Source organism: Mycobacterium kyogaense (genome assembly GCF_003254575.1).
Classification (GTDB): Bacteria; Actinomycetota; Actinomycetes; order Mycobacteriales; family Mycobacteriaceae; genus Mycobacterium; species Mycobacterium kyogaense.
In genome coordinates this window covers 114,133-220,704 of the sequence record NZ_QJUA01000003.1, presented here as the reverse complement: position 1 = coordinate 220,704, position 106,572 = coordinate 114,133, and the positions used below count along the sequence as shown (strand labels likewise).

At 67.6% G+C, this 106,572-nt stretch carries 97 protein-coding genes (1 of these 97 only partly in view); 58 read left to right on the top strand and 39 right to left on the bottom strand.

Going from position 1 to position 106,572, the window contains the following annotated elements:
• A partial coding sequence (locus DMB80_RS04370) for an integrase core domain-containing protein (RefSeq protein ID WP_162938401.1) occupies window positions 1-330 on the top strand: 330 nt, incomplete at its 5' end.
• Between the two features lie 203 nt (window positions 331-533).
• A complete protein-coding gene (locus tag DMB80_RS04365) occupies window positions 534-2,312 on the top strand; it encodes a hypothetical protein (protein WP_111508702.1) in 1,779 nt (592 codons plus the stop codon).
• Between the two features lie 5 nt (window positions 2,313-2,317).
• Here the strand turns inward: DMB80_RS04365 and DMB80_RS04360 are convergent, their stop codons facing one another.
• Window positions 2,318-3,241 (bottom strand): SDR family oxidoreductase, encoded by a 924-nt coding sequence (locus DMB80_RS04360; RefSeq protein ID WP_111508701.1) that lies wholly within the window; start codon window positions 3,239-3,241, stop codon window positions 2,318-2,320.
• 87 nt (window positions 3,242-3,328) lie between these two features.
• Here DMB80_RS04360 and DMB80_RS04355 point away from each other — a divergent pair, with 87 nt between their 5' ends.
• Complete coding sequence (locus DMB80_RS04355; RefSeq protein ID WP_046366693.1) at window positions 3,329-4,162, top strand: helix-turn-helix transcriptional regulator; 834 nt, start codon at window positions 3,329-3,331, stop codon at window positions 4,160-4,162.
• Between the two features lie 9 nt (window positions 4,163-4,171).
• Here the strand turns inward: DMB80_RS04355 and DMB80_RS04350 are convergent, their stop codons facing one another.
• Entirely contained in the window at window positions 4,172-5,551 is a 1,380-nt protein-coding gene (locus tag DMB80_RS04350) for an aspartate aminotransferase family protein (protein ID WP_111508700.1), read from the bottom strand.
• A 13-nt stretch (window positions 5,552-5,564) separates the two neighbouring features.
• Window positions 5,565-7,055 carry a CoA-acylating methylmalonate-semialdehyde dehydrogenase gene (locus tag DMB80_RS04345; RefSeq protein ID WP_111508699.1) on the bottom strand — a complete coding sequence of 497 codons (1,491 nt, stop codon included), beginning with the start codon at window positions 7,053-7,055 and terminating at the stop codon, window positions 5,565-5,567.
• Window positions 7,056-7,136: 81 nt separating this feature from the next.
• On the opposite strand from DMB80_RS04345, the gene DMB80_RS04340 reads away from it, so the two are divergent.
• Window positions 7,137-8,735, top strand: a complete 1,599-nt coding sequence (locus DMB80_RS04340) for a PucR family transcriptional regulator (protein ID WP_111508698.1) — start codon at window positions 7,137-7,139, stop codon at window positions 8,733-8,735.
• On the opposite strand, the gene DMB80_RS04335 is transcribed toward DMB80_RS04340, so the two are convergent.
• On the bottom strand, window positions 8,724-10,061 hold the full coding sequence (locus DMB80_RS04335) for an APC family permease (protein WP_240431005.1): 1,338 nt from the start codon (window positions 10,059-10,061) through the stop codon (window positions 8,724-8,726). The genes DMB80_RS04340 and DMB80_RS04335 overlap by 12 nt on opposite strands.
• A 65-nt stretch (window positions 10,062-10,126) precedes the next feature.
• Window positions 10,127-11,227 carry a DmpA family aminopeptidase gene (locus tag DMB80_RS04330; protein WP_111508696.1) on the bottom strand — a complete coding sequence of 367 codons (1,101 nt, stop codon included), beginning with the start codon at window positions 11,225-11,227 and terminating at the stop codon, window positions 10,127-10,129.
• A 109-nt stretch (window positions 11,228-11,336) separates the two neighbouring features.
• Here DMB80_RS04330 and DMB80_RS04325 point away from each other — a divergent pair, with 109 nt between their 5' ends.
• The gene (locus DMB80_RS04325; protein ID WP_111508695.1) at window positions 11,337-11,945 is read left to right on the top strand and encodes a TetR/AcrR family transcriptional regulator; all 609 of its coding nucleotides are present in this window, start codon (window positions 11,337-11,339) and stop codon (window positions 11,943-11,945) included.
• A gap of 1 nt (window position 11,946) precedes the next feature.
• Here DMB80_RS04325 and DMB80_RS04320 read toward each other — a convergent pair whose 3' ends face one another.
• Window positions 11,947-12,735, bottom strand: a complete 789-nt coding sequence (locus DMB80_RS04320) for a PE-PPE domain-containing protein (protein ID WP_111508694.1) — start codon at window positions 12,733-12,735, stop codon at window positions 11,947-11,949.
• A gap of 52 nt (window positions 12,736-12,787) precedes the next feature.
• Complete coding sequence (locus DMB80_RS04315; protein WP_111508693.1) at window positions 12,788-13,372, bottom strand: hypothetical protein; 585 nt, start codon at window positions 13,370-13,372, stop codon at window positions 12,788-12,790.
• A gap of 46 nt (window positions 13,373-13,418) precedes the next feature.
• Here DMB80_RS04315 and DMB80_RS04310 point away from each other — a divergent pair, with 46 nt between their 5' ends.
• Both DMB80_RS04310 and DMB80_RS04305 read left to right on the top strand, forming a co-directional pair.
• The gene (locus DMB80_RS04310; protein WP_111508692.1) at window positions 13,419-14,183 is read left to right on the top strand and encodes an endonuclease/exonuclease/phosphatase family protein; all 765 of its coding nucleotides are present in this window, start codon (window positions 13,419-13,421) and stop codon (window positions 14,181-14,183) included.
• Between the two features lie 128 nt (window positions 14,184-14,311).
• On the top strand, window positions 14,312-15,193 hold the full coding sequence (locus DMB80_RS04305) for a universal stress protein (protein ID WP_111508691.1): 882 nt from the start codon (window positions 14,312-14,314) through the stop codon (window positions 15,191-15,193).
• On the opposite strand, the gene DMB80_RS04300 is transcribed toward DMB80_RS04305, so the two are convergent.
• Entirely contained in the window at window positions 15,190-16,323 is a 1,134-nt protein-coding gene (locus DMB80_RS04300; RefSeq protein WP_111508690.1) for an acyl-CoA dehydrogenase family protein, read from the bottom strand. The genes DMB80_RS04305 and DMB80_RS04300 overlap by 4 nt on opposite strands.
• Window positions 16,324-16,335: 12 nt before the next feature.
• Window positions 16,336-17,568: an acyl-CoA dehydrogenase family protein gene (locus tag DMB80_RS04295; RefSeq protein WP_111508689.1), complete on the bottom strand. Its 1,233-nt coding sequence runs from the start codon at window positions 17,566-17,568 to the stop codon at window positions 16,336-16,338.
• Between the two features lie 201 nt (window positions 17,569-17,769).
• Between DMB80_RS04295 and DMB80_RS04290 the strand changes: the two genes are divergently transcribed.
• On the top strand, window positions 17,770-18,528 hold the full coding sequence (locus DMB80_RS04290; RefSeq protein ID WP_111508688.1) for a hypothetical protein: 759 nt from the start codon (window positions 17,770-17,772) through the stop codon (window positions 18,526-18,528).
• Window positions 18,529-18,534: 6 nt separating this feature from the next.
• On the opposite strand, the gene DMB80_RS04285 is transcribed toward DMB80_RS04290, so the two are convergent.
• The 3 genes from DMB80_RS04285 to DMB80_RS04275 form a co-directional block, all read right to left on the bottom strand.
• A complete protein-coding gene (locus DMB80_RS04285) occupies window positions 18,535-20,316 on the bottom strand; it encodes a putative bifunctional diguanylate cyclase/phosphodiesterase (RefSeq protein ID WP_420812121.1) in 1,782 nt (593 codons plus the stop codon).
• Between the two features lie 69 nt (window positions 20,317-20,385).
• Window positions 20,386-22,548 (bottom strand): Rv1355c family protein, encoded by a 2,163-nt coding sequence (locus DMB80_RS04280; protein ID WP_111508686.1) that lies wholly within the window; start codon window positions 22,546-22,548, stop codon window positions 20,386-20,388.
• Window positions 22,545-23,303, bottom strand: a complete 759-nt coding sequence (locus DMB80_RS04275) for a hypothetical protein (RefSeq protein ID WP_046363882.1) — start codon at window positions 23,301-23,303, stop codon at window positions 22,545-22,547. The genes DMB80_RS04280 and DMB80_RS04275 overlap by 4 nt, the downstream gene beginning before the upstream one ends.
• Window positions 23,304-24,219: 916 nt before the next feature.
• Here DMB80_RS04275 and DMB80_RS04270 point away from each other — a divergent pair.
• Entirely contained in the window at window positions 24,220-24,672 is a 453-nt protein-coding gene (locus DMB80_RS04270; RefSeq protein ID WP_111508685.1) for a MaoC family dehydratase, read from the top strand.
• On the opposite strand, the gene DMB80_RS04265 is transcribed toward DMB80_RS04270, so the two are convergent.
• The gene (locus tag DMB80_RS04265; RefSeq protein ID WP_111508684.1) at window positions 24,673-25,842 is read right to left on the bottom strand and encodes an acyl-CoA dehydrogenase family protein; all 1,170 of its coding nucleotides are present in this window, start codon (window positions 25,840-25,842) and stop codon (window positions 24,673-24,675) included.
• An 80-nt stretch (window positions 25,843-25,922) separates the two neighbouring features.
• Here DMB80_RS04265 and fabG point away from each other — a divergent pair, with 80 nt between their 5' ends.
• From fabG to DMB80_RS04245, 4 genes are read left to right on the top strand one after another with little or no spacing between them, the layout of a single operon-like run.
• Window positions 25,923-26,663, top strand: coding sequence for a 3-oxoacyl-ACP reductase FabG (gene fabG, locus DMB80_RS04260; RefSeq protein ID WP_111508683.1), 741 nt, complete (start codon window positions 25,923-25,925; stop codon window positions 26,661-26,663).
• On the top strand, window positions 26,660-27,877 hold the full coding sequence (locus DMB80_RS04255; protein ID WP_111508682.1) for an acetyl-CoA C-acetyltransferase: 1,218 nt from the start codon (window positions 26,660-26,662) through the stop codon (window positions 27,875-27,877). The genes fabG and DMB80_RS04255 overlap by 4 nt, the downstream gene beginning before the upstream one ends.
• Window positions 27,874-29,067 carry an acyl-CoA dehydrogenase family protein gene (locus DMB80_RS04250; protein ID WP_111508681.1) on the top strand — a complete coding sequence of 398 codons (1,194 nt, stop codon included), beginning with the start codon at window positions 27,874-27,876 and terminating at the stop codon, window positions 29,065-29,067. The genes DMB80_RS04255 and DMB80_RS04250 overlap by 4 nt, the downstream gene beginning before the upstream one ends.
• 2 nt (window positions 29,068-29,069) lie before the next feature.
• The gene (locus DMB80_RS04245) at window positions 29,070-29,738 is read left to right on the top strand and encodes a GntR family transcriptional regulator (protein ID WP_111508680.1); all 669 of its coding nucleotides are present in this window, start codon (window positions 29,070-29,072) and stop codon (window positions 29,736-29,738) included.
• An 8-nt stretch (window positions 29,739-29,746) separates the two neighbouring features.
• Here DMB80_RS04245 and DMB80_RS04240 read toward each other — a convergent pair whose 3' ends face one another.
• Window positions 29,747-30,121 carry an NYN domain-containing protein gene (locus tag DMB80_RS04240; RefSeq protein WP_111508679.1) on the bottom strand — a complete coding sequence of 125 codons (375 nt, stop codon included), beginning with the start codon at window positions 30,119-30,121 and terminating at the stop codon, window positions 29,747-29,749.
• A 378-nt stretch (window positions 30,122-30,499) separates the two neighbouring features.
• Here DMB80_RS04240 and DMB80_RS04235 point away from each other — a divergent pair, with 378 nt between their 5' ends.
• The 3 genes from DMB80_RS04235 to DMB80_RS04225 all read left to right on the top strand — a co-directional run bounded on the left by DMB80_RS04235 (window position 30,500) and on the right by DMB80_RS04225 (window position 35,124).
• Window positions 30,500-31,525: a 3-oxoacyl-ACP synthase III family protein gene (locus DMB80_RS04235; protein WP_083614691.1), complete on the top strand. Its 1,026-nt coding sequence runs from the start codon at window positions 30,500-30,502 to the stop codon at window positions 31,523-31,525.
• Window positions 31,525-32,640: a sulfotransferase family protein gene (locus tag DMB80_RS04230; RefSeq protein WP_111508678.1), complete on the top strand. Its 1,116-nt coding sequence runs from the start codon at window positions 31,525-31,527 to the stop codon at window positions 32,638-32,640. Before DMB80_RS04235 ends, DMB80_RS04230 begins: the two co-directional genes overlap by 1 nt.
• Window positions 32,641-32,781: 141 nt before the next feature.
• Window positions 32,782-35,124, top strand: a complete 2,343-nt coding sequence (locus DMB80_RS04225) for a hypothetical protein (protein ID WP_111508677.1) — start codon at window positions 32,782-32,784, stop codon at window positions 35,122-35,124.
• 75 nt (window positions 35,125-35,199) lie between these two features.
• On the opposite strand, the gene DMB80_RS04220 is transcribed toward DMB80_RS04225, so the two are convergent.
• On the bottom strand, window positions 35,200-36,852 hold the full coding sequence (locus DMB80_RS04220; RefSeq protein WP_111508676.1) for an acyl-CoA synthetase: 1,653 nt from the start codon (window positions 36,850-36,852) through the stop codon (window positions 35,200-35,202).
• Between the two features lie 65 nt (window positions 36,853-36,917).
• Between DMB80_RS04220 and DMB80_RS04215 the strand changes: the two genes are divergently transcribed.
• Window positions 36,918-37,964, top strand: a complete 1,047-nt coding sequence (locus DMB80_RS04215) for a TIGR03857 family LLM class F420-dependent oxidoreductase (RefSeq protein ID WP_111508675.1) — start codon at window positions 36,918-36,920, stop codon at window positions 37,962-37,964.
• Between the two features lie 4 nt (window positions 37,965-37,968).
• Here the strand turns inward: DMB80_RS04215 and DMB80_RS04210 are convergent, their stop codons facing one another.
• The 4 genes from DMB80_RS04210 to DMB80_RS04195 form a co-directional block, all read right to left on the bottom strand.
• Window positions 37,969-38,172, bottom strand: a complete 204-nt coding sequence (locus tag DMB80_RS04210; protein WP_111508674.1) for a YbdD/YjiX family protein — start codon at window positions 38,170-38,172, stop codon at window positions 37,969-37,971.
• Complete coding sequence (locus DMB80_RS04205) at window positions 38,106-40,412, bottom strand: carbon starvation CstA family protein (protein WP_111508673.1); 2,307 nt, start codon at window positions 40,410-40,412, stop codon at window positions 38,106-38,108. Before DMB80_RS04205 ends, DMB80_RS04210 begins: the two co-directional genes overlap by 67 nt.
• A 111-nt stretch (window positions 40,413-40,523) precedes the next feature.
• Complete coding sequence (locus tag DMB80_RS04200; protein ID WP_111508672.1) at window positions 40,524-42,056, bottom strand: ATP-dependent DNA ligase; 1,533 nt, start codon at window positions 42,054-42,056, stop codon at window positions 40,524-40,526.
• A 34-nt stretch (window positions 42,057-42,090) separates the two neighbouring features.
• Window positions 42,091-43,617 (bottom strand): molybdopterin-dependent oxidoreductase, encoded by a 1,527-nt coding sequence (locus DMB80_RS04195; RefSeq protein WP_111508727.1) that lies wholly within the window; start codon window positions 43,615-43,617, stop codon window positions 42,091-42,093.
• Between the two features lie 97 nt (window positions 43,618-43,714).
• Here DMB80_RS04195 and poxB point away from each other — a divergent pair, with 97 nt between their 5' ends.
• Entirely contained in the window at window positions 43,715-45,451 is a 1,737-nt protein-coding gene (poxB, locus tag DMB80_RS04190) for a ubiquinone-dependent pyruvate dehydrogenase (RefSeq protein ID WP_111508671.1), read from the top strand.
• Window positions 45,452-45,460: 9 nt separating this feature from the next.
• On the top strand, window positions 45,461-46,513 hold the full coding sequence (locus DMB80_RS04185; RefSeq protein WP_111508670.1) for a phosphotransferase family protein: 1,053 nt from the start codon (window positions 45,461-45,463) through the stop codon (window positions 46,511-46,513).
• A 12-nt stretch (window positions 46,514-46,525) separates the two neighbouring features.
• Here DMB80_RS04185 and DMB80_RS04180 read toward each other — a convergent pair whose 3' ends face one another.
• On the bottom strand, window positions 46,526-47,305 hold the full coding sequence (locus DMB80_RS04180) for a sulfite exporter TauE/SafE family protein (RefSeq protein ID WP_420812117.1): 780 nt from the start codon (window positions 47,303-47,305) through the stop codon (window positions 46,526-46,528).
• Window positions 47,306-47,801: 496 nt separating this feature from the next.
• Here DMB80_RS04180 and DMB80_RS04175 point away from each other — a divergent pair, with 496 nt between their 5' ends.
• Entirely contained in the window at window positions 47,802-48,236 is a 435-nt protein-coding gene (locus DMB80_RS04175) for a 2-isopropylmalate synthase (RefSeq protein WP_240430994.1), read from the top strand.
• 9 nt (window positions 48,237-48,245) lie between these two features.
• On the opposite strand, the gene DMB80_RS04170 is transcribed toward DMB80_RS04175, so the two are convergent.
• A complete protein-coding gene (locus tag DMB80_RS04170) occupies window positions 48,246-49,727 on the bottom strand; it encodes a cytochrome P450 (RefSeq protein WP_111508667.1) in 1,482 nt (493 codons plus the stop codon).
• 127 nt (window positions 49,728-49,854) lie between these two features.
• Here DMB80_RS04170 and DMB80_RS04165 point away from each other — a divergent pair, with 127 nt between their 5' ends.
• Window positions 49,855-50,490, top strand: coding sequence for a TetR/AcrR family transcriptional regulator (locus DMB80_RS04165; RefSeq protein ID WP_205538516.1), 636 nt, complete (start codon window positions 49,855-49,857; stop codon window positions 50,488-50,490).
• Between the two features lie 41 nt (window positions 50,491-50,531).
• Window positions 50,532-51,395 carry an SDR family oxidoreductase gene (locus tag DMB80_RS04160; protein WP_111508666.1) on the top strand — a complete coding sequence of 288 codons (864 nt, stop codon included), beginning with the start codon at window positions 50,532-50,534 and terminating at the stop codon, window positions 51,393-51,395.
• A gap of 2 nt (window positions 51,396-51,397) precedes the next feature.
• Here DMB80_RS04160 and DMB80_RS04155 read toward each other — a convergent pair whose 3' ends face one another.
• Genes DMB80_RS04155 through DMB80_RS04145 form a run of 3 tightly spaced genes read right to left on the bottom strand, consistent with a single transcriptional unit; the run spans window position 51,398 to window position 54,248 of the window.
• On the bottom strand, window positions 51,398-52,546 hold the full coding sequence (locus DMB80_RS04155) for an AAA family ATPase (RefSeq protein ID WP_111508665.1): 1,149 nt from the start codon (window positions 52,544-52,546) through the stop codon (window positions 51,398-51,400).
• A gap of 11 nt (window positions 52,547-52,557) precedes the next feature.
• Window positions 52,558-53,643 (bottom strand): DNA polymerase IV, encoded by a 1,086-nt coding sequence (locus DMB80_RS04150; RefSeq protein ID WP_111508664.1) that lies wholly within the window; start codon window positions 53,641-53,643, stop codon window positions 52,558-52,560.
• The gene (locus DMB80_RS04145) at window positions 53,640-54,248 is read right to left on the bottom strand and encodes a TetR/AcrR family transcriptional regulator (RefSeq protein WP_111508663.1); all 609 of its coding nucleotides are present in this window, start codon (window positions 54,246-54,248) and stop codon (window positions 53,640-53,642) included. Before DMB80_RS04145 ends, DMB80_RS04150 begins: the two co-directional genes overlap by 4 nt.
• A gap of 88 nt (window positions 54,249-54,336) precedes the next feature.
• Between DMB80_RS04145 and DMB80_RS04140 the strand changes: the two genes are divergently transcribed.
• The 5 genes from DMB80_RS04140 to DMB80_RS04120 all read left to right on the top strand — a co-directional run bounded on the left by DMB80_RS04140 (window position 54,337) and on the right by DMB80_RS04120 (window position 59,508).
• A complete protein-coding gene (locus DMB80_RS04140) occupies window positions 54,337-54,879 on the top strand; it encodes an NADPH-dependent FMN reductase (protein ID WP_046363600.1) in 543 nt (180 codons plus the stop codon).
• Window positions 54,880-55,338: 459 nt separating this feature from the next.
• Window positions 55,339-55,581 (top strand): glutaredoxin-like protein NrdH, encoded by a 243-nt coding sequence (gene nrdH, locus DMB80_RS04135; RefSeq protein ID WP_046363601.1) that lies wholly within the window; start codon window positions 55,339-55,341, stop codon window positions 55,579-55,581.
• A gap of 38 nt (window positions 55,582-55,619) precedes the next feature.
• Window positions 55,620-56,066, top strand: a complete 447-nt coding sequence (gene nrdI / locus DMB80_RS04130; protein ID WP_019514555.1) for a class Ib ribonucleoside-diphosphate reductase assembly flavoprotein NrdI — start codon at window positions 55,620-55,622, stop codon at window positions 56,064-56,066.
• Window positions 56,033-58,201, top strand: a complete 2,169-nt coding sequence (gene nrdE / locus DMB80_RS04125) for a class 1b ribonucleoside-diphosphate reductase subunit alpha (protein ID WP_111508662.1) — start codon at window positions 56,033-56,035, stop codon at window positions 58,199-58,201. Before nrdI ends, nrdE begins: the two co-directional genes overlap by 34 nt.
• Window positions 58,202-58,722: 521 nt before the next feature.
• Complete coding sequence (locus DMB80_RS04120; RefSeq protein WP_111508661.1) at window positions 58,723-59,508, top strand: DUF1883 domain-containing protein; 786 nt, start codon at window positions 58,723-58,725, stop codon at window positions 59,506-59,508.
• A 126-nt stretch (window positions 59,509-59,634) separates the two neighbouring features.
• Here DMB80_RS04120 and DMB80_RS04115 read toward each other — a convergent pair whose 3' ends face one another.
• Window positions 59,635-60,021: a DUF5997 family protein gene (locus DMB80_RS04115; RefSeq protein ID WP_111508660.1), complete on the bottom strand. Its 387-nt coding sequence runs from the start codon at window positions 60,019-60,021 to the stop codon at window positions 59,635-59,637.
• A gap of 29 nt (window positions 60,022-60,050) precedes the next feature.
• On the opposite strand from DMB80_RS04115, the gene DMB80_RS04110 reads away from it, so the two are divergent.
• Window positions 60,051-60,773: a LysR family transcriptional regulator substrate-binding protein gene (locus DMB80_RS04110; RefSeq protein WP_111508725.1), complete on the top strand. Its 723-nt coding sequence runs from the start codon at window positions 60,051-60,053 to the stop codon at window positions 60,771-60,773.
• 63 nt (window positions 60,774-60,836) lie between these two features.
• Here DMB80_RS04110 and DMB80_RS04105 read toward each other — a convergent pair whose 3' ends face one another.
• Window positions 60,837-61,253 (bottom strand): VOC family protein, encoded by a 417-nt coding sequence (locus DMB80_RS04105; RefSeq protein WP_111508659.1) that lies wholly within the window; start codon window positions 61,251-61,253, stop codon window positions 60,837-60,839.
• Between the two features lie 96 nt (window positions 61,254-61,349).
• Window positions 61,350-62,531 carry a geranylgeranyl reductase family protein gene (locus DMB80_RS04100; protein ID WP_111508658.1) on the bottom strand — a complete coding sequence of 394 codons (1,182 nt, stop codon included), beginning with the start codon at window positions 62,529-62,531 and terminating at the stop codon, window positions 61,350-61,352.
• 151 nt (window positions 62,532-62,682) lie between these two features.
• On the opposite strand from DMB80_RS04100, the gene DMB80_RS04095 reads away from it, so the two are divergent.
• Together DMB80_RS04095 and nrdF are read left to right on the top strand one after the other, a co-directional pair.
• The gene (locus DMB80_RS04095; protein WP_111508657.1) at window positions 62,683-63,420 is read left to right on the top strand and encodes a TetR/AcrR family transcriptional regulator; all 738 of its coding nucleotides are present in this window, start codon (window positions 62,683-62,685) and stop codon (window positions 63,418-63,420) included.
• 136 nt (window positions 63,421-63,556) lie between these two features.
• Complete coding sequence (gene nrdF, locus DMB80_RS04090; protein ID WP_162938402.1) at window positions 63,557-64,519, top strand: class 1b ribonucleoside-diphosphate reductase subunit beta; 963 nt, start codon at window positions 63,557-63,559, stop codon at window positions 64,517-64,519.
• Between the two features lie 8 nt (window positions 64,520-64,527).
• Here nrdF and DMB80_RS04085 read toward each other — a convergent pair whose 3' ends face one another.
• Complete coding sequence (locus tag DMB80_RS04085) at window positions 64,528-66,042, bottom strand: GAF domain-containing sensor histidine kinase (RefSeq protein WP_111508655.1); 1,515 nt, start codon at window positions 66,040-66,042, stop codon at window positions 64,528-64,530.
• 72 nt (window positions 66,043-66,114) lie between these two features.
• Between DMB80_RS04085 and DMB80_RS04080 the strand changes: the two genes are divergently transcribed.
• Window positions 66,115-66,495, top strand: a complete 381-nt coding sequence (locus DMB80_RS04080; protein WP_111508654.1) for a response regulator — start codon at window positions 66,115-66,117, stop codon at window positions 66,493-66,495.
• On the opposite strand, the gene DMB80_RS04075 is transcribed toward DMB80_RS04080, so the two are convergent.
• Window positions 66,477-67,130: a response regulator transcription factor gene (locus tag DMB80_RS04075; protein ID WP_111508653.1), complete on the bottom strand. Its 654-nt coding sequence runs from the start codon at window positions 67,128-67,130 to the stop codon at window positions 66,477-66,479. The two genes, DMB80_RS04080 and DMB80_RS04075, sit on opposite strands and share 19 nt — an antisense overlap.
• A 123-nt stretch (window positions 67,131-67,253) precedes the next feature.
• Here DMB80_RS04075 and DMB80_RS04070 point away from each other — a divergent pair, with 123 nt between their 5' ends.
• The 3 genes from DMB80_RS04070 to DMB80_RS04060 are packed head-to-tail and all read left to right on the top strand — an operon-like array spanning window position 67,254 to window position 70,944.
• Window positions 67,254-69,422 carry a xanthine dehydrogenase family protein molybdopterin-binding subunit gene (locus DMB80_RS04070; protein WP_111508652.1) on the top strand — a complete coding sequence of 723 codons (2,169 nt, stop codon included), beginning with the start codon at window positions 67,254-67,256 and terminating at the stop codon, window positions 69,420-69,422.
• Complete coding sequence (locus tag DMB80_RS04065) at window positions 69,419-69,955, top strand: (2Fe-2S)-binding protein (RefSeq protein WP_111508651.1); 537 nt, start codon at window positions 69,419-69,421, stop codon at window positions 69,953-69,955. Before DMB80_RS04070 ends, DMB80_RS04065 begins: the two co-directional genes overlap by 4 nt.
• Window positions 69,952-70,944 (top strand): FAD binding domain-containing protein, encoded by a 993-nt coding sequence (locus DMB80_RS04060; RefSeq protein WP_111508650.1) that lies wholly within the window; start codon window positions 69,952-69,954, stop codon window positions 70,942-70,944. Before DMB80_RS04065 ends, DMB80_RS04060 begins: the two co-directional genes overlap by 4 nt.
• Here the strand turns inward: DMB80_RS04060 and DMB80_RS04055 are convergent.
• Window positions 70,941-72,536 carry an APC family permease gene (locus DMB80_RS04055; RefSeq protein ID WP_111508649.1) on the bottom strand — a complete coding sequence of 532 codons (1,596 nt, stop codon included), beginning with the start codon at window positions 72,534-72,536 and terminating at the stop codon, window positions 70,941-70,943. The two genes, DMB80_RS04060 and DMB80_RS04055, sit on opposite strands and share 4 nt — an antisense overlap.
• A 214-nt stretch (window positions 72,537-72,750) precedes the next feature.
• Between DMB80_RS04055 and DMB80_RS04050 the strand changes: the two genes are divergently transcribed.
• Entirely contained in the window at window positions 72,751-73,077 is a 327-nt protein-coding gene (locus DMB80_RS04050) for a DUF3349 domain-containing protein (protein WP_240430993.1), read from the top strand.
• Between the two features lie 6 nt (window positions 73,078-73,083).
• Here DMB80_RS04050 and DMB80_RS04045 read toward each other — a convergent pair whose 3' ends face one another.
• Together DMB80_RS04045 and DMB80_RS04040 are read right to left on the bottom strand one after the other, a co-directional pair.
• Window positions 73,084-74,130 carry an NAD(P)-dependent alcohol dehydrogenase gene (locus tag DMB80_RS04045; protein WP_111508724.1) on the bottom strand — a complete coding sequence of 349 codons (1,047 nt, stop codon included), beginning with the start codon at window positions 74,128-74,130 and terminating at the stop codon, window positions 73,084-73,086.
• 116 nt (window positions 74,131-74,246) lie between these two features.
• Window positions 74,247-74,912, bottom strand: a complete 666-nt coding sequence (locus DMB80_RS04040) for a TetR/AcrR family transcriptional regulator (RefSeq protein WP_111508723.1) — start codon at window positions 74,910-74,912, stop codon at window positions 74,247-74,249.
• A 218-nt stretch (window positions 74,913-75,130) separates the two neighbouring features.
• Between DMB80_RS04040 and DMB80_RS04035 the strand changes: the two genes are divergently transcribed.
• The 11 genes from DMB80_RS04035 to DMB80_RS03985 are packed head-to-tail and all read left to right on the top strand — an operon-like array spanning window position 75,131 to window position 86,731.
• Window positions 75,131-77,140 (top strand): dipeptide ABC transporter ATP-binding protein, encoded by a 2,010-nt coding sequence (locus tag DMB80_RS04035; RefSeq protein ID WP_111508647.1) that lies wholly within the window; start codon window positions 75,131-75,133, stop codon window positions 77,138-77,140.
• Entirely contained in the window at window positions 77,140-78,024 is an 885-nt protein-coding gene (locus tag DMB80_RS04030; RefSeq protein ID WP_111508646.1) for an ABC transporter permease, read from the top strand. The genes DMB80_RS04035 and DMB80_RS04030 overlap by 1 nt, the downstream gene beginning before the upstream one ends.
• On the top strand, window positions 78,021-79,025 hold the full coding sequence (locus DMB80_RS04025) for an ABC transporter permease (RefSeq protein ID WP_111508645.1): 1,005 nt from the start codon (window positions 78,021-78,023) through the stop codon (window positions 79,023-79,025). The genes DMB80_RS04030 and DMB80_RS04025 overlap by 4 nt, the downstream gene beginning before the upstream one ends.
• Window positions 79,026-79,673: a cysteine hydrolase family protein gene (locus tag DMB80_RS04020; protein WP_111508644.1), complete on the top strand. Its 648-nt coding sequence runs from the start codon at window positions 79,026-79,028 to the stop codon at window positions 79,671-79,673.
• Entirely contained in the window at window positions 79,670-81,247 is a 1,578-nt protein-coding gene (locus tag DMB80_RS04015) for an ABC transporter substrate-binding protein (RefSeq protein ID WP_111508643.1), read from the top strand. Before DMB80_RS04020 ends, DMB80_RS04015 begins: the two co-directional genes overlap by 4 nt.
• Entirely contained in the window at window positions 81,247-82,074 is an 828-nt protein-coding gene (locus DMB80_RS04010) for an N-acyl homoserine lactonase family protein (RefSeq protein WP_111508642.1), read from the top strand. Before DMB80_RS04015 ends, DMB80_RS04010 begins: the two co-directional genes overlap by 1 nt.
• Window positions 82,071-83,372, top strand: a complete 1,302-nt coding sequence (allB, locus tag DMB80_RS04005; RefSeq protein ID WP_240430992.1) for an allantoinase AllB — start codon at window positions 82,071-82,073, stop codon at window positions 83,370-83,372. Before DMB80_RS04010 ends, allB begins: the two co-directional genes overlap by 4 nt.
• Window positions 83,369-84,121 (top strand): aspartate/glutamate racemase family protein, encoded by a 753-nt coding sequence (locus DMB80_RS04000; protein ID WP_111508641.1) that lies wholly within the window; start codon window positions 83,369-83,371, stop codon window positions 84,119-84,121. Before allB ends, DMB80_RS04000 begins: the two co-directional genes overlap by 4 nt.
• A gap of 26 nt (window positions 84,122-84,147) precedes the next feature.
• On the top strand, window positions 84,148-85,167 hold the full coding sequence (gene alc / locus DMB80_RS03995; RefSeq protein WP_111508640.1) for an allantoicase: 1,020 nt from the start codon (window positions 84,148-84,150) through the stop codon (window positions 85,165-85,167).
• Entirely contained in the window at window positions 85,164-85,679 is a 516-nt protein-coding gene (locus tag DMB80_RS03990; RefSeq protein ID WP_111508639.1) for a hypothetical protein, read from the top strand. The genes alc and DMB80_RS03990 overlap by 4 nt, the downstream gene beginning before the upstream one ends.
• 20 nt (window positions 85,680-85,699) lie before the next feature.
• Window positions 85,700-86,731, top strand: coding sequence for an isopenicillin N synthase family dioxygenase (locus DMB80_RS03985; protein WP_111508721.1), 1,032 nt, complete (start codon window positions 85,700-85,702; stop codon window positions 86,729-86,731).
• Here DMB80_RS03985 and DMB80_RS03980 read toward each other — a convergent pair.
• Complete coding sequence (locus DMB80_RS03980) at window positions 86,724-87,869, bottom strand: iron-siderophore ABC transporter substrate-binding protein (protein WP_111508720.1); 1,146 nt, start codon at window positions 87,867-87,869, stop codon at window positions 86,724-86,726. The two genes, DMB80_RS03985 and DMB80_RS03980, sit on opposite strands and share 8 nt — an antisense overlap.
• 215 nt (window positions 87,870-88,084) lie before the next feature.
• Between DMB80_RS03980 and ctaD the strand changes: the two genes are divergently transcribed.
• Window positions 88,085-89,830: an aa3-type cytochrome oxidase subunit I gene (ctaD, locus tag DMB80_RS03975; RefSeq protein ID WP_111508719.1), complete on the top strand. Its 1,746-nt coding sequence runs from the start codon at window positions 88,085-88,087 to the stop codon at window positions 89,828-89,830.
• Window positions 89,831-89,858: 28 nt separating this feature from the next.
• Complete coding sequence (gene serB, locus DMB80_RS03970) at window positions 89,859-91,088, top strand: phosphoserine phosphatase SerB (RefSeq protein ID WP_420812116.1); 1,230 nt, start codon at window positions 89,859-89,861, stop codon at window positions 91,086-91,088.
• On the opposite strand, the gene yczR is transcribed toward serB, so the two are convergent.
• On the bottom strand, window positions 91,089-92,528 hold the full coding sequence (gene yczR, locus DMB80_RS03965; RefSeq protein ID WP_111508637.1) for a MocR-like transcription factor YczR: 1,440 nt from the start codon (window positions 92,526-92,528) through the stop codon (window positions 91,089-91,091). It abuts the gene before it with no gap.
• A gap of 62 nt (window positions 92,529-92,590) precedes the next feature.
• Here yczR and DMB80_RS27995 point away from each other — a divergent pair, with 62 nt between their 5' ends.
• The 8 genes from DMB80_RS27995 (at window position 92,591) to DMB80_RS03930 (ending at window position 98,803) form a co-directional block, all read left to right on the top strand.
• A complete protein-coding gene (locus DMB80_RS27995; protein WP_157863537.1) occupies window positions 92,591-92,743 on the top strand; it encodes a hypothetical protein in 153 nt (50 codons plus the stop codon).
• A gap of 71 nt (window positions 92,744-92,814) precedes the next feature.
• Window positions 92,815-93,438, top strand: a complete 624-nt coding sequence (yczE, locus tag DMB80_RS03960) for a membrane protein YczE (protein WP_240431003.1) — start codon at window positions 92,815-92,817, stop codon at window positions 93,436-93,438.
• Window positions 93,439-93,451: 13 nt separating this feature from the next.
• On the top strand, window positions 93,452-94,303 hold the full coding sequence (locus DMB80_RS03955) for an ABC transporter ATP-binding protein (RefSeq protein WP_111508635.1): 852 nt from the start codon (window positions 93,452-93,454) through the stop codon (window positions 94,301-94,303).
• A complete protein-coding gene (locus DMB80_RS03950) occupies window positions 94,300-95,145 on the top strand; it encodes an NUDIX hydrolase (RefSeq protein WP_111508634.1) in 846 nt (281 codons plus the stop codon). The genes DMB80_RS03955 and DMB80_RS03950 overlap by 4 nt, the downstream gene beginning before the upstream one ends.
• Window positions 95,142-95,807, top strand: a complete 666-nt coding sequence (locus DMB80_RS03945) for an enoyl-CoA hydratase (protein ID WP_111508633.1) — start codon at window positions 95,142-95,144, stop codon at window positions 95,805-95,807. The genes DMB80_RS03950 and DMB80_RS03945 overlap by 4 nt, the downstream gene beginning before the upstream one ends.
• A gap of 44 nt (window positions 95,808-95,851) precedes the next feature.
• Window positions 95,852-96,862 (top strand): class I SAM-dependent methyltransferase, encoded by a 1,011-nt coding sequence (locus DMB80_RS03940; protein WP_111508632.1) that lies wholly within the window; start codon window positions 95,852-95,854, stop codon window positions 96,860-96,862.
• Entirely contained in the window at window positions 96,808-98,025 is a 1,218-nt protein-coding gene (locus tag DMB80_RS03935; protein ID WP_420812120.1) for a THUMP-like domain-containing protein, read from the top strand. Before DMB80_RS03940 ends, DMB80_RS03935 begins: the two co-directional genes overlap by 55 nt.
• Before the next feature lie 88 nt (window positions 98,026-98,113).
• On the top strand, window positions 98,114-98,803 hold the full coding sequence (locus tag DMB80_RS03930; RefSeq protein ID WP_111508718.1) for an esterase: 690 nt from the start codon (window positions 98,114-98,116) through the stop codon (window positions 98,801-98,803).
• Window positions 98,804-98,815: 12 nt separating this feature from the next.
• On the opposite strand, the gene DMB80_RS03925 is transcribed toward DMB80_RS03930, so the two are convergent.
• Both DMB80_RS03925 and DMB80_RS03920 read right to left on the bottom strand, forming a co-directional pair.
• Complete coding sequence (locus tag DMB80_RS03925) at window positions 98,816-100,366, bottom strand: alanine/glycine:cation symporter family protein (RefSeq protein ID WP_111508630.1); 1,551 nt, start codon at window positions 100,364-100,366, stop codon at window positions 98,816-98,818.
• 116 nt (window positions 100,367-100,482) lie between these two features.
• On the bottom strand, window positions 100,483-101,760 hold the full coding sequence (locus DMB80_RS03920) for an outer membrane protein assembly factor BamB family protein (RefSeq protein WP_111508629.1): 1,278 nt from the start codon (window positions 101,758-101,760) through the stop codon (window positions 100,483-100,485).
• A gap of 141 nt (window positions 101,761-101,901) precedes the next feature.
• On the opposite strand from DMB80_RS03920, the gene DMB80_RS03915 reads away from it, so the two are divergent.
• Window positions 101,902-102,630, top strand: a complete 729-nt coding sequence (locus DMB80_RS03915; protein ID WP_111508628.1) for an acyltransferase — start codon at window positions 101,902-101,904, stop codon at window positions 102,628-102,630.
• Here the strand turns inward: DMB80_RS03915 and DMB80_RS03910 are convergent.
• Genes DMB80_RS03910 through DMB80_RS03900 form a run of 3 tightly spaced genes read right to left on the bottom strand, consistent with a single transcriptional unit; the run spans window position 102,627 to window position 106,244 of the window.
• A complete protein-coding gene (locus DMB80_RS03910) occupies window positions 102,627-103,865 on the bottom strand; it encodes a glycosyltransferase family 4 protein (RefSeq protein ID WP_111508627.1) in 1,239 nt (412 codons plus the stop codon). The genes DMB80_RS03915 and DMB80_RS03910 overlap by 4 nt on opposite strands.
• A gap of 1 nt (window position 103,866) precedes the next feature.
• Window positions 103,867-105,432, bottom strand: a complete 1,566-nt coding sequence (locus DMB80_RS03905; RefSeq protein ID WP_111508626.1) for a 1,4-alpha-glucan branching protein domain-containing protein — start codon at window positions 105,430-105,432, stop codon at window positions 103,867-103,869.
• Window positions 105,429-106,244, bottom strand: coding sequence for a class I SAM-dependent methyltransferase (locus DMB80_RS03900; protein ID WP_240430991.1), 816 nt, complete (start codon window positions 106,242-106,244; stop codon window positions 105,429-105,431). Before DMB80_RS03900 ends, DMB80_RS03905 begins: the two co-directional genes overlap by 4 nt.
• 191 nt (window positions 106,245-106,435) lie before the next feature.
• On the opposite strand from DMB80_RS03900, the gene DMB80_RS03895 reads away from it, so the two are divergent.
• A protein-coding gene (locus tag DMB80_RS03895) for an electron transfer flavoprotein subunit beta/FixA family protein (protein WP_111508625.1) crosses the window boundary here: on the top strand, window positions 106,436-106,572 show its beginning. 655 nt of this gene lie beyond the right edge of the window; the window shows 137 of its 792 coding nt (coding positions 1-137); its start codon is at window positions 106,436-106,438; its stop codon lies beyond the right edge, outside the window.

Here is a 106,572-nt window from a genome sequence, read left to right as displayed (position 1 = left end):
CGAGCCCCGGCCCCCATCGCACTGGTCTCTGACAACGGGCCCTGCTACCGCGGGAAAGACTTCCAAACCCTCTTCGCCGGCCACGACCCCGTCCTGCGCCACATCCGCACCCGAATCAAGTCACCACAGACCAACGGCGTCATCGAACGGTTCTTCGGCACGCTGAAATACGAGCACCTATTCCGCGGCTACATCGGCGATGGCGACGCCCTCGACATGGAAGTTCACCGATTCCGCATCATCTACAACACCATCCGACCCCACCAAGCACTAGCAGACCACACCCCCAAACAGGCCTACCTCGCCAACAAAAACATGCCACCTTCTTGACTCAAGACACAACTTTTCGATGGCGGAACATGGTCCCGGAAACTGCGCGCACGAGCCGCTGACCGGCTACTTTCGACGCGATGAATGCTTCGCGGGTTATCGGGCGGGTCGGCGCGCTAGCGGTCTTCTTAGGGGTGGGCGCTGCGGCGGTAACCGTGTGTCCACTGGCGTCCGCGGCGCCGGACTCGTCAGCGTCGGACTCGGTGCACGCAGCGCCCAAGGAGACGCCCCGAAAGGTCGACGCGCGACCGCTGCGGGATCGCGTCAAAGACGGCGCCGAGACACCCAAGCCGCGGCACCGCGACCTGATGGCGACGCGCCGAGCGGCGCGCCAGGCCCCCGACGACGGTTCCGCCATCGCGGACCCGACTGAGGCTGCGCCGCGCACGCGGACACTCGCTGCGGTTCGCGAGTCACGCCACGCTGTGCGCGAAAACCTCAGCGATGCAGCGTCTGCCGATCCCAAACCCGAGCGTTCGACCGTCACGGTCGCGCCGAGTCCTCTTCTGAAACGCGCGGAAATGCGTGGTGCCCAGGGTGTGCCACCCGGGGTGGTCAGCCTGGCGCTCACGTCCGTGCTGGAAGTCGGCTTCGCCGCAGTGGTGTCGGTGCTCAACATCGGCATGCCGAGTCCCACGGCCGCGCCGCCGCGATTGAAGCTGAACGGCTACAGTCTGGTTCCCGACTCGCCAGAGGAAATCGGCTCGTTCTATGGCCGGTGGACGTACCTCCCCGGAGCGCCGAGTCTCGTTCAAGGCCAACAGAAGTTCGACATCATCGACCCGCGCACTAAAGCGTCAGTCGGCGAATTCGACGCCCTGATCGGCCGGGGGCTCGGCTACAACTACACCTCGCTGCTCGTCACCGACAACGGGGGAGGCAACGTCGGAACCGGACCCGGCCAGGTTCCTCCGGTCGGTTCACTGATCGCCACCTTCAAGGTCGGGCCCGTGGGCTGGGCGTACTCGTCGATGCCGACGTCGTCCGGCGATGTCATCTCCTTCAAGATCGTGACCCCGTTCGGCAGCATCCCGCTGCCACTGACCTTCGACGGCGCCGCCGGCATCGCCGACCACACCTTCGACAACAGGCCGGTGAAGCTGACCAACGGCTACAGCATCGCGCCCGCCGATCCCGACGGCGAAACCATCACTGCGACAAGCGGAATACAGCCGCTGTTCACCAGCATCCAGGGCCGGCAGGTGTTCGGGATCTACGACTCGGCGGGCACCCAGGTGGGGAGCTTCGAGGGTGTCTTCACCACGACCTCCGACATCCTGGGCACGTACACACAGGCGATCCTGGTCACCGCCAACGACGGCGTCAACGTGGGCACGGGCGCCGGACAGAGTCCGCCGGTCGGTTCGGTCTACAACGTCGTCTACGCCGGTGGCGACGACAACTACGTTCTCTACCAATCTCTTCCGTCGCCGACAGGGGATGTGGTCGTCGTCGAACAGGTCGGACCGGGCACGGTGCAGACCAGCACCAAGACCTTCATCGACGCCTCGCTGCCGCAGTCGACGCAACCACTGCGGGTGACCCGCAGCCTGACGCTGGTCCCGGTCTCTGCGCTGGAGCCGGTGGGCGTGAACGGGCTTCCGCCGCGGGAAGTGCAGTACCAGGGTTACCAGCGATTCGACGTGTACGACGCCGAAGGCAACCGCGTCGGCAGCGTCGACGCCGACGTCGCAACCCAGAGCGATCTGTACGGCATCCACAGCGAGGCAGTGCTCGTCACCAACGTGGTCGACGGTGACGCCGGGACCGGCAGGGGCGAGACCCCTCCGGTGGGATCTGTCTTCAACATCGTGTCCCTCGGCGACAGCGGCTTCGGTAGCGTCCAATTCGTGATGCCCGACGGCAAGGTGGACATCAAACGGTCCTGGATCACCACACCACTGGGCAATATCCCGGTGTTCCGTGCCCGAACGTGGGTACCTGATCGCGTCGACGTGTCGTTCGCGCACACGACCGTCTGACGCCGTCAGGCGAGACTCACTCCGGTGAGCTCCTGGGAGATCGACCACAGACGCGCCGCGGCAGCGTTGTCGCGCAACGGTTTCCACAGGGACTGCTCACCGGGCGGCCCGCCGGCGCTGCCTGGCCAGCGTGGTCCGTAGAACGCGCCGTCGGCTGCGACCGTGGCGGCCGTCAACGCCGGCAGTGCTGCCGAATCCACCGTCCCGACGAGTAGCCCGTGCGCGGAAAGCCAGCGGATCACGCGCACTTGCGTCGTGTCCCGCGTCCGGCCGAGCTCCGGACGGGAGGCGAGCAAGCTGGTCGGAGCGACCCCGGGATGAGAGATGGTGCTGGTGATGCCCCAACCGGCGGCAGCGCTACGACGGGCCAGCTCGAGTCCGAACAGCCCGACGGCGATCTTGGACTGCCGGTAGGCGGCCATGCCGTCGTAGGACCGCTCCCAGTTGAGGTCGTCCCAGTTGATCGTGCCGCCGCGCGCGGCGATGCTCGTCTGCGACGTCACTCGGGCACGCCCGGCACGCAACAGCGGCATCAGGTGGGCCGTGAGTGCGTAGTGCCCGAGATGGTTGGTGCCGAACTGTAATTCGAACCCGTCTGCGGTGGCCTGCCGATTCGGCGGTGTCATCACGCCGGCATTGTTGACCAGCAGGTGGATCGGACGGCCATCCGCGCGCAGTGCGTCACCGAGCTCCGCCACCGATGCCAGAGAGGACAACTCGAGCGCCGCCAGCGTCAGCGTCGCTCGCGGACACCTCTGCCGTATCCACGCCACCGCGGCCTCACCTTTGTCCGGGTTACGCACCGGCAGAACCACGTCGGCGCCCGCCGCGGCCAGCCGGCTCGCGATGCGAAGCCCGATACCGTCGCTCCCGCCCGTGATCACCGCACGCTTGCCGGAAAGGTCGGGGACCGTCACGTCGAATGTCATGTGACGAGGCTGCCCGAGCGCGACGGGCGTAGCCACGGATCAACGATCCGTGGCTACGGCACCACCACGGCGGGGAGAATGTCTTCCATGATCGATCGCTCGGCGCTGGCCGACTTCCTGGTCCGCCGCCGGGGCGTGCTGCAACCCGAGGACGTGGGAATGCCGCGCGGGCAACGTCGTCGAACCACAGGTCTGCGCCGGGAAGAAGTCGCTGCCCTGTGCCACATGTCGACCGACTACTACTCCCGATTGGAGCAGGGGCGAGGGCCGCAGCCGTCAGAACAGATGATCGCGTCGATAGCTCAGGGGCTTCATCTGTCCCGGGACGAGCGCGACCACCTGTTCCGGTTGGCCGGCCATGAGCCGCCGGCGCGTGAGGCCGGCGGCGAGCACATCAGCCCGGGCATGTTGCGCATCCTCGATCGGCTGACCGATACGCCCGCCGAGATCGTCACCGAATTGGGGGAGACCCTGCGCCAGACCAGGCTCGGCGTCGCTCTGGTCGGCGACCTGACCCGTCACACCGGTCCCGCGCGCAGCATCGGCTACCGCTGGTTCACCGATCCGGCCGCACGGGCCCTCCACCCGCCCGAGGATCACGAATTCTATTCGCGCATGTACGTTTCCGGCCTGCGAGAAGTGCTGGGCCTGCGCGGGCCCGGTTCCCGGGCCGCGCAGCTCGCCGACCTGCTCTCGGTGCGCAGCGACGAATTCCGCGCGCTCTGGCGCGAACACGTGGTCGGCATCCGACCGCGCGAGGTCAAGCGGTACCAGCACGCCGAGCTCGGTCGGCTCGAGCTGAACTGTCAGGTGCTGCTCGATCCGGTTCAGTCACACGCGCTTCTGGTCTACACCGCCGAGCCCGGCACCGAGAGTCACGAAAAGCTGCAACTGCTCGGCGTGCTCGCCCCGTCGGTGTGAGGCGCCAGCTCAGCGCGCGTGTTCGTCGGCGACGTCCAGCGCGGCGTCGAGGATGCGCAGCCCCTCGGTGACCTCGTCGTCGGTCACGTTGCACGGCGGCACCGCATGGATGCGGTTGAAATTCGCGAACGGCAGCAACCCGCCGGACTTGCACGCCGCGATCACGGCGTTCATCGCCGGGCTGGAACCGCCGTAGGGGGCCAGCGGTTCGCGCGTCTGCTGGTCGGCCACCAACTCGATCGCCCAGAACACCCCGAGGCCGCGGACCTCGCCGACACTGCGGTGCCGAGCGGCCAGCTCCCGCAGGCCCGGCCCCAGCACGTCGGCGCCGATGCGGGCCGCGTTGCCGACCATGCCCTCGTCCTCCATCGCGGTGATGGTCGCGACAGCGCAGGCAGTCGCGAGCGGATGCCCCGAGTAGGTCAGTCCGCCGGGGTATGCGCGGTCGGCGAACGTCGTGTAGATCGCATCGTTGATCGCCACGCCGCCGAGCGGAACATAGCCCGACGTCACGCCTTTGGCGAAGGTGATCAGATCGGGGACGACGTCGAAGTTGTCGATCGCGAACCAGCGTCCGGTCCGGCCGAAGCCGGCCATCACCTCGTCGGCGATGAACACGATGCCGTGGCGGTCGCAGATCTCACGGACACCGGCCAGGTATCCCGGCGGGGGCACCATGATGCCCGCGGTGCCCGGCACCGACTCCAGGATGATCGCGGCGATCGTGGACGGGCCCTCCATCTGCACCAGACGATCGAGGTGCTCGAGCGCACGCTGCGTCTCCTGCTCCTCGGTCTCTGCGTGGAACGCCGAGCGGTACAGGAACGGCCCATTGAGGTGGACGATTCCGGCGTTGCCGTGGTCGTTGGGCCAGCGGCGCGGGTCGCCGGTCAGGTTGATCGCGGTCTCGGTGCCGCCGTGGTACGAGCGGTAGCGCGAGAGCACCTTGTAGCGACCGGTGTGCAGGCGGGCCATGCGGACCGCGTGCTCGACGGCGTCGGCGCCGCCGTTGGTGAAGAAGATCCGGTTCAAGTCGCCCGGAGTGCGCTCGGCGACCAGCCGGGCAGCTTCGGAACGCGCATCGTTGACGTGCTGAGGTGCGATCGTGCACAGCTTGGCCGCCTGCTCGGCAATGGCCGCAACGACTTTCGGGTGCTGATGGCCGATGTTGGTGTTCACCAACTGTGAGGAGAAGTCGAGCAGCCGGTTGCCCTCGCCGTCCCACACGTAGGAACCCTGCGCCGCGAGCACGGTCATCGGCGTGATCTGCGCCTGCGCCGACCACGAGTGGAAGACGTGCTGGCGGTCCAGGTCATAGGCACGCTGCCCGCGCGCGATCGCGGTGTCGAGGTCTTCGCCGGTGGGCAGGGCGCTCATTGTTGACGTCATGCTGTTCTCTCGCTCAGTTGGTGGGGAAGCCGAGGTTGATGCCGCCGTGGGAGGGGTCGAGCCAGCGGGTGGTGATGGCTTTTTGGCGGGTGAAGAAGTGGACGCCGTCGAGGCCGTGGGCGTGGCTGTCGCCGAACAGGGAGGCTTTCCAGCCGCCGAAGCTGTAGTAGGCCATGGGGACCGGGATCGGCACGTTGATGCCGACCATGCCGACTTCGACTTCGTTTTGGAAGCGGCGGGCGGCGCCGCCGTCGTTGGTGAAGATCGCGGTGCCGTTGCCGTAGGGGTTGGTGTTGATCAGCTCGAGGGCCTGGTCGTAGGTGTCGACGCGCACGACCGACAGCACGGGGCCGAAGATCTCGTCGGTGTAGACGCTCATGTCGGGGGTGACGTTGTCGAGCAGGGTCGGGCCGAGCCAGAACCCGTCTTGTCCGCCGTCGGCGTCCACGGTGCGGCCGTCGAGAACGACTTTGGCTCCGGCGCTTTCGCCGGCGTCGATGTAGGAGGCGACTTTGTCGCGGTGGGCTTGGGTGACCAGGGGGCCCATGTCGGAGTCTTTGGTGCCGTCACCGGTTCTGATGGTGGCGGCGCGCTCGGCGATTTTGGCGACCAGGTCGTCGGCGATCGGGCCGACCGCGACGCATGCGGAGATGGCCATGCAGCGTTCGCCGGCGGAGCCGAAGCCGGCGTTGACCATGGCGTCGGCGGCCAGGTCGAGATCGGCGTCGGGGAGGATCACGGCGTGGTTCTTCGCGCCGCCGAGGGCTTGGACGCGCTTGCCCGCGGCGGTGCCGGTGGCGTAGACGTACTGGGCGATCGGGGTGGAGCCGACGAACGAGACGCTCTTGATCTTGGGGTTGGTGAGTAGTTCGTCGACGGCGGTCTTGTCGCCGTGGAGGACGTTGAACACCCCGGCGGGTAGGCCGGCTTCGGCCCACAGCGCGGCTAGCCACAGCGCGGCTGACGGATCTTTTTCTGAGGGTTTGAGTACGACGGTGTTGCCGCAGGCGATGGCCAGGGGGAAGAACCACATCGGGACCATGGCGGGGAAGTTGAAGGGGGAGATGATGCCGACCGGGCCCAGGGGTTGGCGGATGGAGTGCACGTCGATGTTGGTGGAGGCATTTTCGGTGAACCCGCCTTTGAGCAGGTGGGGGATGCCGCAGGCGAACTCGACGACTTCCTGGCCGCGGGCGACTTCACCCAGCGCGTCGGAGACGACTTTGCCGTGTTCGCTGGTGATGATCTCGGCGAGTTCACCTTTGCGCTCGTTGAGCAGTTCGCGGAACCGGAACAGTACCTGCGTGCGCTTGGCGAGCGAGGTGTCGCGCCAGGCGGGGAACGCCGCAGCCGCGGCGTCGATGACCGCGCGGGCGTCCTCGACCGAGGCCAACGCGACCTGACCCGTCACCTCACCCGTCGCCGGATTCGTCACCGGCGCGGACGCACCGGACGAACCCTCGAACACCTCACCGTTGACCCAATGCGAAATCTGAGCAGCCATACCTAGAAGTCTCTCGCGCGCGAACCCGCCGGTGTCGATACACACTGTCAACGAATCGCCCCGCAGGAATACACTCTGTCAATGCCGTTGACAGTGGGTGAGGTGATCGCTCTGCCCGCGGTGCAGCAGGGCGCCCCCGAGGTGCTCAGCGATCGGCGGTGGACGGAAACCATCCGGTGGGTGCACGGCAGTGACCTCGCCGATCTGTCCAGTCTGCTCCAGGGCGGTGAGCTGGTGCTGACCACCGGCAAGGCGCTCGCCCGCCATCCGCGAAAGTACCTGCGCGGCCTCGCTGACGCCGGTGCGCTCGGCGTCATCGTGGAGGTGGGCACTCAGGTGCCCGCTCTGCCGGCCGGTGTCGGCGCCATCGCCGAGGAACTCACGCTGGCCCTGGTCGTCCTGCACCGCACGGTCCGATTCGTCGAGATCACCGAAGCGGTGCACCGCCGCATCGTGGCCGAACAGTACGACGAGGTGGCCTTTGATCGCCGCGTGCACGAAACCTTCACCGAACTCTCGATGAAACGTGCCTCGCTGAGTGGGATCGTCGACGCGGCTGCTCACATTCTCGGCGAGCCCGTTGTGCTGGAAGACCTTTCCCACCAGGCCATTGCGATGTCGGCGGGGATTCCTGCCGATCTGCTCGACAACTGGGAGCGCCGCTCGCGCCGCAGCCCCGGACGCACAGAACACGCCGAGCCGTGGGCGGTCACCGGGGTGGGGCCACGCGCCCAGCAGTGGGGCCGGCTGGTGGTGCCCCGCGCACCGGCAGACGAGCACCGCGCCAAGATGGTGCTCGAGCGGGCCGCGGCCGCGCTGGCCATGCACCGGATGATCGAGCAGGACCGGACGGGGCTGCAGCACCAGGCGCAGAGCGGCCTGATCGACGACGTCCTGCGTGGTCGTCTCACCGATGAGCGCGAACTGTCCGCGCGGGCCCAGGCGTTGGGTCTGCGGCGTGCCGCTCAGTACCTCCCGGCGACGGTGCGCGCCGAACGGCCGTCGCCGTCATCGGATCCCGTTGCCGGCCACCGGCGCGGCATCGCGTTCCTCGACGCCGTCGCCCACACCGTCAACGCTGCCGGCCACACCGGATTGTTCTCCCTACGTGGCGACTCCGAAGTCGCGATGATAGTGGCGCTCAAAGACTCTCGGAACGTCGACACGGCACTGGCGACTCTGGGAGCCCGCCTCCGGGTGCAGGTGCGACGAGTCGACGGTGCGCCGGTCTCGGTGCTCGCGCTGGGGCCGCCGGTCGAACAGATCGCCGACGCCGTGTCCGGTCTGGCCGAGGCGGCGCACATCGCCGAAGTGGCGCTGGCGCAGGGAGATCGGGACCGTCCGTACTTCCGGGCCGCCGACGTCCGGCTGCGGGGCCTGCTGTCGCTGCTGCGGGACGATCGTCGTGTGCAGCAGTTCGCCGAGACCGAACTGAGGACGCTGCTCTCCGGCGAGCCTGCAGGTTCGCCGCCCGACCTGACCGTGCTGCGCGAGTACCTACGATTGGCGGGTAACAAGGCGGCGCTCGCGGGGCGACTGCACATGAGCAGACCCGCCCTCTACAAGCGGCTGTCCGTCATCCGTGATGCGCTGGGGGTCGACCTCGACGACGGGGAATCGATGACGTCACTGCATGTCGCGCTGATGATCGTCGACGGGGCCGCCGCATCACACCAGTGATCGCGATGGCCGCCATACCAGGAAGCCGACCGCCAGGCCGACGAACGGGATCGCGGCCAGCACCGTGCTGAGGGTGACGCTGCCCCCGGTCACCAGCGTGAAGTTCGACAGCACCAGCCACAGGCTCGCCAGCAGACCGAGCACGGCGAGCACGGGCGCGATCCGGGTGGCCCAGAGCCCGCCGCGGTCGCGGTTGCGCAGGAAGAACACCAGCACCGCGATCGACGTGGTCAGCATCAGCAGCACCATCCCGACGGTCGCGACGCCGGCCATCGAACCGAAGACGCCGACCAGTGGGTCGATACCGAGCAGCGCGAGAACACCGACGATGATCGCCGCCGTCGCGGTCTGGACGAGCGACGAGAACGACGGGGACGCATGGTCGCCGTGCACGGTGGCCAGTCGCGCCGGGAGCAGCCCCTTTCCGGCCAGCACGAACTGGTACCGGGCGATCACGTTGTGGAAGGACAGCACACACGCGAAGAGGCTGCTCAGCAGCAGCACGTTGACGATGTCGCGGCCCACGGTGCCCAGCATGTCGCCGGTGGTGTCCAGCAGCATGTTGCCTTCGCCGTCGAGGGTCTTCTGAGCCACGCCGGTCACCTGATCGGGCCCGAGCGCCACCACGAACGCCCACACGGTGATCGCGTAGAACGCGCCGATGATGACGACCGCGGCGTACGTGGCGCGCGGGATCGTCCGCTCGGGATCGCGCGCCTCGTCCCGGAACACCGCGGTGGCCTCGAAGCCGATGAACCCGGTGAGCGCGAACAGGATCGCGATGCCGATGGTGCCCTGGGTGAACGTCGCCGGGGCGAAGGAGGTGAACGTGATACCGGCCGGCCCGGGCTTGGCGACCATCACGACGTCGAGGATCACCACGATGCCGATCTCGAGGGCGAGTGCGACGCCGAGGACCTTCGCGCTGAGCTCGATGTGCCGGTAGCCGAGCACGGCGACGACGGCCAGGACCGCGAACGAATAGACCGGCCAGGGGATCTCGGGCCCGTCATAGTGTGCGACGGTATCGGCGATGGCCCAGCCGATGTAGCCGTAGATGCCGATCTGGATCGCGGTGTAGGCGATCAGAGCGACCACCGCGATGCCCTTGCCCATCCGTTCGCCGAGGCCGACTGTGACGTAGGAGAAGAACGCGCCCGCTTCGGGAACGTGGGGTGTCATCGTCACGAACCCGATGCTGAACACCAGCAACACTGCCGCGGCGATCACGAATCCGACCGGCGCTCCGGCGCCGTTACCCAGGCCCATCGCCAGCGGCATGTTGCCACCGATCACCGTCAGCGGAGCCGCGGCGGCGACGACCATGAAGACGATGCCGACCGGGCCCAGTTGTCCTGTGAGGCGCCGGGTTTCGGCTGTGGTGGAGGTGGTCACGGGGTCTCCTCGGGGGACAGTGCGGTACGGAGCAGGTCGTGATCGATCGCGTGAGCGGTGAAGCCGTGGCGGCCGGTCATCGTGGTGGCGGCGACCATCGCGTTGACGATGGCTTCCTCGGTGGCCTCGATCGTCAGATCGAACAGCCGCGTCATCAGCTGGGGCGCGAGCATGCGAACACCGATCTCCGGGCGGGCGGTGCCGGCGTCCTCGTCCCAGGCATACGCAGGGATGCCCCGGTTACCCGTCGAGAAGGCCAGCATCAGGTCTCCGCTGTACTGCTCGCCGGTCCCGCCGAGCCGGCCCACGGCCAGAGCTGCACGCTGCGCCAGGCGGGTGCACTGGTGGGGGAGCAGGGGCGCGTCGGTTGCGACGATCACGATGATCGATCCCGATCCTGGTTCATAGCCCGGCGGCAGATCCGGCAGCGGCACCGTTGTCGGGCCGATCATCTCGCCGACGTGGACGCCGTTGATGCGCAGGCGTTCTCGCCGGCCGTGGTTGGCCTGCACGAGTACGCCGACGGTGTAGCGCCCGGTCGCGGTGTCGGTGACGCGCGACGACGTGCCGATGCCGCCCTTGAAGCCGTGGCAGATCATTCCGGTGCCGCCGCCCACGTTGCCCTCAGCGGGAGGCAGCGCCGACGCGCTCTCGAGCGCGGCGCGGGCGTGTTCGGGCCGGACGTGGAAGCCGTTGATGTCGTTGAGCAGCCCGTCGTAGGTTTCGCCGACCACGGGCAGTGACCAGTAGACGCCGTCCCCGCGGGCACGCACCTGCGCGGCGACCAGCTCGTCACGCACGACGCCGACGCTGTGGGTGTTGGTCAGCCCGATGGCGGTGGTCAGCTCGCCGGATTCGCGGATCCATTCGAGGCCCGTCATCTCGCCGCTGCCGTTGAGGCGGTGGGCCCCGGCGAAGACCGGCTCGGTCCAGATGTCGTCGTGCGGGACGACGACGGTGACGCCGGTGTGTACCGCGGGAGGACCCTCGTCATTCAGGGTGACGTGCCCGACCCGCACTCCCGGCACGTCGGTGATGGCGTTGTGGGCGCCGGTGGGGTGGTCGCCGATGACGACGCCGAGGTCTCTTGCCCTCATGACACGCTCCGTTGTTTTCCGAATTGGAAAAGAACTATGCGCCCGTGTCGGGCATCACGCAACAGGAAAGGCAGAATCAATCTCACGACACCGGAGAGAGGGTGGGCAAATGGGACGGCCGAACACCCAGGCGCAGCGGCGCGCCGACATCATGGACGCGGCGATCACGCTGATCGAACGCCACGATCTGGCCACCCTCAAACTCGCCGATGTGGCCGCCGAACTCGGTCTGACCACGAACGCCGTGCGGTACTACTTCAAGGACATGACCGAACTGCTCTCCCAGCTGGCCCTGCGCTCGGACGTGCGCTTCTATGAGCAGCGTCGTCGGCTCGGGGAGCAGACCGACGATCTGACACAGCAGCTGGCGATGACGATCGCGGCGGGCCTGCCGACCGGGGCGGAGGACGCCGAGTGGCGGGCGATCTGGCGGGCGGTGCTCGCGGCGGGATTCGAACTCGACCAGCGCCACGACGTGCAGGGGATCTATCACCGGCAGGTCGGTCTGTACCGAGATCTGTTGGCCGCCGGGGCGGATGTGGGAGTGTTCACCCTCGCCGTGCCGGCGGTCGACATCGCGATGACGCTGATGGCGATGGAGGACTACCTCGGCTATCGCATCGTGGCGCGCGATCCGGAGATGGATCGTGCGACGGCACTGCGTCTCATGCGGCAGTATGCCGAATCAGCAACGGGGACAAGTCTTCCCGCGGTCTAAATCAGTCGCGCCGGTAGGCCGACTCGATCTGCGCGTCCGCCGCGTTCGGTAGTAACGACTTCTCGTTCGTCAGCACGAAGGTGGTGTTCCCACGCTGCCAGACCGTGAGCGAGGGGTCGTTCAGATCCACGCCTTCGTAATGCGGATGGATGAACAGCTTTCCCAGGTCGGCGTTGCGCACGGCTTCGGCATTGTTCTTGTCGGTCGGCGAGTCGGCGTAGCCGTCGTAGCGACGCGCCACATCAACGATGTGCCAGGGGGTGTCGGTCGGAGTGGCCAGGCCGGTGGTGCGAAGGGTCGGATCGCCCACCTTCGAGCCGCCGGAGGCGCGCAGCGGGTTGCCGAACAGGACGAAGGTCAGGCGGTCGGGCCCCGGCACCGTCGGATCCTGTGCGTGCTGACGCATCCATTCCGAAGCCACCTGGGCCCCTTGGCTGTAGGCGAGCACGATGACGGAGCCCGGGGTGGCGCGGATCGCCGCGTCGATGTTGGCCACGCCGGTGGGGATCGAATCCAACGCCAGATTCCGGGGGTAGTCGACGACCTTCATCGTGTACGGCCCGGTGCTGAACGCCCCACGGAATTCTTCAGCCATGTTGTCGCGGAAGTGCAGATCCGCTCCGGGCAGCGCGAGAACGCTACCGCTGGGCGGGATTCCCAGCCGGGTGGCGGTCGCTGCGGTCAGACCGGTCGATGGAGCGGTCGCGTCCCGGCGCGCCGCGATGCGATGGCCAAGGCATCCGGTGCACGACAGCGCGAGGATCATCACGATCAGCACGCGAAGTCTCATGGTGATCCACCTCCTCCGGGCCTGCGCGAGTGTAGCTCTGGCACAGGGCTTCTCAGCTGCGCGTCAGCTGTGAATCCGGCGTGTGATGCGCGTCGATCCCCAGCCGGGCGCACAGGTCAAGGAAGGTCGTCGCGAACGGGTTGTCGGCGGTCTCTGCCCGCAACTGTGTCCAATCGAGCTGTTCGCGAACCGCCCTCACCACGGGGAACAGTTTCGCGTAATCGCAGTGGTGTTCGTGCAGTGAGCGCAGCTTCTGCAGCATCACCTGTCCGGGCGTCAGCACCGGGATCGACAGCGCGAGGACGTCGAGGCTCGGCGCGTCGGCGATCATGTCGGGACCGACGGGCACCCGGTTGATCTGGTGCAGCACGTCGACGACTGCGGGTCCGTCCACGCTCAGCGCCGCCTTGAACAACCAGTCCTCCGGTGGGCGCCGGATGTCGAAGCCCGCCTTGGCGAGGGTCGCCGCCGCGGCCTCCACGTCGGCCTCGGCCACCACGAAGTCCACGTCGTGGGACGGTTCGGGTGCGCCGTGGGCCCACAGCGCAAAGCTTCCCGCCAGCGCGAACGGCGGCCCGTCGGCCTTGAGCGCCGACGCCGCGCGGCGCAGCGCCTCGCGCAGATCTTCAGGGGACATTCGCACCGCCGTGGGTTTCGACTGCAGGGTGGGTAGTGGACTACCCATGAAGTTGGTGACCTTCAACATCCTCCACGGACGGACCGTGGGGGGTGATGTCGATCTGGACCGCTTCGCCGATTGCATCGCGGGCCTGGACGCCGACATCCTCGCTCTGCAGGAAGTGGACTCCGTCCAGGAGCGGTCCGGCATGGCCGACCTCACAGCACTGGCGGCCGAAGCCATGGGGGCCCGCAGCCACCGGTTCGTCGCCGCCATCTCGGGGACCCCCGGTGCGACGTGGATGGCGGCGACGGGGGAGGAGCAGCCCGGCACCGCGGCCTACGGCGTCGCGCTGCTCTCGCGGTATCCCGCGACCACATGGCAGGTGGTGCGACTGCCCCGGATTCCTGTGCGCTTCCCGCTCTACCTACGTGCGCCGGGCCGCGTGCAGGTCATCCACGAAGAGCCCCGAGCCGCGGTGATCGGACATTTCGACACGCCACTCGGCGGTATCACCGTGGTCAACACACATCTGTCCTTCGTCCCCGGCTGGAATCGGCTGCAGCTGCGCCGGCTGCTGCGCGACGTCGATGAGATGCCGCGCCCGCGCATCGTGACGGGCGATCTGAACATGCCGCCTGCCGCGGTGCGGCGTCACACGGGTCTGCGCGCGCTCGCCTCGGCGGCCACGTTCCCCTCCGATGTGCCCACCCAGCAACTCGACCATGTGCTCACCGACGATCCGGGTCTGCAGGTGCGGGCCTGCCGGACGCCACCGGTCGCGATCTCCGATCATCGCCCGCTCGTCGTCGATCTGCACCGCGCGTGAGTCGCGAGGGACTTTGGTCCCGATCTGGGATGCCTGCAGACCACTGACCTGCGGGATCGCGGCCGGTAGCGTCGGTCGGGAGAGCGGCACACCTGAAACCGAGCCGCCCGATGAGGAGGCCACCTGTCATGACCCATCCACCCGCGTCGCTGGGCATCGTCGTCTGCGTGGACGGTTCGGCGGCGTCGAAGGTGGCCGTCGACTGGGCTGCCCGGAACGCGGCGCGTCGCCGGGCCACGGTGACGTTGGCGCACGTACTGCCCTCGGCGATCGTGCAGTCGTGGGTTCAGGTTCCCCTCCCGCCCGCGTTCCTGCAAGACGAGCAGGACGCGGCCCGCTCGATCCTGGACGAGGCGTCGGCCGTCGCGCGAGCCGCCGCCGGAGACAAGCTCGGCGGACTCGGGGAGAAGGTGCTCTCCGGCCAACCCGTGGCCGCGCTGGCCGAGCTCAGCGCCGACGCCGACATGATCGTCATCGGCAGCCGGGGGTTGGGCACGTGGGAGCGGCGACTTCTGGGATCGGTCAGCACTGGTCTGGTGCACCACGCCAGATGTCCGGTGGCCGTGATCCGCGACGAAGACCCGCTGATCGCCCACCCGGATCAGGCGCCGGTGGTGGTGGGCATCGACGGCTCCCCGGCCAGCGAATACGCCACCGAGATCGCCTTCGACGAGGCGTCACGGCGCGGTGTCGGCCTCGTCGCGGTGCACACGTGGAGCGACGCGGGATACGAACTGCCCGACGAACCGTGGACCGAGGTGCAGCCCGAAGAGGACATGCTCCTGGCCGAGCGGCTCGCCGGCTGGCAGGAGCGCTACCCCGACGTGACGGTGCGCAGGGTGGTCTGCCGGGACCAGCCGGCCCGTCGGCTTCTCGACGAGGCGGCAACGGCGCAGCTGGTGGTCGTCGGCAGCCACGGTCGCGGCGGGTTCGCGGGCATGCTGCTCGGTTCGGTCAGCACCCAGGTCGTGCAATCCGCCCGCACACGGGTGATCGTCGCCCGCCGCTAGGTGGTCAGGGCCGCATACCGGTCGATGTGGAAGTCGGTGGAGCCGAACTCGAACTGCAGGGCGGTCAGCCGCTTGAAGTAGTGGCCGATCGCCAATTCCTCGGTCATGCCCATGCCGCCGTGCAATTGGACCGCCTGCTGGCCGACGAAGCGAGCGGCTCGCCCCACGGTTGCCTTGGCCGCTGACACCGCCTTCGCGCGGGTGACGTCGTCGTCGTCGAGATGCAGGATCGCCAGGTAGACCGCGGCCGCGGCCTGTTCGACCTCCATGTACATGTCCACCATCCGGTGCTGGAGCACCTGGAACGTGCCGATCGGCTGGCCGAATTGCTTGCGCTGCTTGGCATAGTCGACCGTGTCGGCAAGGACCTTCCGCATCGCACCGACTGCCTCGGCGCAGACCGCGGCCGCTCCCTCGTCGCGGGCCCGGGCGAGCGACGGCCACGCGCGGCCCTCCTCGCCCAGCAGCGCCGCGGCCGGCACCCGGGCCAGCGTGATGTCGGAGGCGAGCCTGTCATCGATGGTGCGGTAGTGGTGCATCTGCAGTCCGGCGGGAGACGAGGCAATGTCGATGGCGAACAGCGAGATGCCCTCGCTGTCGTCCTGCGCTCCTGACGTACGGGCGGTGACGAGGACGTGGCCGGCCAGCGGTGTGCTCATCGAGACGATCTTCGTTCCCGTCAGCACCCAGCCGTCACCCTCGCGCTCGGCCACCGTCGACACATGCCGCCAGTGCTCACCCGACGTCGGCTCCGCGGCGGCCACCGTCACCACCGTTGTCCCCGAGACGATCTCGTCGAGCAATGCGGTGGCGACGTCTCCGCCGGCCCGGCGCAGCAAGCCGGAGGCCACCACAGCGCTGTCGACATAGGGTTCGATCACCAGCGCGTGGCCGAGGGCCTCGCAGATCAGCATCATCTCTACGGGGCCGCCGCCGATCCCGCCGAACTCCTCGGGCAGTGCCGCACCCAGGATGCCCAGCTCCTCGGCGAACGCCCGCCAGATCTCCGGTTGCCAACCGGCGCCCGATTGTGCTGCGGCCCTGCTCTTCTCGAGGTCGTAGCGGGTCGCAAGAAAGCGCGTCAGCCCGGTCCGCAACAGGTCCTGTTCGTCGTCGAACGTGAAGTCCATCGTCTCGCCCTCCTACAGTCCGAGTGCCGCTTTGGCCAGGATGTTGCGTTGAATCTCGTTGCTGCCCGCGTAGATCGAGCCGGCGCGGTCGTTGAGGTACCTCAGGGGCGCCACCGCCTGCCACGGCTCGCCGCTGACATGGCCGTCCGCGGGCGGCTCGAAGTGGGCGATCGGGCCACCGGGGCAGGTGGCGTGCGGTTGGTAGGCACGGCCGCGCGGGCCGGCGGCCTCCATGGCCAATTCGGTGATGTGCTGGCTCAACTCGGTGCCGAGCACCTTGAGCATCGAGGACTTGGCGCCGGGGTTACCGCCCGCGGCCACCACGGCGAGCACCTGGTGCTCCAGGATCTCGAGGACCTCGGTGCGAATCCGGACCTCTGCGAGCTTGCGGGCGAACGCGGGGTGATCGAGGAGCCGCCCGCCGGCCGGCCCGGGTTGCTCGGCGGCCACCGCGGCGATGTCCTCGGCCATCACCTGCAGGCCGGGTGCCGCGGCGCCTCCGCCGCGCTCGAACTCCAGCAGGTACTTGGCCACCGTCCAGCCGTCGTCGATCTCGCCGACGACGTTGGCCTTGGGCACCCGCACCTCGTCGAAGAACACCTGGTTCTGCACCTCCTCGCCTGACGTCATGACGAGCGGGCGGATCTCGATACCCGGCGATGTCATGTCGATCAACACGAACGTGATGCCGCGCTGTTTCTTGTCCGACCGGGTGGTCCGCACCAACGCGAACATCCAGTTGGCCTCGCGGGCATGGGTGGTCCAGATCTTGCTGCCCGTACACACCAGGTGGTCGCCGTCGTCCCTGGCGGCCATCGACAGCGCGGCGAGATCCGAACCGGCTTCCGGTTCCGAGTAGCCCTGACAGAAGAAGACGTCGCCGGTGAGGATCCCGGGCAGGAAGAAGTCCTTCTGCGCCTGCGTGCCGAACTCGATGATCGCGTGGGCGACCATGCGGATCCCCATCGGTGACAGCGAGGGCGCGCCTGCCAGTGTCGACTCCCTGCTGAAGATGTAGTGCTGGGTCAGCGTCCAGTCGCAGCCGCCGTGGGCCACCGGCCAGGCGGGGGCTGCCCAGCCCTTCTCGTTCAGGATCCGCTGCCACTCCATGCTGGCGTCATGGTCGGCGTACACGCTGGTCATCAACCGGCCGGCGCGGCGCAGCTCCGGCGTGAGGTGCTCCTCCAGGAAGGAACGCACTTCGTCGCGGAAGGCGAGATCGGCGGGCGACCAGGTCAAGTTCATGGCAAGAGAGTAAACCTAGTTAGTTAAGTCTGGGCCAGCTGGCGTCGGCCTGGCTGACCACCATCGGCCCGGTGGTACGTTGAGCGTGGTGCCGCTTGCCGTGACGGCTCTTTTCAGCAACTCCTCACTGGCGTGTGGTGACCCAACTGGCAGGACCGTGTGAACTCGCCGACGGTCTCGGCAAATCGAAGGCAGATATCCGTGTATCCCGACGTGGTGTGGCAGGACGAAGTCGACGTGGTGTGTACCGACGTCGGCCCGGCCGGGCTGCTGTGCGCCCTGGCTGCGTCCGCCGCAGGCGGTGAGGTGATGATCGCCGCGCAGCGACGGCATTCACGGACCTGGTTCGAGACGCTGCGCGGGGACGCTGCCACTGCGGCATACACCTCCGCACTCGTCGACGACATCGACGTCAGGAAGCTGCCGGAACAGCCCCGTGAGCTGCCCGTGCGCGCCGTCCGGCCCGTAGTTGTCGAGAGCGCTCCTGGTGGCCGGAAGCGCCGCACCATACCGCCGTTCGACGGTGGTCGGCTCCGGCGCTGGACGGGGGAGTGCATCGCCTCGCCGTTCGGCTACCTCTACACCCGCGTCACGGGCTGGCCGTCGTCGCATGTGCGGTCCGCCGACGGTGATCTTGTCGAGGCGATCACCGCCGATGTACCGGCGGGCGCGATCGCCGAGGCGGGGGGACTGGACGCGTGGTTGACCGCGCAAGCGGCGGAGCATCAGCTCCAGACGGAACCTGTCGACGCGGTCGACCGGCTGGTGTTCGAGGACTCGACGGTCATCGGGGTGGTCTTCGACACCGCCGACGGTCCGCTGGCCGTCCGCGTCCGGCACGGCGTGCTGGTGTGTGGGCCGCCCGGTGTCGAAGGGCACAGCGGCCCCGTGGGGAGAGTGGCACTGGTCGGACGGTCCGCCAGTCGTTTCGGCCGGGTGGAACTGCTCACCGACGACTGAACCGGCTCAGAAGTCGACGTCGATGCGTCCCTTGGCGAGCAGAGACTCCATCGGTCCCGCGGCGATGGGCCGCGACAGCAGGAATCCCTGAGCGCGATGGCACCCGTGGCGCAGCAGCGTCAGCGCCGCAGCCCGCGTCTCCACGCCCTCGGCCACCAACTCGAGGCCGAACGCCTCTGCCAACGCGATGATGGCCCGCACGATCGCCAAATCGCCTGGGTCAGAACCTAATTCACGCACGAAGCTGCGGTCGATCTTGAGCGTGTCCACCGGCAGGGATTTCAGCTGCGACAGCGCGCTGTATCCGGTGCCGAAGTCGTCGATGGCGACCAGTACCCCGGCCTCCTTGAGGCCGTCCAACGTGATGCGGGTGGTCTCGATGTCCTGGACCACCACTGTCTCGGTGATCTCGAGGCACACCGACCCCGGCGGCAATCCGTTGTCGGCCATCGCGCCCTTGACGGATTCCACGAAGCCCTCGGTGACCAGCTGGACGGGCGAGACGTTGATGCGCACCACCGACTCTGTGCCGTGACCGCGGGACCGCCAGCCGGCGAACTCGGCGCACGCCGTGCGGAGCACCCACCGGCCCAGCTCGCCCGCCATGTTGATCGACTCGGCCACCCCGATGAAGGAATCGGGGGTCAGCAGGCCTCGCGTGGGATGCTGCCAGCGCACCAAGGCTTCCATGGCGACGATGTCGCCGGTGCGCATGTCCACCTCGGGCAGATAGTGCAGCAGCAGGGCACCGCTTTCGACCACCGTCTGCAGATGGAGCTCGATGTCGTTGCGGAACTCGTTCTCCAGCGACATGTCGTCGGTGAACACCGCAACCTGGTTGCCGCCGGAATTCTTGGCGGTCAGCACTGCTTGGTCGGCCCTGCGCAGCAGATCGGAGGTGCTGTCGTGGCCTGGCATCCCGAGCGCCACCCCGATGCTCACCGTCCGCGTCAACATCTCCCCGTCGATGGCCACGCGCTCACGCAGCGCCGCCTGCAGCCGCACCGCGAGCGCCTCCGCGGCCTCGGCGTCCATGGGGGTGGCAGGCACCACCACGAATTCGTCGCCGCCCAGCCGCGCGATCACCGTGGGCCCGTCCGCGCTTCTGCGGAGCCGCTCGGCGAGCACCCTGATGAACCAGTCACCGGCGGTGTGGCCCAGATAGTCGTTGATCGCCTTGAGCCGGTCGAGATCGAAGAACAGCGCCGACACCGGCCCGGGTTGGCCGTCGGCGAGACGCACGTCCAGATGGTTGAGCAGAGCCCGCCGGTTGTACAGCCCGGTCAGATCGTCGTGGTCGGCGAGGTAGCGCAGCTGTTCCTCGGCATCGACCCGCGCCTGGACCTGCGCCAGCAGGGAGGCGATGGCCTTGAGCGCGTTGAGCTCGGCGTCGGTCCAGTTGCGGTCCCCGAACTTGACGAAACCCAGGACCCCGGAGGTCACCTCGCCGGAGAGCAGTGGCACGCATGCCATCGACGTCGCCGCCACCTGCCGGCCCTCGTTGATCGTGCGCTGGTAGTCATCGGTGGCCGGCTCCGGGCGGAAGACCACGGGCTCCTTCTGGTGCTCGGCCATGGCGAACACGGGATCGGCATCTGTGAAGTACACGACGGCAAGCGGATCCGGGTCCGGGATTCCCGGGCGCACCGGCCACTCGGCCACCAGCACCGACGCCCGGATCGTGTGATCGTTGCGCCGCAGGAAGCTGACGTCGACGCCGAAGTACGCCACCAGGTCGGCCAGCACGTTCTGGCAGACGTCCTTGGCCGTCGCTGACGTGGCACCCATGAGTTGCGTCGCGACCGATGTCACCACCAGGTCCAGGCTCTCGGGCAAGCGACCCTCTCCGTATCCGCGTCAGTTCGGTGACGAGTTGTCTTCCCGGCCGCGACGCCGGCTGACGACCGACGGTCTCGGCGCCCGGGACAATCTCAGCACCAACGCCAGTGACTCAGCGGGATTCGCGGATACCAACGTCCGGAAAGTGTATTGCAGGTCAGCCAACGCTTTGGCGAAGCGCGGCGAGAGCGCGGCGAAGTCGGCGTCGTCGACCGCGTACAGGAATGCCGGGGACACCGGCTGTACCGCCAATCCATGCTGCTGGGCGCATATCCACACGGACTCCACCGCCGCACCGGCACGGGCGTAATCGGTGAGCGCGCCCCCGGCGACGGTGACGATCGCCACACCGGCGGCCGCGGAGATCTTCGTGCGGCTGTCATCGCCCAGCACGGTGCCGGCGTCCCACGTCGCCAGATGCGTCATCACGTCACCGCGGCGCAGGATGTCGAGCAGGACCACATCGGCGTCATCGAGTTCGAGGCTGCGTACCTCGATCCCGGTGTCCGGCGACGGATCGCCGGGCCATCGCAGCTCGTCGATCATCTGCGCATGCAGGTGCGGAGTCAGGTAGCGGATTCGATCGGCCGTGGCCAGGATCGCGGCGGCCCGATCCAGGTCGGGTGGGTCGGTCAGCAGACACAACCGCGCGCCCTCTCGATCTGCCGCCGCGTTCAGCTCGGCGACGACGTCGTCGCCCAGCTCGATCCGCTCGCCGTGACGACGGTTCGTCTCGCGCCGCATCATCGCCGGATAGAGCTCGGCCAGCGCGAGGTCGGGTTCGGAGTCGTCCAGCGTGACCGCCGCGCTCAGCGGGAACCGTTCGTCGCCGAGTCGGAAGTCGACGCGCGCGCCGACTCCCCGTGCTGCGGCGGCCACCCGCGCGTTGAAGGTGGCCGCGCCCACGGCCACCGCGCTGCCGCGGAACCCGACGTCCATGGCCGAGGTGAGGTCGGGGTCGAGATGAATGTCGAGGCGTTGCTGTGACGGTGCACCCGGCTTCTCGACGATCCACGGCTGGGTGTTGCCGCCCGAGGGTGCCCGCTGTGCTGCCGCGGCGACCACGTCGATGACCTCACCCGCCGGCACGGCCGGCGCCTGGCCGTACGCTCGCTCGTCCGACCCGGCGGCGCCGCCGCGGCCCGGTTCACGAACCTGGTCGAGGAGTGCGGGCACGTCGACCTTGACGCGGCCGGAGGCCAGCGGTTCGCCCAACCCGATCCGGCGGACCGCCTCGGCCACCGATGCGGCGCCGACGGCCACCTCGGAGGCCAGCTGCGGCCACGTCGTCAGCGTCGTGCCGACCTCGAGCAGGGAGGCCGCCATCCGCGCGGGCAGACCGGAGGCATCGATGATCCGCAGAACCCGCGGGACCTTCTCCTTGGCGCTCAGGCCGGCCAGTGCGTCGGCGTCCATCTCCGCGAGGTCGCCGAGCAGACCGTGCAGCAGCGGTCGGTCGCGGTCGGTGTCGAAACGTTCGACATCCAGCAGACCGCCGCTGCTGGTCGCCATCAGGACCGGGATGCCGCGCGCCCGTGCCGCAGCGCGGACGAGCACTTTGGCGTCCAAGGAATCGCACTCTTCGACGAGGACATCGAGGCCGTCGAGGAATCCGTCGACGGTGTCGGGTGTCAGGCCGTCCTGCGTCACGAGCACGCGCAGGTAGGGGTCGAGTTCGGCGAGGCGCCGCGCACACACCACCGCTTTGTTCACGCCCACGTCGAGAAGGGTGGCGGGGACCCGGTTCAGGTTCGACACGTCGATGGCATCGAAGTCGGCGAGTCGCAGCTCACCGCAGAGTCCCTGAGTGGCCAGGGTGTGTGCGATCGCATGTCCGACACTGAGCCCCACCACGCCGACTCGGAGCCGGCCCAGCGTCTCCAACTCATCGGCGGAGAGCAGGTTGCGGTTGCGATCCAGTCGCAGCCGGCGGTAGCCCCGAGGGCCGAGGACACGTGCCAGTACGCGACGCCAGGGGTAGTACACCCACCGGTCCGGCTCGTCGGTGACATCGGCCGGGACGGGCGGGCGCACCGCAGCCAGCTCCGCCCGCTGCGCAGCGATCGTGTCGACCACCTCGACGCGCGGATCGTCACGCAGAGCTGACCACCGCTCAGCGTCCGCGGGCACGTTCGGATCGAGCACCGATGCACAGTGGACCGGACCGGCGGGGTGGCTCATCCCAGCAGTCGCGGCGCCGCGGCGAGCACGGCGTCTCCGGCGAAGTCGGGCCGCGGAGTCATGGCGCGCTTGTCGGCCAGATACGCCGAGAGCTGCCGCGGCTGAGCATGATTGGCGAAAGTGAGGCGGTCCCACCAGGCGATCCTGGTCTGGTAGCGAATGTCGGGGTAGGGAGTCGGCGGGATCTTGGCGGCCAGCACGCCGCCCGACGTCAGCCACCGCTTGAGTACGTAGGACGCGGCCGTCGCGACGACGAACTGGATGCCCAGCAGATCCATCGCGTGCAGAGGAGTGCGGGCGATGGCCGTGGTCAGTCGGCGGCTCAACTCGGGGTCGTCGGCGACCCACGCGGTCTTCATTTCGGCCACGCCGAAGGGTAGACGATCAGCAACCATTTTCCGCACCAGATCCTCCCCGTCCTGCCCGTCCCATTCCTCGATCGCATGGCATTCGGCTATCGCCCCATAGGGTCCCTTTGCGCGCAGTCCACCGACAACTCGACCCTGCTGATTGACGCATGCGGCGAATAGGGCGGTGTCGTCCCCACGGTGTAGGGCGTCCGTGTCGATGGCGGCACCGATGCCGTGTTGTTGATAGCTGTGCGCTGCTCCCGCGATGAAGTCAGACCACAACTCGGGTTCCGTCGAAGGCCGTGCATAGACCACGGTGCACTCCGTGGCGGGGTCCCAATAGCGCGGACTGGCATCCAGTCGGTCGCCATCGACATCAGCAAAGGCAAAGTCCGGTCGGGTCATTTCGATCCATTCGTCGGGCGGCGCAATGGTGGGGGCGGGTACCGCGCAGAACGCGAAAAAACACGTTCAATGTCGAGTATCTCGCGCATGCACAGCGAAATTCCAGCTAGCCGGAAGAACTCACCCGTGTAATCCCATTCGCGGAAAGGTCACGATTGGGTAACGATCGCGCCAAGTCGGTTGTTGGCAATTGCTCTGACCGGAATCGCTGCAGGTCAGGCGTTCGTCATGTTGCCACGGCGAACAATCCCGGCGACTTGTTCCGATCGCAACGGACTTCGGTCTCCGCGTGCATCTCCTTTGCTCTTTTTGCCGGGCCGGGGGCAGAACGGGGGCGGGGAACTTCGCGCTGACGCCGCCGTCAGCGCGGTTACCGTCCAGTAACGAGCCTGTTTCCCAGGCCCGCCGCCTAGCGCGGCAACGCGGGTCGCCATCGTGCGCAGGTCCACAGCCCAAGCGTTGCGCAAAACCTGCGTCTGGGTCCGGACAATGCTGACGGGGATGTCGCGGCGAGCCGTGATGGCAAGGATTTGGGTCCCGAGGGGCGTTTGCCAAATCCGTAAATTGGGGCAACAGGCATTAGTCCCCGCAATTTTATTGACATGTGCGACAGAAATCCAGTTAGCGTACAGCGGGTATTCATGGATTTCACAACAACAATCCGGATAGCGAAATGGTGGAATGCCGATTTCATTCGGTGTCGCCGCGCCCATTGTCGGCACATCGTGACACTATTCCGGGCACCAGTCAGGGCCGGCCTCATAGGCGTCCGGTTCGGTGTCGACTGTGGCCTTGGCTATTGCGTTGGTGGGGCGTTGGGTATGGCGTCAGGTGTGACCTCGGGTGTGACCTCGGGTGTGACACTGTGATGGCACCGTGAGGCTGGAATCGGCGGCTATGGGTCGAAGGAGACGCAGTGAAGAAGTTCAAGGATCTCGGCGAGTTCGTCGCAGCGGAGGGGTCGCAGCTGGGACCCACGGAGTGGCTGGAGATCACTCAGGACCGTGTGAATCTGTTCGCCGATGCCACCGACGACCACCAGTGGATCCACGTCGATCCCGAGCGGGCGGCCGGTGGTCCCTTCGGCGGGACGATCGCGCACGGGCTGCTCACCCTGTCGCTGCTGCCTTACTTCACGCACCGCCTCTACACCGTCGACAACGTGGCGATGGCGATCAACTACGGCTACAACAAAGTCCGGTTCATCACGCCGGTCCGCGTAGGTGCGCGGCTGCGGGCGCGGGCGCAGATCTCGACGGTCACTCGGCTCGACAACGCGGTGCAGGCCACGCTCGCCGTCACCGTGGAGATCGAGGGTTCCGAGAAGCCTGCGGCGATCGCCGAGTCGATCGTGCGCTTCGTCGGCTGATCAGCGGCGGCCGGCGGCAGCCTTGACCAGCCCGCCGCCGATGATCAGTCGCTGGATCTCGCTGGTGCCTTCGTAGAGCCGGAGCAACCGCACGTCGCGGTAGATCCTCTCCACGGGCACGTCGCGCATGTATCCGGCGCCGCCGTGGATCTGGACGGCGAGATCGGCGACCCGGCCCACCATCTCGGTGCAGAACAGCTTCACCGCCGACGGCGCCAGCCTGCGATCTTCTCCGGACAGCCACTGTTGAGCGGCGTCACGCACCATGGCCCGGCCGGCCATCACCCCGGCGTACTGATCGGCGAGCATCGCCTGCACGAGCTGGAATTCACCGATCGGTGTGCCGCCCTGTGTCGCCGTCGCGGCGTAGGCGACCGATTCGTCGAGCGCGCGCTGGGCGGTGCCGACGGCGAGTGCCGCGATGTGCACCCGGCCGCGGGCCAGGGACGACAGCGCCGCGCGATACCCGATGTCCTCGCTGCCCCCGACGAGCGCACTGTCGCCGACCCGCACGTCGGTGAAGGTCACGTCGGCGGTCCAGGCACCCTCCTGACCCATCTTCTTGTCCTTCGCCCCGACTGTGACCCCCGAGCTGTCGGCGGGCACCAGGAACACTGCTATGCCGGCGCCCTGTGCGTCGGCAGGGCGGGTGCGCGCGAAGGTGATGAACAGATCCGCGGTCGGCGCATTCGTGATGTATTGCTTGGCTCCGTTGATGATCCATCCGTCGCCGTCGCGAGTTGCCTTGGTGCGCAAGCCCGCCGGGTTGGAACCGGCGCCTGGTTCGGTCAACGCGAACGACGCGACGACGTCGCCGGAGGCAATGGGCGCCAACCAGGTGGACTTCTGCTCGTCGGTGCCGTAGCCGACGAGTACCTGTCCCGCGATGCCGTTGTTGGTTCCGAACATGGACCGGACGGCCAGCGACGTGTATCCGAGTTCCATGGCCAGTTCGACGTCTTGTGCCAGGTTCAGGCCGAGGCCGCCCCAGTCCTGGGGGATCGCGTATCCGAACAGGCCCATCTTCTTCACCTGCTCGCGCAGGTCGTCCGGGACCCGATCGTCGGTCAGGATGTCCTGCTCTCGGGGCACGACGACGGTCCTGACGAAGTGGCGGGCCTGCGCGAGGATCTCGCGGAAGTCCTCGTCACTCACCTCGGCGCTGCTCATCGCTCTCCTCAGGGTTTTGTGTAGCCGATATCGTATATGAAATATGATATCGGCCCGAACCGACGACGTGAGGATGAGGCATGGGATTACTGACCGGACGGATCGCTGTGGTCACGGGCGGGGCGCAGGGGCTGGGTCTGGCCATCGCTCAACGGTTCGTCGACGAGGGAGCCCGGGTGGTGCTCGGGGACGTCAATCTCGAGGCCACGCAGTCGACGGCCGACGCGCTCGGCGGCGCCGACGTGGCGCGGGCCGTGCGCTGCGACGTGACCAGCGCGGAGCAGGTCGAGGCTCTGGTGGCGGCAGCCGTCGAGCAGTTCGGTGGTCTGGACGTGATGGTCAACAACGCGGGCATCACCCGTGACGCCACGATGCGCAAGATGACCGAGGAGCAGTTCGACCAGGTCATCGCGGTACACCTGAAAGGCACGTGGAACGGTCTGCGGGCTGCCTCGGCGGTGATGCGCGAGAACAAGCGCGGGGCGATCGTGAACATGTCGTCGATCTCCGGCAAGGTCGGCATGATCGGGCAGACCAACTACTCGGCCGCCAAGGCCGGCATCGTCGGGATGACGAAGGCTGCGTCCAAAGAACTCGCGTACCTCGGCGTGCGGGTGAACGCCATCCAACCCGGTCTGATCCGGTCGGCGATGACAGAGGCCATGCCGCAACACATCTGGGATTCGAAAGTGGCCGAGGTGCCGATGGGCCGCGCCGGCGAGCCGGACGAGGTCGCAGGCGTTGCGCTGTTCCTCGCCAGCGACCTGTCCTCGTACATGACCGGGACGGTCCTCGAGGTCACCGGCGGGCGGCACCTGTGACCCGTGCGGCCGTCATCTGCGAACCGGTCCGGACGCCGATCGGGCGTTACGGCGGCATGTTCGCGTCGCTGACAGCCGTCGACCTCGGGGTCGCGGCACTGCAGGGCCTGCTCACCCGCACCGGCATCCGCCCAGAGACGGTCGAGGACGTCATCGTGGGGCACTGCTACCCGTCCATGGAGGCGCCCGCCATCGGTCGCGTCATCGCCCTCGACGCCGGCCTACCGGTGACCGTGCCCGGTATGCAGGTCGACCGGCGGTGCGGGTCCGGCCTGCAGGCAGTGATCCAGGCCTGCCTCCAAGTCGCGGCCGGTGACAACGACGTCGTCGTCGCGGGCGGCGCCGAGTCGATGAGCAATGCGGTGTTCCACTCCACGGACATGCGCTGGGGCGGTGCTCGAAGCGGTGTCACGGTGCACGACGCGCTCGCGCGGGGCAGGACGACAGCGGGCGGCAAGCATCATCCCGTGCCCGGCGGGATGCTCGAGACCGCCGAGAATCTTCGGCGCCAGTACGGAATCGGGCGCCACGAGCAGGATCAGCTTGCTGTGCGCTCACACCAGCGCGCCGTCGCGGCCCAGAAGGACGGTCTGCTCGCCGAGACGATCATTCCGGTGACCGTTCACACCAGGAGCGGCGAGGACGTCATCGACACAGACGAGCACCCGCGGGCCGACACGTCGCTGGAAAAACTGGCGACGCTCCGGCCGATCCTGGCTGCCTCCGATCCGGAAGCGACTGTGACAGCGGGCAACTCGAGCGGACAGAACGACGCGGCCTCGATGTGTCTGGTCACCACCGCGGAAAGAGCCGACGAACTCGGCCTCACCCCGCTGGTCACGTTGGTGTCGTGGGCGGTCGCAGGTGTCGGCCCGGAGGTGATGGGTATCGGCCCCGTGCCGGCGACCGGTATCGCGCTCGCCAAGGCTGGCCTGACACTGGCAGACATCGACCTCATCGAACTGAACGAGGCATTCGCCGCGCAGGCGCTGGCATGCACACGCGAATGGGGTTTCACGGCAGACGATTTCGATCGCACCAATGTCCACGGATCGGGTATCTCCCTCGGGCACCCGGTCGGGGCCACCGGGGGTCGCATGCTGGCGACGCTGGCTCGCGAGCTGATGCGGCGCGGCGGCCGGTACGGGCTGGTCACCATGTGCATCGGCGGTGGGCAAGGGCTGGCGGCCGTCTTCGAAAGGGCAACGCGATGACCAGACTGGCGCAGACCCTGGGGCTCACCGAGTTCCAGACCGAGATCGTCGCCACGGTGCGGAGATTCGTGGACAAAGAGGTGATCCCGGCAGCCCAGGAACTCGAGCATTCCGACACCTATCCACAGGCCATCGTCGACGGCATGCGGGACATGGGGCTGTTCGGGTTGATGATCCCCGAGGAGTACGGCGGCCTCGGCGAGTCACTGCTGACCTACGCGCTGTGCGTCGAAGAGCTGGCTCGGGGCTGGATGAGCGTATCCGGGGTGATCAACACCCACTTCATCGTCGCCTACATGATCCGCCAGCACGGCACCGAGTCGCAGAAACGGAACCTGCTGCCGCGCATGGCCACCGGTGACACCCGCGGTGCGTTCTCGATGTCGGAGCCCGAACTGGGTTCCGATGTGGCGGCAATCCGGACCAGGGCTGTCGACAACGGCGACGGCACCTACACGATCGACGGCCAGAAGATGTGGCTGACCAACGGAGGCAGCTCGACGCTGGTCGCAGTGCTGGTGCGCACGGACGAGGGGGCGGAGCGCCCGCACCGCAACCTGACCGCCTTCTTGATCGAGAAGCCCGCGGGGTTCGGCGAAGTCGTGCCGGGCCTCACCATTCCCGGCAAGCTCGACAAGCTCGGCTACAAGGGCATCGACACCACCGAACTGATCTTCGACGGCTATCGCGCCCAGGCGACCGACATCCTCGGTGAGGCACCCGGTCAGGGGTTCTTCCAGATGATGGACGGCGTCGAGATCGGCCGAGTCAACGTCTCCGCCCGGGCCTGCGGCGTCGGCATCCGCGCGTTCGAGCTCGCGGTGCGTTACGCGCAGCAGCGCAGCACGTTCGGAAAGCCGATCGCCGAGCACCAGGCCATTGCCTTCGCGCTGGCCGAGATGGCCACCAAGGTCGAGGCGGCCCATCTGATGATGGTCAACGCGGCGCGCCTCAAGGATTCCGGTGACCGCAACGATGTCGCGGCCGGCATGGCGAAGTACTTCACCAGCGAGATGTGCGCCGAGGTCACCCAGCAGAGCTTCCGGATCCACGGCGGCTACGGGTATTCGACCGAGTACGAGATCGAACGGCTGATGCGCGATGCGCCGTTCCTGCTGATCGGCGAGGGCACCAGCGAGATCCAGAAGAACATCATCAGCAAGCGGCTGCTCGCGGACTATCGGGTGTGATGGTGAGCGCACCCGATTTCGCGAGTAGGCCGCAACTCGCCGACGACGTGGCGGCGGTGGTGCGACGCAGGATCTTCGACGGGACGTACGCCGCGGGAAGCTACGTCCGTCTCGATCAACTGGCCGCCGAACTCGGCATCAGCGTGACCCCGGTGCGTGAGGCGCTGTTCGAGCTGAAGGCCGAAGGTCTGCTCGACCAGCAGCCGCGTCGCGGTTTCGTCATCCGGCCGGTCACCGGCCGCGACATCACCGATGTCGCCGAGGTGCAGGCTTTCATCGGCGGGGAGTTGGCGGCCCGCGCGGCCGCCGTGATCACCGATGCCGCGCTCGCCGACCTGGCTGCGGTGCAGGCCGATCTGGAGGCTGCGTATGCCGCGGGCGACGGCCAGCGCGCGGTCCGGCTGAATCACGACTTCCACCGGGCGATCAACGTCGCCGCGGACTCTCCGAAATTGGCGCAGCTGATGTCGCAGATCACCCGGTATGCACCCGAGGCCGTGTTTCCCGCGGTCGAGGGGTGGCCGGAGAACTCGAACCAGCACCACCGGCGGGTGCTGGCGGCGCTGGCCGCCCACGATCAGGCGCAGGCCCGCGCCGCGATGGCCGAGCACCTCACCGCCGGGGCGTCACCCCTGATCGAGCACCTGACCCGCCGCGGCGTGCTCGGCTGACGCGCCGATCACCGGACGTCCAGCTGCGCACGCAGCCGTCCGGGGGACACCACGGTGGCCCCGGCGGCGCGGGCGCGCTCGATCAAGGCCCGATCGGAGGTGACGACGACGAGGTCGTCGGGATGCTCATCGGCTCGGATCACGGCGACGATCTCGTCGTCGGCGGAGTTGGGTGCGGCAGCAGGCGCATGCGCGACCGTCACCACCGTCGACTCGATCGGCGGACACGGGGGCTGCTCGAACACCACGGTCACGTCGACACCCTCGGCGCTCGCCCAGGTCTCGAGTGCGTGCACCAGTGTCACCATCGCTGCGTGCCGGTCGCGCCACCAGCCGTCCGGCCGAGCGCCGATCACGTTCATGCCGTCGACGATCCAGCGCACAGGGATCAGGGTATCGATACACCGCTCATCAATGTTGCTGGCCGATGTTGGGGAGATGATGGGCAGGAAAACTCAGATGACAATTCGCCCCGCCCACAGCAGATCATCAGCTAACCTCCGCGCAGAAAGAAATCTTACGAGACTGTCAATATCTAGGGCCGCGTCGGGGGACGAGCTATGAGCGGCCTGGTAGAAGGTCGTGCCAAATTCACAGACTTGCCCAATACCCAGACAGGTGTCGACAGGCGGGGTAGCTTCCAAAGCGCAGTAGCGAGGCGCTATGTTTCGTGTGCTGCAATTGCGGAGCCGCCCCAGGGCTCATAGGTTAAGACCTGCTCACGCTACGATCGCGCCACCACTGAACAGGGAGATCGGCTCATGACGCTTCCAACTCTTTACTTCTCGCGGCCTGCCACTGTGCTGCCGGACACGGCCATGGACAACGACGAGGTCCTTGCCCTTGTTCGCAAGGAATTCTCAGGTCCCGCGGAGGAGTGGATCGGAGTCGAGCAAACCATTCGTTACGTCTTCGACCGCTGCAACACCAAGACGCGCTACCTGGATCAGAGCACCACCCTGATGCCGGCGGAGTTTGCAACACAGGCCGCCCAGGCATGTCTGGAACGCACCGGCGTCTCGGCCACCGATCTCGATCTCGTGGTGTACGGAGGCATCGCGCGCGGCAACTTCGAGCCCGCGACGGCCGCCGAAGTCGCGGGGCTGCTCGGTGCCCGTCCTCTGCACGCCGTCGACGTCACCTGCGCATGTGCCGGTCTGATCGAAGCGATGCACACCGTCGCCGGATATTTCGCATTGCACCCGGAGATGAACACGGCGCTCGTCTGCGCGGGTGAGCTGACTCGTGATCGCATCGCTTACGACATGGGGTCGTTGCAGGACGTCGCAGTGTTCGCAGCCGGGTTGACGCTCGGCAATGCCGCTGCCGCACTGGTGGTGTCACGGGAACCGCTGCCTGGCGGAAGTGCACGGCTGGAAGGCATCTTCCACAAGACCCTGTGTGAGCACTACGACTTGTGCAAGACCCCGATCGACGGCCACTTCACCTCGAAGTCGAAGGAACTCTTCGCCTTGTCGGTCCACGTGCCGCCCGCGATTCGCGAGATGCTCGGTGAGCTCGGCTGGTCCTCGGAGGAGATCGACCACTACGCGTTGCATCAGCCGAGCGAGGCGGTGCTCGAGCGTGTGTTCACCGAGCTCGGCGCGCGGCCGCAGGCCTGTGTGCACACTCATTCGCTGTTCGGCAACACCGCGAGCACAGCGTGGGCCCTCGCTCTGGAGTACCGCCTCGAGCACGGCACCGTCGAGCCGGGCGACAAGATCGTGATGGCAAGTGCCGCAGCAGGATTCACCATTGTGGGTGCTGCGGCCGTGTGGGAGGGCTGATGGACCGGTACCTGCGCGTCTACCGAGTCATCAACAAGACGTTCGGGTTGTGGCTGCGGCCACTCGGGACCTTTTTCATCCTCCAGGTACGAGGCGGGATCTCGGCGGCCACCATGGGCTTGGACCGCCTGGTGTTCCCCCGCTACAAAGACGAGCCGCTCGATCGGCCGATCTTCATCATCGGCAATCCGCGTAGCGGCACCACCTTTCTGCACCGCTTCCTGCTGAGCAACGGTGGGCTGTCGGCGTTCGAGCTGTGGGAGATGCTGTTTCCCGCGATCACCGCGCGCAAGCTGCTGGGTCGGATCGTGCCCAAGCTGGACCGGCTCTCGCCGGCGCGGTATCACCCGTCAGATGTGCACGACACCAGCCTCCGCGGCATCGAGACCGACGATCCGGCATGGTTCTTCCACACTCTCGACGGCCCGTTCGCCTGGGCCTATTTCCTGGCCTGGCAGGACACCTGGGGCAGTGATCTGTCCCGGCGCAGCTTCGGGATCGACGGCGCGACCCCTCAGGAACGGGAGCGGTTCTTCCGTTACTACGAGGAGCTCTGGCGAAGAAACCTCTACTACAAGAAGGATCGTCGCATCCTCGCCAAGACGAGCATGCTGACGTTCCGTCTCGACGAGGTGCTCGAGCGGTATCCGGACGCCAAGCTCGTCTACATCGTGCGCGACCCGGTCGAGGTCATCCCCTCCGGAATGTCGCTCATCGCGAGCGTGCTGGAAAACGGCTACGACGCGTTCAACCGCACGTCGGCCGAGGATCAGCAGCGCTGGGTGGAGAACCTCTACCAGGCGTCGTGCGCAATGCTGAAGGTCTTCCACGACGCCTACACCTCCGGCCAGATCCCGGAGAAGAATCTCTGTGTGGTGCGCTATCCCGATCTGATCCAGAACCTGGAGCCGACGATCGAGCGCATCTGTGAGTTCGCCGAGATCGAACCCACGGCGTCGTTCCTGGCCGAGGTGCGCGCGCAGGCGGAGAAGCAACGCTCGTACAAGAGCAAGCATCAGCATGCACCGGACCGGTTCGGGCTGAGTGCCGAGCGCATCCAGAACGACCTGTCCTTCGTGTACGACACCTTCGACCTGCCTCGTAAGGTCGGCTGAGCGGCGCAGGATCAGGCGGCGGTCACCCGTCGTCCAGCAAAATAGAGAAAGTTTTCTGGCTAACGCTGGAAACGGGCTGTGGAAGCGGTCCGCGATTGTATAGTTTCGGTCACAAGTCGCTGGTAGTCCCTGGGGAGAGTAATGAACGCTGGTTGTTACGTCGGTCGAATCGGGGGCCTGGCGGTCGCCCTTGGTGTTGGTGCTGCGGTTGTCGCGGGTGGCCAGGGGGTCGCGTACGCGGATTCCACGGGATCGACATCGGGCGGATCCGCCTCCGACACGTCCGGCGCGACGGCGGGCGGCGGGGCCGCCGGTAGCGAGACGAGCAAGGACACCACCAAGGAGACGTCCAAGGAGTCCAAGGACACCAAGGACACCAAGGACACCGACGACAGCGACGCCGGCAAGGGACTCGGCAAGAAGGACCGCAAGAACGTCTGGGCCGATCTGTTCAAGGGACCGAAGCCCAAGCCCGGCACCGAGACCGACTCGTCCGACACCCCGACGGTGCCCTCGGACGACGCAGCCGAGGCCCCCGGTGAGGACGACTCCGTCAAGACGCCGCCCAAGAAGCGTTGGTCCTGGAAGCCGGCCGATGCCGGTGCGTCGGCCGGTGACGACACCGAGAGCCCCACGGTCACTGCGCCCGACGACGTCGCGCCCACGAAGACCACCAAGGAAACCAAGGGTCTGAAGGGTCTGCTGTCGGCCATCACCGTGGACGCCCCCGAGGCGGCGACGACCCCAAAGACGCTGATCAACGTCTCGACGGCCAAGACTGCCACGGTCGCATCGAACGCTGTTGCGACGGACACCGAAGAGGCGTCGACAACGACGGTCTCGCAGGGCCCGCTCGTGACACTCTTCAAGAAGTTCCTCGACGCGTTCACCGGCAATGCGCCCGCCGCGCCCAACGCCAATTCGCCGTTCGCCTGGTTGGCCGCTGCGGTGTCGCGCCGCGAACTCGACTCCCAGGCGCAGCAGAACGATCCGACGATGGTGTGGAACGGCCTCAAGGTCGTCCCGGTGGGGGAGCCCACGATCACGTCGTTCTACGGCAAGTACACGATGGTGCCGGCGTTCCCGGGCGTCCTGCAGGGCAAGCAGGACTTCGACCTCGTGGACGCTGACGGAAACACGGTCGGGACCATTCACGGCCTGGTCGCCATCAACAACGACCTCGGTGCGGGCAACCGGTCGCTGCAGATCGTCGTCCTCGACGTCACCGACAAGGCAGACGGCGCCGTGGTCGGCGTCAAGAAGGGTGACATCCCGCCGGTCGGCTCGATCTTCGCCGTCGTCACCAACGGCCGCGGCGGCACGCAGTACTCGGCGCTCGCCCAAGAGGGCAAGGACGTGGTGACCTACAAGTACATCACCCGCTTCGGAACCCTGCCGATGAACGCCGATCCGTTCCGGATCAACTACAGCGCAGCCGATTTCCTCACCGACTACGAGGGCATCAACCGGCCGATCCACACCCAGGACGGGTACTACATCAAGCCCGTCACAAACGACACGTTGAACTACACCGGGTTCGTCGGATACGAACCGCTGTTCAACGCGATCCAGGGCACGCAGAAGTTCGGTGTCTTCAAGGAGGGCACCGACGAGATGGTGGGCACGTTCGATGGCGTGGTCACCGTGACGTCGGACTTCTGGGGCACCACCAGTGAGGCGATCATCGTCACCTCCACCGACGGGGCTTCCGGCGTCAACGCTGGCGACATCCCGCCGGTCGGATCGGTGTACAACATCATCTACTGGAAGGACGAGTTCTCCTACGCGCTGTACTACTCCAAGCCGCAGCCGGGCAAGGACATCACCAAGACGCTGCTGATCTCGCAGACCCGCAAGGGCCAGGTCGTCGACGAGCTGCCGTTGAGCTTCAACGCTTCCGAGGAGCCCAGCCGCGACTCGTACACCGTCGGTGACTACACCTTCAAGCCGACGTCGGACATCACCTACACCGGAGTCAACGGCCTGCCGCCGCGCGAGGTCATCGTGCAGGGCTACCAGCAGTTCGACGTCTACGACTCCAAGGGCGTCAAGATCGGCAGCGTGGATGCCGACGTGAGTACGCAGTGGGACATCTCCCGCGGCTACTCGAAGGCGATCCTGGTCACCGACGTCAACGACTCTCTCAACGGGGTCGGCACCGGGAAGGGCGAGGTCCCGCCGATCGGCTCGATCTTCAACATGAAGTACATGGGCAACTCCCCGTTCGGCGAGGGCTATTACTCGATGCCGGATCCGAACGGCGACAAGACGCGCTACGAGCTGCGCACCTTGTTCGGGACGATCCCGCTGCCCAACATCTACAACGCGTCGAAGGGGTTAGCGGACTACGACTTCTACACGCCCTACGGCAAGGACAGCGCGCAGAACAACCTGTTGAGCTTCGCGGGTGCGCAGTCCGGCGGCCTGCTCGGCGCCAACCAGGATCTGTGCGTGCTCGACGCGTCGGCCTGCCAGGTCGCCTGATCTCGTCACAACAGCGGTGCGTCGCCTGACTTCAGGCGGCGCACCGCTGCTTTGTGTGGGAACCGTTGCGTCAGTTCAGCTTTCGGCGGTGGCCTGCTCGCGGGCCCAGCGGTAGTCGGCCTTGCCGGCCGGGCTGCGCTCGATGACCGGCCGGAACACCACGGCCTTGGGCAGCTTGTAGCGGGCGAGCACGGTGCTCGCATGGTCGATCAGCTCCTGCGCAGTGGCCTCGACACCGTCGGCGAGCGCGACGACGGCGACCACTTCCTGCCCCCACCGGTCACTGGGTCTGCTCGCGACCACGACGTCGGCGACGGCGGGATGCGACGCGACGGCGGTCTCCACCTCCTCGGCGAAGATCTTCTCCCCGCCGGAGTTGATGGTCACCGAATCCCGGCCCAGCAGCTCGATCACGCCGTCGGCGAGGTGACGGGCACGGTCACCCGGAACGGAGTAGCGGACGCCATCGATCACCGGGAAGGTGGCTGCCGTCTTCGCCGCGTCGCCCTTGTAGCCGAGGGGGACGTAACCGCGCTGCGCGAGCCACCCGATGCCGTCGTGGCCCGGCTGCAGGATCGTGCCGAGATCCTCTGCGACGACGTACGTGTCGGGGCCGGCCGTGAAGGTGCCCGTCGACACCGCACCTGGTGCCGACATGTGGGTCATCTGCGCTCCGGTCTCCGACGAGCCCACGCTGTCGACCACCATCAGGTTCGGCTTGGTGTCGATCAGTCGCTGCTTGGCGGTCGGCGTCAGCCGGGCGCCACCGCTGGCCACCACGGCCAACGAGGAGAGATCTGCGTCGGTGCGCTCGAAGGCGTCGGCCAGCGGACGTGCCATCGCGTCACCGACCACGGTCACGGTCAGCACCTGTTCCCGCTCGATCGTGCGCACCACGTCGTCGACGTCGAGGTGATCGGTGACCGACGAGAACACCACGGTCTGTCCCATGGTCAGCGACGTCATGACGGCCCATTGGGCGGCACCGTGCATCAGTGGTGGCAGCACCAGCAGCTTCGTCCCGGGCGACTCGGCGCATCGCGAGGCCAGATCGGCGTAGCTGGTGGCGGACTCGCCGGTGTACAGGCTGCGCCCGCCGAACGACGCCATGAAGATGTCGTGCGATCGCCACAGCACACCTTTGGGCATTCCGGTGGTGCCGCCGGTGTAGAGCACGTAGAGGTCGTCGGGGGAGGGTTCGACGGGCGGTGGGCCGGCCGGCCCGTCGGCCACGATCGACTCGTAATCCACAGCGCCGGGCAGCAATTCGTGACCGGAGTCATCGGCGATCTGGATCAGCACCCGCACCGACGGCAGGTCGGGCAGAACCTCGGCCAGGCGCGGCGCGAATGCGGCGTGATAGAGCATCGCCGTGGCGCCCGCGTCGGCCAGCAGGTACTGCAGCTCACTTTTGACGTAGCGGTAGTTGACGTTGAACGGCGCGACCCGGGCGCGCCAGGCGCCCAGCATGCCCTCGACGTATTCAGCCCCGTTGTGTGCGTAGATGCCGAGCAGATCCTGACCTACGTCGTGGCCGGGCAGCGCTGATCTCTCGGTGTGGCACCCCAGGCCCTGATCGTGGAGGTAACGCGCCAGTCGATTCGATCGTTCGACGATCTGCGCGTAGGTGAACCGCCGATCGCCGGCCACGATGAACTCGCGGTCGCCGATCGCCGCGGCGATCGCGTCGATGGCGCCGGGGACGGTGAAGTGCGTCGGCTCTGACATGGTGTGGACTCTAGACGGCGCTGTCGACTGAGTGAACACATGTTGGAAAGTTGTATGGTCTTGCCATGAGTGAGCGGGTGCTCGACGAGCTGGGCTACTACCTGTTGGCCGGTGCCGGCGGCGATGGCCCGGCCGGCCTGCTCGACGAAGCCCGGCAGGGGGAGGCGCTCGGGTTCGGCACCGCGTTCATCTCCGAGCGGTGGAACGTCAAGGAGGCCGCGTCGTTGACCGGCGCGGCGCTGGCCGTGACCGAGCGCATGCAGATCGCGACGGCGGCGACCAACCACAACACCCGCCATCCGTTGATCACCGGTTCGTGGGCGACGACGATGCACCGACTCTCGGGAGGCAGGTTCACCCTCGGCATCGGCCGCGGAATCGCCGCCATCTACCAGGGTTTCGGGGTACCGGCGGTGACCACGGCCCAGATGGAGGATTTCGCGCAGGTGATGCGCACGCTGTGGCGCGGCGGGGCCATCGTCGGGCACGACGGGCCCATCGGTCAGTACCCGGTGCTCTACCTCGACGGTGACTTCGACGAGAACATCCGGCTGGCGATCGTCGCGTTCGGCCCGCAGACGCTGGCATTGGGCGGCCGCCAGTTCGACGACGTCATCCTGCACACCTACTTCGCCCCGGAGACACTGCAGCGAGCGGTCCGGACCGTCAAGAGCGCTGCCGAGCAGGCCGGGCGGGACCCCGACACGGTGCGGGTCTGGTCGTGTCTGGCCACCGTCGGCGACCATCTCCCCGAGGAGCTGCGCCTGAAGAAGACGGTGGCACGGCTGGCCACCTACCTCCAGGGCTACGGCGATCTGCTGGTCCGCACCAACGGATGGGATCCCGCCGTGCTGCAACGCTTTCGGGATGATGCCGTGGTGCAGTCGATGGCCGGCGGCATCGACCACAAAGCAACCGCGGGGCAGATCGAGCACATCGCCACGCTCATTCCCGACGAATGGCTCGAGGCGGCGGCGACGGGTTCGGCGCCGCGGTGTGCGGCCCGGGTGCGGGCAGAGTTCGACCACGGTGCCGACGCGGTGATCATGCACGGCGCGACACCCGATGAATTGGCGCCGATCGTCGCGGCCTATCGCGCCGCGGAGTCCTGACGGTTCAGCAGCAGCGCGCGCCGGGGTTGGCGTCGGCCGCGGCGTGCCGGTGCCGCCAGTACTCGCGTTCCGACATCACCGCTTCGCCGGCGTGCTGCCGGGCACGGTGCTCCACATAGCGCTGGTAGTGGTTGTCACCCATCAATGACTGCCAGTACCAGCTGATCTGGTGGAGTGCCCGGCGTGTTCCTTCGGTAAGGCGTCCCATTGCTTCTGCACCTCCTTCTCGGCGGCGGTGGGGAACATGCCCGAGGGCGCGAACATCCGCGACGGTACCGGCTCGTCCTCGGTCAGCGGCGTACCGTGTCCGCGGATCGCGCGCAGCGCGACGATGGCACCGGCGACGAACACGATGATCACCAGGGCGGCGAAGATGATCGACAGCGTGCCCTGGATGAAGGTGTTGCGGATGACGGCGTCCAACTGGTCGGCGTTCTTGGCGGCACCGAACGACGTCTCGCCGGCCTCTTTGGCGTTGCGATAGGAGAAGTGCTGGGTCCAGTAGCCCACCTTCGGATCGCCGGAGAAGATCTTCTGCCAGGACGCCGTCATGGTGACGGTGAGGTCCCACAGCAGCGGAATGCCGGGGATCCAGGCCCAATTCAGCAACCCGCGCTTGATGACGACCACGGTCACGACCGTCAGCGCGATCGCGGCCAGTAGCTGGTTGGCGATGCCGAACAGTGGGAACAGCGTGTTGATGCCACCGAGGGGATCGGTGACGCCCATCAGCAGGATGCTGCCCCAGGCGGCGACGACGATCACGCTGCACAGCCAGGCGCCGACCCGCCAACTCGGGTTGCGGAACTTCTTCAGCGGCCCACCGAGATTGCCCAGTCCGTCGGAGAGCATGAAGCGCGCCACGCGGGTACCGGCGTCGACGGTGGTGAGGATGAACAGGGCCTCGAACATGATCGCGAAGTGGTACCAGAACGCTTTGAGCCCCGCTCCGCCGAACACCTGGTGCAGCACCTCGGACATGCCGAACGCCAGCGTCGGTGCGCCGCCGGTGCGGGAGACGATCGTCTCCTCGCCGACGCTTCGGGCCGCATCGGAGATCTCTTGGGCGCTGATCGGGGCGCCCGAGAGGCCGAGCCCGTTGACGTAGTCGGCGGCGCTCTGGGCGGTGGTGCCCGTCGACGCCGACGGGGCGTTCATCGCGAAGTACAGGTGCTGGTTGAGGATCGCGGCGGTGATCAGCGCCATGATCGCGACGAACGACTCGGTCAGCATGCCGCCGTAGCCGATCAGCCGCATCTGGCTTTCCTTCTCCAACAGCTTGGGCGTGGTACCCGAGGAGATCAGCGAATGGAAACCCGACAGTGCGCCGCAGGCGATCGTGATGAACAGGAACGGGAACAGCGAGCCGGCGAACACCGGGCCCGAGCCGCTGGCGGCGAACGACGAGATCGCCGGGGCCTCCATCACCGGCCGGGCGAGCAGGATGCCGACGGCCAGCAGAGCGATGGTGCCGACCTTCATGAACGTCGACAGGTAGTCGCGAGGGGCGAGCAGCAGCCACACCGGCAGAACCGACGCGGCCAACCCGTAGATGATGATGCACCACGACAGGGCCACCTTCGAGAGCGTGAACCACTCGACGCCCCAAGACGTTTCGGCCACCCAGCCGCCCGACACGACAGCCAACAGCAGCAGCGCCACGCCGATCAGCGACACCTCCGAGACCCGGCCGGGGCGCAGGAAGCGCAGATACAGACCCATGAATATCGCGATCGGGATCGTCATGGCGATCGAGAACACGCCCCATGGGCTCTCGGCCAACGCGCCCACCACCACGAGTGCCAGCACGGCCAGCAGGATCACCATGATCACCAGCACGCCCACGATCGCGGCGATGCCGCCGACCACGCCGAGTTCGCCGCGGGCCATCTGGCCCAGGGACCGGCCGCGGCGGCGCACCGAGATCGAGAGCACCAGGTAGTCCTGCACGCAGCCGGCGACGACGGCGCCGATGATGATCCAGATCGCGCCGGGCAGATAACCCATCTGCGTGGCCAGTACGGGCCCGACGAGCGGACCGGCCCCCGCGATAGCGGCGAAGTGATGGCCGTAGAGCACCCGCCGGTCGGTGGGCAGGTAGTCGGTGCCGTTTTCGAAAACCTCAGCAGGCGCGGCGATCTCGTCGCGTGGGCGCACCAACTTCATCTCGATCAGGCGCGCATAGAACCGGTAGCCGATGACGTAGGTGCAGACCGCCGCGATGACGAACCAGACCGCGTTCACCGTTTCGCCGCGGAAGAAGGCGATCATCGCCCACGCCAGCGCACCGAGCACTGCCACCACCGCGAAGATGATCTTGTGCTTGGTGGTGATCGGTGAGCGATCGATGATCGCGACCGGGGGCAGGTCCCTGTCGGTCCGGACGTAGGTGATGTCCCCGTCGGATTCTTCGATGCGGTCCCATGGTGCGGCGGTCGGTGTGGCCATAAGCCTGCCAATCCCTCCCTCGTCGGCGCGGCGCAATGCTGGACGTCTCGATCGTCGCACCGGACGATCCCGGCTCGCGGCCGAACCCCGGTTTAACTCTCGTCGACCGCGTCAGCCGGCGCGTTCGTGGAACGCCCGCACGGTGGCGACGGTGTCGGCGTCGTCGGCCGTCTTGTCGTCGCGGTAGCGCAGGACCCGCGCGAACCGCAGGGCCATCCCCGCCGGATAGCGGGTGGAGGTCTGGATGCCGTCGAAGGCGATTTCGACGACTTGCTCCGGCCGCAGCTTGACCACATAGCCGTCGGTCGCTCCGTCGGCCAGCTCGAGGAAGCGCTGGGTCTGCCAGGCCAGCATCTCGTCTGTCATCCCCTTGAAGGTCTTGCCCAGCATCTTCAGCTCGCCCGTCGTCTCGTCGCGGGCACCGAGGTGGATGTTCGACAGCTTGCCGGTGCGCCGGCCGGACCCCCATTCGACCGCCAGCACCACCAGATCGAGGGTGTGCACCGGTTTGATCTTCATCCAGCCGGCACCGCGGCGTCCGGCTTCGTAAGCGGCCTCGACGGACTTCGCCATCACGCCCTCGTGACCAGCCGCCAGCGTGGTGTCCAGGAAGCGTCGTGCCTCGTCGGGATCGGAGGTGACCAGCCGATCGACCCGCTGTTCGGGCGGCACGAGGGCATCCATGACCGCGATGCGCTCGTGTGCCGGACGGTCCAGCAGATCGGTTCCGTCGGCGCGCAGCAGATCGAAGTAGAACACCGACAGTTGTTGTTCGTGTGGCCCCGAGCTGCCTCGTCGGCCGAACCGCGAGGCGGTGACCTGGAACCGGTGCGGGCGCCCGTCGGGTTTGAGAGCGATGGCCTCCGCGTCGGCGATGAGGTCGGTCACCGGCAGCGCCAGCACCGCGTCGACCACCTCGGGCAGCCGCGATGTCACGTCGTCGAGGCTGCGGGTGTAGACCGACACCTCATCGCCGTTCCGGTGGATCTGCACGCGGGCGCCGTCGAGCTTGGCCTCGAAGACCGCGGTGCCGCCGAGGCGCGAGAGCGCGTCCGCCACGTCGGTCGCGGTCTGCGCCAGCATCGGGCCCACCGGGGTGCCGACCCGCAGCGTGAACTGCTCGAGCGCCGCCTGACCATCCGAGAGCGCCGCAGCCGCCACCGACGGCAGATCGCCGCTGAGCATCGCGGCCCGCCGCACGGCCGTAGCCGGTACCCCCGAGGCGGCGGCGACCGCGTCCGCCATCACCCCGATCAGCGCGCCCTGGCGCAGTTCCCCGCCGAGCAGCCGGCGCAGAAAGGCCTGCTCGACGTCGGTGGCCGCGACGAACAATCCGTTCAGCAGTTCCGCGCGACGCGCCTGCGACCCCTTGCCCGCCGTCGCCCCGATCTCTGTGAAGGTCGCCTCCACCCCGGCGACCGTGAGCGCCGGCGCCGCGGCGGGTCCGGGTAGGGCGCGCAGCGAAGCCCATCCGACCCCGATCTGGCGCTGGGTCAGCTCACCGGACAGCCACGACACCACCACGGCCACTGTGTCGGAGTCTTCGGCGCCGCTGAGCAGCGCACTGATGCGTGCGCGTTTGGCCAACCGCGACGACGAGGCTGCGACGTCGGCGGAGGCCTGCGCGACATCTGTCAGGAGCACGCATTCACCATGGCACGAGGGTCCGACAGCCGACTCACTTCACGTTGAACGTGATGGAATGCCAGCCCGTGGCGCCGTCGGGCACCGGGTCGGCACGGTCCGGGGTCTGGGTGTAGCCGCTGTTGTCGGTGGCACGCACGGTGATGGTGTGGAAGCCCGGCGTGGCCTGCCAGTCGAAGCTCCACAACCGCCAGGTGTCGTTGGAGTACGCGGCACCGAGCGTTGCCTGCTGCCAGTCGCCGTCGTCCATCTTGACCTCGACGCTGCGCACACCCCGCTTCTGGGCCCACGCGACGCCGCCGAATCGCGTCGGCCCGACTGCCACGTCCTGGCCGGCCCTCGGGATGTCGACACGTGATGCGGTCTTGATCGGCCCGCGCGCCGCCCACCCCAACTTCGTCCAGTACGCCTGAGCCCGGTCGAACCGGGTGAGTTCGAGGTCGGTCACCCATTTCGTCGCAGACACATACCCGTAGAGGCCCGGCACGACGAGTCGCGCCGGATAGCCGTGCTCGATCGGCAGCGGCTGACCGTTCATGCCGACCGCCAGCAGCGCATCGTCGGCAGAGAGCGCCTCGACCGGGGTGCCCGCCGTCCACCCGTCCACCGATGTCGACAACACCATGTCGGCGTCGGGGCGCACACCGGCCTCGGCGAGCAGGTCGGCCACGCGATAGCCGGTCCACACCGCGTTCGAGATCAGTTCACCGCCCACGGGATTCGACACGCAGGTCAGCGTCACCACCCGTTCGACCACCTCGAAGCGTTCCAGATCGGCGAAGTCGACGGTGACCTCACGGTCGACCATGCCGTGAATCCGCAGTTTCCACGCCTCACGGCTCACCTGCGGCACCGTCAATGCGGTGTCGATCCGGTAGAACTCGTCGTTCGCGGTGACGAACGACGGCAGCGCCACATCGGGGGGCTGCACGTCGGCGGGGATCGGGGCCGCGGACTTGGTGATGCGGGGGAGTGCGAACGCGTTGCGGTCACCGGACACCGACGACGTCAGACGGGTGATCACCACGCCCGCCACACCGCTGGCCGCGCCCGCGACCAGCAACCCGAGCGTGATCAGCGAGCGCCGCCTCCCGCGGTCGGTTCTGTCCTGGGTGTCGGGACCGTCTCCATCACCGGTGAAGCGACGCGAGGTCAGGAAACGCAGCACCGCGACACCGCAGGCGGCGCCCACCAGCGTGGGCACGATGTCGACGACGCCGGCATTCGGTCGCGACAGCACCGCGGCGCAGCCGAGAACGCCCGCCGCGACGATCATCGCGCTGCCCCACGGCCGCCGTGGCGTCTCCACGATGCCCGCGATGATCGCCAGTGCCGCGACGACGACCAGCACCGCGACGGTCAAGAAGAGCTTGTCCGCGGTGCCGAACGTCTGGATGGCCCACTCTTTGAGAGGGCCGGGGGTCCGCTCGATGACCGAGGAGCCGACCGCGGTGCGGACGTCGGCCTGCGGGCCGAATGCCGCGCCGACCAGCTGCGCCACCCCGACAGCTACTGCGGCGGCCGCGAGGCCGCGAGCAGCCTTGTCGCCCTGAGTGGTCACAGCGCCCAACCTACCGGCGGCCTGCGCCAGCAACCCTTACCGAATGGTGTCATCGACACCGATGCCGGAGGCCGCACGTCGCACTAGGGTTCCTGATGTGGCCACCATCGCCGATCACGTCATCGAAGCTCTGCACGCCAGCGGTGTCCGGCGGGTCTACGGCCTGCCCGGAGACAGCCTGAACGGATTCACCGACGCGCTACGCCGGTCCGGCGAAATCACTTGGGAGCACGTACGACACGAGGAGACCGCGGCGTTCGCCGCAGCCGCCGACGCAGCGATCACCGGCGGGTTGGCGGTGTGCGCGGGCAGCTGCGGACCCGGAAACCTCCACCTCATCAACGGTCTCTTCGACGCCCAGCGCAGCCGTGTGCCGGTATTGGCGATCGCCGCGCACATCCCGAGGACCGAGATCGGCTCGGAGTACTTCCAGGAGACGCACCCGCAGGAGCTGTTCCGGGACTGCAGTGTCTACTGCGAGCTGGTCAGCACACCCGACATGCTGCCCCGCATCCTGCACATGGCGATGCGGACAGCGGTCGAGGAATCGGGTGTCGCGGTCGTCGTCGTGCCGGGGGAGATCTTCCTGCAGAAGGCCGATCCGACGGCGTGGCAGGCCCGGCCTGTACGGGCGACGACGTCGGTGGTGCGGCCCGACGACGCATCACTGCGCCAGGCGGCCGAGCTCCTCAACGCGGCGCAGGCGGTGACGATCCTGGGTGGCGCCGGCGTCGAGGGCGCGCACGCCGAACTGGTGGCACTGGCCGATCTGCTGAAAGCGCCTGTCGTCCACGCGTTGCGCGGCAAGGAGTTCATCGAGTACGACAACCCGTTCGACGTCGGGATGACGGGGCTGCTCGGCTTCGCGTCGGGGTACAAGGCCATCAAGGAATGCGACACCCTGCTGATGCTGGGCACCGACTTTCCCTACCAGCAGTTCTATCCCGACCACGCTCGGGTGATCCAGGTCGACATCCGCGGCCGGAACCTCGGGCGCCGCACTCCTGTCGACCTACCCCTGGTGGGCACGGTCAAGGACACGGTGTCCGCGCTGATGCCGCTGCTGCGGCCGAAGAGCGACACCGCGCACCTGGAGCGCTCGCTGCGGCACTACCGCAAGACGCGTGCGACGCTGGACAAACTGGCGGGCAACGACCGCGATCGCACCCCGATCCGACCGGAATACCTTGCTGCAGAGGTGAATCGGCTCGCCGCCTCCGACGCGGTGTTCACCGTGGACGTCGGATCGCCGGTGGTGTGGGCCGCGCGCTACCTGCAGATGAACGGCAGCCGCCGGCTGATCGGATCGTTCAACCACGGCACGATGGCGTGCGCGCTGCCGTTGGCGATAGGCGCGCAGACCGCGCAGCCCGGTCGTCAGGTGGTGGCCTTGGCCGGCGACGGTGGACTGACCATGTTGTTCGGTGATCTGATCACGCTGGTGCAGAACCGGTTGCCGGTGAAGATCGTGGTGTTCAACAACTCGTCGCTGAACTTCGTCGAACTCGAGATGAAGGCCGCGGGCATCGTCAATTACGGCACCGAACTGTCGAATCCGAACTTCGCAGCGGTCGCCGAATCCATGGGAATCCTGGGGCGTCGCGTCGAGCACCCGGCGCAATTGGAGCAGGCACTCACGGACGCATTCGCGGTGGACGGTCCTGCTGTCGTCGACGTGGTCACTGCGCGCCAAGAATTGTCGATCCCGCCTGCGATCACCGCCGAACAGGCGAAGGGCTTCTCGCTGTACGCGATCCGGACCATTCTCGCCGGCCGGTCCGACGAATTGCTCGATCTCGTCACCACCAACGTCGCGCGCCGCATCCTGGATTGACCTGACACCATGCCAGTCGAGGTGACACTGTCTGCGTCCGACATCGACGCGCTGCAAACCTGGATTCGCACGATCGGGCTCGGGTCCACCGTCGACGACGTCGCGCCACTGACCGGCGGTTCCCAGAACATCGTCGTGGCGCTGAGCGTCGACGGACGGCCGATGGTGCTGCGCCGCCCGCCCGAGCATCCGCGGCCGACCAGTGACGACACCATGCGGCGCGAGATCGCGGTGCTTCGCACACTGGCCGGATCACCGGTCCCGCACCCCGAATTGATCGCAGCCTGCGACGATCTCGATGTTCTCGGGGTGGTGTTCTACCTGATGGAGTGCATCGACGGCTTCAATCCCGGCACCGACATCGACGACGCCTACGTGCGCGATGCGCGCATGCGTCACGACGTCGGCCTGTCCTATGCCGCGAGTCTGGCCCAGCTCGGGCAGGTGCCGTGGCAGGGCAGCGCGCTGGGCGAGCTCAAGCGTCCGGGTTCTTTTGTCGCCCGGCAGGTTCCGCAGTTCATGCGGCTGCTCGAGAGCTATCGGCACGACAACTATGCACCGGAGTCCTTTCCCTCGGTGACCGGGCTCGCCGAGTGGCTGGCGGCCAACCTCCCGCCGGAAGCGGAACCCGGTGTGATGCACGGCGACTGCCACCTCAACAACGTGTTGCTGCGCCGCGACGTGCCCGAATTGGCCGCGTTCATCGACTGGGAGATGTGCACGATCGGTGACCCGCTGCTCGATCTGGGATGGCTGCTGGTGTGCTGGCCGGACGGGCCGAACCCGATCCAGGCCGGTGCGGCGCTGGCCGACCTCGGCGGACTGGCGACTCGCGAAGAACTGCTGATCGCCTATCGCGACGCCGGGGGCCGGTCCACCGACAACCTCGACTGGTATGTCGCGATGGCGTGTTTCAAGCTGGGCATCGTCATCGAGGGCACGTGGTCGCGGTATCTGGCCGGCCGGGCCAGTGCCGAAGCCGGGGAGCGTCTGCACACCTCCGCGGAGAACCTGATCCGACTGGGCACCCGAGTCACGCAGGGCGACAACGTCTTTTTGTGACGAGCCCGGGGGTCAGTACGCGTCGATGCCGAGCTTGACCGCGAGGGCGAGGCCGGCCGCGCCGATGATCGCCCGCATCGGTCCCTGGGGCGCATGACGGACGACGACCGGGCCCAGCCGGGAACCGACGAGGCAACCGAGTCCCAACGCGGCCACCGCCGGCCAGTGCACGGGTGCGACGCAGGCGAAGATCACCGCGGCGCTGAGATTGGCCGCACCGAGGACGACGTTCTTGGTGGCATTGGCGTGCGCCAAACTCTCTGCGCTGGAACGCAACAGGAACGCGAGGAGCAGGACTCCCGCCGCTGCACCGAAATAGCCTCCGTAGACGCAGATTCCGGCGACGGCAACAGCCTCGACGATTCTGCGGGAGGAGAGGCGCCGCGTTCCGTCGCCCGGTTGCGGGGGAGGCGGCACGGGGGCCAGGATCGCCAGCGAGGCGACACCGAGCAGCAGCGGCACCACCTTCTCGAATCCCTCTGCCGGCGTGGACAGCAGCAACACCGCGCCCACCACGCCGCCCAGGACCGCGACAGGCAACAGCCGCACCACCCGTTGGCGCTGCCCGGACAGTTCGGGCCGTGAGCCCAAGATGGACCCGACGCCGTTGAACACCAGGGCGACCGTGTTGGTGACGTTCGCGGCCACCGGTGGCAGACCCGTGACCAGAAGGGCCGGATATGTGGCCACCGAGGCCAAACCGGCGATGCTCCCGGTGAGCCCGCCGAGGACTCCGGCCGCAACGAGGAGAAACATCTGCGACCACGACAGGGGGCCTGACACTGGGCCCATTGTGCCCGAACCGCGGCGCTCCAGCGATCGCACTGTTGCTGCGAGCAAATGGCATCGTGATAATTTGGCGGGTAATTGACTTAGCTGCCAGACAACGGTGTGTTTACTGATGGCGGGAGCGCTGTCGGCGATTGCTACCTCAAAAGCGTGTTAATGCATTGGGAGAGTTGCTTTTCAAATCGATCGGCAAACATCAGCCGCATCGGGGATCGCCGGTCTGTAATTTCGCGGTGCGCATTTCGCCGGCGTTGCGGCGGCATCCAGCACGGCAAACCGCAGCGCGAAATTGCTTGCCGTCCCGCAGTGCTGGGGGCTACTATCGCCGACGTGCCAAGGCGACTCGTAGTAGCAACCCGCAGCGGGGTCTGATCCAGACCGACCCCCCGCTGTGGGTCGTCGCGCTCTCGTCGGTCGCTCTCTTCGAGCCCAAGGCCGGCACACCATGATTTCCCCTATCGCCACCGCGACACCGTCTCACTCGTCCTTCGCGGCCCGGATGACCGGTCGCGTCCCGGCGCCGTTGCGCGCGAGCGCAGACAGCAGCACCTACGACGAATTCGTCGCCGAGTTCGCGCCGACGACGGGCCCGCTGCGGCTCGGCCAGTGGGCGTGCGTCCAGACGGACCGTCCGTCGACCCGGTGGGGGCCGCAGGCACAGACCTACCGTGCCACGCTGGCGCTCGGGGATCGCATCGGGACCGCGCAGGTCTCGGCCTGCGGTCCCCTCGCCGCCCTCACCGCGATGCTCTACGAGTGGGGCATCGCGGTGGAGATGACGGCATTCCACCAGCGCACGTCGGGAGCGGACATCGCGACGTTCATCCAGGGCGCCATCGGCACTCGGGTGGAGTGGGCGATGGGCCTGGCGTCCGATCCGGTGCAGTCGGCGTTGCGCGCGGTGGTCGCGTGCGCCAACCGCCTCCTGGCCTGAGGGCTCAAGTCAGCGCAGCGGGCGCAGGACGATGGGCATGCCGTCGAGCGGCACAGGCATGCCGCCGTAGTCGTAACGGGGGGTGTAGCCGGCCTTCGGGAGCTCGAGCCGGTACCGGGTGAGGAGGCGGTGCATCACGGTCTTGATCTCCAACTGCCCGAACACCATGCCGATGCACTTGTGTGCGCCGCCGCCGAACGATGCGAACGCGTAGCGATGCCGCTTGTGCTCGTTGCGCGGCTCGGAGAATCGCTCGGGATCGAACTTTTCCGGATCTGTCCACAGTTCAGGCAGCCGATGATTGATCGACGGCCAGGTCACCACCGCGGTGTCGGCGGGGATGAAGAAGCCGAGCAGTTCCGTGTCGCGGACGGTCTGGCGGAAGTTGAACGGCAGCGGCGTCATCATCCGCAGCGATTCGTTGACCACCAGGTCGTAGGTCTCGAGCTTCTCCAGCGACTCGATGTCGAGCGGGCCGTCGCCGATGCGCTGCGACTCCTCGCGCAACCGGTCCTGCCATTCGGGGTTGGCGGCCAGGTGGTAGGCCATCGTGGTCATCGTCGAGGTGGACGTGTCGTGGGCGGCCATCATCAGGAAGATCATGTGGCTGACGATCTGATCGTCGGTGAAGGTGCCGCCGTCTTCGTCCCGCGAATGGCACAGCACGCTGAACATGTCGGTGCTCTCCGAGCGGCGCTTCTCGTCGATCCGGCTCTTGAAGTACCGCTCCAGCGTGTCCCGCGCCTTGATGCCGCGCCACCAGGACAGCGGCGGCACGGGCTTGCGCACGATGGCGTTGCCCGCCCGAGTGGTGGTGGTGAACGCCTGATTGATCGTCGTGACCAGTTCGCGGTCGGTGCCCGCGGGATGACCCATGAACACCTCGGAGGCGATGTCGAGCGTCAGTTCCTTGATCGCGGGATAGAACAGGAAGCGCGGGTCGTCTGACACCCAGTCGTTGGCCAGCACGCGGGTGGCCACCGAGTCGACGTGGGGGACGTATCCGGAGAGCCGGGTACGGGTGAAGGCCTCCTGCATGATGCGGCGGTGGAACAGGTGCTCGTCGAAATCGAGCAGCATCAGCCCGCCGTCGAAGAACGGCCCGATGATCGGGTCCCAGGCGCGCTGGGAGAAGTCCTTGTTGCGGTTGGTGAACACGGCCTGGGTGGCGTCAGGGCCCAGCGCCATCACCGCGGACAGGGCAGGCGATTGCGAGTAGAAGATGGGGCCGTGTTTGCGGTACTGCTCGAGGATGTAATCCGGGCCGCCGCGGAACGTCTCGATCAAGTGCCCCAGGATCGGTAGCCCGGAGTCACCGGTGATGGGCTTCAGGTCGCTGCCTGCCGGCGGTTGGGCGAACACGAACCGGTCCCATTCCGTGTTCTTCAGGCGCTTCTCGACCGCGCCCATTCCGGGGATGGTCACGGGGGTCGGCTTCAGGCGTCGTTTGGCCTGGTCGACCCAGTAATCCTTGGCGCTGATCGTCGGCATCTTGACACTCCTGAGTGAAGGCGACTGTGGGCGATGTCACTGACTCTCATCCTGGCCGACCTTCTTGACGGCTGTCAAGTTTCGCGGAGTTTGTGTCATGCGCATTGCAATGCCAATGTTTATTGCCATGACCGCCGATCCCGTCAGCAGCGATCCCCGCCGGACACGCGGTGACCGCCAGCGGGAGGCCATCATCTCCGCCGTGCGCGAGCTGCTTCAGGAACGATCCTTCGCCGACCTGTCGGTCAGCACGATCAGTGAGCGCGCCGGCGTCGCCCGCTCGGGCTTTTACTTCTACTTCGATTCCAAGTACGCCGTCCTCGCGGTCATCGTGGCCGAGGCGATGGCCGAATTGGACCAGCTCACCCACGACTTCGCCCCGCGGGAGCCGGGAGAATCGGTGCCGGCTTTCGCCAGGCGGATGGTCGGCTACGCCGCCGCCGTGTTCGCATCCAACGATCCGATCATGGGCGCGTGCAACCTCGCCCGCAGCACCGACGCTCAGATCCGCGAGATCATGGACGAATTCCAGGACACCGTGGTCCACAAGATCGTCGGACTGGTCGAGCAGGACTCGGGCCGCCGGCCCATCTCCGACGACCTGCTGGCGCTGGTCCGGACGCTGGTCGCCGTGACATCGATGACCCTGGCCCGCGACAGCGCATTCGTCGGGCGCGACACTGATCCGAATCGCGCCGTCGCGATCGCCGAGCGGTTGTGGATCACCGGGCTGTGGGGCGGGGCCGAGCTGCCGGAGCGGTGAGGCGCGCAGTCACCGGTTGAGCGGCCGGTAGTGTCCGTGCCATGGGTTTCGGTGACGGGTTCGCGGCAAAACGGTGTCTGCTCACCGGCGCGGCCAGCGGCATCGGACGCGCGACGGCACTGAAACTGGCGGCCCAGGGCGCCGAGCTCTATCTCACCGACCGCGATGCCGACGGGCTGGCCGCCACTGTGTCGGATGCGCAGGCGCTCGGAGCGGTCGTCGCGGCGCATCGCGTGCTCGACATCACCGACCTGGACGCGGTCACGGCCTTTGCCGCCGGCATCCACACTGCCCACGGCGCAATGGACGTCGTGATGAACATCGCGGGCGTGTCGGCGTGGGGCACCGTCAGTCAGCTCACCCACCAGCACTGGAAGTCGATGATCGACGTCAATCTGATGGGGCCGATCCACGTCATCGAATGTTTCGTGCCGCCGATGGTGGCGGCCGGCCGTGGCGGCCACCTGGTCAACGTCTCGTCGGCGGCGGGTCTGGTCGCTCTGCCGTGGCACGCGGCCTATTCAGCCAGCAAGTACGGTCTGCGTGGGTTGTCGGAGGTGCTTCGCTTCGACCTCGCACGCCACCGGATCGGGGTGTCGGTGGTGGTGCCCGGTGCGGTGAAAACGCCTCTGGTGCAATCGGTTCAGATCGTCGGGGTGGATCGCGAGGACCCGCGCGTGCAGCGCTGGACCGACCGCTTCGGTGGGCATGCGGTGTCGCCCGAGAAAGCGGCTGACAAGATCCTGCGGGGCGTACAACGCAACAACTATCTGATCTACACCTCGGTGGACATCCGAGCGCTCTACTTCGCCAAGCGATTCTTCTGGTGGCCGTACGCGTTCGCGATGACGCGGGTGAACGTGCTGTTCACCCGCGCGTTGCGGCCGGCCCCGCGGCGCCGCTGAGCTCAGCGCGTACCCCAGTTCCACGGGGGTGTGGTCAGCAGCTCCTGGCCGGCGATCGTCGTCTCGCCCCAGTCCTTGACGAGCTCGATCTCGGCTGTGCCGTCACCGCCGAGCCGCTCCCGCAGCGTCGCGGAATGGGTCACGACGATCACCTGTGTCGTCGTGGCGGCAGCGCAGATCAGGTCCGCCAGCGGCGGCAACAGGTCCGGGTGCAACGACGTCTCCGGCTCGTTCAACACCATCAGAGACGGCGGCTGCGGACTCAGCAACGCCGCCGACCAGAGCAGGAAACGCAGTGTGCCGTCGGATATTTCGGCGCTGCGCAGCGGTCGCAACATGCCACGCTGGTGCACGAGGAGGTCGAAGAGCCCGTCGGTGACCGACACCGACACCGTCGCGCCGTCGAACGCGGCGGCCACCGCACGGTCGAGGTCGTCGACGCCGGTCTCCACGATCGTCTGTATCGCCGCGGCCAGATCCGAGCCGTCATCGGCGAGCACCGGCGTGCGGGTGCCGACATGGGGGCGCCGTGCCGGCGCGTGGGCGTCGGCACGGAAACCGTCGTAGAACCGCCAGTCCCGCAACCGCTCCCGAACCATCACGAGCTCGGGTGCGGCGCCCGCCCATTCCGCGAGCACGCTGCGGTGCGCCGGCAGATTCCGCGACAACTCGTCGAAGCCGCGACTGTCCTCGGCGGCGACCTCGACCATGCCCCGCACGCGGCGCACCAGCGTGGTGGTGGGCCGGGCGACCGGGCCGGCGAAGACCAACTCGCGCTTGATCTCCGGATCGCGGGTGAACGCCGAGTCGACCGCCTGTGGCAATCCGAAGTCCACAAGGTAGCCGAAATCGTCGGCAGCATAACCCAATTCGATGGACACCGGACGGGTCCGCGGACCGCCCTGGGCGGCCCCCGTCCGTCGGGCGCCGCCGAGATGTTCCGGACCGGCCCAGATCGCCGATTCGACGCCGCCTTCCCGGGCGAAGGACCCGATCACCTCGCCGCGACCGCAGTCGGCCAGCAGGCGAAGCGCCCGGTAGAGCGAGGACTTGCCGGTGCCGTTGGCGCCGGTGACGACGGTCAGTCGCCCCAGCGGCAGCACCAGATCCCGAAGTGAGCGGTATCCACGAACGGCGACGGTGTGCAACATCGCAACCGACGCTAGCTCCCGGCACCGACAGTCGCTTCGCCGGTCGCCATGTCGGGCATCGACAGTTCGAGGCGAACGCCGAGCAGTCGCACGGGGCGGTCGAGGTCGAAGTCGCCCAGCAGCGCGAGTGCGGTGGCGACCACGGTGGCCGAGTCGACCGTCGGTGCCGGCAACGTGCGGATCTTGGTGCGGGTGTAGAACGTCGCGGTGCGCAGGGTGACCGCCACCCGTGACACCACCCGCCGCTGCTCGACGATCTCGGCCAGCGTGCGTTGTGTCAGGTCGGTGACCGCAGCCGCCATGTCGGCCCGGTCCGTGAGGTCCTCGGCGAACGTGACCACATGACTACGGGAGCGCGGTATCCAGGGGGCGGCGCTGACCGTCGTGTCGCCACCACCCTTGGCGAGCAACAGAATCCACAAACCGGTGGTCGGGCCGAACGTCGTGGTCAACAGGTGGGCGTCGGTGGCCGCCAACTCGGCGACAGTCGTGATGCCCATCGCGGCAAGCTTTTTGGCTGTCTTCGGCCCGACGCCCCAGAGCGCGTCGACGGGCCGATCACCCATCGTCGACATCCAGTTCTCGTCGGTCAGTGCCGCGATCCCGCCCGGCTTGCCGAAACCCGTGGCCACCTTGGCGCGCTGCTTGTTGTCGCTGATGCCGACCGAACAGGTCAATCCGGTCTCGGTGGTGATGGTGTCCTGGATGCGTTGGGCGAGCGCGAACGGGTCGGCCTGGCCGGCGCCTATATACGCCTCGTCCCAGCCCCACACCTCGACGGGGTGGCCGAGGTCCCGAAGCGCCGTCATCACGCGCTCGGACGCGGCGTCGTAGGCGTCAGGGTCCGACGGCAGGAACGTGGCGTCGGGGCAGCGCCTGGCCGCCACGCGCAATGACATCCCCGCGTGCACCCCGTGGGCCCGGGCCTCATACGACGCACACGTGACCACTTTGCGTGCCTCGGTCGGGTCGCCGCTGCCGCCGACGATGACGGGCAAGCCGACCAGATCCGGGCGGCGCTGCAGTTCGACCGAGGCGAGGAACTGGTCCAGGTCCACGTGCAGGATCCACCCGCTGGACTGGCCCGCGGCGGTCATGTCCCGCAGATCTTGCGGGCCAGCGTCTCCCAAGCGTCGCCCAGTTGATCCAGCGTCCGGCCGCGGTCGGCGGTTTCGTGGTGGACATAGTCGGCGTCCAGCAGCGCCAGCAGTGCGGTGGTCTGAGCGTCGAGATCGCCCGTGGTGCCGGCATGTTCGAGCAGCACGCGCACGTGCCGATGGTGCAGCACCATGGGCGCGCTGAAGCGCATCTGGGGGTCCCGGCCGACGTCTGACAGCAGGGCGTGGTGGCTGTTGACGAAGCACAGGCGTTCGCGGCCGTAGGCGATCAGCCGGTCCAGCGGGGCCGCGCCCGGGCCGAGCGGCGGCGGCCCGAACAGGATGGCCTGCTGCTGGGCCTTCTCGTCCTCGTCGAGCAACACGATCATCAAGCCCGCGCGGCTGCCGAACCGGCGGAACAACGTGCCCTTGCCGACACCGGCGGCGGCGGCGATGTCGTCGGTGGTCACGGCGTCGGCGCCGTGCTCGGCCACCAGGCGGCGCGCGGCCTCCAGCAGCAATGCCCGGTTGCGCGCGGCGTCACCGCGCTCGGGGGGGCCGGAATCGCTGACCGACAGCGTCGTCAGGCCATCAGAGGCGCTCACTGTGCAACTTTAACTCAGCCGGAATCAATCGGACCGCAGTCCGGTTAAACTCTGCAAGTATCGAGCACAACGATCCCGAGGAGATGAGATGGCGCAGAACACGGTCCTGGTCCTGGTCGGCAGCTTGCGGAAGGAGTCCGTCAACCGGCAGCTAGCCGAACTGGCCGCCGAAGTCGCACCCGACGGAGTCGCAATCGCACGGTTCGATCGCCTCGGCGAGCTCCCGTTCTACAACGAGGACATCGACAACGAGTCCGCGCCGGAGCCCGTGGTGGCCCTGCGTGAGGCCGCCGCCGGCGCCGACGCCGCGCTGGTGGTCACCCCCGAATACAACGGGAGCATTCCCGGCGTGCTGAAGAACGCGATCGACTGGTTGTCGCGGCCATACGGCGCCGGCGCCTTGAAGGACAAGCCGCTGGCTGTGGTGGGCGCTGCGCTCGGGCAGTACGGCGGCGTGTGGGCCCACGACGAGACCCGCAAGTCGTTCGGGATCGCCGGGCCGCGCGTCGTGGAGGATCTCGAGTTGTCTCTGCCCGCGGCGTCGCTCGACGGGAAGCATCCCCGGGAGAACGCCGAGGTGGCGGCGAAAGTCCGTGACATCGTCGGCAAGTTGGTCGCCGAGATCGGCTGACGTCCGCACCATCGCCACCGCCCGGCTCTGCCTCTGCGCAAGGCCGGGCGGAGTCGTTTGCTGGGCTCTTTCCCGCTCGGCGCCGCAGGCGCTGGTGTTGTCGGTGGGTCCTGGTAGACCGGGAAGATGCACGCGCGAGGGCCCTGATGTGATCTGCGACACGCCTGAAACGCCGCGACACACCGTGGTGACCAGGCAAAATTCCAAACGTGTTATTACGACCATCTTGTGTGTGCTCTACTAACGAGGCACAACATCTAGTGCCCTAGGGTGGAGAGCGACGAGAGACGCGATCTGCGCTCGGCGGGGGTTCGGGGGGAAGTTCCCTCCTCGGATCGGCGTTGAGAGCAGGAGGGTGAGTCGCCCGGCCAGCTGGATCGTCGGATGGGGTGTGCAGTGACTCGCAGTTACCAGGAAAACGCTCGTTGTTGATGAAAACTTCGCTGAGGGAGCCCGCATATGACTGTCACCGTGTACACCAAGCCGGCCTGCGTTCAGTGCAACGCCACCTATAAGGCTCTCGACAAAGCGGGCGTGGCATACGACGTGGTCGACATCAGCGTGGACACCGAGGCGCGCGACTACGTGATGGCGCTCGGCTACCTGCAGGCGCCCGTCGTGGTCGCCGGCAACGAGCACTGGTCGGGCTTCCGCCCGGACCGTATCAAGGCCCTGGCCGGCGCATCCGCCGTCACCGCGTAGAGACCCCAACCGACGAATCGACCGAGAGGAGCAGAGGAGTGAGCAACCTCGTCTACTTCTCCAGCGTGTCGGAGAACACTCATCGATTCGTGCAGAAGCTCGAGCTGCCGGCCATCCGAATTCCTTTGAAGGAACGGATCCAGGTCGACGAACCGTACGTGCTCGTCCTCCCCACCTACGGAGGCGGGCACGCCAACGGCCCCGATCCCGATCGCGGGGGATACGTCCCCAAGCAGGTGATCGCGTTTCTCAACAACGAACACAACCGGTCGTTGATCCGCGGTGTCATCGCCGCGGGCAACACCAATTTCGGCGCCGAATTCGGCTACGCCGGGGTGGTCGTCTCGCGTAAGTGCGGCGTCCCCTTTCTCTACAGGTTCGAACTCATGGGAACGACGGACGATGTCTTCGCCGTTCGCGCAGGATTACAAGACTTCTGGAAGGACCAGACGTGCCACCAACCGTCACAGCTGCAGAACCTGTAACCACCGGCGTGCACGCGCTTCCGGGCGAGATGGACTACCACGCCCTGAACGCGATGCTGAACCTGTACGACGCCGACGGGAAGATCCAGTTCGACAAGGACGTGCAGGCGGCGCGGGAGTACTTCCTGCAGCACGTCAACCAGAACACGGTCTTCTTCCACAACCAGGACGAGAAGCTCGACTACCTGGTGCAGAAGGAGTACTACGAGCGCGAGGTGCTCGACCAGTACTCGCGCAACTTCGTCAAGACGCTGCTGGATCGCGCGTACGCCAAGAAGTTCCGGTTCCCGACGTTCCTCGGCGCGTTCAAGTACTACACGTCCTACACGCTCAAGACCTTCGACGGGAAGCGCTATCTCGAGCGCTTCGAGGACCGTGTGGTGATGGTGGCGCTGACGCTGGCGTCCGGCGACACCACGCTGGCCGAGAAGCTGGTGGACGAGATCATGGACGGCCGATTCCAGCCGGCCACCCCGACATTCCTCAATTCGGGCAAGAAGCAGCGCGGCGAGCCGGTGAGCTGCTTCCTGCTGCGCATCGAGGACAACATGGAGTCGATCGGCCGCTCCATCAACTCGGCGCTGCAGCTGTCGAAGCGCGGTGGCGGAGTCGCCCTGCTGCTGAGCAACATTCGTGAGCACGGCGCGCCGATCAAGAACATCGAGAACCAGAGCTCGGGTGTCATCCCGATCATGAAGCTGCTCGAGGATTCGTTCTCCTACGCCAACCAGCTGGGTGCCCGACAGGGCGCCGGCGCGGTGTATCTGCACGCACACCACCCCGACATCTACCGGTTCCTCGACACCAAGCGGGAAAACGCCGACGAGAAGATCCGGATCAAGACGCTCTCGCTCGGTGTCGTCATCCCCGACATCACGTTCGAGCTGGCGAAGAAGAACGAGGACATGTACCTCTTCTCGCCGTACGACGTCGAGAAGGTCTACGGCGTCGGCTTCGCCGACATCTCGGTGACCGAGAAGTACTACGAGATGGTCGACGACGCGCGGATTCGCAAGACGAAGATCAAGGCGCGCGAGTTCTTCCAGACCCTCGCCGAGCTCCAGTTCGAGTCCGGCTACCCGTACATCATGTACGAGGACACGGTGAACCGGGCCAACCCCATCGACGGCAAGATCACCCACAGCAACCTGTGCTCGGAGATCCTGCAGGTGTCCACGCCGTCGGAGTTCAACGACGACCTCTCGTATTCGAAGGTCGGCAAGGACATCTCCTGCAACCTCGGCTCGCTGAACATCGCCAAGGCCATGGATTCGCCGGACTTCGCGCAGACCATCGAGGTGTCGATCCGTGCGCTGACCGCGGTCAGCGACCAGACCTCGATCACGTCGGTGCCCTCGATCGAGCAGGGCAACAACGAATCCCACGCGATCGGCCTGGGGCAGATGAACCTGCACGGGTATCTGGCCCGCGAGCGGATCTTCTACGGGTCCGAAGAGGGCGTGGACTTCACCAACATCTACTTCTACACGGTGCTCTACCACGCGTTGCGGGCATCGAATCGCATTGCGATCGAACGGGGTCGGGCGTTCGGTGGATTCGAGCGCTCGAAGTACGCGTCGGGGGAGTTCTTCGACAAGTACACCGACCAGGTGTGGGAGCCGGCCACCGACAAGGTGCGGCAGATCTTCGCCGATGCCGGCATCCGCATCCCGAAGCAGGACGACTGGAAGCGGCTCAAGGAGTCGGTGCAGCAGCACGGGATCTACAACCAGAACCTGCAGGCGGTTCCGCCGACCGGGTCGATTAGCTACATCAACCACTCGACCAGTTCGATCCACCCGGTGGCGAGCAAGATCGAGATCCGCAAGGAAGGCAAGATCGGTCGCGTCTACTACCCGGCGCCGTACCTGACCAACGACAACCTGGAGTACTACCAGGATGCCTATGAGATCGGGTACGAGAAGATCATCGACACCTACGCCGCGGCCACCCAGCACGTGGACCAGGGGTTGAGCCTGACGCTGTTCTTCAAGGACACCGCCACCACCCGCGACGTGAACAAAGCGCAGATCTACGCCTGGCGCAAGGGAATCAAGACGCTCTACTACATCCGGCTGCGGCAGATGGCGCTTCAAGGCACTGAGGTGGAGAACTGCGTCAGCTGCATGCTGTGACGCCGTCGCGACTGTTGGCTTCCAATAATGAAACGAGGTTCAGAGATGTCGGTAACCGACGATAAGCGAGCGAATCCGATTGTTTTCCCGCTCAATGTTGCCGACCTTCGCAAGCGGTTAAAGATGGCGGGATTTCGGGGAAGCGTTCGATCGCTTCACGCTTTGGGACCCGTCTCCGACGACGACCCTCGTTGCGCGCATTTGCGCTGTCGTGCCAGTGGGCCCTCGGAGGTGTTTATCAATGCAGATTCGGACTGCAGTCATCTCCACCTGACAGTCGACGTTATGGATCTGGTAAACGCGTTTAAGAATGGTCAACTTGATCACGGCTGGGACATTCGGCCGAATGGCGACGCAGAGACAAGCATCCTTACTCGACAAAACGCGGTCTCAGCAGGGATTTCGCCGGACGCGTGGGCGTCGAACCCCTACCGATCGAATTAGTGAGCCCACACGTCAGTCCAAAGAATGAGCGGCCATAGTAAAGCAAGGGCCCGAAGGGAAACGTAGGCAGATAGTTCGTGCAGCATCTTCGATACGATCTGAAGCGAGTCGAGAAGGGATCCACCGTCGTGGTGTCCCTCAACAATCAGGCGAACGTGCAGCTCATGACTCGCGGCGACTACAGCAATTACAAGGCAGGCCGGCAGTACCGATATCACGGTGGTCGGGTCACGAGATCACCGTTCCGAATAGTCGTTCCGTCGACCGGTGATTGGGTGGTCGCAGTCGACCTGGGCGGTTATCAAGGGCGAATCGCGGCGAGCGTAGCGGTCGAGCCAGCGCCTCGCGGGTTCCTCCCGACTGCGAGATCTGCTGACGTGGACACGCTGTCACGCGTTCAGGTTCGTGATTCTCCCCAAGATCCTGAGGGACATGTCCTGGGGGGACAAACGTGGGACGTGTTTATTAGTCACGCCAGCGAAGACAAGGCGGCAGTCGCTAGACCTTTACGCAGTGCATTGACTGGTTTGGGCGTGACCGTCTGGCTGGACGAAGCGCAAGTGCACATCGGTCACAGCTTGCGGCGCAAAATCGACGAGGGCATCCGGTCCAGTCGATTCGGCGTGGTCGTCCTTTCTGAAGCCTTCTTTGGCAAGGGTTGGACGAACCATGAGCTTGATGGCCTGATCACGCGCACTGTCGCGGGGGAGCAATCGCTGTTGCCTATCTGGCACAATCTATCCGCGGAGCAGGTACGTGCATACAGCCCTTCGCTAGCCGACAAAGTGGCCTTAAGCACAGTGCAGGTAAGCATCGAGGACATTGCCCGGCAGATCGCTAGCGTGGTTGAACAAGCGAGGTGATTTCAATTCATGAGCGCGAAAGCACAACAAAATTGGCGCGCCTAAAGAGCACTGTGTGAGCGTGGGGGTTATGCACGGCGAAAGCGACTTTCACGTGCATAAGGCCCACGCTCGGCATCGTTCGCGTCAGCGGTCTGAGGCCTGATCCGCGCGTGCTGCCTTGAGGCGCCGCTCTTCGCGCAGCACGTTCTGGTAACTCTCGCGTTCGGAGACCAGCCAGTCCGGTTTGTCAGCCAGCAGTGCGTCGATCTCCTCGGTGGTCAACGCCTCGGTGACTCCGCCCCGCGCCAGACCCGCGATCGAGACGCCCAGCTTGGCGGCCACCAGGTTCTTCGGGTGCGGGCCGTTCTTGCGCAACTCCTGCAGCCATTGCGGCGGGTCGGCCTGCAGCGCGGCGAGTTCGTCGCGCGTGATGGCGTTGTTCTGGAACTCGGCGGGGGTCGCCGGCAGGTAGACGTCCAGCTTCTTCGCCGCCGTCGCGGGTTTCATGGACTGGGAATTCGGCCTGCTCATGCCGCTCAGAGTATCGGTAGCCTGTGGCGATGGTCTCGCCGTCGCAGCCGTCGATCACCGTCGGCTACGTCCCTGGCGGCACGCCCGCGAAGTGGGCCCGGCACTGGACGCAGCGTCACCCGCAGGTTCGGCTGGAGCTCACCACGATTTCCGCGGCCGACGCCGCCGAGGCCGTACGCGCCGGCACCGTCGACATCGCGGTCCTGCGCCTGCCCACCGACACCTCCGGCCTCGCGGTCATTCCGCTCTACGCCGAGACCACCGTGGCCGTCGTCCCGGCGGATCACCTGCTGAGCGCAGCGGACGAGATCACCTCCGCCGACCTCACCGGCGAACCACGGCTCGTACCCCTCGACGACGTCGTCGACTGGCCCGACGCGCCCGGCGTCCCGGCCGAATATCGCCCCGAAACCGTTTCAGCGGCAATCGAACTCGTCGCTGCCGGGGTGGGTGTGCTCATCACCCCGCAGTCCCTGGCGCGGCTGCACCACCGAAAAGACGTCACCTACCGGCCCATCGTCGATGCGCCCACGTGCGCCGTCGCGCTGGCCGTGCCGGAGGGGCCGCAACCGGCACTGGTCGACGATTTCATCGGCGTCGTCCGCGGCCGCAAACCGGGCTCGTCTCGCGGTCAGACGGAACCGGCGCCCAAGCGCACCGCGCGGGAGAAGACCATCGCCAAGCAGGCCGCCCGAGCCGCGGCCGGCAAGGTCGCCCGCCAGCCAGGCAAGCCCGGCAAGCGCGCAAGGTAGACCGGGGTGTGCACACAGATCGTGCGTGACCGTCGATCATCGATCTGAGCGCACACCAGACGCTCACATCGTCAGCGTGCCGTCCTCGTTGATCGTCCACGCCGGGTTCAGCGCCACCTCCCACACGTGACCGTCCGGGTCGGCGAAGTAGCCCGAATAGCCGCCCCAGAACACCCGCTCGGCGGGCTTGAGCAGCGTGGCACCTGCGGCGACGGCCTGCTCGAGGACGGCATCGACCTCGGCTTCCGAGCGCTGGTTGACCGCGATCGTGATGCCGCTGAACCGGCCGTCGACGGGATGGTGAGCGTCTTCGGCGAGATCGGCGCGGCCGAACAACGCCACCGCGATACCCGGCAGCTGATAGAACACCACGCCTTCGGGAGCGTCATGGGGCCGCCAGCCCAAACCGTCCTCGTAGAAGTGGCGGGCACGCGCGAGATCGTCGACACCGAGCGTGATCAGGCTGATGCGTTGCTCCATGGGGCGACCGTAGCGCCGACCCCCGACACCATACCGCCGGGTGTGGACTCTCACTCCAACACCCGGCGGGGCGCCGACGTTGCGGCGGGGTGGCTTCTAGTAGCTGTGCTGAGGCCCCTGTGCCTTCTTGTACAGCGACTTGAGCATCCGGTCGCGGAAGTGGGCGTTGTCGATCAGCTTGATGCCGGTGTTGGCGACCGCGGGGATGCCCGCGAGCTTGTGGAAGTACCTGCCTCGCTTGTACTCCCGGCCCCACGCGGCCTCCATGCGCTGGCCGTAGTTGGTGAAGTCGTCGGGCCCGCCGTTGGTGAGCGCGGCGATTGCGCACTCGCCCGCAGCCAGTCCGGATTCCAGCGCCTTCGAGATCCCTGCACCCGATGCCGGCTTGCCCGCACCCAGTGAATCGCCGGTGAACAACACGCCCGGGCGCCACGCCGGCCACGCCGTGAACCCCATGGGCAGCCGCCAGGCGCGCACGCTCTTGTTCTTCTTCAGCTCCTCGATGGGCGGCAGGTCCCATTCGCGGGGCAGCGTGCGCAGGAAGTCGCCCAGGAACTGGGTCGCGTTGATCGACTGCCAGTTCTTGTAGCTGTTGACGTAGCCCAGGCCGATGTTGAAGATGCCGTCGCCCATCGGGAAGACCCAGCCGTAGCCGGGCAGCTGGTCGCCCTGGAACTGCAGCTTCAGATAGATGTCGAGGCTGTCGGAGTCGGCGCGGTTGGCCGGCATCTCCGAGCGGATCGCGATGGCCGAGTAGCCGTTGTACTCGGAATCGATCTTCAGAGCCCGCTTGATGGGGGAGTAGGCGCCGTCCGCGGCGATCACCGCGTCGCCGTAGACCTTCTCGCCGCCCTTGAGGACCACGCCTATGACGCGGCCGTTGGCGTCGAGCTCGGGGCCGGCAACCTCGGCGCCCTGCCGCACCTCGGCACCCGCGGATTCGGCGTGCTTGAGCAGCGTCGTGTCGAGGTGCTCGCGGCTGACGGTGTGCCCGTGATTGGGCATGCCCGGACGTGTCGGGAACGACAGCTCCCAGCGGCTGGGGCTGAACACCGTCACCCGGTTGACGCGGTGATAGGTGGCCACCTCGTCAGCCAGCCCCATCTTCTGCAGGTAGCTCACCGCGCGCGCGGTCAGGCCGTCACCACAGGGCTTGGCCCGCGGGAACTGTGCCTTGTCGAGCACCACCACTTTCGCTCCGGTCTGGGCGGCCTGCCATGCGGCTGCCGATCCCGAAGGGCCCCCGCCTGCGATGACCAGGTCGTATCGCTGCGTCATATCTCTCGTCTCGTTGCGCGGCTGTCGCCCGAGATAGTACCGATTCTGCGGCCCGCCGCGCGGCGCGGCCGCGATGATGTGTTGGTGACGCCTGCGCCGCCGCGCGCGGTCAGGGCAGGTCAGCCGGGTGCCCACCGGGTAGAGTGACCGCGTGCGACGAGGGCCGAGAGGGCGCGCAGCCGATGAGCCGGGCGTCAAGGTGGACGCCCGCAGTGAACGCTGGCGCGAACATCGCAAGAAGGTGCGGTCCGAGATCGTCGACGCCGCTTTCCGGGCGATCGACCGACAGGGCCCCGAGGTGTCGCTGCGGGAGATCGCCGAAGAGGCCGGCACGGCCAAGCCGAAGATCTACCGGCACTTCACCGACAAGTCCGACTTGTTCCAGGCCATCGGTCAACGCATGCGGGACATGTTGTGGTCGGCCATCTTCCCGTCGATCGACGTCTCGACCGATCCGGCACACACGATCATCCGCCGGGCGGTGGAACAGTACGTCCGGCTCGTCGACGACCATCCGAACGTGATCCGGTTCCTGATGCATGGCCGGTTCGCCGAGAGCGAGTCGACGATCCGTGCGGTGAACGAGGGCCGCGACATCACGCTGGCGATGGCCGACATGTTCAGCCACGAGCTGCAGGACATGGAGCTCGACGGCGCAGCGTTCGAGCTGGCCGCGTTCGCCACGTTCGGGGCCGCGGCCTCGGCGACCGACTGGTGGCTGGGTACTGCGCAGGACACGCCGCGGCGGCTGCCGGCCGAGAGGTTCGTCGACTACCTGACCACGATCATGCTCGGCTCGATCAACGGCACCTGCGAGGTGCTGGGGATTCGGATCGACCCGGATCTGCCGCTGCACGAGGGCGTCACCCGGCGCGAACAGGTGGCCTGACCGCTCGCGACACGCACCACAACATGTTGCGTCGGAACCCGTTTCCGCACCCAAGAAGTTGTAGTGTCGGTGGCGGCCTGTAAAACAGCTCACACAGGCGAGAATCCGGCGAAATGGGGTCCAGGTGTCCGACGGAATTAAATTGATCGACCGCGTTTCTGCGATCAACTGGAACCGCCTGCAGGACGAGAAAGACGCCGAGGTCTGGGAACGCCTGACCGGCAACTTCTGGCTGCCCGAGAAGGTCCCGGTGTCCAACGACATCCCGTCCTGGGGCACGTTGAACGCCCACGAGAAGCAGCTCACGATGCGGGTCTTCACCGGTCTGACGTTGCTGGACACGATCCAGGGCACCGTCGGCGCGGTCAGCCTGATCCCCGATGCGCTCACCCCGCACGAAGAAGCGGTCTACACCAACATCGCGTTCATGGAGTCGGTGCACGCCAAGAGCTACAGCAACATCTTCTCCACCCTGTGCTCGACGGCCGAGATCGACGAGGCCTTCCGCTGGTCGGAAGAGAACCCGAATCTGCAGCGCAAGGCGCAGATCGTGATGGACTTCTACAAGGGCGACGACCCGCTCAAGCGCAAGGTCGCCTCGACGCTGCTGGAGAGCTTCCTGTTCTACTCCGGCTTCTACCTGCCCATGTACTGGTCGAGCCGCGCCAAGCTCACCAACACCGCTGACATGATCCGGCTGATCATCCGCGACGAGGCCGTGCACGGCTACTACATCGGCTACAAGTTCCAGAAGGGCCTGGCACTGGCCGACGAGGCCCGCAAGCAGGAGCTCAAGGACTACACCTACGAGTTGCTCTTCGAGCTCTACGACAACGAGGTCGAGTACACCCAGGATCTCTACGACGGTGTCGGCCTGTCCGAGGACGTCAAGAAGTTCCTGCGCTACAACGCCAACAAAGCGCTGATGAACCTCGGCTACGAGGCGCTGTTCCCCAAGGACGAGACCGACGTCAACCCGGCGATCCTGTCCGCGCTGAGCCCCAACGCCGACGAGAACCACGACTTCTTCTCCGGGTCGGGCTCCAGCTACGTCATCGGCAAGGCCGTCGTCACCGAGGACGAGGACTGGGACTTCTAGTAGCTCGGCTACTGTTCCGCGCGCTCGCCGACCGGAATGGTCGCCGTGATGCGGGTGCCCGCGCCTGGCTCACTCGCCACGGTCAGTGAGCCGGAGAGGGCCTCGACCCGGTCTCGAAGACCCATCAGTCCGGACCCGGTGCCCGCGGTGGCGCCGCCGACGCCGTCGTCACTGACGGACAGGTGCAGCGTCTCGCCATCGAGCGTCGCTTCGATCGTGGCGACCTCGGCCCTGGCGTGCTTGGCGGCGTTGGTCAGCGCTTCTGCCGCGCAGTAATAGGCGGCCACCTCGACTGATTCGGGGAGCCGTCGAGCCACCTCGACCGTCAGCTCGACCGGCACCGTCGAGCGGCGCGCCAGTGCCTTGAGGGCGGCAGGCAGGCCCCCTTTGGACAGCACGGCGGGATGCATACCGCGCGAGAGCTCCTGCAGATCCGAGTAGAGATCCGTCAGGCCCGCCACCGCCGTGGACAACTGCTCCCGCAACTCCTCGGTGCCGGCGGCCGCCTCCGCGGCGCGCAGCTGCAGGCTCAACGAGACGATCCGCTGCTGGGCCCCGTCATGCAGGTCGCGTTCGAAGCCCCGCCGGGCCTCGTCGGCAGCAGCGACGAGTCGTGCTCGTGACGCGGTCAGTTCGGCACGGGTTTCGGCGTTGGCGATGGCCGTACTGATCAGGTCGGCGAAATCTCCGATGTGGGCGTCGAGGTCCTCGGCGATGGCCTCGGAATCGAGACAGCCCACCAGGAGCGCACCGCGCACCTCGCCCCCGATCAATAGCGGGACACCCGTGGCCGATCGAACTCCCAACGCGCGCAACCGGTGTGCGATCGGACCCGTCGCCTCGTCGTAGTCGTCGATCCGAGCCGGTGCGCCGTCCCGGCGAATCCTGGTGCTGACGCTGTCGCCGGCCAAGGGCAGCCGCTCACCTGGCGTCAGGCTGGGCTTGGCGGGTCTGTCGCAGGCGGCGAGGACGACGCAGGTGTCGTCGGACTGGAAGTGCAGCAGAGTGACCTGATCAACGCCCAGGCTCCCGGCCAGTTCGTTGACTGCGACGGGGAAGATCTCGCCGAGGTCCGCGCCGCGCGCGACCAGGGTGGCGACGCGACGCAGCGCGGCTTGCTGCGAGGCCAGCGTGTCGGCCTGCCGTCGGCGTTGCTCGGCCTCGGCGGCTCGCACCCGCGCGTGCCCCACCAGAGCGTTGGTCAGCAGCGCCAGCGTCAGGAAGATCGCCAGCGCAGGGGCGAGGCTGTCGCGGCCCTCGAGGTGCAGATACGCATACACCGCCGCACTGGCCAAGGATGTCGCGACCGCGAGGCCGAAACCCCACCCGGCGGACACGACCAGCACTCCCAGCAGCAGCAGCGCGCCGAAGGCGTTCTCGGGTGCGACCCGTTTCAGCGCGAACACCGCGAGCACCTCGGCGACGAGGAATGCGCAGGCCACCACGATGCCCACACGGAGGGGACGGGCGTTGGGCCGCACGATCACGGTGAGCAGCCTCGTCGGAAGCGAACTCCAGGTCACCGGCCGATGGTAATGGCCAAGATTCCCGTTAACCGGAATGCCAACAGGTGATCGCGTAGGCACACTCGAAGGATGACTGGTCCGCGCTGCTTGATCGTCGACGACAGCGCCGACTTCCGCGCCGCCGCCCGGGTGGTGCTCGAACGCGGTGGTTTCACCGTGGTCGGCGTTGCCTCCGATGCTGCCGAGGCGGTGCAGTGCGCGCAGCAGCTGCACCCGGACGTCGCTCTTGTCGACGTGGATCTGGGCGCTGACAACGGATTCGACGTCGCGGAGCGCCTCGCCGATGTCGCGGTCATCTTGACCTCGACCCACGATGAGCAGGATTTCGCCGATCTGATCGACGCCAGCCGAGCGCTCGGCTTCGTGCCGAAGCTGGGCCTGTCTCCGGCGGCGCTGCTGGCCCTGCTGGGGCGAACGTCCCGGGAATCGGCTCAGCGCGACTCGAGATAGAGGATCACTGCTCGGACGCGACGGTGGTCGTCACCGGTCTCGGGCAGATCGAGCTTGGTCAGAATGCTCCGGACGTGCTTTTCCACGGTGCCCTCGGTCACCCACAGGCGACGGCCGATGCCGCCGTTGGACAGCCCCTCGGCCATCAGTGTGAGGACCTCGCGTTCGCGGGCGCTCAACGCGGCCAGCGGATCGTTGCGTTTGCGTGCGCCGACCAGTTCGGCCACCAGCGCCGGATCGACCACCGATGCGCCGTGGGCGACGCGGTGCACCGTGTCGATGAAGTCGTCGACGTCGGTGACACGCGTCTTGAGCAGGTACCCGATTCCGTGCCCGCCGGCGAGCAGCTCCATCGCGTGCTCGACATCGACATGGGCGGAGAGAACGACGATGCCGATGTCGGGCGCCTCGTCGCGAATCACCCGGGCCGCGTCGAGGCCCTCCGTCGTGTGGGTGGGTGGCATTCGGATGTCGACGAGAGCGAGGTCGGGTTTCTCGGTGCGGACCAGATCCAGCAGTGCCGAAGCGTCGCCGGCCTGACCGACGACGTCGATGCCCGAGCGCTGCAGCAGACTCGCCAGGCCTTCCCGCAACAGCACGTCGTCGTCGGCGACCACGACCCGAAGAGCGCCCATGGTCTGTCATTCTGACATCGACGAGGGGCTTGCGGGCCAGGTGCGGTCTGGGTGCTAGCCGGTAGCCGTGTTGTCGGGCCAGCACCGACGCGACCTCGGTGCAGATGCGCGAGACTGGTCGCCATGGCGCGTTCGATCGGTCGGCCCATCTCACGGGTCGAGGGAGTGGACAAGGTGACCGGCGCGGCGCGTTACACCGCCGACACGCCGATCGAGGACCCCGCGTTCGCGGTGCTGGTGCAGGCCCAGATCCCGCACGGTCGCATCACCACCGACTCGATGGCCGCCGCGGCCGCCCGAGCCGCGAGCGCGCCGGGGTCGATCTTCGTGTTGACCCCTCTCAATTGTCCAGTGCTGCACACACTCCCAGAAGACATGACGTGGGATCTGCCGCTGGAGCGGCGGCCCCCACTGTCGGATCTGACGGTTCAGCACGTGGGTCAGCATGTGGCGATGGTGGTGGCCGACTCGCCGGAGAACGCCACCTACGCCGCATCGCTGATGAGCTTCGACTACGAGGCGTCACCCGCCCAGCTGAGCGCGGGGCAGGTTCTGGCCGAGCCGGCTGTTCCCGACGCCGGATCGGTCCGCCACGGCGCCTACCGCCCCGATCACTTCGTCAAGCTCACCGAGGAGAAGTTGCAGGATCATCGGGGGCCGGCCACCGAGCCCGCCGGCGTCCGAATCGAGTCCACCTATCGGACGCCGATCAACACGCACTATCCGATCGAGCTGTCGGCGACGATCGCCCGCTGGGAGGGTGACGATCTCGTCATCCACGACTGCACCCGGTGGATCACCGGCGAACGGCGGGCTCTCGCAGCGTATCTGGGGATCGTCGAGGATCGGATTCGGATTCTCTCGCCGCTGGTCGGCGGCGCGTTCGGCAGCAAGAGCTTTCTGTGGATGCACGTAGTGTTGTGCGCGGTCGCCGCGCGCGAGGTCGGCCGACCGGTCAAGCTCGTGCTGACCCGTGACCAGATGTACACCTCGACCGGTCACCGGCCCCGCGCCGAGCAGACGATCCGGCTCGTGGCCGATGAGGCCGCCGCGATCGTCAGCACCGAACACCACACCCTGACCGAAACCTCGACCGTCGCGCACTTCTGTGAACCCGCCGGTTTGTCGACCCGGTTCCTCTACCGTTCGCCTCGGATGATCGTGTCGCACACGGTGGCTCGCATCAACGCACCCACTCCCTGTTTCATGCGGGGGCCGGGCGAGGCGCCCGGTCTGTTCGCGCTCGAGGTCGCGATGGACGAGCTGGCCGCGGCGACCGGCCAGGATCCGCTGCAGCTGCGGATGGCACATGTGACCGACCGCGACCAGACCAACGGGAGGCCGTGGTCGGCGGCCGATCTGACACTGTGTTATCAGACCGGGGCGCGCCGCTTCGGGTGGGACGACCGCCCGTCGGCGCCACGATCGTTGGTGCGCAACGGGGTTCAGGTCGGCTGGGGGATGGCGACGGCCACTTATCCGGGTCGGCGCATGCCGGCGAGCTGCAGTGTGGAGACGCTGCCCGACGGACACGTGCGGTTCAGCGCCGCCACCCACGAGGTGGGCACCGGTGTGCGCACCGTCATGACGCAGGTGGCCGCCGACACGACCGGCCTGCCGCTGGATCGCGTGAGCTTCCACTCCGGCGACTCGTACTTTCCCGACGCCCCCTACAGCGGGGCGTCGCAGACCACTGCAACGGTCGGGTCCGCGGTGTACGCAGCAGCCCGGGAATGGACACGCAGACTGGGCACACGGACATTCCCGACGGACGGCGCCGACCCCGAGCTGGCAGCGGAACTCACCTTCACGGTGACGAGCGGCGGCGCACCGGAGGCCGGCGCGGTCTCGCAGTCCTTCGGCGCGCACTTCTGCGAGGTCGAGGTCGACGAGATGCTGGGCCGCGCCACGGTGACCCGCTGGGTGGCGGTGATGGACTGCGGTCGAGTGCTCAACCCGAAGCTGGCGGCCAACCAGGTCATGGGCGGCATCACCTTCGGCGTCGGCATGGCGCTGCTCGAACAGGTACCCCACGACCCGACGACCGGCGCGCCGCTCGGCGAGTACTACGTACCGACTCACGCAGATCGGCCGGATTTCGACATCTCCTTCCTCGAGCATCCAGACCACGAACTCGATCCGATCGGTGTCCGCGGAATCGGGGAGATCGGCGTCTGCGGGGTACCCGCGGCCATCGCCAACGCCATTCACCATGCGATCGGAAAACGGCTGCGCACCTTACCGATCGTCTGCGAAGACCTGTTGGAACCCGACCGAGGAGGACAGTCGTGAGTCCTTGCGCCCATCACGTCCGGCTCACCGTCAACGGCGTCCGGCACGAGATCGACATCGACATCCGGTCGACCCTGCTCGACGTGCTGCGGGAGCGGCTGCTGCTCACCGGGACGAAGAAGGGCTGCGACCACGGGCTCTGTGGGGCGTGCACGGTCGAGGTGAACGGCCGGCGGGTGCTGAGCTGCCTGACACTGGCCGCCTCCATCGACGACGCCGGCGTGGACACGGTCGAGGGGATGGCCGACGGTGAGACGCCGACTGCGCTGCAGCAGGCATTCATCGACCACGACGGTTTCCAGTGTGGCTACTGCACACCGGGACAGCTGTGTTCGTCGCGAGCGCTGTTGCGTGAGTACGCCGCGGGAGATCTGTCGGCGGCGTCGTTCGAGGGGAGCCACGACGACGTGGTGTCCGGCCCGCCCCGGCTGAGCGAAGAGGAGATCCGAGAACGGATGGCAGGCAACATCTGTCGGTGCGGTGCCTATGCGAACATCGTCGCCGCGATCAGCAGCGTGCACGAGAACTCATGAAGACGTTCACCTACCACCGCGCGGTGACGCTCGACGATGCGGTCGGGCGTGCCGCAGGTGACGCGCGGTACTACGCCGGCGGCACCAATCTGCTCGACCTGATGAAGACCGGGGTCGAGAATCCTGACTCACTCGTCGACGTCGGTTCTCTGGACCTCGACTCGCTGCGTCCCACCGAGTCGGGTGGCCTGCTCATCGGCTCGGGGCTGTCCAACAGCGCGGTGGCCAACGATCCGCTGGTGCGGACGTCGTATCCGATGCTCTCTCAGGCCATTCTGTCGGGGGCGACCACGCAGATCCGCAACATGGCCACGGTCGGCGGGAACCTGATGCAGCGCACCCGCTGCCCGTACTTCATGGATCCCGGGCTCAGTGTCTGCAACAAGCGAGACCCGGGCTCCGGATGCGGTGCGGCGACAGGCGTGCACCGGGAGCACGCGATCTTCGGGGCCACGCCGGGGAGGCACACGTGCATCGCCGTGCACCCGTCCGACATGGCGGTGGCGCTGGCCGCTCTCGATGCCGTCGTGCACGTCACCGGGCCCGCAGGGTCACGATCGATCCCGATCGGCGACTTCTTCGCCCTGCCCGCTGATCAGCCGCAGCGTGACACCACCGTCGCACCTGGGGAACTGATCACCGCGGTCGAGTTGCCGCCCAGCACATTCGGCGAGCGCGGGTGGTATCTCAAGGTGCGCGATCGGCACAGCTACGCGTTCGCGCTCGTGTCGGTGGCCGCGGGCCTCGACATCGTCGACGGGGTGATCCGGTCGGCAGCCGTCGCGTTGGGCGGTGTAGCGGCCAAGCCATGGCGGGTACCGGCGGCCGAAGCGCAACTGGTCGGCACAGCGCCGGGGCCCGAGGTCTTCGCCGCGGCTGCGCGCGCCGCCGTGGCGGGCGCAGAGCCGCTGAGCCAGAACGCCTTCAAGGTGACGTTGGCGCACAACAGCGTCATCCGGGCGCTCACCCGCGCCGCGGCGCGCGCCTAACTGCGCTCGTGGGCGTCTTCCATGACGGTCCGGCCGATCTCGGCGTAGGTGTCGGGCCGCGCGGTGCGCAACCACAGCGCGTAGACGATGCCGATCACGAACACCGCGAGGATGAAGAACGGAGCGTTCTTGAACACCAGTGAGTTGGCGGCATAGCCCGCGGCGAAGGCACGGTTGTCCCACAGCAGCCAGACCACGTAACCCATCGCCACGCCGCCGAGCAGGGGGCACACCAGGGTGGTGATCACGTTACCGCGGTGCACCTTCCGCACCCAGAAGTACCAGATCACTGCGGCCGAGCAGATCGCCTGCACGAGAAGGATCGCGGCGGTGCCGATCAGTGCGAGCAGGCCATAGATGTTGACGTAGGGCACCAGGCTCGGCGTATCCACCGGCACGCCGTCGGCGTCGGGCACCTGCACGGCGGTGAACACCGCGAACAGCACCACGATCACCAGGGTGATGACGGCTTGCACCGCCGAGGAGATGTAGGGCGATCCGTGCTTGGGGTGCGCGGCGCCGAGCGTCGACTTGATTGCGCGAACCGGGATTTCGCGACCGAGGGCGAACAGGTAGCGCGACGCCGCATTGTGGAAGGCCAGCGCACAGGCGAACGAGCCGATCACCAGCAGGATCTTGTAGACGTCGAGCAGGAAACCGCCGAGGTTGCTCTGGACCAGGTTGAAGAACAGATCGAGTGGCGACGAACTGATCGAGGCCTCGACCGACGTCTTCGCGCCGTTGCCGGCCAGCACCATCGCAGAGATGAACGTGTAGAACAGGCCCAAGCCGATCACCGCGATCAGGGTGGCGCGCGGGATGATCTTCTTCGGATTGCGTGACTCCTCGCCGTAGACCGCGGTGGTCTCGAAACCCACCCAGGACCAGAACGCGAAGAACAGGCCGATGGCCATCGAGCCGGCGGCTGCGGCGGTGCCGAACGCACCTTCGGGCAGGCTCTCGAATGCGTTGTTGAGCAGCACCGTCTGATCCAGCATGAAGCCGTCGGGTCCGCCACCCTTGACGATCACCGTGAACGCCAACGCGAGCAGGATGAGGACTTCGGACACCAGCGTCACCCCGAGGATGGCCGCGGTGAGGCTGATGTGGAAATGGCAGAGCACGCCGATGACCGCGATCGCGGCGATCGCGAAGACCAGCCACGGAACATCAACGCCGGCAATGGTATTGACCGCGTCGTTGGCGAAGTACGCGCACCCGCCGATCAGAGAACCTTCGAAGACCACGTAGGCGAAGGTCGCCAGGAACCCGCTGGCCATGCCCCACACCTGCCCGAGGCCGTGCGAGATGAAGCCGTAGAACGCGCCGGTGGTCGTGATGTGCTTGGCCATCGCGACGTAACCCAGTGCGAACAACGTCAGGGCGATCGTGGCGAACAGGAACCCGGCCGGTGCGCCGAGGCCGTTGCCGAAACCCACGGCGATCGGCACGTTTCCGGTCATCGCGGTGATCGGTGCGGCGTTGGCGACCGCCATGAAGATGACCGCCACCATGCCGATCGCGCCCTTCTTCAACCCCGCCGGCGCAGCGGTGGTGGCTGCTGCGGATTCAGCTTCGGATTCGGTGGCCATCGCGTCTCCCGGAAACGTAAACAGTGCGAGAACGGCCCGCGCACAGGCGGACCGAACGACAGCGTCGCACTGTCTAGACCACGCGACAACCGGTGAAATGAAGTGTTTACACAGCGCCCAGCGATCTCACAGGTCGGCTGTGAACCAGACACCCCGCAGGGACTGGGGACCTTCGGACGTGGCACCGCAGGACGGGACGATTCAGACTGAGGGGGTGACCACCACGTCGTTGCTGCAGTCGATCCTCAACTGGTTACGCGCGGGCTACCCCGACGGGGTGCCCGGACCCGATCGCGTGCCGCTGCTGGCATTGCTGCGCGCCACACCGCTGACCGAGGAACAGATCACGGAGATCATCGCGCGGATCACAGCCCACGGGACACCGACTGATGCGGTGCTCGACCGCGACCACATCGCCGAGTTCATCTCGGAAGTCACTCACCACGACGCCGGGCCGGAGAACGTCGCACGTGTCGCCGCCCGTATGGCGGCAGCAGGCTGGCCGCTCGCCGGGACGGACCTCGGCGAGCGGCCGGACTGACGGGATTTACCTCAGGGTCGAAGTGTCGATGACGAAGCGATAGCGCACGTCGCTGGCCAGCACTCGCTCGTACGCCTCGTTGACGTACTCGGGCTGGACGACCTCGATCTCGGGCGCGACGTCGTGCTCGGCGCAGAAGTCGAGCATCTCCTGGGTCTCGGGGATACCACCGATCATGGAGCCGGACAGGCTGCGGCGCATGCCGGCGAGCGGGAACGGCGGAACCTCCATCGGCCGCTCGGGCATTCCGAGTTCGACCAATGTGCCGTCGCGCTTGAGCAGGCCGAGGTACGCGCCCAGGTCCAGATTCGCCGACACGGTGTTGAGGATCAGGTCGAACTTGCCCCGCAGCGCCTTGAAGGTGTCGTTGTCGCTGGTCGCGTAGTACTCGTCCGCGCCGAGGCGCAGACCGTCCTCCATCTTCTTCAGTGACTGGCTCAGCACGGTGACGTGGGCGCCCATCGCCTTGGCGAGCTTCACGCCCATGTGGCCCAGGCCGCCGAGGCCGATGATCGCGACGCTCTTGCCGGGGCCGGCCTCCCAGTGGCGCAGCGGGCTGAACAGCGTGATGCCCGCGCACAGCAGCGGGGCAGCCTTGTCCAGCGGAATGGACTCGGGGATGCGAAGGACGTAGTTCTCGTCGACGACGATCGCGCCGCTATAGCCGCCCTGGGTGGGTTCACCGTCGCGACCGACGGCGTTGTAGGTGCCGACCATGCCGGTGCCCGTGCAGTACTGCTGGAGCCCGTCCTTGCAGTTCTCGCACTCGCGGCAGGAGTCGACGAAACAGCCGACGCCGACGTGATCGCCGACCTTGTACTTGGTGACCTCGGAGCCGACCTCGGTGACGACACCGGCAATCTCGTGTCCCGGGACGACGGGGTAGTTGGGCTGACCCCATTCGGCCTTCACCGTGTGGATGTCCGAGTGGCAGATCCCGGCGAAATGAATGTCGAAGGCGACGTCGTGCGGGCCGACGTCGCGGCGGGTGATCGTGGTCTTGGTGAGCGGCTCGGTGGCCGAGGTGGCGGCGTATGCGGATACGGTGGTCAAAGTCTCATCCTCTTTCGTCTTCACAGCGTTTTTCGGGGCCCGCCCCGGCGGGCCGAGCAGTCCAACGTCGAGGATGCCCCGTATTCATCCATGCGCATACCTCGTGGTGAGAATCGTCACCGGTTGGCCGCGGTGAGCGCCTCCTGCGTGCGGTCGTGCAGCGCTGCCGGGTCGGCGATCCCGAGCACTCTCAGGCAGGCGTCGGCGACGTGGCCGGGCAGCCGCTGGCGCGCCACCCCTTCGGGCGTGGACCACATGTTCACCAGGGATTCGACGAGTCGGAACGGTAGATCGGCGGCCGCTGGATCGATCCCCGTGCCGGCCAGGATGCTCGCGCTCAGCTCCAGGTAGTGCCGGCGCAACCGTTCGCGTTCGGAGTAGAACGGTTCGAGCCGCGCGTCGCGCAGTTCCGGCAGCAGGTAGAGGGCGCCGAGATTCCACCGACCGCTGAGCAGCTGTCTGCCGTCGAAGACGGCCAGGGCGTGCAGCTGCTGAGCCTCGGTCATCGCCGGCTGGGCCTCCCGCAGGACGGAAATGATCGACAAGGTGGGGGAGACCGTCTGACTCAGCAGCGCGCACAGGATGTCGTCTTTGGTCTTGAAATAGTGGTACAGCGACGCCTGCCGGATGCCGACGGATTCGGCGATGTGGCGGGTGGACGTCGCGGCGTAGCCCTGGGTGGTGAACAGTTCGCCTGCGGCATCGAGGATTTCGTCGCGAGCGGTGACGCCAGGGCGGCGCTGGGACTGCAGCCGGGGTCGTCCGGCGCGGGTCAGCGGCATGACTTCATCGTGGCTCAGCACGAGCCGATTCGGTACCACCGTCCATATCTGTCACACGATAGAAACACGGGACACCCATCGGTTACCTCGGCCGTCAATTGGTTACTCCAGCGACACCCATCGGGCGCCCACGCCGAGAAAACTGTCGATTGACAGGCCGGCCGCGCATCGACGCGCTGCCGCCGACCCGAGACCCATCACCTTCCAGGAGCGTCCACGTGGGCAGCACCGCATCCACCGTCGCCGACACGGCAGCGGTCCCGGACGCGTCGGCGACCGGCGCCCCGGTGGCCACGGTCGCCGATCTTCATGTCACCTTCACCAGACGAGGGCGCGACGTGCACGCCCTGCGGGGCGTCTCGCTGGCGATCGCGCCGGGCGAAATCCTCGGGCTGGTAGGCGAATCGGGGTCGGGCAAGAGCGTGCTCGGCTTCAGCATGCTCGGGCTGCTCGCCGACGGTGCGCGAGTCCAGGGCCGGGTCCGCGTCGCCGAATCGGACATGCTGCCCGGGATGCCCGGGTTCGACCCAAAGAATCTGCGCAAGGTGCGTCGGCTCGATCTCGGCGCGGTCTTCCAGGACCCGATGACCTCGTTGAACCCGACGATGCGGATCGGCAAGCAGGTCGAAGAGGTCGCCGGCAGCTCCGCCGAGGCGCTTCGGCTGCTCACCGCGGTCGGTATCCCCGACCCGCAGTCCCGGATGCGCGCCTACCCGCATCAACTGTCGGGCGGTCTACGGCAGCGCGTGATGATCGCGATCGCGATCGCGGGCAACCCCGAGCTCGTCATCGCCGACGAGCCCACGACGGCCCTCGACGTCACCGTGCAGGCACAGGTGCTGGCTCTTCTGCAGCGGCTGCGCGATGAGATCGGGTGCAGCATCGTGCTCATCACCCACGATCTCGGGGTCGCCGCACAGATCGCCGACCGCATCGCGGTGCTCTACGCCGGCCGCATCGCCGAGATCGGGCCCACCGCAGAGGTTCTCGACGCGCCGGCGCATCCCTACACGGCCGGTCTGCTCGGCTCGCGGCTGACGCTGCAGACGGAGCGAGACCGCAAGCTCGCGGCGCTGGCGGGCTCGGTGCCCAGCGCTGCCGCCCCGCTTCCCGGCTGCGCATTCGTCCCCCGATGTGCACTCGCCGCGCCCGAATGCGAGCTGACCCCGCCGGATCCCGTCGCGGTCGGACCGGGCCGGGTCAGCGCCTGTGTGCGAACCCCCGACCAGGTCACCGACGAGTACAGCAAGACGGTCGAACCCGACGACGAGGACACCCGGTCCGAGGCGACGATTCAGGAGGACGGCCCGGGCGCTGTCGACCTGCGCGACGTGACGAAGACGTTCACCGTGGCGCGCCGGTGGCTCGACCGCACCGCCGGTGCGGGCAAGCTCCAGGCGTTGCGCGGCGTGTCACTGCGGGTGGCGCAGGGCGAGTCGGTGGCGCTGGTGGGGGAGAGCGGGTCCGGGAAGTCCACCCTGCTGCGGGTCATCGCGGGCCTGGAGAAGGCGACGTCGGGCTCAGTGGCGCTGGCGGACGGTCAGCGCCCGCAGATGGTGTTCCAGGACGCAGGCGCATCGCTGACGCCGTGGCTGTCGGTCGGCGAGATCATCGGTGAACGGGTCAGGAAGGGCTCGCGCGCCCAGCGTCGCGCCGCGGTGGCCGAGGTTCTCGAGCGCGTCGGACTGCCCGCAGACATCGCCACCGCCCGTGCCGGCCAACTCTCGGGCGGTCAGCGCCAGCGCGTCGCGCTGGCGCGGGCCACCGTGATCCCGCCCTCGGTGCTGCTGTGCGACGAGCCGACCAGCGCACTGGATGTCTCGCTCGCCGCATCGGTGCTCAATCTCATCGGCGACCTGCGCCGCTCGCTGAACATGTCGGTGCTGTTCGTCACCCACGATCTCGCGGTGGCGCGCGTGGTCGCCGACCGTATCGCGGTGATGTACCTGGGCCGCATCGTCGAGGTCGGCCACGCCGACGAGGTGATCAGCCGTCCGGCTCATCCCTACACCCAGGCGCTGGTCGCTTCGATTCCTGATCTCGGCCGCGAATTGCGTTCTCTGTCAGGTGAACCGGCGAGCCCACTGGCGCCGCCGGACGGCTGTGCGTTCCATCCGCGCTGCCCGATCGCGATCGACGCGTGCGGTGACCCCGGCCTCGACGTCCGGCTCGAAGGCCGTCCCGGCAGCGCGCACCGCGTCGCCTGTATCGAAAGGCGGGCCCACTGATGGCAATGGCGGTGCCAGGTGTGACGACTGTCGGTTCTCGGCGGCAGCGCGGTTCGCTGCGCCTCGTGCGCATGCCCGCGACGACGCTGCCGCTGGTGAACTGGATCGGGTTCGCGTCGATCTTCGTCGTGACCGCGCTGGCGCTCGCGGTGCCGGTGCTGGCGCCGCACGACCCCTTGCTGCCGGTCAGCTTGCCGCTGCAAGCGCCGGGCAGCAACGGGTTCCTGCTGGGCACCGACAGCATTGGCCGCGACATCCTGTCGCGGGTGCTCTACGGCGCTCGCTCCAGCTGGTTCGCCGCCCTGGTCGTCGTCGCAGTCGGATTGCTCATCGGCGGGCTGATCGGCTTGATAGCCGGCGCGACCGGTGGGTGGCTCGACACCGTGCTCATGCGCATCACCGACGCGTTCCTCTCGCTACCTGCCCCCGTCTTGGCGATCGCCGTGGTCGCCGCGCTCGGGCCGGGCTTCGTCCACACGCTGATCGCCGTGTCGATCGTGTGGTGGCCCTTCTACGCACGACTCGTCCGGGGAGAGGTGGCCCGATTGGCGGCCCGCCCGCACGTGGAGGCCGCAAAACTGGCGGGGGTCAACCCGATTCGGCTGGCCATCCGGCACCTGCTGCCCGGCGCACTGCCGAACAGTCTGGTCGCCGCGAGCCTCGACATCGGCACGCTGATCCTGACGCTGGCGGCACTGTCCTTCCTCGGGCTCGGTCAGGCCGCGCCGGCCCCTGAACTCGGTGCCGACTCCGCGCGCAATCTGAGTTATTTCCTGCAGCAGTGGTGGATTCCGGTGATGCCCGGCCTGGCCGTGCTCGTGCTGGCTCTTGTGGGGAACATCGCAGGCGACTGCCTGCGCAACCTGATGAAGGACCGCGCATGAAGACGTTCGTGATGACGCGGGTCGCGGCGATGTTCGCGATCCTGGTCGCGTTGACCGGGGTGATGTTCCTGCTGCAGCACATCTCGCCGCTGGACCCGGTGAAGGCGCAGATGGGTGCCCAAGCCTCCGGTGCAGCCGTCGCTGCGCGCCGGGAGGAGCTGGGCCTCAACGACCCTGTGCTGGTGCAGTTCTGGCACTATCTGACCGGCGCCGCGACCGGTGATCTCGGTACGTCCTATCGGACCAGACATGATGTGCTGTCGGATCTCGGCACGTTCTTCCCGGCCACGCTGGAACTGGCGATGTTCGGTCTGGCCATCGCGTTGGTGCTCGCAGCCCTGCTCGCATTCAGCACCACGCTCAAATGGCCCGGCGCGCAGGTGTTGCGTGCTGTCCTGTTCACCAGCTCGTCGGCGCCGATGTTCCTGCTCGGCATCCTCGGCCTCCTCGTGTTCTACAAGACGCTCGGCTGGGTGCCGGCCAATGGCCGCACCGCGCTCGGCGACGTCCCGGACGGACCGACAGGTCTGCTGACGGTCGACGGGCTGCTGCACGGACGGTTCGACGTCGTCGGTGACGCGCTGCACCACCTCCTGTTGCCGGCTGTGGTCATCGCGCTCGGCCCCGCCGTGGCGATCGGACGGGTGCTGCGCAGCAGCCTGCTCGACGACATCGACAGCGACTACGCCAGGACGGCTCGCGCCAAAGGCCTGTCGGAGACCCAGATCATGGCCCGCCATGTGCTGCGCAACTGCGTCGGCGCCGCGCTGTCGATGACCGGATTGCAGATCGGACTGATGTTCTCCGGTGTGCTGGTGGTCGAGCAGGTGTTCGGCTGGCCGGGCATCGGCCAGTACATCGCCCAGAGCATCCCCGTCGCGGACTTTCCCGCCATCGCCGGCGTCACGCTCATGCTCGGCGCCCTCTATGTCGTCATCAACACGGCCGTGGACCTGCTCCAGGCCGCCGCAGACCCCCGCATCGCAGTCACAGGAGGATAGGTGCCGAAACAGCCACTGATCGTGGGCAACCCAGTGCTCGTCGTCGTCGACATGCAGGAGGCCGGCGGTATGCCCGCCGAGGAGGTGGGCATCGAACACATGCCCGGCTACGACGACCGCGTCGCCCGCGCCCAACGCATGATCGACGCCGCCCGCGCGGCCGGCATCCCCATCGTGTTCTTCCAGGAGGTGCACCGCCCCAGCGGCATCGACTTCGGCCGGGAACTCGACGGTGTGGAGGGTGAGCACTGCGTGGACGGCCGCCCGGGCACCCCGCTGCACCCCGCCCTGCTGCCCGACCTCGACGGGCCCAATCACGAGTTCCACATCGTCAAGCGCCGCTACTCCGGCTTCATCGGCACGGAGTTCGAGATCGTGCTCTCCGGACTGAAGGCCGACACGCTGATCCTCGTCGGTGGCCTCACCGACGTCTGCGTGCACTACACGTTCGCCGACGCCCACCAGCGCGACTTCTACGTGCGCGTGGTGACCGACTGCGTGGGTGGCTCGACGCAGTACCGCCACGACGCCGCGCTCGACGCGATGGAGTACCTGCAGACCGGTGCCATGCGCACCACCGAGGAGATCCTCGACGCCTTCACCGAGATCGGTGCGGCGACAAACGTTTTGGAAGGAGCGGCACGATGAGCCGACGTCTGAGGTTCGGTGCTGCCCTGGCAGCCGTCGTGCTGACCCTGAGTGCCTGCGGCGGTTCGGATTCCGGCGGCAGTACACCCAGTGCGGCGCCCACCGACAAGGTCCTGCACCTGTCGTTCCTGCAGGACATCGGCCAGCCGCCGGACCCCGACATCTTCTACGCCGGCCAGGGCCTGCTGCTGACCACGAACACCTACGAAGGCCTGCTGCAGTACAAGGGCGGCACCGAGAAGCCCGAATTCGAGCCGCTGCTGGCCACCAAGTGGACGGTCTCGCCGGACAACCGGGTGTACACGTTCCAACTGCGCCAGGGCGTCAAGTTCCACGATGGGACACCCTTCACGTCGGCCGCGGTCAAGGCCTCCTTCGACCGGCGGGCCGCGGTCAACCAGGGGCCGGCGTACATGGTCTCCGACATCGAGTCCGTCACCACCCAGGGCGACTACGACGTCACCGTCACGCTCAAGGCGCCCAACTCGGCGTTCCTCGACTATCTGGCCTGCCCGTACGGGCCGAGGATGCTCAGCCCCGAGGGGCTGCAGAAGAATGCGGGCGCCGACAACGCGCAGACCTACCTCACCACCCATGATCTGGGCACCGGTCCGTACACGCTGACGGCCGCCGAGGTCGGCTCGAAGTACGAGCTGACCTCGTTCGGGGACTACTGGGGTGCCAAGCCCTACTTCGAGAAGGTCGAGATGCCGGTGATCACCGACGTCTCGGCACAACAGCTGCAGTTCAACAACGGTCAGCTCGCCGCGATCCTGCACGATCTGCCCTCGTCGGCGGTGCAGTCCTACCTCGACAACAAGGCGTTCACCAATTACTCGCTGCCGACCATGATGTCGAACTTCGTGTACATCAACCCCAAGAAGGGAATGATGACCGACGCGAAGAACCGCAACGCTGTGATGCAAGCCGTCGACGTGGACGAGCTGGTGAAGCAGACCTATTTCGGCCGCGGGAAGAAAGCCGAGCAGATCTACCCGCCGAACGTCATGGAGGCGCAGTACGCCAAGCAGTCGGTGACCCACGATCCGTCGGTGCTGTCCGGCATCGCCGCGGGCCTGCCTGCCGACCAGAAGGCCGTCACCATCGGCTACGACTCGTCCAACCCGGACAACCAGCTGATCAGCAATCTGCTCCAAACCCAGCTGGCCGCGGCCGGTCTGACCGCCAAGGTGCAGGCGTACCCGACCTCGGAGATCTACGGCTGGATCGGCGGTGACGGGCAGGCGGCGCCGGAGATCATGACCTACCTCGGGTGGCCCGACGCACCGTCGCCCTACACCTGGGGCCACATCTCCTGGGATGCCGACGGCGGTCTGAACTTCTTCGGGTGCTCCTCGCCGGGGATCGCCGATGCGCTGGCCAAGGGCCTGCCCACCGGAGCGGACGCCGACTTCTCCACCGCCGGTGAGGAAGCGGTGAAGACGGGCTGCTGGCTCAACGTCGCCGACGTCAACGATTTCATGGTGGCTCAGCCGTGGCTCAAGGGTGTCGAAGCGGCGCACGTCGTGACCAATCCCAACTCGCTACGCCTGGCTGCGTTGTCGGTCGGCTGATGGCGACGCTGGTGCGCCGCAGTGGCGTTCGGCGCATCGTGCTGCTGACGCTCGGATGGGAGGAACTGCCGAAGTCGGTGTCGGTGCACGGTGCACCCGACGACATCCGGTTGCGGGAACCGGTCCCCGGTGTGCTGTTGCAGACCGACGGCGGGTGGGTCCTGCTCGACACCGGCTTCAACACCGCGCTGATCCGCGATCCCCATCTGCGGCGCCGCTACTACCCGAGTGTCGAGTACCAGCCCATCCTCCCTGGGCTGGGGGAGCCGATCGAGGAGTCGTTGGCCGACATCGGAATCGACGTCGACGACATCCGGGTGGTGGCGGTGTCGCACCTGCACACCGATCACGCCGGCGGGCTGAAGCTGTTCGCCGGCAAGGTGCCGGTGCACGCCCAGCGGCGTGAGGTGGAGTACGGGTTGGCCAATCATCCAGAGCCCGAGCGGCACGCCATCTTCCGCGTGGACTTCGATGACCCGTCGATCGACTGGCAGCTCGCCGACGGCGAAGCCGACATCGCCCCCGGGATCACCGCGGTCCCCACCTACGGGCACACCCCGGGGCATCAGAGCTTCGTCGTCGAACTGGACGAGTCGGTCGGCGGGGGTGGCTACGTCTTCGCCTTCGACGCGGCCGACCTGACCGAGAACATCGAACACGAGTTGGCCATCGGGGGTTTCATCGACGTCGATCCCGCCGACACGGTGGAACCCATCAGACGGCTCAAGAGACTGGCCGATGAGAAGGGTTATCCGCTGATCCCCGGCCATGATCCGCACGTCTGGCCGGAGATGACACAGCACTTCCACGAACGGTTCGCGCGGTGATCGATCTGGTGCTGCGGGCCGACCGGGCGCTGATCGACGGCGGCATCCGCCCGGCAGCGGTGGCCGTCGCGCGGGGGGCCGTCGTCGACGTCGGGGCCCACGACGCCGCCTACGACGCCCGCGCCGAGGTGACGGTACCCGCCGGCGCCGTGCTGCTGCCGGGGTTCGTCGACAGCCATGTCCACGTCAGCGACCCCGGCCCCGACTGGGAAGGCTTCGCCACCGCGACCGAGGCCGCCGCCCGCGGCGGCATCACGACGCTGGTCGACATGCCGCTGGATTCGTTGCCGGTGACCACGACCGTCGCCGCGTTGGACGCGAAAAAAGCTGCGGCACAGGGTCGGTGCCGCGTTTCGGTCGGATACTGGGGTGGCGTGGTCCCGGAGAACCTCGGCGCGTTGCGGCCGCTGGCGAACGCCGGCGTGCGTGGCTTCAAGTGTTTCCTCGCCGACTCCGGCAACCCCCACTTCGGTCATCTCACGCCCCACGAGTTCGCCGCCGCCGCCCGCGAGATCGCCGACCTCGGATCGGTGTTGCTTGTGCACGCGGAGGATCACACTGTCCTCACCCGGAGCACACCGCCGTCGGGACGGTCCTACCAGTCGTTCCTGGCGTCCCGTCCGGCAGCCGCCGAGGTCGACGCGGTCGCCCTGGCGGTCGAGGTGGCGCGCGACACGGGAGCCCGCGTCCACATCGTCCATGTGTCGAGCGCCGAGGCGGTGCAGGTCCTGGCCGCTGCCAAGGCGGACGGTGTGACCGTGACGGCCGAGACATGCCCGCACTATCTAACGTTCGCCACCGACGACGTCCCGGTCGGCGGTACACAGTTCGCGGCCTGCCCGCCGATCCGGTCCGAGGACGATCGGGACGCGCTGTGGGCGGGCCTGGCCGCCGGAGTCCTCGACATGGTGGTCTCGGACCACTCACCCTGCGCGCCAGATCTCAAAGGCGCCGGCGACTTCGGAGCCGCATACGGAGGGATCAGCTCACTGCAGGTGAGCCCTCGCGCCGTCTGGACACAGGCCGCGTCACGGGGTTTCGGTGTGGCGGAGCTGAGCCGGTGGATGTCGGAGCGCCCGGCGCGGCTGGCGGGCTGGACGGACCGTGGCCGCATCGCAGTCGGCGCCCGGGCGGACCTGTGCGAGTTCGATCCCGATGCCACCGAACAGGTGGTGGCAGCGCGCCTGCGGCACCGGCACCCACTGACCCCCTACGACGGCATGGTGCTGCGCGGTCGTGTCCACCGGACGTGGGTGGAGGGCAGGACTGTCTACGAGGCGCTCGGGGTGGCGGCGTGAGACTGCTCGTCCTGAACCCCAACACGTCGGCGTCGATGGGCGCTGAGATCGCATCGTCTGCGGTCGCCGCCGCTGGTCCGGACACCGAGATCATCTGTCGCAGTGCGCCGTTCGGGTCGGTGGCCATCGACTCTGCGGGGGAGAGCTATGTGTCGGCTGTCGCGGTGATGGACGTCGTCGCGACCCTGCAGGCGGCGGGGGAGTTCGACTTCGACGCCGTCGTACTCGCAGGATTCGGCGAGCACGGCCGCGATGCCCTGGCCGAGATGCTGACGGTCCCGGTGTTCGACATCGCCGAGTGCGCGGCCCACGTGGCCCACCTGATCGGGCGCCGGTTCTCGGTCATCACGACGTTGGCCAGATCGATCGCGCCGATCCAGGATCGGCTGCTGCTGGCCGGTCTGGACGCGCACTGCGCCTCCGTGCGGGCCTGCGGTCTGGGCACCGCGGAGGTGGACGCCGACCCCGAAGGCGCGGTTCGGGCCATCGTCGCCGAGGCGGTGCGCGCCGTCACCGAGGACGGCGCCGACGTGATCTGTCTCGGCTGTGCGGGCATGGCGGGGGTGACCGCGGCGATCGCCGACGACGTCGGAGTGCCCGCCGTCGACGGTGTCGCCGCGGCCGTCGCGCTGGCCCAGGCGATCGTCGGGCTGGGGCTCTCGACCAGTAAAGCCGGCGTGTACGCGCCCGGACCGGCCAACGCGCGCAGCCACTGGCCGCTGTCGGCGGCGCTGGGGCTCGGCTCGTGACAGGCGCTTGTGAGAGGGCGGAGCTCATGACGGCGCAGCACGGGATCGACCTCGCCTCGCGGATTCTCGGCGGACGTGTGGTCGCTGCCAGCGACGAATCGTTCGGTGTCAAAGAACGTCTGGTCGACCCGGCCGAACCGGCGTTCGTGCCCGGCACCTACGACCTGCGCGGTGAGGTGGTCGACGGGTGGGAGACCCGTCGCCACGCCGGGCCCGGGGGCGACTGGGTCATCATCCGACTCGGCGCGCCGGGCGTGCTGCGCGCCGTCGACGTCGACACCCGGTTCTTCTCGGGCAACCACCCGACCGCATGCCGGGTGGACGCCTGCGTGCTCGGTGTCGCCGACGACGCGTGCGCACCTACCGTGAACTGGGTTTCGCTCACGGAATGGACTGCGCTGAAACCGGACTCGCCCAACATGCTGACCGTGGCCGACCACAGACGGTGGACGCACGTGCGGCTGCGCCTCGCCTCCGACGGCGGGGTGGCCCGCGTTCGTGTCTACGGTGAGGTCCTGCCCGATCCGGCCGACTTCTGCGATGTCAGCGTCGAAGTGTCGGGGCTCGAACAGGGCGGTCGCGTCGAATGGTCAAGCGACAGCTTCTATTCCGATGCCTGCGCGCTCATCCGGCCGGACCGACCCCGCACCATGGGGGACGGTTGGGAGACCCGCAGGCGCCGCGACGTCGGACCCGAGACCCACGACGCCGTCCTGATCTCGTTCGGGTTCCCGGCAGACCTTCGGCGGCTCGAGATCGACACCTCCTGGTTCGTGTTCAACGCCTCCCTCGAGGTGTCGGTGCTGGGCAGCCGCCATCGCCCCGACCACAACGGCTGGGCGAGGGTGCCGTTCGACGTCGCTGTGCTGGACCGGACACCGCTGGCACCGGACACCCGGCACCGGTTCACAGTCGCCGTCGACGATGTCTGTGCACTGCGGGTGCAGGCCTATCCGGACGGCGGGATCGCCCGCATCAGGGCGATCGGCACACCGACACCAGCAGGGATGCAACGCCTTCGGGCGCGCTGGCACGAGGCCCGATGACCGAGGTGTCGGCGGGCGAGCACATCGGATTGTGGCGCCGCGTGCTGCTGGTACCGGCCGAGGGGCCGCCGGACACGTCCACCGACGTGCTGTGGCTGCAGGGGCCGACCGGCTATGTCGACACCCGCGGCTTCGCCGGCGTCCTCTCTGCGACCGACGACGTGTTCCACTGGCGCCGCGACGTCGACACCGAGCCGACCGACATCCCCGATGCGGGTCGGATGCATTGGGAGGGAACAACACTGGTGGAAACAGGCGTTCACGAGCGCTACACCGAACACTGGGTGCGCGAAGACGGTCCCGTCGAACCCGCAGGTGCACTGTTCCTGTCGGCCGGCCCGCAGAGGGCCGTCCTGGTCCGCGTGGGTGAGCTGATCGGCTGGGCGACCGCCGCGGGCGCCCAGGTCACCCACGCCGACCGGATACGCGACTGGCGATGCCACGACGATCACATCGTCGTCGACGGTGTCCGCTGGACGATCACCGCACGAGAAGGAGTGACGACACCGTGAGCAGTGCCGGCAACGCTGGAATGTCTTTCACGTCGATACCGGTCATCGACATCGGCGGTCTGTACTCGGACGAGCCCGCCGACCAGGAGCGGGTCGCCGCCGAGATCGGGGCCGCCGCCCGCGACATCGGCTTCTTCTACATCCGCGGATCGGGCATCGACGAGGCGTTGTTCGACCACCTGCTGGCGGCCACGAAAGAGTTCTTCGCTCTCCCCGTCGAGGAGAAGATGCGCAGCTACATCGGTCTGTCCCGATGCCACCGCGGATACGTCCCCGTCGGCGAGGAAGGTGTCGAAACCGGTGTCGGCGACTACAAGGAGGCGTTCGACACCGGCTTGGACCTCCCGGCCGACGACCCCGACCACCTGAGCGGGAACCCGATGCTCGGGCCGAACACCTGGCCCGCGGTACCCGGCTTCGCGGCCGCGGTGACGGCCTACTACGACGCCATCATGGCCGTCGGGCACCGGCTGCTCCGGGCGTTCGCGGTGGCGCTGGGGGAGGACCCGGACGTGTTCTCCCGACACGCCACCAAGCCGCCGAGTCAGCTGCGCCTGGTCCACTACCCGTTCAATTCGGAGGCCAGTGACGCACCCGGGATCGGCGCGCACACCGACTACGAATGCTTCACGTTGCTCAAACCGACAGCGCCGGGGCTGGAAGTGCAGAACGGCGCCGGGGAGTGGATCGACGTGCCGCCGATCGAGGGCACGTACGTGGTCAACATCGGTGACCTGTTGGAGTTGTGGACCAACGGGGTGTTCGTGGCCACCAGCCATCGCGTGCGGCGCGTCGCCGAGGAGCGCTACTCCTTCCCCCTGTTCTTCAACGTCGACTACGACACCGTCGTCGCACCCCTGCCGCAGTTCGCCGATGCCGCCGCCTCGCAACGCCCGGCGTTGCGCGCGGGCGAGCATCTCTTCGCGCAGACGGCGCAGACCTTCGCGTATCTGCGCAGCCGCGTCGAATCCGGTGAACTGGTTCTGCCCGACGGAGCGCTGGAACCCAACCAGTTCGGTCAACAGTCGCGTCATCGCGACCGGGTCAGTTGATCGGCGCGTTGACCAGCCGCAGGTCGGTCATGATGCCGCGGGCGGCCACAATGCCCTCGCCTGTCTGCCAGATCTCGTTGTTGACCGCGTAGACGCGGTTGTCGCGGTTGGCCGACAACTTCTTCCACGCATCGCTGTCCATCACCTTGGGGGCTCGTTCGCGAGCCTCGGCGGTGGCGAACGAGACGTAGACGATGTCGCCGTCGGCGGCGGAGAAGTCGGGAGAGCCCGCGAGGTCGGTGTCGGTGATGCCCACCTCGACGTAGGGCTTGTCCGAGAAACGTTGTGTGACAGGTCGATCCACACCGACGTCGGCGATGACACTGCCCGGGAAGTTGTCGGTGCCGAAGATGCGCATGGTGGTGTCGGTGAACTGCACGACCGAGGCCTGGAAGTGGGTGGCGTCGCTGTCGGAGCCCACCCGGTCGGCCTGGCGGTCGAAGTCCTCGACGAGCCGATTGGCGGCCTCGAGCCGACCCGTCGCGGCGCCGACCGCGCGCAGATCGTCCTTCCACGCCGTGCCCGGCGGACCGGTGAACACCGTCGGCGCGATCTGCGCGAGAGCCGGGTGCTCCTCCGGAGTGAGCCCCACCGAGCCGAGGATCAGGTCGGGCCGGGCACCCCGCACGGCGTCGAGGTCCGGGTCGGTCCGGCTGCCCGTCGCCGGCAGCTCGTGGATCGCGGTACCGAGATACGAGGGTTGATCGGAGGAGCCGTCGGGCAGAGCGGCGGCGACGACGCGGGACTGCAGCCCCAGCGCGCACAGCGCGTCGAGCTGATCGCCGGCGAGGGCGACGATGCGCTGCGGGTCGGCCACCACCGTCGTGGTGTCGGGGATCGGGGGAGTGATGGCGTGCCCGGTGGCGTTGCGCACCTCCCGCTCGGGCGGACCGTCATCGAGCGGTGCGGGCTCCGGCGCACAGGATTCGTCCGGTCGCCGGTCGTTGCCCAGAACGCCCGCGCTCGCGATGCGGGTGGTGCTGGTGACGATCGACGTCGGAGGGGCTGCGGGTCCCGTCGCCTGGTCCGATTGACCGCATCCGGACAGCAGGGCCGCCAGTACGGTGCCGAGTGCGATCACGGGCACGCGCTGAGCGCCGGAACGGCTGGTCCACGCTGCTGCCAGCGACACGGCCATCGACACGACGCAGACGGTAACACCGGCCTCTCCGCCGGGGCTCCCGATGCTGGTCACGCGGGTCGGCGACCCAGGTGCTGACGTGATTACGACAGTTTGTAGGACCACCCCGACTTCTGTCGGGTTCGGGGGTTAGGATTGCGGTCGAACTTCACCGGGAAAGCGTGTCGGCAAGCCTGTGCCATCCCGGTGCGTCAGGAAGGTTGGAGGACCAATTGGTAGCCGAAGCGCCCCCAATCGGAGAACTCGAGGCACGGCGTCCTTTCCCGTCGCGCATCGGGCCCAAAGGCAACCTGATCTACAAGCTGATCACGACCACCGATCACAAGCTGATCGGCATCATGTACTGCGTCGCGTGCTTCGCGTTCTTCCTCATCGGCGGGCTGATGGCGCTGTTCATCCGCACCGAGCTCGCGGTGCCGGGTCTGCAGTTCCTGTCCAACGAGCAGTACAACCAGCTGTTCACCATGCACGGCACGGTGATGCTGCTCTTCTATGCGACACCGATCGTGTTCGGGTTCTCCAACCTGGTGTTGCCGCTGCAGATCGGCGCCCCTGACGTCGCCTTCCCGCGGCTGAACGCGTTCTCGTTCTGGCTGTTCCTCTTCGGCGCCCTGATCGCGATCGCCGGCTTCATCACCCCGGGTGGTGCCGCCGACTTCGGCTGGACGGCGTACTCACCGCTGACCGACTCGATCCACTCGCCCGGCGCGGGTGGCGACCTGTGGATCATGGGTCTGGCCGTCGGCGGTCTGGGCACCATCCTCGGCGCCGTCAACATGATCACCACGGTCGTGTGCATGCGCGCCCCGGGCATGACGATGTTCCGGATGCCGATCTTCACCTGGAACATCCTGGTGACGTCGATTCTGGTGCTGCTGGCGTTCCCGCTGCTGACCGCGGCGCTGTTCGGCCTCGCCGCCGACCGGCACCTCGGCGCCCACGTCTACGACCCCGCCAACGGCGGTGTGCTGCTGTGGCAACACCTGTTCTGGTTCTTCGGCCACCCCGAGGTGTACATCATCGCGCTGCCGTTCTTCGGCATCGTCAGTGAGATCTTCCCGGTGTTCTCCCGCAAACCGATCTTCGGCTACACCACGCTGATCTACGCCACGCTCGGTATCGCCGCGCTGTCGGTGGCGGTGTGGGCGCACCACATGTACGCGACCGGCGCGGTGCTGCTGCCGTTCTTCTCGTTCATGACGTTCCTGATCGCCGTCCCCACGGGCATCAAGTTCTTCAACTGGATCGGCACGATGTGGAAGGGACAGCTGACCTTCGAGACACCGATGCTGTTCTCGGTCGGGTTCATCGTCACGTTCCTGCTCGGTGGCCTGTCGGGTGTGCTGCTGGCCAGCCCGCCGCTGGACTTCCACGTCACCGACAGCTACTTCGTGATCGCGCACTTCCACTACGTGCTGTTCGGCACCATCGTGTTCGCGACCTACGCCGGCATCTACTTCTGGTTCCCGAAGATGACGGGCCGACTGCTCGACGAGCGGCTGGGCAAGGTGCACTTCTGGCTGACGTTCATCGGCTTCCACACCACGTTCCTCGTGCAGCACTGGCTCGGTGACGAGGGCATGCCGCGTCGGTACGCCGACTACCTGCCCAGCGACGGGTTCACGACGCTGAACATCGTGTCGACCATCGGCGCGTTCATCCTCGGCCTGTCGACGCTGCCGTTCCTGTGGAACATCTTCAAGAGCTGGCGCTACGGCGAGCCGGTGATGGTCGATGACCCGTGGGGTTACGGCAACTCCCTGGAGTGGGCCACCAGCTGCCCGCCGCCGCGGCACAACTTCACCGAGCTGCCCCGGATCCGCTCCGAGCGGCCCGCGTTCGAGCTGCACTACCCCCACATGGTGGAGCGCATGCGGCGTGAGGCCCACGTCGGGCGCGCGCACGGACCCGAGGACGGCGACGTGACGCGGATCGACGGCGTCGAGGTTCGCAGCTGATCCCGCGCGCTCGGGTTCTGCGGGGGTGGTGAACACGTCGAAGGTGTCGGTTCTCATCACCGTCACCGGTCGAGACAAACCGGGTGTCACGTCGGCGCTGTTCGAAGTGCTCTCCGCGCATGACGTCGAGCTCCTCAACGTCGAGCAGGTCGTGGTCCGCGGTCGTCTGACGCTCGCTGTCCTCGTGGCGGGACCCGCAGACGTGGCGGGTGGCACCACGTTGCGTGACGAGGTGCAGTCTGCGATCTGGGACGTCGGACTCGACGTGACGATCGAGGGCAGTGACGGTCTTCCCGTTCTGCGTCAGCCCTCCACCCACACCATCGTGGTGCTGGGCAGACCCATCACCGCCGGTGCCTTCGGTGTGGTGGCCCGAGAGGCCGCTGCGCTCGGTGTCAACATCGACACCATTCGCGGTGTCTCCGACTATCCCGTCACCGGGCTGGAGATGCGGGTGTCGGTGCCGGCGGGTACCTACCGGTCACTGCAGACGGTCCTGGCCACCGTCAGTGCCGAGCAGGCCGTCGACATAGCAGTCGAGGATTACAGCCTGTCCCGCCGTGCCAAGCGGCTGATCGTCTTCGACGTCGATTCCACGCTGATCCAGGGTGAGGTCATCGAGATGCTGGCGGCGCGGGCCGGCGTCGAGGGCAAGGTCGCCCAGATCACCGAGGCCGCGATGCGCGGTGAACTGGACTTCGAGGAGTCGCTGCGCGAACGGGTAGCGACACTGGCCGGGTTGCCCGCCCGGGTGGTCGACGAGGTGGCCGAGCAGATCGAGCTCACCCCCGGTGCCCGCACGACGCTGCGCACGCTGCGGCGGCTCGGCTATCACTGCGGTGTCGTCTCCGGCGGTTTCCGGCAGGTCATCGAACCGCTCGCCGAAGACCTGATGCTCGATTTCGTCGCCGCCAACCACCTCGAGATCGTCGACGGCACGCTGACCGGGCGCGTGACGGGCACGGTGGTGGATCGCCCCGGCAAAGCAAAGGCATTGCGGGACTTCGCCGCTGCGTTCGGCGTTCCGATGGAGCAGACGGTTGCGGTCGGCGACGGCGCCAACGACATCGACATGCTCACCGCGGCCGGGCTCGGCGTGGCCTTCAACGCCAAACCCGCCCTGCGCGAGGTCGCGGACGCCTCGCTGAGCCACCCCTACCTCGATACGGTGCTCTTCATCCTCGGCATCACCCGAGGGGAGATCGAGGCCGCCGACGCGCTCGACGGGATGGTGCGCCGGGTCGATATCCCGGACTGATCACACGATGACGGCGGCTGGTTCGGCGGGTGCCGATCCGGTCACCGTCCGCCAGGCCCGAGCCAGCAGCGTGATGGATTCGACGAGCTGATTGTCGGGCAACGTGTAGGGCACGCGGATGAACCGCTCGAGCGTGCCGTCCACACCGAAGCGGGGGCCGGGCGGGATCTCCAGACCCATCCGCGACGCTGCCGCGGACAACGCCGAACTCATCGGCGCGGGTAACCGCACCCACAGCGACATCCCGCCCGTTCCGGGTGCGGGGCGCCAGTCGGGCAGATGCTCGCGCATCAGGTCGAGCAGCAGCGCCCGCCGGGTCCGCAGGATCTCCCGCCGTTCCGGCAGCACGTCGTTCTCGGCGGCCAAAAGCCTTGCCGCAGCGAGCTGTTCGAAGACCGGGGTGCCCATGTCGACCGCTGGTCGCAACGCCGCCACGGTCGCGAGCGTGGTTCGCTCGGCGCGGATCCAGCCGATCCGCAACCCACCCCAGAACGACTTCGACATCGATCCGACCGTCAGCACCAGATCCCGGCCCGCGGTCAGCGACGCGGCGAAAGGGGGTGGTACCTGCTCGTCGAGCCACATGTCGGTGATGGTCTCGTCGATGATCGTGCGGGTGCGGGTATCGGCGATGATCTGCGCGAGCCGGCGCCTGCCGGCGGGCGGCAACGTCAACCCGGTGGGGTTGTGGTTGTCGGGGATGAGATAGGCCAGGCTCGGCACCAGCTGCCGGATCGCCGCCTCCACGGCGTCGAGCTCCCATCCCGTGGATGTCATCGCCACGGGCACCGGCCGCACGCCGCGGGTGGCCATCGCCGCAAGTCCACCGTGATACGTCGGCTGCTCGACGAGCACGCGATCGTCGGGCTGGGTGTAGGTGGCCAGGATCAGGCCGATCGCGTGCAGCGCGCCGGTGGTCACCATGATCTCGTCCGGATCGGTGGGAAGCCCTCTGGCGCAATATCTTTCGGCGATGGCCTCGCGCAGTGCCGGCACGCCACGCAGTTCGATGCCGATGTCGCGCAGATACGGGGTGACCAGCTCGGCCGCGTCGGCATAGGCCTGCGACACCACCGCGGCAGGGGCAGCGAGCGTCGCGGCGGCCAGATTGGCGGTCGGAATGGTCAACGAGGGTGCCGACGGGGACACGGGCAGCGCGGTCGTGCTGCGGGCACCTTGCCTGGCGTTGAGATATCCGTCCTCGCGCAGCTGGGTGTACGCCGCAGTCACCGTGGTGCGGGAGACGTGCAATGCCTCGGCCAGCGCGCGCTCGCTGGGCAGCCGCGCCCCGATCGGGATACGACCGTCCACGATCAGCAGCCGGATCGCATCGGACAGGCCGTGGTAGGCCGGCCCGGTGCGACTGGACGTGCGCCAGTTGCCCAGTTCTCGGCACAACAGATCCACATCGAGGGATCTGGCAGTCATTGACCCAGTCATTGAGGCCAGTATTGCCCAACTGGCTATTGATGGGCAAGCCAGTCCAGCCAGATGATGGCGGCATGACTCACTGGATATCTCGACTGGCCCTCCGGCTGGCTGACCTGTACTACCTCCCGTCTGTCGGCGGAACGCTCGACGAGCGCGACTCCGACGCCCGCCGCATGCGTACCGAGCTCGACGCGATCCGCATGCACTTCCCCGACCACGCGTGAGGTCCGCAGTCGGAAGGGGAGCCGTGCGTGGCGCCATCCTGCTCGCCGGGCTCACCGGCTACGGCACCTCCATGGCGATGATGGTGCGCGCCGGCCTCGGGCTGGACCCCTGGGACGTCTTCCACCAGGGGCTGGCACTGCGCACCGGAATGACGATCGGCACGGCCTCGGCGGTCGTCGGGGTGGCGGTGCTGCTGGCCTGGATCCCGCTGCGCAACCGACCCGGAATCGGCACCGTCGCCAACGTCATCGTCATCGCCGTCACCGTCGACGGTGCGCTGACCCTCATCACGGCGCCGCAGTCCCTGCCGGCCCACGCCGCGCTGATGGTGGGCGCCGTGGTCCTCAACGCACTGAGCACGGTCCTCTACATCGGCGCGGGGCTCGGGCCCGGACCGCGGGACGGACTGATGACGGGACTGGTGGGCGCCACCGGTCGCTCGGTTCGTCTGGTCCGCACCACGATCGAGGTCACCGTGCTGGCACTCGGGTGGCTCCTCGGCGGCACCGTCGGCATCGGAACGCTGGCGTACGCCTTCGGGATCGGGCCGCTGGTGCAGCTGTTCGTCCGCCTGACCCCGCCGCGCCTCCTCGCGGCCAGCGGATGGGCGCAGGTCCGTCGACCTGTCACCGCGGGCGAGGCGGGCCCACTCGTCGAGTCAGGCGTCGCTCACGGGTCACACCGCGAGGGCTGACTACGATGAGCGGGTGCCAGCCGACCCCGGTGATGAAGAACCAGTAGCCGACGAAGACCTGCTCATCGACTTCGCGAAGGTCACGTTGCGGCGCAACGGGCGTCTGCTGGTCGGGCCCATCACCTGGTCGGTGGAGCTCGACGAACGGTGGGTGATCGTCGGACCGAACGGAGCCGGCAAGACGTCGCTGCTGCGCATCGCCGCCGCCATGGAACACCCGTCGTCGGGCACCGCCTTCATCCTCGGTGAGCGACTGGGCCGGGTCGACATGTCGGAGCTGCGGGCCCGCATCGGGCTGAGCAGCGCCTCTCTCGCCCAACGGGTTCCCGACGACGAGATCGTGCGCGACCTCGTGGTGTCGGCGGGCTACGCGGTGCTCGGCCGGTGGCGGGAGCGCTACGACGACGTCGACTACGCCCAGGCTCTCGACATGCTCGAAAGCGTCGGCGGCGAGCATCTGGCCGACCGTACCTACGGCACGCTGTCCGAAGGCGAGCGGAAACGGGTGCTCATCGCGCGCGCCCTGATGACCGACCCCGAGCTCCTGCTGCTCGACGAGCCGGCCGCGGGGCTGGACCTCGGCGGCCGTGAGGAACTCGTGGCCCGGCTCAGTGATCTCGCACTCGACCCGGACGCGCCGGCGATGGTGCTGGTCACCCACCATGTCGAGGAGATCCCGCCCGGCTTCTCACACTGCCTGATCCTGTCCGAGGGCTCGGTCGTCGCCGCCGGCCTGCTCACCGATGTGCTCACCGCAGACAATTTGTCCGCCGCCTTCGGTCAGTCGATCGCCCTGGATCTGATCGACGGCCGCTACTTCGCGCGCCGCGCGCGCACCCGAGCCGCCCACAGGAGGCGTTCATGACGTCCGACGATCCGCTGGTTCCGCGCCCCGCGGCGACCGTGATGCTGCTGCGCGACAAGGCCCATGGGATGGCCGAGGGAATCGAAGTCTTCCTGATGCGCCGGCACGCGGCGATGGAGTTCGTCGCCGGGGTGATGGTGTTTCCCGGCGGCGGGGTCGACGACCGCGACCGCCACGCGGACATCGCCTGGCACGGACCCGAGCCGCGCTGGTGGGCGGAGCGGCTCGGTGTCGACAGCGAGCTCGCCGAGGCGCTGGTGTGTGCCGCCGCGCGGGAGACGTTCGAAGAGTCCGGAGTGCTGTTCGCGGGCTCTGCCGACGATCCCGACCTGCTGGTCGACGACGCGTCGGTCTACCGCGAACAGCGTGCCGCGCTGGAGAGCAAGCAGTTGTCGTTCGGTGAGTTCCTGCGCGCCGAGAAGCTCGTATTGCGGTCAGATCTGCTGAGGCCCTGGGCCAACTGGGTGACTCCGAAGGAAGAGCGCACCCGCCGCTACGACACGTACTTCTTCGTCGGCGCACTGCCGCAGGGGCAGAGCGCCGACGGCGACAACACCGAAACCGACAAGGCCGGCTGGGTGACCCCTGAGGCTGCCCTCGACGACTTCGCCGAGGGCCGCAGCTTCCTGCTCCCGCCGACCTGGACGCAGCTCGACGCGCTGGCCGGCCGCACGGTGGCCGAGGTGCTGGCCGTCGAGCGGCAGATCGTCGCGATCGAGCCGTCGCTGTCGGCGAAGCCGGGCGGCAATTGGGAGATCGAGTTCTTCAACAGCGAGCGCTACAACGCCGCCCGCAATCGCCGCGCCCCGCAAGGCCACACTGACCGCGCCTCGCAGTCGTGAGCGAGTTCGTCAGCGTCCACACCAGCCGCGACCAGGCCTCCGACGAGCCCCGGATCGCGACACTCCTGCTGTCGCGGCCGCCGACGAACGCCCTGACGCGCCAGGTCTGCCGGGAAATCGTCGAGGCCGCCGAGGACCTGAGGCAGCGGCAGGATCTCGCCGCGATCATCGTGTTCGGCGGCCACGAGATCTTCTCCGCTGGCGAGGACATGCCCGAACTGCAGACCCTGGACACCGACGAGGCCGCGGTGGCCGCGCAGCTGTGCCAGACGGCCGTCGAGGCGCTCGCCGCGGTGCCCCGCCCGACGATCGCCGCCGTCACCGGCTACGCCCTCGGAGCGGGACTGGCCCTTGCGCTGGCCGCCGACTGGCGGGTCAGCGGCGACAACGCGAAGTTCGGGGCTACCGAGATCCTGGGCGGGATGGCCCCCGTCGGCGGCGGCGCGACGCGCCTGGCCGCCGCCGTCGGCCCCAGCAAGGCTCGAGACCTGGTGTTCACGGGGCGCTTCGTGGACGCGCGGGAGGCACTCGCACTCGGTCTGGTCGACGAACTGGTCGCGCCGGACGGCGTGTACGACGCCGCGCTGGCCCGGGCGCGCCGCTTCCTCGACTATCCCCCCGACGTGCTCGCTGCAGCCAAGGCCGCCTTCGACCGGCCGTGACCGGCCGTGACCGGCACTGCCGCCGGAGCGTTAGGCTGCCCTGCATGACGACAACGAACGACGCCGGCACTGGTTCCGATGTCGCCGTCCCGGCTCCGAACCCGCGAGCGACCGAAGAGCAGGTCGAAGCCGCGATGCAGGACACCAAGCTCGCCCAGGTGCTCTACCACGACTGGGAGGCCGAGACCTACGACGAGAAATGGTCGATCTCCTACGACCAGCGCTGCGTCGATTACGCCCGCGGCCGATTCGACGCCGCTGTGCCCGCGCAGGTGCAGCGGGAGCTGCCCTACGACCGCGCGTTGGAGCTGGGCTGCGGCACGGGGTTCTTCCTGCTCAACCTGATCCAGGCCGGGGTCGCGCGGCGCGGCTCGGTCACCGACCTGTCGCCGGGCATGGTGAAGGTGGCCACCCGCAATGGCCAGTCCCTCGGGCTCGACATCGACGGCCGGGTCGCCGACGCCGAGGGCATCCCGTACCCGGACGACACCTTCGATCTGGTCGTCGGCCACGCGGTGCTGCACCACATCCCCGACGTGGAGCTGTCCCTACGCGAGGTCGTGCGCGTCCTCAAGCCCGGCGGTCGCTTCGTGTTCGCCGGTGAGCCGACCACGGTGGGCAACCGTTACGCCCGCGAGCTGTCGACGCTGACCTGGCGGATCGCCACCAACGTCACCAAGCTCCCGATGCTCTCGGACTGGCGCCGGCCGCAGACCGAACTCGACGAGTCGTCGCGGGCCGCGGCGCTCGAGGCGGTGGTCGACCTCCACACCTTCGATCCGGCCGACCTCGAGCGGATGGCAACCAACGCCGGCGCTGTCGACGTGCGCACGGCCAGTGAGGAATTCACTGCGGCGATGCTCGGCTGGCCCGTCCGGACGTTCGAGGCGGCGGTGCCTCCCGGTCGCCTCGGTTGGGGCTGGGCGAGATTCGCGTTCAGCAGTTGGACGACGCTGTCGTGGGTGGACTCGAATGTGTGGCGACGGGTCGTGCCGAAGGGCTGGTTCTACAACGTCATGGTGACGGGGGTCAAGCCGGGCGGCCCGTCGTCGTAGCGTTCGGCCTCGACGATGTGCGCTTCCTGCGCAGCGAATCCGGTCGGCAGGCGCTCAGCGAGGTCGGTCGCCTCGAGCTGAGTGCCGCGACGCTGGTCGCGGACGTGGCAACAGCGCGAAGACAGTTCGATGAGCGAGCCGCGGTGCTGGTCGAGACGGTGGCGCTGCGCCGCAGGGCTGCGGCCAAGTTCGACGACGCCGCGCAATGGCTGTTCACCGACGAGGCGCTACAACAGGCCACCGCGGCGCCGGTCGCGGCGCACCGGGCGCGGCGTCTTGCAGGCATGGCGGTGCACGACCTCACCTGCTCGATCGGTTCCGAGCTTGTTGCGCTTGGTGATTCGGCCGCATTCGTGATGGGCAGTGATCTCGATCCGGTGCGGTTGGCGATGGCCAGGCACAACGTCGGCGACCAGGTTGCGCTCTGCCGCGCCGATGCGTTGCATCCGGTCAGCAAGGACGCGGTGCTGCTGGCCGACCCGGCGCGCCGGAGCGGGTCCACGCGCCGCTTCGACCCCCGTGCCTACCAGCCGCCTCTCGGCGATCTGTTCGCCGCACTCGCTTCCCGTGAACACGCTGTGAAGTGCGCTCCCGGAATCGATTTCGCGGTGGTCGAGGACATGGGTTTCCGCGGCGAGATCGAACTGACCTCGCTTGCCGGCAGCGTGCGGGAGGCATGCCTGTGGTCACCGGGTCTGGCGGACACCGGGGTGCGCCGGCGGGCGACGATGCTCGACACAGGGGAGCAGGTCGTCGACACCGACCCCGATGACTGCGGCGTCGCACCGGCCGGCCGCTGGCTCGTCGACCCGGACGGGGCCGTGGTGCGCGCCGGGCTGGTGCGTCACTACGCGGCGCGGCACGGACTGTGGCAGATCGACCCCGACATCGCCTACCTGTCCGGGGACCGGCTTCCCGACGGGGTGCGCGGATTCGAGGTGCTCGAGCAGCTCGGCTACAGCGAACGCCACCTGCGCCAGGCGCTTTCGGGACGCGCGGTGGGGGCGGTCGAGATCCTGGTCCGCGGTGTCGACGTCGATCCCGACGCGTTGCGCAGACGACTGCGACTGCGCGGGGACCAGCAGGCGTCGGTCGTCATCACGCGCATCGGTTCCGGGGCGGCAAGCCGGGCAACGGCATTCATATGTCGTCCGTCGCGCTGAGCGCTCACGTACCCTGGCGGTGATTCCCCCAGTGATGTCCCGATGCGCCCGACAGAGTGCGGCGCCGACGATGAGGATGCTGTTGACGATGCGCGTGATCGCCGCCGCCCTGCTGGCCGCCGGTGTGCTCGCCGGCTCGGTCGCGACCCCGGCCGCCGCCGCGGAGCCGGCGTGCGCCGATCTGGGCGGCACGGTCGACACGGCGCAGGTGTGCACCGTGCACATCGAGAACCCCACCTACACCGTGGACTTCACGTTTCCCGCCGACTACCCCGACCAACAGGCCTTGATCGGCTACCTGACCCAGACCAGGGACGGCTTCGTCAACGTGGCCGAGATGCCCGGCTCGTGGAACCTGCCCTACGTTCTCGACGGCAAGGGCACCGGGTACCGCAGCGGTCCGGACGACGGCGGGACCCGCAGCGTCGTGTTCGAGGTGTACGAGAACGTCGGCGGCGCCCACCCGCAGACCTGGTACAAATCGTTCAACTGGGACGTCGCCAAGAAGGCGCCGATCAGCTTCGCGTCGCTGTTCAAGCCGGACACCCGGCCGCTGGACGTGATCTTCCCGATCGTGCAGTCCGAGGTCTCCCGTCAACTGGGCGTCGATTCTCCGATCACCGCGACCGACGGGCTCGACCCCGCCAAGTACTCGGAGTTCGCCCTGACCGATGACTCGATCATCTTCTTCTTCGGTCAAGGAGAGGTCATGGCCGGCGCTGGTGGGGCGTTGCAGGCCACCGTGCCGCGTTCGGCCGTCGCCTCGCTGATGGCCTGAGCAGGGCGAGCGTCACAGCGTCGCGCTGGATCGCTCGTCACGGCTGCGTACCGGATCGTAGTTCTCCCAGAACGTCGCACCGGTGATCCCGAGTTTCACCGGGTCGAACACCGGGTCGAGGCCCTGTCGCTTCTGCTTCTCGTAATCCCACAGCGCCTTGTAGGCCGGCTGCTGCAGCACGATGATGCCGAGGATGTTGAGCCATGCCATCAGGCCGACGCCGATGTCGCCGAGCACCCAGGCGTCCGACGCCGTGGACACCGCGCCCATCGTGACTGACACCAGGATCAATGCCTGGAGCAGCATCGTCGTGGTGGCGCCCAGCGATCCGCGCACGAGCGGCACCTGCGCCGTGGCGAACCTGCCGAGCAGGAAACGCAGGTTGGTTTCCGCCATGTAGTAGTACGCGATGATCGTGGTGATGCAGAAGAAGGCCAGCGAGACTGCGATGAAACTGGAGCCCGCACCGTTCCACAGCGTGTCGAAACCGGCCTGGGCGAACGCAGGACCCACCTCCGCGTCCGGTGCCAGCACGGTGCCGCCCTCCGGGATCACCGCACCCGTCGCGCTCTCGCCCTCGAACACGCGGTAGGCACCCGTGGACAGGATCAGGAATCCGGTGGCCGAGCAGATGAACAGCGTGTCGATGTACACGGCGAAGGCCTGCACCAGACCCTGCTTGGCGGGATGGGACACCTCTGCTGCCGCGGCGGCATGCGGTCCGGTGCCCTGACCCGCCTCGTTCGAGTAGATGCCGCGTTTGACGCCCCACATGACCGCCGCGCCGAGAATGGCGCCGAATGCGGAGTCGATGCCGAAGGCGCTGGAGAACACCAGACTCAGCACCCCGGGAAGCTCACTGGCGTTGATCACCACGATGATCAGCGCCAGCACGATGTAGACCACCGCCATGAACGGCACCACGATCGATGCGAACGTGGCGATCCGTTTCACGCCGCCGATGATGACGAACGCCAGCACGATCACCGTGCCGACGGCGACCCACCACTTCGAGAATCCCCATGCCGAGTTCATCGCCGACGCCATCGAGTTCGACTGCACGCTGGGTAGCAGCAGGCCCATCGCCAGGATGGTGACCGCGGCGAAGACGTAGCCGTACACCTTCATGGCCGGCGCGGCCGCGGTGTGCGCGAACGCCCGGCTGAAGTAGTAGGCCGGGCCGCCGCGGTATTCGCCGGTCAGCTTGTCACGGTCCTTGTAGATCTGGCCGAGGGTGCATTCGACGTAGGACGTGGACGCGCCGAGGAAAGCGACGAGCCACATCCAGAACATCGCCCCCGGGCCGCCGAAGGCGATGGCGGTGGCGACGCCGGCGATGTTGCCGGTGCCGACGCGTCCCGCCAGCGACATCGTCAGCGCCTGGAAGCTCGACACCCCCGACGGCGATTTGTCGCCCTTGACCATCAACCGGATCATCTCGGGGACCTGCCGGACCTGGACGAAGCGGGATCGAATCGAGAAGTACACCCCGGCGGCCAGGCACAGATAGACCAGTGCATTGCTCCAGACATAGCCGTTGACAGTGCTCAGGAAGTCGGACATGCCGCAGTGGTCTCCCTCGATCGTGGGTTTTCGCGCCGACAGGTCGTCCCATTGTGTGCGATCGGGGGTTACCGTGCTGTGAAGTTGCTGTAAGAAACCTGAATGTCTGCAGGCGGCTAAGCGGGCGCGAAACCGTAGACCCGGCCGTCGCTGGTCGCGGTCACCACCCGACGGTCATGGCCGATCGACACCCCGACCGGCCAGCCCGTCGCGTTCGGCAACGGGTAGGAGTGCACGGTGTGCCCGTCGCCCAGATCGAACACGGTCAGAGCCATCCCGTCGCCGTCGCGGGTGACGGTGTACCCGACGCCCGCGACGCTGCTGGTGGTGAGCGGCGCCGTGTCGTCGCGTCGCCACAGCCGCTCCGGCCCGTCGCCGGTGTCGCGGACGGCGGTCAGCTTCGCGCCGGGGCCACCACCGGCGAGGATCAGTCCCTCGGGTGACACCGAGGGCGGGGTCTGCGCCAGATAGTCCAGCGGCTGCGACCACTTCACCGAACCGTCCTCGGCGTTGATTGCCCACAACCGTTCATCGCGGCCGTTGACGTAGACGGTGTTGCCGTCCGGGGAGAACACCGGGCTGCCGAGCGGGCCGCGGCCGACGGCGTTGCTGGTCCACTCCTGGGTGATCAGCGGCGTCTGCCCGGGCCGGTAGCGCAGCCCCACCAGTTCAGGTGCCTCGGCACCCGGTTGCCACAGCGTCAGCACGATGGCGCCGGAGGCCTCGGAGAAGGCCGGTGCGGCCGCCACGGGACATTCCGGTCCGCCGAGTCGGCAGTCTTGCAGACCCCGTTCGGAGTCGCGGGGATCCAGGCCCGCCACCAGGTCCAGCGAGCTGCCCGCGACCGTGCCCCGGTGTGCGTCGAACACCAGCACCTGGCCGAGGTGCGTGACCACCAGCAGATGGCCCGGGTCGAGGAATCGCATCGTGGTCGGCATGCCGATCACCGGCTGCCGCCAGCGAATCCACTGGGTGACCGGAAACGAGAGCACCGCGCCCGGCTGGCCCACGTAGAGATTGTCGAAGCCGTCCAGAAGGGGGCTGGACAAGCCACCCCCCTGCCAGAGGCGAGTGCACCACCGCTGGCGCGCGCGGTTGTTCGTCTCCCACACCATCAGCGAGCAGCCGCCGGAGGTCTGGGCGTTGACGGCGAGGTAGTTGCTCGACCCCAGCGACACCTGCGCGGCGAGCTCACCTTTGACCGAACGCACCCAGTCCAGCCGCAGAGAGTCGGCGCCCGAGAGCGAGACGGAACTCCGGTTGGCGGCGTCGGCGTACTGGGCGGCCCAGCCCGATGCGGCGCGGGACTCGACCCAGGAATCGGTGGTTCCGCAACCTGCCGCAGCGGCGGCGACCAGAACAGCGCTGGCCAGCACGATGATTCGCCGGAGCACGGGTTCCTTTCTGGTCGCGGGGGACATGGGCGGTGGACCGAGAGCCCCCGTGAGGGTAACCGCTCGCCCCCGGTGGGCAGGAGCGGAGCGACACGGGAATGGGTACTGCACGCTCGCGTAGGCTTTCCGGCCAGGACGACGATGTGGGGCGCGCCGCTGCACAAGCGCTGGCGTGGATCGCGGCTGCGGGATCCTCGCCAGGCCAACTTCCTCACCATGGCCTCGCTGAAATGGGTGCTCGCCAACCGCGCCTACACGCCGTGGTACCTGGTCCGGTACTGGCGTCTGCTGAAGTTCAAACTCGCCAACCCGCACATCATCACTCGCGGCATGGTGTTCCTCGGCAAGGACGTGGAGATCCAGGCGACGCCCGAGCTCTCCCAGATGGAGATCGGCCGGTGGGTGCACATCGGCGACAAGAACACCATCCGCTGCCACGAGGGGTCCCTGCGGATCGGTGACAAGGTGGTGCTCGGCCGCGACAACGTGATCAACACCTACCTCGACATCGAGCTCGGCGATTCGGTGCTGATGGCCGACTGGTGCTACATCTGCGACTTCGACCACCGGATGGACAACATCGAGTTGCCGATCAAAGACCAGGGAATCATCAAGGGCCCGGTGCGGATCGGCCCGGACACCTGGGTCGGGGTGAAGGTCAGCGTGCTGCGGAACACCACGATCGGGCGCGGGTGCGTGCTCGGCTCACACGCGGTGGTCCGAGGTGACATCCCGGACTTCTCGATCGCGGTGGGAGCGCCGGCCAAGGTGGTCAAGAACCGCAAGACGTCGTGGGAGACGACGGCCGCCCAGCGGGCCGAACTGGCGGCGGCGCTGGCCGACATCGAACGCAAGAAAGCCTCGCGCTAGCCGTCGCGGTGTCGCTCGGGTAGCGCCAGCTCAGCGATCGGTCGGCGCGGGTGAGGCCGGCGCTCGCCACGTTTGGCGCCGAGGTAGACCTGCGCAGTCTCTGCGGCGACGGTCGCCCACGCGAACTCGGAGGTGAGCCGTTCACGGGCGGCGATCGCTGCGCGTTGGGCGGCGTCGGGATCATCGAGGGCGGTGCGCACGGCGCTCGCCAGCGCGGCGACGTCGCCCGGGGGGAACGTGTGGCCGGTGGTGCCGTGGCCGACGGCCTCGCCGAGGCCGCCGGCGTCGGACACCACCAGGGGTGCGCCCGCTGCGGCGGCCTCCAACGCGACGATGCCGAACGGTTCGTACCGCGACGGCAGCACCGCGATGTCAGTCCGGTGCAGCAGGGCCAGCAGTTGTTCGTGGTCGACCTGGCCGACGAAGTCGACGGCCTTGAGCACGCGGTGCCGCCGAGCCTGCTCGACCAGGAACGCCCGCTGGGTGCCGTCCCCGGCGATCGTCAGCGTGGTCCCCGGATGGGTTCGCCGGATGCGGGGGAGGGCGGCGATCGCGTCGTGGACCCCCTTCTCGTACTCGAGCCGGCCGAAGTAGAGCAGCTCCGCGGGCCCGGTCCGCGGTCGACGCGACGCGTAAGGCCAACCGTGCGTGTCGATTCCGTTGCGGATGACGGCGATCTCGGAGAGGCCGGGGCCGAACAGTGCGGTGATCTCCTCGCGCATGGACGCCGAACACGTGATGAGGGAGTCGGATTCGTGTACCAACCAGGATTCCAGCGCGTGTACCTGCCGGCTGACCGCCCCGCTCACCCAGCCGGAGTGCCGGCCCGCTTCGGTGGCGTGGATGGTGGAAACCAGTGGTACATCGAAGAACTGCGCCAGCGCGACGGCAGGATGGGCCACCAGCCAGTCGTGGGCGTGCACGACATCGGGTCGCCAGTCGCCGAAGGTCAGGCCGGCGCGCAGCATGGCGTGCCCCATTGCCAGAATCCAGGCCATCATGTCGGTGCCGAAGGCGAATTCGTGCGGGTCCTCGGCGGCGGCGACCACGCGCACGCCCTCGCTCATCTCGTCGGTCGTCGGGTGGGTGGCCGGATCGGTGCCGGTGGGCCTGCGGCTGAGCACGACGACCTCATGACCGGCGGCGACGAGTTCGGTCGCCAGGTGGTGGACGTGCCTGCCCAGCCCGCCGATCACGACCGGCGGGTACTCCCACGAGATCAGGAGGACCTTCATGTCACGGGCTCGGCAGTCGGCGCGCGTCCAGCGCGCCGAACAGACCGTCGGCGCGATTCCAGCCTGACGCCAGACGTTCGGCGTGCTCGGTGCGGCCCGAGGCCAGGGCGTCGGCGATCTCGCGGGTGGCGTGGGCGTGCAGGTGCGCCCGGTAGCGGGCGTAGTCGGCAGCCGAGTCCTTGCTGACCATGAACGGCCAGTCGCTCGACACCGTCAGCAGGGTCTCCCGCAGGATCTGGTCGGCCACGACCATCCGGGAGCCCTGCGAATTGGCCAGCGCTTTGTCCACGGTGCTGAGCGCGGTGTCGACGACTTCGGTGTTGAGGCGTACCAGGTCGGCCACCTGCTCGCCCGACCACACCTGCCAGTCCTTACCGGATCCCCATGAGCTGGGCGGCAATTCGACCGGCTGGCCCACGTACCCGGCAGCCAGTGCGTCGGCCAGGGTACCCACCTGGATGCCCGCCGCCGGTAGCGCGCGCAGGACCTGCTCGAGCCACTGCGGGCCCTCGTACCACCAGTGCCCGAAAAGCTCTGTGTCGAACGCCGCGACTACGTGGGCAGGCCGGCCGATGCGTGCGCTCTCGCTGAGGAGGCGCTCCCGCACCGTCGCGACGAAATCGGCGACGTGCACGTCGATGGCCGCCGCGGCGCGCTCGGGGTCGTAGGGCGCCTTCTCCTCCGAGGGCACGTTGCGTCCGGTGACCCGGGCGGGTTTGAGCCCCGTGGCGTGGTCGTAGGTGTGGAAGTCGCGGTAGGCGGCGTGGCCGGGATAGCCGGAGCGTGGCGACCACACGCGGTAACTCACGGTCAGGTCGCGGCCGAACGCCACCACGGGGGAGTCTGCGACCGGCCGCCCGAGGGCGGTGTCGCCGTGCAGTGATGGGCCGTCGACCATGAAGTGGCCGACTCCTGCTGCGGCGTAATCGCTTTCCATTCCGGGGGCGTAGGCACACTCCGGCGCCCAGATGCCTGCCGGCTGGTGAGCGAAGCGCTGACCCGCGTCGGCGAGGCCCTCGCGCAGGGCGAAGTCGCGGAGCCGCGGGGTGAGCAGGGGTTGGAAGGGGTGCGCCAGCGGGCCGCCCAGCAGCTCGATGACGTCACCGTCGATGAGTTCCCGGAGCACCGGGCTGCCGCCGTGTCGCCACAGTGTCTCGAACTCCGCGAGCTCGCGATCGGCTTCGGCGAGCTCGCGGGACCCGAAGCGGCGCAATGCTTCTGGTGCGGAAGCGGGGGATGGTCCCGTCGGGGTGCGCATCGTGGCGGCTTCGCGGGCGCGCAGCCGCCAGTTGGCCACCCAGTGGTGCATGCCCTGCAGGCAGTAGGGATCGTCGAGCTGGGCCGCCACGACAGGGGTGACGCCAAGGGTGATCAGGTGCTGCCTGTTCTCGGCGGCCAGGGTGCGCAACACCCGCACCAGCGGCAGGTAGGCCGCCGACCACGACTGGTAGAGCCACTCCTCGCCGACCGGCCAGCGGCCGTGGTGAGCCAGCCACGGGAGGTGGGTGTGCAGGACGAAGGTGAACAGCCCCGGTACCGGCTCGGCTGTCGACTGCTCCGAGGTCACGGTCGTACCGCGATCGCGACCAGGTCGAGGCTCTCGTCAATGGGGCGGCTGTCCTGCTCGATGTCCTGCACGATGTCGAAGTCCTCGATCGTGATCGAGGCGATGTCGGCGAGCAGGTCCGCCGGCCACGGCGCATCGGAGAGCGCGCGGGTGATCTGGGCGTCGATGATCGATCCGCCGTGCCGTGCGTCGATCTCGCGCAGTCGGGCGCCGTGGTGCACGCCGTAGAGGGCGTCCACGCGCAGGCCGGCGTCGGTCAGCAGTTCCGTCAGCTCCGCGGCGTTGAGCTCGCGGGTGTGGAACGGGTTGACCGGGGTGTCACTGTGGGGGGTGAAGGTGATCCGGTTGGGCGTCGACATCAGCAGCAGGCCGCCGGGCCGCAGGACCCGTCGGCATTCGGCGACGAACTGCCCCTGGTCCCATAGGTGCTCGATCACCTGGAAATTGACCACGATGTCCACCGACGCGTCGGGCAGCGGTAGCTCGGCGAGGTTCCCGTGGCGCATGTCGACACGGGGATAACGGGCCCGGACGTGGGCGACGGCGTATTCGTCGTAGTCGAGGCCGATCACACCGCGGGCGACATCGGCGATCAGGTCGGCTCCGTAACCTTCGCCACAGCCGGCCTCCAGTACCTCGGCGCCGGCGAAGCGGTCGGCCAGGCGGTCGAGGAGATCGCGGTAGACGACCTCATGGCGGCGGAACCAGTAGTTCTCCTCGGCAACGCCGGGCACGGTTCGTTCGCCGGTCAGGGCCATGGGCGCCTCGGCCGGCGGCTGACTCGCCTCGGAGGTGGTCACGTGTGTGCTCATCGGAAGGCAGGCTAACCCGTAACCGAGCGATGACGAATAGTTCGTCGCACCCGGGCGGGCGAGATCGCAAACTTCGACCAGCTATGGTGTTTTTGCGAACCGCCTTAAGTTACCGACTGGTAACATGGGGATGAGAGCTCCAAACGTGATAAGGCGGGCCGGTCACCGGCCCCTTCGAGAAGGACGAACTCATGACGAACATCGTGGTTCTGATCAAGCAGGTTCCCGACACATGGTCCGAGCGCAAGCTGTCCGAGGGTGACTGGACCCTCGACCGCGAGGCCGCCGACGCCGTGCTCGACGAGATCAACGAGCGCGCCGTCGAGGA

Coding starts and splice junctions, on each gene's coding strand:
- DMB80_RS04265 (WP_111508684.1), bottom strand. CDS start 25,842: ATGAGCAGCGCCGAGGTGAGTGACGAGGACTTCCGCGAGATCCTCGCG.
- DMB80_RS03900 (WP_240430991.1), bottom strand. CDS start 106,244: ATGAGCACACACGTGACCACCTCCGAGGCGAGTCAGCCGCCGGCCGAG.
- DMB80_RS04355 (WP_046366693.1), top strand. CDS start 3,329: ATGATCGATCGCTCGGCGCTGGCCGACTTCCTGGTCCGCCGCCGGGGC.
- DMB80_RS03915 (WP_111508628.1), top strand. CDS start 101,902: ATGTGGGGCGCGCCGCTGCACAAGCGCTGGCGTGGATCGCGGCTGCGG.
- DMB80_RS04225 (WP_111508677.1), top strand. CDS start 32,782: ATGAACGCTGGTTGTTACGTCGGTCGAATCGGGGGCCTGGCGGTCGCC.
- DMB80_RS04205 (WP_111508673.1), bottom strand. CDS start 40,412: ATGGCCACACCGACCGCCGCACCATGGGACCGCATCGAAGAATCCGAC.
- DMB80_RS03930 (WP_111508718.1), top strand. CDS start 98,114: ATGCGCGTGATCGCCGCCGCCCTGCTGGCCGCCGGTGTGCTCGCCGGC.
- DMB80_RS04055 (WP_111508649.1), bottom strand. CDS start 72,536: ATGGCCACCGAATCCGAAGCTGAATCCGCAGCAGCCACCACCGCTGCG.
- DMB80_RS04140 (WP_046363600.1), top strand. CDS start 54,337: ATGGCGCAGAACACGGTCCTGGTCCTGGTCGGCAGCTTGCGGAAGGAG.
- alc (WP_111508640.1), top strand. CDS start 84,148: ATGACGGCGCAGCACGGGATCGACCTCGCCTCGCGGATTCTCGGCGGA.
- DMB80_RS03985 (WP_111508721.1), top strand. CDS start 85,700: ATGTCTTTCACGTCGATACCGGTCATCGACATCGGCGGTCTGTACTCG.
- DMB80_RS04300 (WP_111508690.1), bottom strand. CDS start 16,323: ATGGACTTCACGTTCGACGACGAACAGGACCTGTTGCGGACCGGGCTG.
- DMB80_RS03980 (WP_111508720.1), bottom strand. CDS start 87,869: ATGGCCGTGTCGCTGGCAGCAGCGTGGACCAGCCGTTCCGGCGCTCAG.
- DMB80_RS04150 (WP_111508664.1), bottom strand. CDS start 53,643: ATGACCGCCGCGGGCCAGTCCAGCGGGTGGATCCTGCACGTGGACCTG.
- DMB80_RS03950 (WP_111508634.1), top strand. CDS start 94,300: ATGACGTCCGACGATCCGCTGGTTCCGCGCCCCGCGGCGACCGTGATG.
- DMB80_RS04235 (WP_083614691.1), top strand. CDS start 30,500: ATGACGCTTCCAACTCTTTACTTCTCGCGGCCTGCCACTGTGCTGCCG.
- DMB80_RS03910 (WP_111508627.1), bottom strand. CDS start 103,865: ATGAAGGTCCTCCTGATCTCGTGGGAGTACCCGCCGGTCGTGATCGGC.
- DMB80_RS04025 (WP_111508645.1), top strand. CDS start 78,021: ATGAAGACGTTCGTGATGACGCGGGTCGCGGCGATGTTCGCGATCCTG.
- DMB80_RS04070 (WP_111508652.1), top strand. CDS start 67,254: ATGGCGCGTTCGATCGGTCGGCCCATCTCACGGGTCGAGGGAGTGGAC.
- DMB80_RS04230 (WP_111508678.1), top strand. CDS start 31,525: ATGGACCGGTACCTGCGCGTCTACCGAGTCATCAACAAGACGTTCGGG.
- DMB80_RS04220 (WP_111508676.1), bottom strand. CDS start 36,852: ATGTCAGAGCCGACGCACTTCACCGTCCCCGGCGCCATCGACGCGATC.
- DMB80_RS04155 (WP_111508665.1), bottom strand. CDS start 52,546: ATGTTGCACACCGTCGCCGTTCGTGGATACCGCTCACTTCGGGATCTG.
- DMB80_RS04330 (WP_111508696.1), bottom strand. CDS start 11,227: ATGAGGGCAAGAGACCTCGGCGTCGTCATCGGCGACCACCCCACCGGC.
- DMB80_RS04310 (WP_111508692.1), top strand. CDS start 13,419: ATGAAGTTGGTGACCTTCAACATCCTCCACGGACGGACCGTGGGGGGT.
- DMB80_RS04175 (WP_240430994.1), top strand. CDS start 47,802: ATGACCGGTCGCGTCCCGGCGCCGTTGCGCGCGAGCGCAGACAGCAGC.
- DMB80_RS04315 (WP_111508693.1), bottom strand. CDS start 13,372: ATGTCCCCTGAAGATCTGCGCGAGGCGCTGCGCCGCGCGGCGTCGGCG.
- DMB80_RS04210 (WP_111508674.1), bottom strand. CDS start 38,172: ATGGGACGCCTTACCGAAGGAACACGCCGGGCACTCCACCAGATCAGC.
- DMB80_RS04040 (WP_111508723.1), bottom strand. CDS start 74,912: ATGCCGCTGACCCGCGCCGGACGACCCCGGCTGCAGTCCCAGCGCCGC.
- DMB80_RS04075 (WP_111508653.1), bottom strand. CDS start 67,130: ATGGGCGCTCTTCGGGTCGTGGTCGCCGACGACGACGTGCTGTTGCGG.
- DMB80_RS04060 (WP_111508650.1), top strand. CDS start 69,952: ATGAAGACGTTCACCTACCACCGCGCGGTGACGCTCGACGATGCGGTC.
- DMB80_RS04335 (WP_240431005.1), bottom strand. CDS start 10,061: ATGGTCGTCGCCGCCGCGGCTCCGCTGACGGTGATCGGTGGCAACATG.
- yczR (WP_111508637.1), bottom strand. CDS start 92,528: ATGACTGGGTCAATGACTGCCAGATCCCTCGATGTGGATCTGTTGTGC.
- DMB80_RS04115 (WP_111508660.1), bottom strand. CDS start 60,021: ATGAGCAGGCCGAATTCCCAGTCCATGAAACCCGCGACGGCGGCGAAG.
- DMB80_RS04105 (WP_111508659.1), bottom strand. CDS start 61,253: ATGGAGCAACGCATCAGCCTGATCACGCTCGGTGTCGACGATCTCGCG.
- DMB80_RS04340 (WP_111508698.1), top strand. CDS start 7,137: ATGCCGTTGACAGTGGGTGAGGTGATCGCTCTGCCCGCGGTGCAGCAG.
- nrdH (WP_046363601.1), top strand. CDS start 55,339: ATGACTGTCACCGTGTACACCAAGCCGGCCTGCGTTCAGTGCAACGCC.
- DMB80_RS04250 (WP_111508681.1), top strand. CDS start 27,874: ATGACCAGACTGGCGCAGACCCTGGGGCTCACCGAGTTCCAGACCGAG.
- DMB80_RS03990 (WP_111508639.1), top strand. CDS start 85,164: ATGACCGAGGTGTCGGCGGGCGAGCACATCGGATTGTGGCGCCGCGTG.
- DMB80_RS04275 (WP_046363882.1), bottom strand. CDS start 23,303: ATGACCCGACCGGACTTTGCCTTTGCTGATGTCGATGGCGACCGACTG.
- DMB80_RS04295 (WP_111508689.1), bottom strand. CDS start 17,568: ATGAACTTGACCTGGTCGCCCGCCGATCTCGCCTTCCGCGACGAAGTG.
- DMB80_RS04030 (WP_111508646.1), top strand. CDS start 77,140: ATGGCAATGGCGGTGCCAGGTGTGACGACTGTCGGTTCTCGGCGGCAG.
- DMB80_RS04360 (WP_111508701.1), bottom strand. CDS start 3,241: ATGACATTCGACGTGACGGTCCCCGACCTTTCCGGCAAGCGTGCGGTG.
- DMB80_RS04325 (WP_111508695.1), top strand. CDS start 11,337: ATGGGACGGCCGAACACCCAGGCGCAGCGGCGCGCCGACATCATGGAC.
- DMB80_RS04345 (WP_111508699.1), bottom strand. CDS start 7,055: ATGGCTGCTCAGATTTCGCATTGGGTCAACGGTGAGGTGTTCGAGGGT.
- yczE (WP_240431003.1), top strand. CDS start 92,815: ATGGCGATGATGGTGCGCGCCGGCCTCGGGCTGGACCCCTGGGACGTC.
- DMB80_RS04305 (WP_111508691.1), top strand. CDS start 14,312: ATGACCCATCCACCCGCGTCGCTGGGCATCGTCGTCTGCGTGGACGGT.
- DMB80_RS04280 (WP_111508686.1), bottom strand. CDS start 22,548: ATGAGCCACCCCGCCGGTCCGGTCCACTGTGCATCGGTGCTCGATCCG.
- DMB80_RS04185 (WP_111508670.1), top strand. CDS start 45,461: ATGCCAGTCGAGGTGACACTGTCTGCGTCCGACATCGACGCGCTGCAA.
- DMB80_RS04165 (WP_205538516.1), top strand. CDS start 49,855: ATGACCGCCGATCCCGTCAGCAGCGATCCCCGCCGGACACGCGGTGAC.
- DMB80_RS03940 (WP_111508632.1), top strand. CDS start 95,852: ATGACGACAACGAACGACGCCGGCACTGGTTCCGATGTCGCCGTCCCG.
- DMB80_RS04100 (WP_111508658.1), bottom strand. CDS start 62,531: ATGACGCAGCGATACGACCTGGTCATCGCAGGCGGGGGCCCTTCGGGA.
- DMB80_RS04350 (WP_111508700.1), bottom strand. CDS start 5,551: ATGACGTCAACAATGAGCGCCCTGCCCACCGGCGAAGACCTCGACACC.
- DMB80_RS04180 (WP_420812117.1), bottom strand. CDS start 47,305: ATGGGCCCAGTGTCAGGCCCCCTGTCGTGGTCGCAGATGTTTCTCCTC.
- DMB80_RS04320 (WP_111508694.1), bottom strand. CDS start 12,735: ATGAGACTTCGCGTGCTGATCGTGATGATCCTCGCGCTGTCGTGCACC.
- DMB80_RS04160 (WP_111508666.1), top strand. CDS start 50,532: ATGGGTTTCGGTGACGGGTTCGCGGCAAAACGGTGTCTGCTCACCGGC.
- DMB80_RS04285 (WP_420812121.1), bottom strand. CDS start 20,316: ATGGGTGCCACGTCAGCGACGGCCAAGGACGTCTGCCAGAACGTGCTG.
- DMB80_RS27995 (WP_157863537.1), top strand. CDS start 92,591: ATGACTCACTGGATATCTCGACTGGCCCTCCGGCTGGCTGACCTGTAC.
- DMB80_RS04110 (WP_111508725.1), top strand. CDS start 60,051: ATGGTCTCGCCGTCGCAGCCGTCGATCACCGTCGGCTACGTCCCTGGC.
- DMB80_RS04015 (WP_111508643.1), top strand. CDS start 79,670: ATGAGCCGACGTCTGAGGTTCGGTGCTGCCCTGGCAGCCGTCGTGCTG.
- DMB80_RS04170 (WP_111508667.1), bottom strand. CDS start 49,727: ATGCCGACGATCAGCGCCAAGGATTACTGGGTCGACCAGGCCAAACGA.
- DMB80_RS03925 (WP_111508630.1), bottom strand. CDS start 100,366: ATGTCCGACTTCCTGAGCACTGTCAACGGCTATGTCTGGAGCAATGCA.
- DMB80_RS04215 (WP_111508675.1), top strand. CDS start 36,918: ATGAGTGAGCGGGTGCTCGACGAGCTGGGCTACTACCTGTTGGCCGGT.
- fabG (WP_111508683.1), top strand. CDS start 25,923: ATGGGATTACTGACCGGACGGATCGCTGTGGTCACGGGCGGGGCGCAG.
- DMB80_RS04080 (WP_111508654.1), top strand. CDS start 66,115: ATGACTGGTCCGCGCTGCTTGATCGTCGACGACAGCGCCGACTTCCGC.
- DMB80_RS04010 (WP_111508642.1), top strand. CDS start 81,247: ATGGCGACGCTGGTGCGCCGCAGTGGCGTTCGGCGCATCGTGCTGCTG.